This is a genomic window from Actinomadura nitritigenes (assembly GCF_017573545.1).
GTDB classification, from domain to species: Bacteria; Actinomycetota; Actinomycetes; order Streptosporangiales; family Streptosporangiaceae; genus Spirillospora; species Spirillospora nitritigenes.
In genome coordinates this window covers 1-115,343 of record NZ_JAGEOK010000001.1, presented here as the reverse complement: position 1 = coordinate 115,343, position 115,343 = coordinate 1, and the positions used below count along the sequence as shown (strand labels likewise).

Sequence of the window (115,343 nt, the reverse complement as noted above, 5' to 3'; positions counted from 1 at the left end):
CCCGGCAGTTCTCGCTGGGGAACACCGTCCGGTCGGCGCGGCTGTACATCACCGCGCTCGGCGTCTACGACGCGACGATCAACGGGAGGCCGGTCGCCGACGCCGTCCTCGAACCGCCGAACACCGACTACAGGAAGCGGGTCGAGTACGCGGCCTACGACGTGACGAAGCTGCTGCGGCGCGGCGGCAACGCGATCGGCGTCCGGCTCGGCAACGGCACCTACAACGTCGCCGCCACCAACGACCGCTACACCAAGTACGTCGGCGCGCAGGGAGCGCCGAAGCTCCTCGCGCAGCTGGAGGTGACGCTGAAGGACGGCACGACCGCCCGGATCGCGACGGACTCGTCCTGGCGCACCGATCTCGGACCGACCACGTTCAGCCAGTGGTACGGCGGCGAGGACGAGGACGCCCGGCTCGCGCAGAAGGGCTGGGACGGTCCGTCCGCCGACCTGTCGCCGTGGAAGCCGGCCGCCGAGGCGCCCGACCCGGGCATCGCGCTGACCGCGCGGACCTCCCCGGCGATCGTCCCCGTCGGCACCCGCTCGACCGTCAAGGTCACGCATCCGGAGAAGGACACCTACGTCTTCGACCTCGGCGAGAACATCGTCGGGTGGCCCGAGCTGCGCGTGCGCGGCGACCGCGGCACGAAGCTGACGGTCAAGCCGGGGGAGCGGCTCGGCGCGGACGGCCTCGTCGAGCAGGGCACCATGATCGCGGGCGGCGCGCAGAACCCGCCGGTCATGGACACCTACACCCTCGCGGGCGGCGGGACCGAGACGTGGCACCCGCGGTTCGTCTACCACGGCTTCCGCTACATCCAGGTCAGCGGCCTGGACGCGGCGCCGTCCCCGGACACGGCCGGCGCGGTGATCCTGCGCGCCGGCAACGCCTCCGCCGGCTCGTTCGACAGCTCCGACCTGCTGCTCAACGGCATCCACACGATCATCGACCGGGCCGTGCAGGGCAACATGATGTCGATCCTCACCGACTGCCCGGACCGGGAGAAGCTCGGCTGGCTGGAGGAGACCCAGCTCGTCCAGGGCACGATCACCCGCGGGTACGACGTCGCCGCCTACTACCCGGCGCTGCTGCGCAACATGGCGGAGGCGCAGACCTCCGCGGGCCTCGTCCCCGACATCGCGCCCGCGTACGTGACGTTCTCCGGCGGCGTCTGGGACGACCCGAACTGGGGCAGCGCGATCATCCTGGCCGCCTGGCAGCACTACGTCACCTACGGGGACGCCGCGCCGCTGCGCGACTTCTACCCGAACATGCAGCGCTACCTGGACTACCTGACGTCCAAGGCGAAGGGGAACCTGCTCGACTACGGCCTCGGCGACTGGGCCGCCGTCGACAAGACCACCCCGACCGGCGTCGCCGCGACCTACGGCTACCAGCGCAGCGCCACCGCGCTCGCGAAGATCGCCGAGCTGCTCGGCAAGGACGACGACGCGGCCAGGTACACGAAGCTCGCCGGTGACATCGCCGACGCGTTCAACGCCAAGTACCTCGACGAGGCGAAGCACACCTACGGGTCGGGCAGCCAGGCCGGTGACGCGTTCGCGCTCGACCTCGGCATCGTGCCCGCCGACCAGAGGCAGGGCGTCATCGACCACCTCGTCTCGGCCATCAAGGCGAACGGCTACCACCTGACGGTCGGCGAGATCGCGCTGCCGTCGGTGTTCCGGACGCTGTCGGCGGCCGGCCGCGACGACGTCATCCTCGCCGTCGCGCAGCAGGTCACGAACCCGAGCTACGGCTACCAGGTGGTGCACGGCGCGACCGCGCTCACCGAGTACTGGGACGGCCCGACCGGCTACGGCTCGCAGAACCACTTCATGCTCGGCGCGATCGACGAGTGGTTCGGCGCCGGCCTCGCCGGGATCCGGCAGGCCGGCGGCTCGGTCGGCTTCGCCGACCTCGTGATCCGGCCCGCCGTCGTCGGGGACCTCACCCGCGCCTCGTCGTCCTACGCCACCCCGCGCGGGACGGTGTCCAGCGCCTGGCGCCGGTCCGGGCACGACCTGCGGCTGGACGTGACGGTCCCGCCGGGCGCGCCCGCGCGCGTCGAGGTGCCGCTGCTCGGGGCGTCCGCCGCCCAGGCCCCGGCGGGCGCGCGCTCGCTCGGCGTCCAGAACGGGCACGCCGTGTACGAGGTCGGGTCGGGCTCGTGGACGTTCGCCGTCCGCACGCCCGCCGCGGTCCGGCCGGACCGGACGCAGCTCGCCGTCGAGCCGCCGTTCGGCGTGAACATCCCGGTGACCCCCGGCACGGCCGCCGACGCCCGGTTCCGCGTGACGAACCTGGAGCGCCGCTCCGTCACCGTCCCGGTGAAGGCGGCCGCGTCGGCCGGCTTCACCGCGTCCGCCCCCGCGCAGGTCACGATCCCGGCGGGCGGCTCGGCCGAGATCCCCGTCGAGGTGAAGGGCCCGGACGCGGACGGGACGAAGGGCACCGTCACCGTCACGGCCGACGACGAGACCGCGACGGCGCCGGTCCTCGTCACCGGGAACCTCGTCCGCTCCGCGACCATGTCGGCGTCCAGCACCCACAGCGGGTCGTCGCCCGCCTGGGCGAACGACGGCGGCACCGACTCCGGCGTCTGGCTGAACGGCGTCGGCGGCTGGAACGACGACACGTCGAAGTCCTTCCCCGACACCCTCACCGCGACCTGGAAGGACCCGCAGAGGATCGGCCGGGTCGAGGTCTACACGCTCGACAGCCCGAGCAGCCCCGCCGCCAAGTCCGGCCTGCGCGACTTCGACGTCCAGGCGCAGGTGGACGGCGAGTGGACCACGGTCGCGACCGTCACCGGCAACACCGCCGGGACGGTCGAGAGGACCTTCGCCCCCGTGCGGGCGTCCGCGCTGCGGCTGCTCGTCCACGACTCCAACGACCACAACTACAGCCGCGTCATCGAACTGGAGGCCTACACCTCATGACCCGCTCCAGAGTTCGACCGGCGGCCGGTGCCCGCCGGAGATCGGCGCGGCTCACCGCCGTGCCGGTGGCGGCGCTGCTCGCCGCGTCCGGCCTCGCGGTCGTCGGGGCGGCGGAGGGCGCGGAGTCGTTCGGGCCTACCGTGCCCGCCCTGACCCGCGGCACCTTCGCCGACCCGCCCGCGTCCGTGCGGCCCAAGTACCGCTGGTGGCAGCCGCTCGCCTACACCGACGACAAGGAACTGGCCGCCGAGCTCGACCAGATCAAGAAGGCGGGCGGCGGCGGCGCCGAGGTCGCCCCCTTCAACGTCGAGGGCACCGGCAACAACACCCCCGAGTTCCTCAAGACCTACGGCTGGGGCACCCCGCTCTGGGCGGAGAGGACCCGGACGATGCTGGCCGCGGCGAAGGACAAGGGCCTCGGCCTGGACCTCACCATCGGCCCGCGCTGGCCCGCGACCGTCCCGACGGTCGACGACGTCAACGACCCCAGCGCCCAGCAGCAGATCGTGTTCTCCTACGAGTTCCACAAGGGCGGCACGAGCCGGTCCGGTGAGCTGCCGACGAACTTCAACGTCGCGCCGCCCGCGGGCGCGAAGAAGACGCTCGTCGCCGCGCTCCTCGCCAAGTGCTCCGACGCCGGCTGCGGCGCCTCGTCCAGCGCACCGCGGATGCTGGAGCGTTCGAGCGTCACCGACGTCACCGCGAAGGTGGACGCCCAGGGCGGCCTCGCGGTCGACTTCCCGGGCGACGACCAGAGCACGTACGCGCTGATCGCCTTCTACCAGACGCCCAGCGGGCAGTCCCTGTCCGGCTACACCGCGACCGGCACCAACTACGCGCTCGACCCGTTCAGCGAGGCGGGCGCGAAGGCCACCACCGACTTCTACGACAAGAACATCCTCACCTCCGACGTGCGGAAGCTGCTCGCCCGGATCGGCGAGACCGACCTGTTCGAGGACTCGCTCGAACTCGGCTCCACGCAGAAGTGGACGTCGGAGCTGGTCGGCCAGTGGACGAAGCTGCGCGGCTACTCGCCGATCGACGTGCTGCCCGCCCTCGCCGGCGCCGGCGACCAGGGCATCACCGACCGGCCGTTCTTCGACTTCGGCGGCGGCGTCGGCGCCCGCGTCCGCACCGACTACCGGCAGACGCTCAGCGACCTGTACATCCGCAACCGCCTCGACGTGCTGCGCGAATGGGCGCACAAGCACCACATCAAGACCCGCATCCAGCCGTACGGCATCCCGGTGGACGTCTCCGAGGCCGCCTCGCACATCGACGTGCCCGAGGGCGAGTCGCTGGCGTTCGGGCAGTCGGTCGGCGCCTACAGCAACGTGCAGGACTACCGCGTGGTCGCCACCGGCGCGCACCTGTCGGGGCGGCCGGTGGTGTCCGACGAGTGCTGCGCGTTCTCCGGCACGGTGTGGGGCTCGACGGCGGGCGCCGGATCGGACGCCTCGAACCTCCAGGCCGTCTACCGCGGCTTCGCCGGCGGCGTGAACCAGGTCGTCTGGCACGGCTTCCCGTACCTGAGCAGGGGACCCGCGGGCGCCGGACCGCAGTCGGCGTGGCCCGGCATGACCTACGGCGGCAACACCTCCTACTCGGAGGCGTGGGGCGACAAGGGCGGCCCGAACTGGGCCGACTACCGCGCCGTCAACGACAACCTCGCGCGGATGCAGCTCGTGCTGCGGCAGGGCAAGCCCCGCTTCGACCTGGCCGTGTACTGGCAGGACTTCGGCATGAACGGGACCGGCACCACCGGGTCCGGGGCGAACAAGCTGATCCAGAGCTCATCGGAGCTGGCGGCGGCCGGATACACCTACGAGTACCTCAGCCCGGCGCAGCTCCAGCGCAAGGACGCCTCCTACTCCGGCGGCGCCCTGTTCGGCGACGGCTCCGCCTACCACGCGGTCCTGCTGAAGGACCAGAAGACGATGCCGCTCGCCGCCGCCGAGAAGCTGCTGAGCCTGGCGCGGCAGGGCCTTCCCGTCGTGATCGTCGGGGACGCGCCGAGCACGGTGCCCGGCAACGGCGACGCGGGCCGCCAGGACGCGCGGCTCACCTCGGTGGTCTCGCAGCTGCTCAAGCAGCGCACCGTGGTGCGGGCGGCGAGCGAGGCGGACGCGCCGGACGCGCTGCGCCGCCTGAGCGTCACGCCGGCCGCCGCGCCCCGCGACGGCTCGGGCGCGATCCTCGACGTCCGCCGGCAGGCGGGCTCCACCGATTACTACTACCTGTACAACCAGACGAACACCGCGACCGCGCAGACGGTCACCCTGACCGGCGACGGCGTCCCCTACAAGCTGGACACCTGGACCGGCGAGATCACCCCGATCACGGACTACACGTCCGGGCACGGCACGGTCACCGTTCCCGTCCGGCTGGCGGCGAACGACGCCACGGTCATCGCGGTCACGCCGCGGCACGACGCCACCTTCCCCGGCCGGGGCAAGCCCGGCCGGCCGGGCGGGCAGGGGACGGCGGCCGTCCCGCAGCCGGTGAAGCTGAACGAGTGGTCCCTGTCGGTGGACTCGTGGGGCCCCGGACCGTCCGGCAGGCCCGGTGACACCGCGCACAAGGCGCTCGGTCCCGTCACGGTGAAGGCGGGGGAGAACGGCGCGCTGCCCGCGTGGTCGGCGATCACCACGGCCAACGGCTACCCGGTCGATCTCAAGGACGTGTCGGGCGTCGGCACCTACACCGCGCACGTGACCCTCGACGACGGCTGGAAGGGCATCGACGCCGCCGAACTCGACCTCGGCACGCCGGTGGACACCGTCCGGGTGAACGTCAACGGCCACGACCTGCCGCCGCTCGACCAGGCGGACCTGCGGCACGTCCAGGTCGGCCGGTACCTGCGGCCCGGCGACAACACGGTCACCGTGCGGGTCGCCTCGACGCTGCTCAACGCGGTCCGCGTCGCGCCCGGCACCGGAGCGTCCTCGCGGGCGCCGATGGACTACGGGCTGTTCGGCCCGCTCACCCTCACCGCGACCGGCGGCGACCGGCCGGTGCTGACCGCCGAGGCCCTCGAACCCGAGCTGCCGCTGGCGGACGGCGGCTACAACCGCGCGACCGTGCTGGTCACCAACGCGTCCGCCCGCGCGGCGAACGTGACGGTGGCGGCGTCGGCCGCCGACGGGATCACCGCGACGCCGCAGCGGGCCGAGGTCGCGGTTCCCGCGGGCGGCTCGGTGACGGTGCCCGTCGACGTCCGCGACCAGGGCGTCGACTCCGGCACGAGCACGCTGAAGGTGACCGCGCGCAGCGACGCCGGGCCGTCCGCCGAGACCGCGGTGACGCTGCGGCACTCCGGCGACCTGGCGCTCAACCCGGGCGGCGCGCCGTTCCCGCGGGTCATCGCGGACGCGAGCCAGGACCGCTACCCGGCGAAGCTCGCCGTGGACGGCTCGGCGAGCACGTTCTGGGTCTCGTGGGGCCGCGCCGCGGGCCAGGGACCGACCGCGGAGGACCCGGTGCGGTTCGGGCTCGACTTCGGCGCGCCCGTCCGGTTCGGGTCGGTCGTCGTGGGCGGCCGCTCCAGCTACGGGGCGCGCGACTACGCCGTCCAGGTGTCCGAGGACGGCCGGACGTGGCGCACCGTCGCCACCGCGACCGACACGCCGAAGGAGGGCGGGACGACGACGTTCGACAAGGTCAGCGCCCGGTACGTGCGCATCGAGGTCAGCCGGAGCTGGGACTCCGTCAACGCCAACGTGCAGATGAGCGGCTTCTCCGTGCGGCCGTAGGCCGCATCCCCCCACTGGAGGTTCTTCCTCATGATCCGCCGTTTCGTGAATCGTTCCACCGGGTCCCGCGCCGCCCTCGCGGCCGCCGCGACCATGACGGCCGCCGCCGTCGTGGCGCTGCCGGGAACCGCGCTGGGCGCGGTGAAGGCCGGGCACGCGCCGCAGGCGCCGGCCGGTCTCACCGTCGGCGACCAGGCCCGGCCGCTCAGCGTGGAAGGGGCGCCGCAGTTCGGGTGGCGGCCCCGCGACGTCGACCCCGGCGAGGTCCAGTCCGCCTACGAGATCGCCGTGCGCGACGCGTCCGGCAAGACCGTGTGGGACAGCGGCCAGGTGAAGTCGGGCGGCCAGGAGTACGTCCCGTACGCGGGGCCGGCGCTGGCGTCCGAGACGACCTACACCTGGAAGGTCCGCACCTGGGACCGCACCGGCATGGCGTCGCCGTGGTCGCGGGCCGCCTCGTTCGACACCGGGCTGGGCGACGACCAGTGGGGGGCGTCCTGGATCCGCCGGACCACCGGCGAGTCCGACGACTACACCCTGGCCCGCAAGGACTTCACCGTCGGGACGTCGCCGGTGGTGCGGGCCCGCGTCCACATCTCGGCCGACCAGCAGTACGACCTGCGCCTCAACGGCGAGACGGTCGACCGGGGACCGGCGTTCGAGTACGCCGACGACCTCTTCTACAAGACCGTGGACGTCACCTCGAAGGTGAAGGCCGGCGGGGACGCGACGCTCGGCGCGGTCTACCACTGGTACGGGTCCGGGCAGGGACGGCCGAAGGGCGAGCCCGGGCTGCTGGTCCGGCTGGTCATCGACCACGCCGACGGCACCCGGCAGGTCGTCGTCAGCGACGGCACATGGAAGGTGGCGCGCGGCCCGTGGAAGACGGCGCCGCGCCGCAACGGCGACGGCGCCGACTGGGTCGAGGACGTCGACGGCACCGCCGAGCCGCTCGGCTGGGACCGGCCGGGATTCGACGCCTCGTCCTGGGCGGCGCCGCAGGTCGTCGGCGCGCACCCGACCTCGGCGTTCAAGCACGTCCACGGGCAGGAGACGTCGCTGGCGTACGAGACCGTCCATCCGGTGAAGGTGACGAAGCTGGCGTCGGGAGCGCTCGTCGCCGACTTCGGGAAGGTGATCCCGGCGGTGCCGGTCGTCCGGTTCCGGAACGGGACCGCCGGGCGGCACGTCGACATGCACGCCGGATACCTGCTCGCCGACGACGGCACGGTGTCGCGCTCCAAGGACGACAACCAGGACACCGACCTCACCTACGGCTACACGCAGCGCGACGGCGACCAGACGTTCCGCGCGTTCACCTATGAGGGGTTCCGCTACTTCGAGGTCGGCGCGGACGCGGGCGTCGACCCCGAGGACATCTCCGCCGTCGTCCAGCACAACTCCGTCGACCGCACCGCGACCGTCCGCACGTCCGACAAGGGGGTGAACGCCGCCTACGACATGATGGCGCGGTCGGCGCTGTACGGGTCGCAGACGCAGTTCCTCGACACCCCGACCCGCGAGAAGGGCCAGTTCCTCGGCGACGCCGTCGACACCTCGACCGCCGCGATGGGCGCGTTCGGGGAGCGGCGGCTCACCCGGCAGGCGATCCGCGAGTTCATCGCCTCGCAGGCCCGCTACTGGCCGGACGGGCGGCTCAACTCCGTCTACCCGAACGGCGACGGCAAGCGCGACATCCCGGACTACACCGAGATGTTCCCCGGCTGGGTCTGGGACTACTTCGAGCAGTCCGGCGACGCCGCCACCCTCGCGCAGGCGTACCCGGCGATGAACGCGGTCGCCGGATACGTCCGCCGCTACATCGACTCCGGCACGGGCCTGGTCACCAACCTCGAAGGCGGCTCCGGCCAGTACAAGTACGGCATCGTCGACTGGCCCGCGACCATGCGCTACGGCCACGACATGGACACCGCCGCCCGCACGGTCATCAACGTGCTCGGCGTCGACGTCCTGAACGCCACCGCCCGCGCCGCCGACGCCCTCGGCAAGTCCGACGAGGCCGCCGCGCTGCGCAAGGAGGCCGGCACCCTCACCGGCACCATCAACGCCAAGCTCCGCCGCGCCGACGGCATCTACATCGACGGCCTGAAGAGCGACGGCACGCAGAGCACGCACGCCTCGCAGATCGCCAACGCGTACGCGGTCGCGTACGGGGTCGCGCCGGCCGGGTCCCGCGAGGCGATCGGCTCCTACATCGCCGGCCTCGGGATGCAGATGGGGCCGATGACCGCACACCGGCTGCTCCAGGCGCTCGACGACGCGGGCCGCCCCGGCGACGTCGTCACCCGCCTCACCGACACCGAGGGGCCCGGCTGGGGCAACATCCTCGCGCGCGGCGGCACCTTCACCTGGGAGTCGTGGGACGCGCCCGAGACCGGGCAGAGCTTCTCGCACCCGTGGGGCTCGACGTCCCTGGTCGCCGTGCAGCGGTCCCTCCTCGGCGTCACCGTGACCGCCCCGGCGGCCGCGTCGGTGCGGATCCAGCCGCCGCTGTCCGGCATCAGCGGTGCGGCGGGCACCATCCCGGTCCAGCGCGGCGACGTCGGCGTCCGGTGGACGCGGCGCGGGAGCGGCGTCTCGCTGTCGGTGGACGTCCCGGTCAACGTCACGGCCGAGATCCGCGTCCCGGCGCGGTCGGCGGCCGACGTCCGCGTGTCCGGGCCGGGCGGCGCCCGCTTCACCGGCATGAAGGACGGCTACGCGGTCTTCCAGGCCGGGTCCGGCCGCCTCACCTTCCAGTCGACGCAGGCCTGAGGAGCACCACGATGACGAGCGAGCTTTCCCGGAGACGATTCGTGCAGGCCGGAGGCGTCGCGGCCGCCGCCGTGACGGCCACCGGCGTGCTGCCCTCGGCGGCGGGCGCCGCACCGGCCGCGCCGGCCGCGCCCGCCCCCGCGCGGACGCTGACGCCCACCGGCCTCCAGGCCGCGCACCTGCGGTCCCCGCTGGGGATCGACGCGGCGAACCCGACGCTGAGCTGGCGGTTCGCCGCCGGGCCGCGCAACGCGGCGCAGACCGCGTACCAGGTCCGCGCGGCGAGCGCGGACGCCCGGCTGTACCGCCCCGACCTGTGGGACTCCGGCAAGGTCGCGGGCGGCGCGGTCTCCACCGCCTACGCCGGCCGCGCCCTCGGCTCGCGGCAGCGCGTGTCGTGGCAGGTCCGGGTGTGGGACGAGCGGGGCCGCGCGTCCGCGTGGAGCGAGCCCGCGCACTTCGAGACGGGCCTGCTCGCCGCGTCCGACTGGACGGCGCAGTGGATCGGGAACCCGGCGTGGTCCGACCCGGAGCCCGCCCCGGCGACGGTCGCGTTCACCGCCCGCACCGCCCGGTACGTCCGGCTGAACGTGACCCGGCTCGGCCTCCCGATCAAGGAGGGCTGGCCGTACAAGGTGTCGCGGCTCCAGCTCGCCGAGGTCCAGGTGCAGGACGGCGCGTCCGGTGCGAACGTGGCGCTGCACGCGCCGGTGACCGCGTCGGAGAGTTACACCGTCGGGGGCCAGTGGGAGCCGAAGGCCATCACCGACGGCTCGCTGACCAGCGACGCCGCGCCGTTCGGCTACACCAGCATGCAGTACCAGGACCAGGACCTCGCCAGCCCGATCTGGGTGCAGATCGACCTGGGCGAGGAGCGGCGGTTCGACCGGGTGCTGCTGTATCCCCGCACCGACGTGATGACCGACGACGGCAAGACCGCGAACTTCCCCGAGGACTTCACCGTCCAGACCTCCGGCGACGGGAAGGCGTTCGACACCGCCGCCACGGTCAAGGGCCAGCAGGCGCCGCCGCCGCTGCACGCCCAGCCGGAGGCGCTTCCGGTGTTCCGGAAGGAGTTCGACCTCGGCAAGCGGGTGCGGTCGGCGCGGCTGTACGCGACCGCGCTCGGCGTCCTCGACGTCACCGTGAACGGGCGGCCGGTGAGCGACGCCGTCCTCGAACCGCCGTACACCGCGTACAAGCAGCGCATCGTCTACTCGACCTACGACGTGACGAGGCTGCTGCACCGGGGCGGCAACTCGATCCAGGCCGAGGTCGGCAACGGCATGGCGAACGTCCCGGCCACGCCGGGCCGCTACCAGAAGCTCACCCGCTCCGACGGCCGGCCGGCGTTCCTCGGCCAGCTCGAGATCACCTACACCGACGGGTCGCGCGAGGTCGTCGCGTCGGACCCGTCCTGGAAGACCGCGCTCGGCGCCACCACGTTCAGCAGCTGGTACGGCGGCGAGGACTTCGACGCCCGCCGCACCCCGGCGGACTGGACGGCCGCCGTCCGCCGCGACGCGCCGACCGCGCGGCTCACCGCCCGGGCGGCCCCGCCGATCGAGCGCGCCGGCACCTTCCGCACCCAGAAGATCACCCAGCCGAAGGACGGCGTGTACGTCGTCGACCTCGGGACGAACTTCGCCGGATGGGCGCAGCTGCGGGTCAGCGGCCCCGCCGGGACGAAGGTGACGATGCGCCCCGGCGAGCTCCTCCACGACGACGGCACCGTCAGCCAGAACACCACCGGCTCGCCGATCTGGGACGCCTACACCCTGTCCGGGAAGGGCACCGAGACCTGGCATCCCCGGTTCTGCTACCACGGCTTCCGGTACGTGCAGCTCGAAGGGCTGCCGTCCGCGCCGGACGACGGGACCGTCACCGGCATCGCGCTGCGCGCCGCCAACGACGCGGCCGGGTCGTTCACCAGCTCGCACGGCCTGCTCAACGACATCCACCGGATCATCGACCGGGCCGTGCAGAGCAACATGTACTCGGTCCTGACCGACTGCCCGCACCGCGAGAAGCTCGGCTGGCTGGAGCAGGCGAACCTCGTCTTCCCGGCCGTCGCCCGCAACTACGACGTGGCCGCCTACTACGGCGAGATCGTCCGCGACATCGCCGAGGCGCAGACGCCCGACGGGCTCGTCCCCGACATCGCGCCCGAGTACACCGTGTTCTCCGGCGGGTTCCGCGACGACCCGAACTGGGGCAACGTCATCGTGTTCGCGCCCTGGCAGATGTACCGGGCGTACGGGGACGAGGCCACCCTCCGCACCTACTACCCGAACATGGTGCGGTACGTGGACTACCTGTCGTCCAAGGCGAAGGGGAACCTGCTCGACTACGGCCTCGGCGACTGGATCACCTTCGACAACAGCACCCCGCTCGGCGTCACCGCCACGTTCGGCTACCACCGGGCCGTGACGGCGCTGGCGTCCATCGCGGGGGTCATCGGCAAGACCGACGACGCGGACAAGTACACGAAGCTGGCCAAGGACATCGGCGACGCGTTCAACGGCAAGTACGCGACCGGCGACACCTACGGCTCCGGCAGCCAGGCGTGCGACGCGCTCGCCCTCGACATGGGCATCGTCCCCGCCGCGTCCAAGGACAAGGTGCTCGCCCACCTCGTGCAGGGCATCACCGCGAAGGGCTACCACCTCACCGTCGGCGAGATCGCGCTGCCGTCGGTGTTCCGGGTGCTGTCGGCCGCCGGGCGCGACGACGTCATCCACGCCGTCGCCACCCAGACCGGCAACCCCAGCTACGGCTACCAGGTCGTGCACGGCGCGACGTCGCTGACCGAGAACTGGGACGGCCCCACGTCCGGGAACTCGCAGAACCACTTCATGCTCGGCGCGATCGACGAGTGGTTCCACGCCGGGCTCGCCGGGCTGTCGCAGACCGACGGCTCGATCGGCTACGCGACCCTGCTCGTCCGCCCGGCGGTGGTCGGCGACATCACCCGCGCCGCCGCGACCTACGAGACGCCGCGCGGCCGCGCCGCGGTGTCCTGGCGCCGCACCGGCAGGCGGCTCCGCCTCGACGCCACCGTCCCGCCGGACACGACGGCGCGCGTCGAGTTCCCGCTGTTCGGCGGCACGACCCGGCCGGACGCGCCCGAGGACGCCGAATGGGTCGGGATCGAGAACGACAGGGCCGTCTTCCGGATCGGCTCCGGCGACTGGACCTTCGAAGGAGCCGCCAAGTGAGCGAAGCGGACCGGGGGGTCGTCCCCCCGCAAGGAGCCCGCACGAGCGGTGACGGGCTGAGCAGGCGGCGGTTCCTCGGCGCGTCGGCGATCGGGGCGACCGGCGCGATCGTCCTCGGCCACGCGGGGACGGCCGCGGCGGCCGCACCGGCCGCCGGGAAGGGCGCCGCGGCGCGCACGCCGTCCGGGCTGCTGACGTCGCTGCTGCCGGACGGCCTCGGCGTCACGGCGGCGAAGCCGCGGCTGAGCTGGCAGGTCGCCGACCTCGGCCCCGGGACGGAGCAGACGCACTACCAGGTGCAGTTCGCGACGACCCCGTCGCGGCTGGCCAGGGGCCCGTACCACTGGGACAGCGGGCGGGTCGCGTCGGCCGCGTCGGTCGCCGTCCCGTACGGCGGGCCCGCGCTCGCCGCCGGCACGGCGTACTGGTGGCGGGTCCGGACGTTCGACGGGGCGAAGGCGTCGCGCTGGTCGGAGCCGTCGCTGGTCGCGACCGGCCTGGACGCCTGGAAGGCCGAGCCGGTCTGGGTCCCGGCCGCCACGGCGCCCGGCGACGGCGTGCTCAGGGCGCGGGTGCAGATCACCGCCGTCGCGGCGGGCCTGTGGTTCCGCGCCTCCTCGGCGAGCGCGAACTACCTGTGGCAGCTGCGCGCCGGATCGCCGGGCGTGCTGAAGAAGCACGTGTGCGTGAACGGGACGTACCGGGTGCTGGAGGAGAAGGCGCTCGGCGTCCCGATCGAGACGGGCCGCTGGTACGAGGTCACCGTCGAGATGAAGGGATCGACGTTCACGACCTCGATCGACGGCACGGCCGTCGACAGCACGACCGACGGCACGTACGCCACCGGCACGGTCGGGATGCGCAACGGCTCGACCGAGGCGAACCAGTGGGACGCGGTCACCTTCACCGCGCCCGACGGCAAGGCCCTCATCAGCGAGGACTTCACCGACGGCCCCGGCACGTTCAGCGCCGGGACCGTCTCCGGCGGCGTCCTGACGCTCGGCAAGGGCCAGTCGGCGCTGTCGTCGGCGGGCGCGGCCGACGACGACTGGGCGCTGCTGCGCACCGAGTTCACCCCGGCGCGCAAGCCGATCGCCGCCGCCGTCCTGCACGTCGCGGCGCAGTCGCCCGCGCCCGTCCGGCAGTACCCGGCGAAGATCTGGGTGAACGGCGAGGTCGCCGGGTTCGCGTCCCAGCGGGCCGGGTCGGGCGCGCCGCGCTACCACTCGTTCGACGTCACCGGCCTGGTGCGGCCCGGCCGGCGCAACGCGCTGGCCGCCCTCGCGTTCACCACCGAGGACAAGCGGTTCGTCGCGCAGCTCGCCGTCACCTACGCCGACGGGACGACCGGCACCTTCGCCAGCGGCGCGTCGTGGAAGGCGCGCCGCCAGGCCGGGATGCTGCGCGACGCCGGCACGATCGGCACGTCCTACTACGTCGGCCCGCAGGAGTACTGGGACCTGCGCAAGGAGCCGGCCGGCTGGACGAGCCCCGGCTTCGACGACTCCGGCTGGGACGCGGCGCGGGTCAAGCCCGCCGTCGACGGGCTGGTGCCGGCGCTGGTGGAGCCGGTCCGGCTGCACGACGTTCAGCCCGCGTCGGTGCGGAAGACGGCGCCCGGCACCTGGCTCGTCGACCTCGGCAAGGAGATCGCGGGCGGGCTGCGGCTGTCGGTGAGCGGCAAGGCCGGGCAGACCGTCGAGGTCCGGCTCGGCGAGGAGCTGAACGCCGACGGGACCGTGCGGTACGCGCTGCGCGCCGGCGTCACCTACCGGGAGGTCTGGACGCTGCGCGACGGCCCGCAGTCCGCCGAGCACTGGGGCTACCGCGGCTTCCGCTACGCGCAGCTGATCTGCGACGACGACCTCGACCTGTCGGACGCCGCGTCCGGCCGCGCGTGGCGCCTCGACTGGCGGGCCTCGGACGCCTCGTTCGCCAGCTCCAGCCGCGACCTCGACCGGGTCTACGAGATGTGCCGGTACTCGATCGAGGCCACCCGCGGCGACCTGTACATCGACACCCCGACCCGGGAGCGCGGGCCCTACGAGGGCGACGCGCTGATCAACCAGGCGTCGGAGTACGCGGTGCAGCGGTCGTTCGCGCTGGCCCGCGCGTCCGACGCGTACCTGGCCCGCAACCGCACCTGGCCGACCGAGTACCGGCTGATGAACGTCATGTCGGCCTGGCGGGACTACCTGCACACCGGCGACCCCGACCAGCTCGCCGCCGACTACGACCTCCTCGCGGCCAAGCATCTGACGTCCTACCTCGGCGACGACGGCCTGGTGCACAAGAAGCCGGGCGCGTCGAGCCAGGACCTCGGCGACCTGGTCGACTGGCCGGCCTCCAACCGCGACGGCTACGTGTTCACCGAGGTCAACACCGTGGTGAACGCCTGCCAGTACGCCGCGTTCACCGCGATGGCCGACATCGCGGCCGTCCTCGGCAAGGCGGCCGACGCCACGACCTGGCGGAAGAGGGCCGACACGCTCGCGGACGCGATGCGCAGGACGCTGCTGGACGCCGCGAACGGCCGGTTCGTGGACGGCGCCGGCACGGCCCACAGCGCGCAGCACGCCACCGCGTTCCCGGTTGCGCTCGGCGTCGCCGGACCCGGCACCGTCGCGGACCCGGTGGTGAAGGCGCTCGGCGAGACGCTCGCCGCCGGCGGCATGAGGGTCAGCGTCTACGGCGCCCAGTTCCTGCTGGACGCGCTGTTCGCGACGGGCAGGGCCGAGGACGCGATCGGGCTGATGACCGCCACCGGCACGAACTCGTGGCTGCACCTCATGGACGACCTCGGTGCGACCATCGTCGGCGAGGCGTGGGACCCGTCCCTGAAGAGCAACATGACGTTCTCGCACGCCTGGGGTTCGGCGCCCGCGAACGTGATCCCCCGCCACGTGCTCGGCGTGGAGATCACCGCGCCGGGCGCCGCGGAGATCGAGGTGCGCCCCCGGCCCGGCGCCCTCACCCGGATCTCCGGCACCGTGCCGACGGTCCGCGGCCCCGTCGCCGTCGCGCTCGACCGCGCGGACGGCTACCGACTCGACGTGGACGTGCCGCCCAACACCGCCGCCCGCGTCGTCGTGGAACTCGGCGGCACCGACCCCCGGGACGTCCGCGTCACCGGGCCCCACGCCCGCGCCCCCCGCACCACGGGCCGGGACGCGACCGGACCGCTGCTCGCCATCGGCCCGGTCGGCTCCGGCCGCACCACCGTGATCGCGCGCACCTGACCGGCGCGATCGAATCAGGAGGAAGACGAAAGTGAACGACGACCGTTACGAGCAGGGGCCGCGCGGGCTGACGCGCAGGCGGGTGCTGCAGATCGGCACCGCCGCCGCCGTCGTGGCGGCCGCGGCCCCCGCGCTCGGGGGAGAGGCGGTCGCCGCCGCCCCGGCCGCGCCGGCCGCGGCCGGGTTCGCCCGGCCCGGCGTGGCCGTGCGGCCGAGGTTCCGCTGGTGGTGGCCGGACGGGCTGGTCGACCCCGCCGAGATCCGCCGCGAGATCGACCAGATGGCCGACGCCGGGTTCGGCGGCGGCGAGATCTCCGCCGTGCATCACAGCATCAAGGACGCGTCGGTCCTGGACCCGGAGGGGCACGGCTGGGGGACGGCGGCGTGGGTCGCCGGCGTCGAGGCCGCCTTGGACCAGGCGGCCCGCCGCGGCCTGACCGTGGACCTGACGATCGGCCCGGCCTGGCCCGCCGCCGTCCCGACGATCAGCCCGGACGACGACGCCGCCGTCCAGGAGCTGGCCTACGGGACGGTGACGGTCGCGGGCGGCGCGACGCACGACGGCCCCGTGCCCGAGCCCGTCGCGGCGGCGGCGAAGGGCGTGACGAAGCGGGCCCTCGTCGCCGTGCACGCCGTGCGGATCGACCCGGCGAACGCGACCCGCAAGGAGACCGGGCTCGACTTCGCCTCCTTCACCGACCTCACCGCGCGGGCGGCGGACGGGCGGATCACCTGGACGGCCCCGGACGGCGGCGACTGGCTGCTGCTGTCGTACTGGCGGCGCGGCAGCGGGCAGCAGCCCGAGGGCGGCCCGCACAGCAGCCCCGACTCCTGGGTCGTGGACCACTTCAGCAAGGCGGGCACCCGCGCGGTCACCGCGTTCTGGGAGGCGCGGCTGCTCACCCCGCGCGTCCGCAAGCTGATCGGGAAGGCCGGCGCGACGCTGTTCGAGGACTCGATCGAGCTGGAGACGCCCGCCCTCAACTGGACCCCGGACCTGCCCGCCGAGTTCAAGAGGCGGCGCGGCTACGACCTGATGCCGTACCTGCCGGTGATCGTCCTGAACAAGGAGAACACCGTCCACAGCTACGAGGCGGACCGCACGGCGCACGCGCGGCACGACTTCTGGCTGACGGTCTCCGACCTGCTGAACGAGTACCACTTCGAGGCGCTGCGGACGTGGGCGCACTCCGTGGGGCTGGAGCTGCGCGCCCAGCCGTACGGGCTGTCGACGGACGCGATCCGGTCGGCGGCGATCCTGGACGTCCCGGAGGGCGAGTCGCTCGGGTTCAAGAACCTGGACGACTACCGCGCCCTGGCCGGCGGCCGCGACATGGCGGGCCGGGAACTGCTGTCCTGCGAGGCGGGGGCGTACCAGGGCGGCGCGTACAACACCACGTGGGACAAGCTGCTGCGCACCATGGGCGGCGCCTACGCGGCCGGGCTGAACCAGACCGTGTTCCACGGGTTCTCCTACGCGACCGCCCCCGGCGCGGCCTGGCCCGGGTTCGCGGCGTTCACCCCGTACAACGGCGGCATCGGGTTCGCCGAGTCGTGGGGGCCGCGCCAGCCGACCTGGCGGCACGTCCCCGACATCGCCGCGTACCTCGGGCGCGTCCACCAGGCCATGCGCGCGGGGACGAGCCGCATCGACGTCGCGGTGTTCCGGCAGAAGGGGTACACCAAGACCGGGATCGGCGTCGGCTGGTTCACCAAGTACGGCGTCCCGCTCGGCTGGACGCACCAGATGATCAGCGCGCCGCTGCTGGACCTGCCGTCCGCGAAGGTCCGCGACGGGCGGCTCGCCCCCGACGGCCCCGCCTACCAGGTGCTGTTCGTCGAGGGCGACCGGTTCAACGGCAACGCGTGCACGCTCCCGCTCGACAGCGCCCGCACCATGCTGGAGTTCGCCAAGGCGGGCCTGCCGCTGGTCTTCCTCGGCGACTGGTCGGCCGCGACGGTCCCGGGCATCGCGAAGGACGGCGAGAACGACGCCCTCCGCGCCGTCCTCACGGAGATGTTCGCGCTACCACGCGTGAAGAACGTCGCGGCGGAGACCGACGTCCCGGGCGCGCTCGACGCCCTCGGCCTGCGGCCCGAGGCGGGCTACGCGCAGAGCTCCACGCTGCTCAACGCCCACCGCCGGGACGGCCGCGTCGACTACTTCTACCTGTGCAACGGCAAGCACGCGGAGACGGTCAAGCCGCCGGTCGCCGCGATCGACCACGAGGTGTCGTTCACCCGCGCCGACCGCAGGGCCGTCCCGTACCGGCTGGACCTGTGGACGGGCGAGACCGAGCCCGTCGCCGTCTACAAGGCGGACGGCGACATCGTCACGGTCCGGATCGCGCTCCAGCCGTCCGAGGCCACCGTGATCATCCTGGCGCGCGGCGGGCAGCACCCGTCCGCCACCGCCGCCGAGACCGAGGTGCGGGTGGACGGGCGGCGGCTCGTCGCCCGCGCGGCCACCGCCGGCACCTACGCCACCACCCTCGCGGACGGGCGCACGGTCACGACCGCCGTCGGCGCCGTCCCCGCCGCGCAGACCCTCACCACCTGGCGGCTGCGCGTCGAGGACATGACCCCGGACGGCACGAAGCAGCACGACCTGGCGCTCGACGCCCTCAAGGCATGGCCCGACATCCCCGAACTCGCGGACGTCTCCGGCATCGGCACCTACACCACCACGGTGACCTGGGACGGCGGCGCCGGCACCGGCGCCGTCCTGGAACTCGGCGAGGTCTTCGACACCTGCCGGGTGTCGGTGAACGGCCGCCGCGTCCCGCCGGTCAGCGTGCTGTACCCGGCCGTGGACATCGGCCCCTACCTGCGGCGCGGCGCCAACACCATCGAGGTCGAGGTCGCCACGACGCTGAACAACCGGCTGCGGGTGTCCGACCCGGCCGTCTACGGCGGGGCGTCGCGCCAGGCGTACGGGCTGATCGGGCCGGTCCGGCTCGTCCCGTACGGCGAGGCGGTGATCCGCGCGCGCTGAGCCGGCCCCGCGCTGAGCCGGCCCCCGAGAACGAGTGCGGGAGGGCGTTGGCCCGCCCTCCCGCACGTGAATCCCTGACGACCCCGCCCTGTTCACGGAACGGAACACGAGGAATCCATGTACCACAGCGTATCCAGGCGGCGCATCGCCGCTCTCACCCTGGGAATGTCCGCCCTGCTCGCCGCCCAGGCCGTCCCGGCGTCGGCCGCTTCCGGCCAGGGGAGCGGGCACGGCTCGGCGCCGTGGAAGCGGTACGTCCTGTCGCCGTCGTCCCGGACGGTCCGCCCCGTCGCCGTCTACAACACCAGCGGCGACGTCACGAACCCGTCCGCCGTCCTCCAGGGGCAGAAGACGACGCTCAGCGGCGCCGGGTCGTACGTCACGCTCGACTTCGGCAAGGAGGTCGGCGGCCTCACCACCCTGCACTTCGCCGGTTCGGACGGGGCCCAGCAGGTCGGGCTGGCGTTCAACGAGTCGTCCGCCTACGTCGCCACCGACAGCGACGCCTCCACCGGCGGCCCGCGCAGCCGCGACGGCGCCCTCACCGCCGACGTGGACGGCCGCACGGCCTACACCACGCCGGAGAAGTACCTGCGCGGCGGGTTCCGCTACCTGACGATCTTCATGCGGTCGGGCGGCAGCGTCGACCTGGACGGGGTGTCGCTGCACTACACGCCCGCGCCGCAGGTGAAGGACCCGTCGAAGTACGCGAACTACTTCTACTCCAGCGACGACCTGCTGAACCGGATCTGGTACGCGGGCGCCTACACCGTCCAGCTGAACACGATCTCGCCGAAGACCGGCCGCGTGTGGGAGGCGCCGGCGGCGCTGTGGGACAACACCGGCGACATCGGCTCCGGCGCGTCCATCCTCGTGGACGGCGCCAAGCGGGACCGGACGGTCTGGCCCGGCGACCTCGGCGTCGAGATCCCGACCGCGTACGCCGCGTTCGACGACACCGCGTCCGCCCGCAACTCGCTCGACGTGATCTACCAGCACCAGCGCGACACCGGCGAGCTGCCCTACGCCGGACCGGAGCTGAACAAGTACGGCTCGGACACCTACCACCTGTGGACCCTCGCCGCGAGCTGGGACTACTACAAGTACACCGGTGACGCGCAGTGGGTCGCGGGCATCTGGGACCGGTACAAGAAGGCCGTCGACTACACCTCCGCGAAGGTCGACGCGAAGGGCCTGCTGTCGATCACCGGCACGTCCGACTCCGTCCGCATCCTCGCCAAGGGCGAGAACCTCATCGCGAACGTGCTGCTGTGGCGCGTCCTCGACACCGGTTCGCAGCTCGCCCGCACCCAGGGCGACACCGGCCTCGCGGAGTCCTACGCCCAGCGCGCCGCCGCGCTGCGCACCGCCATCAACGCCGACTTCTGGGACGACGCCGCCGGCGCGTACAGGTTCTACCCCGGCAACGCGATCCACCCGCAGGACGGCAACTCGCTCGCCGTCTGGTACGGCCTCGCCGACCAGGAGCAGGCCCGCCGGATCAGCGCCGAGCTGAAGGGCAACTGGAACGAGGTCGCCTCCACCGCGCCCGAGAACAAGGGCAACCCGGGCGTCTTCTCCGGCTCGATGGAGGTCAACGCGCACTTCGCCGCCGGAGGGCAGGCCGCCGACCAGGCCGGCGTCGACATCATCCGGCGCGAGTGGGGCTACATGCTGAGCCACCCGCAGGGCACCGGCAGCACGTTCTGGGAGTCGTACCGCAACCCCGGCGACGGCTGCGTCTTCTGCAGCTCCTACACCAGCCTCGCGCACGCGTGGGCGACGGGCCCCGTCACCGCGCTGACCTTCGGCGTCCTCGGGCTGAACCCGACCGGGACGGGCGGGCGGTCGTTCGACTTCGTCCCGCACACCGCCGACCTCTCCTTCGCCCAGGGCCGCATCACCACGACGCTCGGCGCCGTCGAGGGCTCCTGGAAGGTCGCCGAGGGCGCCTACACCGCGAAGCTGAAGGCGCCGCAGGCCGCGACCGGACGCGCCGGCGTGCCCACGTTCGGCGAGCGGATCAAGGTCCGGGTCGACGGGCACCTCGTCTGGGACGGCACCCGCGCGCTGATGCAGGGCGTCCGGAGCGACGGCGAGTACGTCTACGTCGACGGCCTGCACGGGAACCACACCATCCGGAGCGAGCGGGCGTGACCCCCGCCCTGGACCGCAGGGCGTTCCTCGGCACGGCGGGCGCCGCTTCGGCGGCGCTCGCCCTCCCCGCCCTGCCCGCACCGCGCGCCCGCGCCGGGACCGTGCGGGTCTCGCCGAAGCCGGTCCTCGCGCCGTTCCCGCTGCGGGACGTCACCCTGCTGGACGGCCCCTTCCGCGCGAACATGGCCCGGACCTGCGACTACCTGGTGTTCATCGACGCCGACCGGCTCCTGCACACCTTCCGGCTGAACGTGGGGCTGCCGTCGTCGGCGCAGCCGTGCGGCGGCTGGGAGGCGCCGAACGTCCAGCTGCGCGGCCACTCCACCGGGCACCTGCTGTCGGCGCTCGCGCAGGCGCACGCGAACACCGGCGACGACGCGTACGCGGCCAAGGGCCGGTACATCGTCGCCGAGCTGGCGAGATGCCAGGCGGCGTCGCCGTCGGCCGGGTTCGCCGCCGGATACCTGTCGGCGTTCGAGGAGCATGGAGGCGGGCGGCCACCGTTCCTAGACAGTGTCCAGGAGTGGGTTTTGCTCCCATTTCCTGGTGCTGCGCGCGTCCCGAACGGTGTTGGACGTGCTGGTCGCCCGCGTTCTCATTGTCCCGAGCCGGGGGCGTGCATCGTGTGCAGGCTCCGTGACAGGGGGGCGGGGTCCCTCACGCTCTGGGGTGCCCGCTCCGACCTGGACGGTCCGATGCCCCGCATGATCGCTCTGGTCGTGTGGGGGCGGTGCCGTTCGTCGCCGGATCGGGTGTCCCAGGGCGCGTCGCCCGATCGCGATGCTCGCCGCATCGTGCCGGGAAACCTTCCTGGTCTCACTGGTCATCGGAGCACGCCAGTGCTGCGCACCCCAGCGCGAGGTGTAAGCCGGGTCCACCGCCACGATCGCCAACCCGGCCTCGGCGGCCATCGCCACCAGCCGGGCCCTCAACTTCCCGGTCGGCATCCCGGAGATCAACTGCCGGAACCGCTTATGGCGGCCGTGCCTCTCCCGCGTCTTCTCCTTGGTGAAGTGCAAGTCCTCGATGCCGATGGCGGCCACGCCGCAGGCGGTGGCCCAGTGCAGCAGGCGGGTGATGGCGTGCCGGACCTGCGCGTCCCGGTGGGCGGCGCCACCGGACAGGTCGTAGTCGAAGCGGCGCGGGTCGCCGACGGGGTTGCCGTGCCGATCGAGGCGCCAGGCGGCGAAGTGGTCGGCGTTGGTATCCACCCCGACCATGCCTCGAACACGTGCGGCCTCAAGTGGAAGTGCCGGGGCGGCGGGGCGCTGCCAGGACGCAGTGACATACCAGCGGCCCCGGTCCACGTCGAGGTGAATGCGGTAGGCCACCGCACTGTTGCACGCGATGCGGTCGGCCCACTCGGTGCCCCGGTGCTTGAAGGCCACACGGCATGCCAGGACGTATCGGCCGTGCTTGGTGTTGGCCAAGTGCGCCAGCGGGGCGGGCAGTCGGATCGACACCTCGCCCTGCGGGGTGACGCGGATGGTCTCGTTGCCGTAGCCCTTACCCGACTCGCCATCGGCGTGCAGGAACCAGCGTCCGGCCTCCCATCGCGCCCGCCAGTCATCCGCAGTGAACCCGGCGTCCTCCAGGTTGTGGCGGGTGGTCAGGAGCCGACGGCCGCCTCGCACCACCCGCACGACCCCGGCGTCCCAGTCGGCCTGCTCGGCGGCGAGCCGGTCCTTCAGCACGCCCAGGCGGCGGGACTTGGCAAACCACTCCCGCTTGGAGCGGTAGCCTCCTGGAGCCCGCTTGGCGCCCTTTGCGCCGATCGCTTGCGACAGCCGATGCTCGATCGTCTGCACACCGGCCTCAAGAGAGCGCAAGTGCGCCAACTGGCACCGCCGCGCCAGCGCCCACTGATCATGGCTGGCCTTGGTGATCGAACCGGCCCACCGCGCCGACGACTCACCCGTCAATCCCCGCTTACGCGCCGCCCAACGCTCGGCGTCATGATCCAGGCCATCGGCGCAGCGAGCCTTCAGATCACGACCGGCCAGCGACCCCAGGTGCGCCCCCACCAGCCGCAACACCCGCTCGTCCTCGACCGTCAGGCCTTTGAGCCGGTCACGCACAGCAACGCCCGAGGGACCCGCCACCACGAACGGCGCAGCGAAAGGTGCGGTCGACGAGGCACCCACCCTATTGGAAACATTCCGCGACACGCCGGATACTTTAAGTCACTTAAGTTGAGCGTGCAATCGATACCCTCCGGCCGCCACTAACACCATGAAGATCACCGGCATGGACGGCGAGGACTACGCCGACGCGCCGTCCGCCCTCCCCTCCGGCGCCTGGACCCACCTGGCCGTCACCGCCGGGGACGGATCGGCCGTCCTGTACGTCGACGGCGTCCCCGCCGGACGCAACGACGGCCTCGTCATGAGCCCGCTCGCGCTCGGCGCCACCACGCACAACTACCTCGGCCGCTCCCAGGACACCCGCAACCCGGCCATGGACGGCGGCGTCACCGGCTTCCGCCTCTACGACCACGTCCTGACGGACGCCGACATCGCGGACCTGCACGCCCAGGGCCGCTGACGGCCCAGACCCTCCTAGGAGAACCCCCTTGCGCAAGCCGATCCGCGGCCTTGCAGCCGCAGCGGTGACCGTCGTCCTGCCGCTGACCCTCCTCGCCCCGCCCGCGCACGCCGACGCCCGCGCGGACGTCACCGGCCTGCGGGCCGACGACCTGTCCCAGGCGCTCGGCATCGACGACACGACCCCGCCCCTCACCTGGCAGCTGCGCGGCGGCCGGAACACGGCGCAGACCGCCTACCAGATCCAGGCCGCCACCAGCGAGAAGGCGCTGCGGCAGGGCCGCCCCGACCTCTGGGACTCCGGCCGCGTCGCCTCCGCCGCGCAGCGCGTCGACTACGCGGGCGAGAAGCTCGGCAGCCGCACCCGCGTCCACTGGCGCGTCCGCGTGTGGACGGGCCCGAAGGCGTCCGGCTGGTCGGCGCCGTCCTGGTTCGAGACCGGCCTCACCGCCCAGAGCGACTGGCAGGGCCGCTGGATCGGCCAGAAGGACTGGCAGACCAGCACCAAGAAGCCCGACCCGATCGTGGTGCGGCTGCCGAAGACCACCGCCCGGTACGTCCGCCTCGACGTCACCAGGCTGGGGCTGCCGATGGTCGAGCAGGTGCCGGACGAGACGTACCGGCTCCAGCTCGCCGAACTGGAGGTCCGCGACTCCGCCGACCCCGGCACGAACCTCGCCGCCGGCAGGACCGTCACCGCGTCCGACAGCGGCGGCAACGTCAACCGCAAGTGGGGCACCCGCTACCTCACCGACGGGACCGAGACGACGAACCAGGAGTTCGCCGGCTGGTCCAGCTCCGCCTACCCGAAGGCGGACGTCTCGGACAAGCCGCTGACGCTGACCGTCGACCTCAAGGACGCCAAGGCGTTCGACGAGGTCCTGCTGTTCCCGCGCACCGACCAGCCCGCCGAGGGCGGCAAGGTGCCGTACGCGCCCGCCGACTTCACCGTCGGCGCGTCCGGCGCCGCCGACGGACCGTTCGAGAACGGGGCGTCCGTCACCGGGCAGGCGCCGCCGGACTCGCCGGTCCCCGAAGCGCTGCCGATCTTCGCCAAGGACTTCTCGCTCCCGCGCGGCGTCCGGGACGCCCGCCTCTACGTCGCCGGGCTCGGCGTCTACGAGGCGCGGCTGAACGGCCGCCGCGTCGGCGACGCCGAGCTCGAACCCGCCAACACCGCCTACGCCGAGCGCGTCCAGTACGCCGCCTACGACGTCACGAGCATGCTGCGGCCCGGCGGCAACACCCTCGGCGTCGAGCTCGGCAACGGCAGCGCCAACGTGATCTCCACGCCCGACCGGTACCGGAAGTTCTCCGGCACGATCAGCGACCCGAAGCTGATGGCGCAGCTGGAGGTCACCCTCGCGAACGGGCAGGTCATGCGGGTCGCCAGCGACGGGACGTGGAAGACCGTCCTCGGGCCCGTCACCTTCTCCAACTGGTACGGCGGCGAGGACCACGACGCCCGCCGCGAGCGCCCCGGCTGGGACCGGCCCGGCGCGTCCCGCTCCGGCTGGGAGGACGCCGTCCCCGTCCCCGCGCCCGGCGCGCTCAGCGGGCGCGAGGCCGAACCCGTCCGCGTCGTCGAGACCCTCCCCGGCGAGCAGGTGGGCTCCGGCGACGGCTACCGGGTGTTCGACGTCGGCCGCGTCATCGCCGGGCGCCCCGAGATCACCGTGACCGCGCCCGCCGGCACCGCCGTCCGCGTGTACCCGTCCGAGAGCCTCAAGGACGGCCGCGCGAACCAGTCGGCCAGCAACGTCGGCGCGCCGATCTGGGACCAGTACACGACCCGCACCTCGGAGGCCGAGACCTGGCACCCCCGGTTCTCCTACCACTCCTTCCGGTACCTGGAGGTGCGCGGGCTGCCCGCCGGCGCGACGATCACCGTCCGCGGGCAGGCGCTGCGCAACGACACCGCCTCCGCCGGCTCGTTCAGCTCGTCCAACGACCTCATCGACGGCGTCCACGGCCTCGTCCGCCGGGCCATCGAGAACAACATGCAGAGCATCCTCACCGACTGCCCGAGCCGCGAGAAGCTCGGCTGGCTGGAGCAGGACCACCTCGTCGGCGACGCGCTCGCCGCGAACTACGACGTGCACGCGCTGCTGCGCAAGGTCGTCCAGGACATGGCGGACGCGCAGACCGACGCCGGCCTCATCCCGTCCACCGTGCCGGACTACACCGTCCTCGCCGGCGCCTACCGCGACGACCCCAACTGGGGCGGCGCGTTCGTCGTCGTCCCGTGGCAGCTGTACCGGAACTACGGCGACACCGAGACGATGCGGACCCACTACGCGCAGATGAAGAAGTACTCCGCGTACCTGGAGGCCCGCGCGACCGGCGGGCTGACCGACTACAGCCTCGGCGACTGGTTCACGCCCGACCGGACCTTCCCGAAGACGGTGTCGGGCACCTACGGCTACTGGCGCGTCAACGACACCCTCGCCAAGATCGCCGGGGTGCTCGGGCAGACCGCGGACGCCGCCGCCTACAAGGCCAAGGCGGACCAGAGCGCCAAGGCCCTCGCCGACAAGTACTACGACGCCTCCACGGGCACCTTCGCGGGCGGCGGCCAGGGCGCCGAGGCCCTCGCCCTCGACATGGGCGCCGTCCCCGCCGCCGACCGGCAGAAGCTGCTCGACCACCTGGCCGGCAGCGTCAAGAACGCCGGCTATCACCTGCTCCTCGGCGAGATCTCGCTGCCGTCGGCGTTCCGCGTCCTGCCCGACGACGTCGTCTACCGGATCGCCACGCAGACCGACAGCCCCAGCTACGGCTACCAGGTCGTGCACGGCAACACCGCGCTCGGCGAGTCCTGGGACGGCGGCAGCGGCCAGTCGCAGGACCACTTCATGCTCGGCTCGATCGACTCGTGGTTCACCTCCCGGCTCGCCGGCATCCGGCAGGCCGACGGCTCCACCGGCTACCGGAACCTGGTCATCGCCCCGGCCGTCGTCGGCGACCTGACCCGCGCGTCCGCGACGCGGCGGACCCCGTACGGCGAGGTCCGCTCGTCCTGGACGCGCGACGGCGGCAAGGTGACGCTGACCGTCACGGTCCCGGCGGGCGGCACCGCCGAGGTCCACGTCCCCGGCGCCGCCGAGCCCGCCGAGGTCGGCTCCGGCACCTGGACCTTCCACGGCACCATCGCCTGACGCGCCCGGGCCCGCCCTCCGGTCACCGGCCGGAGGGCGGGCCCGGCGCCTCGGCGGGCGGCGGCAGCAGCGAGTAGACGGCCCGGTTCGCATTGAAATGCGCCAGGTAATAGATCCGGCCGTCCTTCCGCAGTTCGAGCGGGGGCGGATCGCCCACCCCGCCCAGGTCGTGCGGATAGCCCTCGGCTCCGCACGTCCTGGCCGGGAGGACCGCGCTGGACCACCAGGCGGAGGCCTTCTCGGCCTCCTCGCGGCCCTCCCAGAGCCGGACCTCGCCGCCCGGCGCGCCCGGTGCGGTCAGCACGCGCATGACCGCCGGGTCGTAGATCCCGCGGACCCGGAAGTTCTCCATGTGCCGGCGCGGCACCACCATCCGCACGTAGCCGCCGCGCCTGCCGCGGTGCCGGCCCGCCACCAGGAGGTCCTCGCCGCCGTCGCCCCACTGCGGCGGCAGCACCCACAGCTTCGTCCCGCCCGAGAAGTGCCTCAGGCCGTGGCGGATCACCAGCCCGCCCTCACCGGAGGCCGTCTCCCGCCGCACGTTCGCGACCACGCAGAAGCCGAGCAGTTCGCCCATGGGCCCAGGATTCGCCGGGGCACGCCGCCGCCGCAACGGGTTTGCGGCGCGTCAGCGGCGGGCGACCGCCGGGGCGCGGTCGGTGAGGCCGACGCTCAGCTGCGCCGTCGAGGTCACGACGGTGCCCGCCGGCGCGCGGGCGATCGACGCGTCGGTGACGACCGTCCGCTGCCCCAGGTACAGGTACGTCTTCGGGGCGAAGATGTACTCGTCGCGCTGCCCGCTTCCGGGCTCGTCCAGGGACACCGCGATGCCGGTGCGGCCCGCGGCGTCCACGGCCTCGCCGACGGTTCGCACGCCCGGAATGGCTGCGGCGGCCCGGAACAGCGCCTTGCGCTGCGCGGCGGGCATGTACGCCTCGGTGAGCATTCCGCCGACGTTCTGCCACGCCTGGCCGTCGGCCTCCGGCCCGGTGCCGAGGTGGGAGTACAGATGCTCGTACATCCCCGCCGGGTCGGCGGGCAGGCGGCTCAGGTAGGTGTAGTCGGTGCGCAGCCACTCCGCGCGGTCGTCGAAGTCCGCGGCCTTCGCCGGACCGGTGTGCCCGGCCTCCTTGCGGGCGTCGGGCGGGATCGCGTACCCGGGGTAGGGCTTGGGCGGCAGCACCTCCGTCGCCAGGACGCCGTGCGTCGCGTCGCCGTCCACGGGCAGCCAGATCGTGCGCCTCTCGCGCGAGAGGTAGCGGCTGTAGCCGCTCTTGCCGCTGTTGCTCTCCACCGCGTTCATGGCCATGGACCGGTAGACGAGGAACTGGCCGGGCCTCGGGTGCAGCTCCGGCGTCCGGCCCGCCGCGTCCGCGGCGTGCTGGAGCAGCTCGACGTGCGCGACCGGCATGGTGTGGACGGCAGGGGCGCGGTGCGGCCCCCCTCCGGGGCCGGCCACGACCAGGCCCGCGGTGACGGCGGCTGCCGCGGCTCCGGCGGTCACGGCCACGGCGAGCCGGAAGCGCTGTGGCCGGTGCGCCTTCGGCCGTCCGGGCGCCGGGGCGAGCATCGCGGCCCGCAGCCGCTCCTCCTCGGCGCGCAGGTCCGCCGGCCCGGGCCGGGGCACCTCGGAGCGGAACCGCTCGAGTCGGGTCATCTCATTCATGGACGGGCTCCTCGCTGACGATGGCCATGACGTCCGTCCCGCCGAGCTCCCGGCGCAGCTGCGCCCGGGCCCGGTTGATCCGCGACCGGACCGTGCCGACGCGGACGCCCAGCGCCCGCGCGACCTCCGGGTAGCTGAGGCCCTCCCACGCCACCAGCAGCAGCGCGTCGCGGCGCCCCTTCGGCATCGCGGCCAGCGCGGCCGCCAGCCGCGGGCCGGACGCCTCGGCGGTGAGCCGCTCGTCGCTGCGGTCGGTGAACGCCGCCGTCACCGGGTCGGCGCCCGTGCGCCGCAGGGCGCGCAGCCACCGGACCTCCGTGCGGACGTGCCGCCCCATCAGGTTGGTGGCGATGCCGTACAGCCACGGGCGCGCGCTCGGGCGCGCCAGGTCGTAGGCGTGCCGCCGGCTGAACGCCGTCAGGAAGGTCTCGGCGACGACGTCCTCCGCGGCGTCGCCGCCGAGCCTCCGGGTGACGTAGCGCTTGATGTCGGGCGCGTGCCGGCGGAAGATCTCGGCGAACGCCTCCGGCTCGTGCCGGGAGCGTCCGATGATGGAGGCGTCATCGGCCTCGGCCCGGCTCGTCTCGCTCATGGTGGGGCCTCTCGGCTCTGGTTCGGGACGCCCCTTGTTGCCCGTCCGCGGCCGATCGGTTCCCGGAGCGTCAGCGGCCCACCGAGCCGTCCAGGCGCTCGCGGAGGATGTCGGCGTGGCCCGCGTGCCGGGCGGTCTCCTCGATCATGTGCACCAGCAGCCAGCGCATGGACGGCGGCGGCGTCTCGCGCAGTGACCGGGCGCCCGGACGGTCGAGGTCGGGGCACGCCGCGGCGATCGCGTCCGAGCGCGCGGCGGCGGCGCGGTAGCCCGCGACGATGTCCGCGGCCGTCTCGCCGGGCAGCGGCGGCTCGCCGTCGTCCAGCAGCGGCACGTCGGCGCCCTCGTACGCCCACACGAACCAGTTCAGCTCCGTGCGCGTGAGGTGCTTGACCAGGCCGAGCAGGCTCGTGCCGGACGGGACGCCGGGCGTCCGGGCCGCCTCGTCCGGGACGCCGGCGGCCTTGGCCGCGACGGCGTCGCGCAGGTAGCGCAGGAAGGCCAGCAGGGTCGCCGGCTCGTCGGCGTTCAGGCTCGGGGGACGCAGGTCACCGCGCGGTTCGTTCATCGCACCACCCTAGGCCGGCGCCCCTCCCGGAGCGGGCTCTGCCGGGCAGGCGTCAGGCGGGGAAGGTCCAGCGGGTGGCGGCGAACGGCTCGACGAACGCCACGCCGATCGCGGTGCGGACGGTGAAGCGGTACAGGTGCCACGGCGGCGGGCCGGCGCTCTGCGCGCTGTACGGGGCGGTGAACGCGTCGCCGTCGACCTCGGCGGGCCAGCCGCCGTCGCGGTAGGCGGCCGCGACCGGTTCGAGCACGGCCGGGTCGGTGACCCGCTCCGCCTCGCCTTCGAGGACGAGGTCCAGGCCCTCCAGCCGGGCGGACAGCGTGCACGCCGGGTTCCCGGCGAGGTTGCGGGACTTGCGCGTCCCCGGGCCGCTGGTGAAGTACAGGTCGCCGTCGTGCCACAGCGCCCCGATGCCCGCGGAGTGGGGGCGCCCGTCGGGGCGGACCGTGCCGAGGAAGACGGGCGTCTCCATCCGCGGCAGGCCCTCGGCCAGCGCGGTCCGGGCCCGCTCCCACGGCATGGGGCCGCCGCTGCCGTAGATGTCCAGGTCGCTGACGTCGATGGGGTCGCGTTCGGTCATGGCCGTCCACCTCTCCGTTGGTGCGTCGTCGGGAGATATGACCGGTCCGCGGCCGGTAACTCATCGCCGGGCCCCGGGTTGACCTCAAGGCCGGTTGAGATGTGAGCGTTGCCGGGAGCGAAAGGGAGCGGTGCCGATGAAGGTCGTGCGCGTGACGCGGTTCGGAGACCCGGACGTCCTGGTGGCGGGGGAGGCGCCGGAGCCGGCCGCCGGTCCGGGGCAGGTGGTCGTCGCGGTGGCGGTCGCTGAGATCAACTTCGTGGAGACCCAGCTGCGGCGGGGGATCACCCCCGGGCCTCCGCTGCCGGAGCCGCCGTACGTGCCGGGCGGCGGGGTGGCCGGGCTGGTCGCCGCGGCCGGGGACGGCGTGGCGCCGGAGTGGCAGGGCAGGCGGGTCGCCACCGCGACCGCGGACCGCCTGGGCGGCAACGCGGCGCGGGCCGTCGCGAACGTGGACGATCTCGTCCCGGTGCCGGACGGCCTCGGCCTGCCGGAGGCGGCGGCGCTGCTGAACGACGGCGGGACGGCGCTGGGCCTGTTCGAGGGCGCGAAGGTCCGCGTGGGCGACCGGGTGCTGGTCGAGGCGGCTGCGGGCGGGCTGGGCAGCCTGCTGGTGCAGCTGGCGCTGTCGGCGGGGGCCCGGGTCGTCGGCGCCGCGCGGGGCGAGGCGAAGCTCGCGCTGGTCCGGGAGCTGGGCGCGGAGGCCGTGGACTACTCGGCGCCGGGCTGGGCGAAGCGGGTGCTGGACGCGACCGGCGGGGTCGACGTGGTGTTCGACGGGGTGGGCGGCGAGGTCGGCCGGGAGGCGTTCGGCGCGGCGGCCCGGGGCGGCCGGTTCTCCGTGCACGGGGCGTCCAGCGGTGCGGCGACGGTCATCCCGCCGGACGAGGCGGCGGAGCGCGGCGTGACCGTGCTGGGGATCGAGCAGCTCATGGGGTTCGGGGACGGGGCGAAGGAGCGGGCCCTGCGGGCGATGGAGGCGGCCGCGGCGGGCCGGATCCGCCCGGTGATCGGGCAGCGGCTGCCGCTAGAGCGCGCCGCCGAGGCCCACGCGGCGATGGAGGCGCGGTCGGTCGCAGGCAAGACGCTGCTCACCGTGTGAGGACGGCCGGGCCGCGCGGGACGGTCGCGCGTCCCGGCCGTCCGGGTCACGGCAGCAGGGACAGTTCCAGGTGGGCGGAGACGATCCAGTTCGGCGCGTCCACGATCTCGGAGATCTTCAGGTCGGCGGCGACGCTCGCCAGCAGGTAGGCGTCGACGGGGGCCATGCCGGTGCGGGCCGCGACCTCCGCGACGAGGGCGCGCGCCGCGTCCCGGGACGCCTGCATGAGGTCGGGGCCGATGCCGGTGGTGACGAGGGCGGCGCCGGTCCGCTGCGTGCGCGGGTCGGTCTCGATCACCGGGGTGGGCGGGGCGGCGCCGCGGCGCACGTCCACCCGGAGCCGGACGGTCGCGTCGGTCTCCACGCCGGTGCCGCAGACCTCGCCGTCGCCCATCGCGGCGTGCGCGTCGCCGAGCGACAGCAGCGCGCCGTCCACGCCGACCGGCAGGACGAGCCGGGCTCCGGGGCCGATGTGCCGGACGTCCATGTTGCCGCCCCACCGGCGCGGCGGGACGATCGAGTGCTCGCCGGGCTCGGGCGGCGCGACGCCGATCGTGCCGATCATCGGGACGACCGGGACGCGCAGCCCCGGCAGCAGCTCGGCGCCCCCGTCCCCGATCGCGGAGACGCGCAGGTGCGCGTCCGGGAAGTCGTCGGCGAGCAGCCCGAAGCCGGGGATGCAGGCCGTCCAGCCCCAGTCGCCGACGGACATGTCCAGGACGTCGATCACCAGGGCGTCGCCGGGCGCGGCGCCCTCGACCAGGAACGGGCCGGTGACGGGGTTGACCCGGCCGAAGTCGAGCGCGGCGACGTCGGCCGCGCCGGACGCGGGCCCGAGCTGCCCGCCGCTCGCGTCCGCCGTCTCGACGGTGAGCTCGGCGCCGGGGGCGATCGCCGCGATCGGCTCGATCGCGTTGTCCCACGCGTTGTGCACGCTGGTGCGGCGGATGTGCATCAGTCCTCCAGCTTCAGGTCGGTGCCGCGGCCGGAGCGCCGGTAGAACAGCATCACCAGCGCCCCCAGGACGAGCCAGCAGACGCCCCCGATCTTCGCGCGCGCGTCGGCGTTCCAGAGCACCGAACCGATGATCAGGAAGCCGATCGCGGGGGCGGCGATGTGCAGGCCCCACCGGGTGCTCCGGTTCCGCAGCCTGAAGTGCACGAAGACGGCGACGTGCAGCAGCAGGAAGGAGAACAGCGCGCCGAAGTTGACCAGTGAGGACAGCACGTCGATCTGGCCGGTGAAGAACAGCCCGAGGACCAGCGAGATCACCGCGACGAACAGGATCGCGCGCTCGGGGGTCCTGCGCGTGGGGTGGATGTGGGCGAGGAACGCGGGCAGCTTGCGGTCGCGCGCCATGCTGAACAGCAGCCGGGACGTGGCGGCCTGCGCGACCAGCGAGTTGGCGATGCCGGTGGCGAGGGCCGCGGCCACCGCGACGGTCACCTTCAGCCAGTGCCCGCCGGCGATCTGCGCGATGTCGTAGAACGCGGAGTTGGTGGCGTCGTCGCCGGCGAACTCGGTCTTGCCCGGGACGAGCAGCGCCGCGACCCACGTCTGCGCCACGAACAGGACGGCGACCAGGCACAGCGCCACGACGGTGGCGCGGCCGACGATCCTGCGGCCGGAGTCGCGGACCTCCTCCGACAGGGTGGAGATGCCGTCGAAGCCGAGGAAGCTCAGCACCGCGATCGACAGCGCCCCGAAGATCAGCCCGGGGGTGAGCAGGTCGGGCTTGAGCAGCGGGTCGAAGGAGAAGTGCGCGCCGTTCCTCCCCTGCGCCACGGCGGCGAGGCCGAACCCGACGAACAGCGCGAGCACCACCAGCTCGGCGACCAGGAACAGCCGGTTCAGCCGCGCGGTCGACTCGATGCCCAGGAAGTTGATCACCGTGTTGACCAGGACGAACACGATGACCCACGCCCACTGCGGGACGGCCGGCAGCAGCGAGTTCAGCGCCGCCGCGCTCATCACGTACAGCAGCGTCGGGACGAGGAGGTAGTCCAGCAGGATCGCCCAGCCGGCGAGGAACCCGACCTTGTCGTTGATCCCGCGCCCGGCGTAGGCGTACACGGACCCGGCGATCGGGAACGCCCGCGACATCTCCCGGTAGCTGAGCGCGGTGAACAGCATCGCGACCAGCCCGATGACGTAGGTGAGCGCGACCATGCCCTTGGAGCCGTTGAACACGACGCCGAAGATGGTGAACGGCGCGATCGGCACCATGAACACCAGGCCGTAGATCACCAGGTCGGCCAGGCTGAGCGAGCGCTTGAGCTCCTGGTCGTACCCGAAGGCCTTCAGCGTCCCTTCCGCGGACTCGGCGGCGGGGCCCGCGGCGGGGTTCGCGGGGCGCGGGGGGCGCGCGGCGGCGCCGGGGGAGGCGCCGGACGGCGCGGGGTCTGGGCTGGCGGTCGTCATCGCGCGCCTTTCCGGGGGTCGATCAGCGGACGGGGGCGTCCGGCGGACAGGGTCGTTCAGCGGACAGGGGCGTTCGACAGGGGCGTTCAGCGGGCGGGGTCGTGCGCGTCGAGGAACGCGCCCACGGCGGACATGCAGGCCGCGCGCTCCTCGACGTGCGGCATGTGGCTGGAGTCCTCGAAGACCTGCCAGCGGGCGCCGGGGATGCGCTCGGCGTAGGGGCGGACGGCGCCGGGCGTCGCCTCGTCGTGCCGTCCGGAGATGATCAGGGTGGGGGCGGTGATCCGGTCGAGCCGGTCCACGATCGTCCAGTCCCGGAGGGTGCCGACGACGTGGAACTCGCTGGGCCCGTTCATCGTGTGGTAGACGGTCGGGTCCGCGTCGATGGCGGCGAACGTGCGGGCGACCTCGTCCGGCCAGGGGACGCGGCAGACGTGCCGGTCGTAGAAGACCCGCATGGCCTCGGCGTACTCGGGGGAATCGGTGGTGCCGGCGGCCTCGTGCTCGCGGAGCGTCGCCTCGACGCGGGCGGGCAGCGCGGCGCGCAACTCCGCGGCGGCCTCCCGCCACAGCGGCATCGACGCGGGCGAGTCCGCGATCACCAGGGAGCGCAGGCCGGCGGGCCGCCGCACCGCGTGCTCGGCGCCGAGCATCCCGCCCCACGACTGGCCGAGCAGGTGGTAGCCGCCGGCGATGCCGAGGCGGGCGAGGAGGTTGTCCAGCTCGTCCAGGAACAGCTCGACGGTCCAGAAGTCCGCGCCCGCGTCCGGCAGGTGGGTGGAGCGGCCGTTGCCGAGCTGGTCGTAGTGGATCACCTGCCGGCCGGTCGCGGCGGCGAGGTCGGCGAAGGACAGCACGTAGTCGTGGGTGCAGCCGGGGCCGCCGTGCAGCACCACGAGCGGCGCCTTCGCCGGGCCCGGCGCGCCGGTGACGCGGTACCAGGTGCGGTGGCCGCGGAAGGGGACGTGGCCCTCGGCGGCGGCCGGTGCGATCACGCGTACCTCCTGTGAGCTGGGAGAACCTCGGTCCGGCGGAACGGCGGGCGGCCGGCGGGCGCGGGTGCGACGCGGCCGGATGCGAGACTATGCGGTAAAAGGTCTGATTTCTAGACCTTTGAAGGAAGTTATGGTTTCCGGCGGGGCCGGCGCGGTGGAGCGGAGGGACGGGGAGCATGGAGCACGAGGCGCTCGGACCGCTGCGTCCCGCGACCACCGGCGAGCAGGTCGCGCACCGGCTGGCGACGGCGATCGCGCTCGGCGAGTTCAGCCTCGGCGACCGGCTGCCCAGCGAGCGGGACCTCGCCGCGCTGCTCCAGGTCAGCCGGGAGAGCGTGCGCGCGGCGCTGCGCCGGCTCGCCGGGTCGGGCCTGGTGGAGGTCCGGCGCGGGCGGGGCGGCGGCGCCTTCGTCCGCGCCGAATGGGGCGAGGCCAGCGAGGGCGCGGTGCGCAGCGCGCTGCTGGAGCGCTGGACGGAGTTCGAGGAGCTGTTCGACTACCGGCGGCTCGTCGAGAGCCTGATCGCCCGCACCGCCGCCGAGCGCGCCGACGACGCCGACCGCGCGGCCATCGCCGGCGCGCTCGCCGCGTTCGACGCCGCCGCGACGCCCGGCGAGGCCCGCGAGCACGACGTCCGGCTGCACGCCGCGGTCGCCCGCGCGACCCACAACGCGCGGCTGGTCGGGCTGCACGAGCGGCTGCTGTCGGAGGTCAGCCTCGGGGTGTCCGCCGAGCCGTACACGTGGGCGATCTACGAGGAGGCCAAGCCGCACCACCACGCGCTCGCCGAGGCGGTCGCGCGCGGCGACGGCGACGAGGCCGCGCGCATCGCCGTCCACCACTTCGCGATCACCGAGGACGCGCTGCGCCGGCTGGCCGAGCGCGTCCGGCCGCCCGGCGCGCAGCGGAACGAGCAGCAGAACGAGCAGTAGAACGCGCTACGCGGCGGGTCGCGGGGTCACTCGTCGCCGGTCGGCAGGTTGTAGGCGATCAGGGCGGCGGACCCGCCGGACAGGTCGAGCTCGGTGATCGCGCAGTTGCGGACGCGCGGGAACACCCGCCGGTAGGACGCCAGGGGGAGCCCGAGCAGCTCGCACAGCGTCAGCCGCAGCAGCGTGCTGTGCGTGACGACCAGGACGCGGGCGCCCGGCTCGGCGTCCGCGATGTGGCGCAGCACGCCCGCGCCGCGCGCGGCCGCCTTGGCCGGGTCCTCGGCGCCGGGGAACGGCGAGCCCGCCGGGTCGGCGCGGAACGCGGCGACCTCGTCCGCGGGCATCTCCGCGAGCACCCGCCCCTCGGCGGTGCCGAAGTCGACCTCGCTCAGGTCGGTGTCCACCTTCAGCGGCAGCCCGAGCGCGTTCGCGGCCGGCGCGGCGGTGCCGCGGGCGCGGCCGAGCGGCGACGCCCACACCGCCCCGATCTCCCGGCCGGGCGCCCAGCGCCCGAGGGCGGCGGCCTGCCGGCGGCCCCGCTCGCTGAGGGCGACGTCGCTGACGCCCGCGTACCGGTTCTCCTCGTGCCACACGGTCTCGCCGTGCCGTGCCAGATAGAGCGTCGTCATTCCGTGCCCCCGGTCGCAGCGTTCCACCCCGATGTGCGCGCCTTCCCAGTATGCCGGTGGGAGCCGGCTCACAGGTTCGGCCGCCGATCTGGTGGGCACGGCTCTCCTGGCACGGCGGATTCCGGAACCGGCGGATTCCAGGCAGGCACCATCCGAAGGGGAGGACCATGACCGTACCGGACGTCAGGCTGAACGACGGGGCCATGATGCCGCAGCTCGGCTTCGGGGTGTTCCAGGTGACCGACGAGGAGGCCGAGCACGCCGTCGAGGTCGCGCTGCGCGACGGCTACCGCAGCGTCGACACCGCCAGCGCCTACGGCAACGAGGAGGGCACGGGCCGCGCGCTCCGTGCCTCCGGGCTGCCGCGCGAGGAGCTGTTCATCACCACCAAGCTGTGGAACAGCGACCAGGGCCACGACCAGACGCTCCGCGCGTTCGACGCGAGCATGCGCCGCCTGGGCCTGGACTACCTCGACCTGTACCTGATCCACTGGCCGATGCCCGGCCACGACACCTACATGGACACCTGGCGGGCGTTCGAGAAGCTGAAGGAGGACGGCCGGATCCGCTCGATCGGCGTCTCCAACTTCACCGTCGACACGCTGCGCCGCGTGATGGACGAGTCCGGCACGGTGCCCGCGGTCAACCAGATCGAGCTGCACCCCTACTTCCAGCAGGACGAGCTGCGCGCGTTCCACCGGGAGCACGGCATCCACACCGAGGCGTGGGCGCCGCTCGGCCAGGGCCAGGGGCTGCTGGACGACCCGGTGCTCGCCCGCATCGCGGAGGCGCACGGCCGGACCCCTGCGCAGGTGGTGCTGCGCTGGCACCTGCAGATCGGCAACGTGGTGATCCCGAAGTCGGTGACGCCGCGGCGGATCGCCGAGAACATCGACGTGTTCGGCTTCGACCTCGGCTCGGACGAGATGAAGGCGATCGGCGAGCTGGACAGGGGCGCCCGGGTCGGCCCCGACCCGGCCACGTTCGAGATGGCCTGACGGCCCCGTCCGAGACGGCCTGACGGTCCCGCCGCGCGGCGCGGCGGACCGGCGTCAGCGCTTCTCGCCGACGCCCACCAGCCCGGCGAACCGCTCGCCGTCGGTCCGCACCCCGCCGTCCAGCCACTCGCGCGGTCCGGTCAGGCCGGGCGGCAGCAGCTCGAACCCGTCGAAGAAGCCGCGGATCCGCGCGCGCGGCCGGGCGCCGAGGGGGGCGCTGGCGTCCGCGTAGACCCGTTCGGCCTCCGCCATGGCCTCCGGGAACGCGTCCGAGGCCAGGTGGGACAGGACGAGCCGGCTGCCCGGCGCGAGCGCGTCGCGGTAGCGGGCGACGAGCGCGGCGGGGTCCTCGGCGTCGTCCACGAAGTGGAGCACCGACACCAGCATCACGGCCACCGGCTCGGAGAAGTCGATCATCTCGCGGACCGTCGGGTGCGCCATGATCTCGTCGGGCCGGCGCAGGTCGCCCCGGACGAACCCGACGCGCGCCGCGTCCGCCAGCAGCGCCCGCCCGTGCGCGCACACGACCGGGTCGTTGTCGACGTAGACGGTCCGCGCCTCCGGGCGGACCTCCCGGACGGCCTCGTGCACGTTCTCCCGCGTCGGGAGCCCGGACCCGAGGTCGAGGAACTGCGCGATCCCGGCCCGTGCGGCGTCCCGCACGGCGGTGCGGAGGAACGCCCGGTTCAGCCGCACGCCGCGCACCACCCGGCCCTCGGAGATCTCCACGATCCGCGCGGCGGCCTCCCGGTCGGCGGCGAAGTTGTCCTTGCCGCCGAGCCAGTAGTCGTACATCCGCGCGACGTTGGGGGTGCCGGGGTCGAGATCCGCGGTGGCGTCGGTCACGCGGACATGATCCTCTGGCCGCCGGGGGCGGGCAACCGGAACGCCGGAGGCGGTCAGGGGCGGCGGCGCCAGGCGGCGAGGGCCGCGTCGACGTCGGCGCGGATGCGGTCGCGGGCCTCGCGGCGCGGCACCCCCGCCATCAGCAGGGCGTCATAGCCGGTGTCGAGATGCCGGATCGAGGCGATGACGGCGAGCGTGACGGCGTCGGCGTCCAGGTCGCGGCCCGCCGCGGTGCGGCCGACCCGGCCGCTGCCGCGCAGCCCGGCGTGCCGGGCGATCTCCTCGGCGCGGCCCGCGGGGCAGCCGGGGAACAGCCGGACGATCTCGGCGGCCATCCGGGCCTGGAAGTCGGCGTCCTGCCCGGCGCGGCGCTCCCGGTCGCGCTCGCGGCGGCGGGCCCGCGCGTCCTCGTCGGCGAGGCACTGCTCCTCGGCGCGCTCCAGCGCCGCCTCCTCGACCAGCACGCCGCGCCGCTCGTAGCGCTTGCGGCGCCGGTTGTGCTCGACGACGACGGCCGACAGCCCGCTCTCCTTCTTCGCGCGGCGGCTCAGCGCGGCGTTCCCGGACGCCAGGAACACCAGGTGCCCGAGGTCGGCGCAGTCGAGGCAGAGCGGCGCGCCGTCCTCGGCGACCTGGAGGCCGCCGGGAGCGCGGCATCCCGGGCACGTCCAGTCGCCCGGCGGCATCAGGACGGTGATGTCGGGCGCCTTGGCCTGCCGGGCGGCGAGGCGCTCGCGCTGCGCGGGCGTGAGGTCGGGGGACAGCCAGTGCGTGCGGTGGTCGCGCTCGGCGGCGTCGTGCCCGGCGGCGGTGAAGCGCAGCTCTCGGTGGTCGCGGGTGGCGGCGCTGTAGGGGGTCTCGGCGGGCTCCAGGCCGTTCGCTTCGGCCCAGGCGCGCAGGGCGCGCAGCGCGGCGGCGATCCTGTCGGGCCGGACGGTCATCGCGGCGTGCAGGTGGTCGTGCCGTCCCTGCCGCCACTCGTCGACGGTCGCGGTCCGCAGCCAGCCGAGCCGGACGAACACGTCCACGGGCGCCACGGCCCGGGACCGCTTCAGCAGCTCTCCGGCGGCGTCCGACACCCGGCGCGCCAGCCGGGACCCCTGCACCTCGCTCACGGCGCCCCACGCTATAGGACCTCTCGGACGATACCCGCCGACCTGCATCGATGACGGAAAGTCATGCGGCGTAGCGTTCCGTACATGGGGGATGATCGGGCGAGCTGGACCGGTCCGGGCGGTCTGCGGGTGACGGCGGTGCGGTTGTCCGGGGCGCACGGGGTGTGGGCCGCGCTCGCGGGCGTGCGCGGCGCCGACGCGTACCTCGTGACGAGGAACGGCCGGATCGTCGGCTACTACGCCACCGTGGAGGAGCTGGCGGGCGTGCTGGACCTGGCCGAACTGCGCGCCGACTAGGACCCCGGTCCGGGGCGTCGGCCGGGGCGGTTCTCGGGAGATTTCAGGCATCTGCCGCTTGCGGGAATGCGGTCGGTCGTGTAATCGTTTACAACACCACGATGTAATCGTTTACACGATCGTTTCCATGGGAGGTGCGCCTTGGCCGGGGTCAAGGACGTCGCGCGGCTCGCCGGCGTCTCCGTCGCGACCGTCTCGCGCGTCCTCAACGACAGCGCGTCGGTCACCGAGGCGACGCGCGCCCGCGTCCTCGCGGCCGTGGACGAGCTCGGCTACCGGCCGAACGCCGTCGCGCGCTCGCTGCGCACCGACACCACCCGCACGATCGGGCTGGTGATCGGCGACATCCTCAACCCGTTCTTCACCGAGCTGGCCCGCGCGATCGAGGACCGGGCGCGGGCGGCCGGCTACTCGGTCGTCATCGGCAACGCCGACGAGCGCCCCGAACGCCAGGACCACTACGTCCGGACCCTCCTGGAGCAGCGGGTCGACGGCCTGCTGCTGTGCCCCACGGCGGAGATCACGCCGCTGGTCCGCGACGTCGTCCGGGACGGCGGGCCGCTGGTGTTCCTCGACCGGACCCTGCCGGGGCTGGACGTCCCGACGGTCCGCGCCGACGGCACCGCCGCGATCGGCGCGCTGGTGGCGCACCTCGCGCGGCTCGGGCACCGGCGCATCGCGTTCGTGTCGGGCCCCGCGCTGCTGTCCACCGGCCGCGAGCGGACCGCGGCGTTCCGGGCGGCGCTGCGCGCCGCCGGGCTCCCCGTCCGGCCCGAGTACCTGGAGGCCGGCGACTTCCAGGCGGCCAGCGGGCGGGCCGCCGCCGCCCGGCTGCTGGACCTGCCCGAACCGCCCGAGGTGATCTTCGCGGGCGACAACCTGATGGCGCTCGGCGCGCTCGACGAGATCCGCGCGCGCCGGCTGGCGATCCCCGGGGACGTGGGGATCGCCTCCTACGACGACGTCCCGTGGTTCACCCATGTGGACCCGCCGGTCACCGCGATCGGCCAGCCCGTCCAGGAGCTCGGCCGGCGCGCGGTGGGGGCGCTGCTGGAGCGGATCGAGGGCCGCCCGGTGGAGCCGGTCGTGCTCGACGCGCGGCTGGTCGTGCGGCGCTCCTGCGGCGAACCCGGCGACGAACGAAACGGAAGCGAAGGGAGTGGCCGCCCATGAGCCTGCCTGCCGACGATCTGCCGGGCCCCGGGGAGATCCTCCGGGTGCGCGGGCTGCGCAAGGCGTTCCCGGGCGTGCTCGCGCTCGACGGCGTCGACTTCGGCCTGCGGCCCGGCGAGGTGCACGTGCTCCTCGGCGAGAACGGCGCCGGCAAGAGCACGCTGATCAAGACGCTGTCCGGCGCGCACCGGCCCGACGCCGGGACGATCGAGGTGGACGGCCGCGAGGTCGCGATCCGCACGGCGCAGGACGCCGAGCGGCTCGGCATCGCGACCATCTACCAGGAGTTCAACCTCGTCCCGGAGATGACGGTCGCCGAGAACCTGTTCCTCGGCCGCCAGCCGCGCCGGTTCGGGCTCCTCGACCGCCGGGCGATGAACGCCGCCGCGCGGGACCTGCTCGCGAAGGTCGGCGTCGAGGCCGATCCGGACGACCGGATGGCGGGCCTCGGCATCGCGCGCAGCCAGATGGTGGAGATCGCCAAGGCGCTGAGCCTGGACGCCCGCGTGCTGATCATGGACGAGCCGACCGCGGTGCTCACCACCGGTGAGGTCGACCGGCTGTTCGGCATCGTCGCGCGGCTTCGCGAGGAGGGTGTCGCGGTCATCTTCATCACCCACCACCTGGAGGAGATCCCGCGGATCGGCGACCGCGTGACGGTGCTGCGCGACGGCAGGTCCGTCGCGGAGGTGCCGGCGGACACGCCCCGCGACGAGCTCGTCCGGCTGATGGTGGGCCGCTCGATCGACCAGCAGTACCCGCGCGAGCGCACCGAGGCCGGCCCGCCGCTGCTCCAGGTCAAGGGCCTGACGCGGGACGGCGTGTTCGAGGACGTGTCGTTCGAGGTCCGCGCGGGGGAGGTCGTCGGGCTCGCCGGGCTGGTCGGCGCCGGCCGCACCGAGGTCGCCCGCGCGATCTTCGGGGCTGACCGTCCCGACCGCGGCGAGGTCATCGTGGGCGGCAGGTCGCTGCCGCCCGGCGACGTCCCCGCGGCGTTGGAGGCCGGGGTCGGGCTCGTCCCCGAGGACCGCAAGGGCCAGGGGCTGGTGCTCGGCGCCGACGTCCAGGAGAACCTCGGCCTGGTGACGCTCGGCCGCGCCGGCCGCGGCGGCCTGGTCGACCGGGCGGGGCAGCACCGGGACGCCGGCCGGATCGCCGCGAGGCTGAACGTCCGGATGAGCGGGCTGCGGCAGGAGGTCCGGACCCTGTCGGGCGGCAACCAGCAGAAGGTCGTGATCGGCAAGTGGCTGCTCGCCGACGCGAAGGTGCTCGTGCTGGACGAGCCGACGCGCGGCATCGACGTCGGCGCGAAGGTCGAGATCTACGAGCTGATCAACGCCCTCACCGCCTCCGGGCACGCGGTGCTCATGATCTCCAGCGACCTGCCCGAGGTGCTGGGGATGAGCGACCGCGTCCTGGTGATGGCGCGGGGCCGGCTGGCCGGCGAACTGCCGGCGGCCGAGGCGACGCAGGACGCGGTGATGGCGCTGGCCGTCGCCGGGCCGGGCGGCGCCGGGGAGAACGCGGAGGAGAACGATGTCCACTGAGACGTTGCGCAAGCGGCCGCAGGGGCCGCGGTCCGGCGGTGCGGCCCTGGCCGCCGGCCGGCTGCTGGGCGAGAACGGCGCGCTGGCCGGCCTGATCATCCTGGTGGTCGCGCTGGCCATCGCGTCCGGTGACTTCCTGACCGTCACCAACCTGCTGAACGTCGGGGTCCAGGCGGCGGTCGTCGCGATCCTGGCGTTCGGTTCGACGTTCGTCATCGTCACCGCCGGGATCGACCTGTCGGTCGGCGCGGTCGCCGCGCTGTCGGCGGTGGTGCTGGCCTGGACGGCGACGCAGCACGGCCTGGCATGGCCGCTGGCGCTGGTCGCCGCGGTCCTCGTCGGCCTCGTCGCCGGCCTGGTCAACGGGGCGCTGATCACCTACGGGAAGCTGCCGCCGTTCATCGCGACGCTCGCGATGCTCGGCGTCGCGCGCGGTCTCGCGCTGGTGATCTCGGGCGGCAGCCCGATCGCGTTCCCCGGCGCGGTCACCCACCTCGGCGACACGATCGGCTCGTACCTGCCCGTCCCGGTCATCGTGATGATCGTGATGGGGCTGCTGACCGCGCTGATCCTCGCCCGCACCTACAGCGGCCGCGCGATGTACGCGATCGGCGGCAACGAGGAGGCCGCGCGGCTGTCGGGCATCCGGGTGGACCGGCAGAAGCTCGTCACCTACGCGCTGGCCGGCGCGTTCGCGGCCGTCGCCGGGATCGTGCTGGCGTCCCGGCTCGCCTCGGCGCAGCCGCAGGCCGCCAACGGCTACGAGCTGGACGCGATCGCCGCCGTCGTGATCGGCGGCGCCAGCCTGTCCGGCGGCAAGGGCCGGGCGTTCGGCACCCTGGTCGGCGCGCTGATCCTCGCGGTGCTGCGCAACGGCCTGAACCTGCTGTCGGTGTCGGCGTTCTGGCAGCAGGTCGTCATCGGCGTCGTGATCGCGGCGGCGGTCCTGCTGGACACCGTCCGGCGGCGCGGCCTGCGGGTCCGGCCCGCGACGTTCTGGGCGGGCGGCGCCGCGGTCGTCGCGGTCATCGTCGCGCTCGCCGCGGTCGTCGCCACCACCGGCGGCAACGACTCCAAGTCCGGCGGCGCGGCCGGCGGCGGCTCGGTGAGGATCGGGCTGTCGGTGTCCACGCTGAACAACCCGTTCTTCGTCCAGTTCCGCCAGGGTGCGCAGGACGAGGCGAGGAAGGTCGGCGTGAAGCTGACCGTCGGCGACGCGCAGAACGACGCGTCGCAGCAGGTCAACCAGGTGCAGAACTACACCAGCCAGGGGATGAAGGCGATCATCGTCAACCCGGTCGACTCCGACGCCGCGGCGCCCGCGGTGAAGGCCGCGAACCGGGCGGGCATCCCCGTCGTCGCCGCCGACCGCACCGTCAACGGCGCGAAGGTCGAGCAGCTCGTCGCGTCCGACAACGTCGCGGGCGGCAAGGACGCCGCCGCGGAGATGGCGCGGCTGCTCGGCGGCAAGGGCAAGATCGTGGTGATCCAGGGGCAGCCCGGCACCTCCGCCTCCCGCGAGCGCGGGCAGGGCTTCAGTGAGGGCCTCAAGCAGTACCCGGGCATCCAGGTCGTCGCCAAGCAGCCCGCCGACTTCGACCGGACCAAGGGCCTCGACGTCATGACGAACCTGCTCCAGTCGCACCCCGACGTGAACGGGGTGTTCGCCGAGAACGACGAGATGGCGCTCGGCGCGATCAAGGCGCTCGGCGGCAAGGCCGGAAAGCAGGTCAAGGTCGTCGCGTTCGACGGCACCCCGGACGGCATCAAGGCCGTCCAGGCCGGCACCCTGAACGCGACCGTCGCGCAGCAGCCCCGGCTGCTCGGCAAGATGGCCGTGGACAGCGCGCTCAAGGCCGCCAGGGGCGGCGAGCTGGTCGCCAACGCCCCGGTGCCGGTGAAGATCGCCACGCCGGAGAACGCCGCCCAGTTCGCCACGCAGTAGAAGGGGAGTGCCGTGCCGGAACAGTACGACGTCGTCGTGGTCGGCTCGGTCAACGCGGACCTCGTGGTCGGCGTCGACCGGCGGCCCGCGCCGGGGGAGACCGTCCTCGGCTCCGACCTCGCCACCCACCCGGGCGGCAAGGGCGCGAACCAGGCGGTCGCCGCCGCCCGGCTCGGCGGCCGGGTCGGGATCGTCGGCCGCGTCGGCGACGACGGGCACGGCGCGCTGCTGCGCGGCGCGCTCGCCGAGGCCGGCGTGGACCTGGCGCACCTGGCCGTCACGCCGGGCCCGAGCGGCGTCGCGCTGATCACGGTCGGGCCGGACGGCGACAACAGCATCATCGTCTCGCCCGGCGCCAACGCCCGGCTCACCCCGGACGACGTCGCCGCCGCCCGCGACATGATCGCCGCCGCGTCCGTGGTGACGTTCCAGCTCGAGGTGCCGATGCCCGCGATCGAGGCCGCCGCCCGGGCGGCGGCCTCGGCGGGCGCCCGCGCCGTGCTGAACCTGTCGCCCACCGCGCCCGTCCCCGCCGAGGTCCTCGCGGTCTGCGACCCCCTCGTGGTGAACGAGCACGAGGCCGCCTGGCTGCTCGGCGGCCCCGGCGCGGCGGACGGGGCGGACCCGGAGCGGATGGCGGCGGCGCTGCTGGGCTCGGGTCCCCGCTCGGCCGTCATCACCCTCGGCGCCGACGGCGTCGTCGTCGCCGACGCCGAGGGGACGGCGCGGATCCCGTCGCCGAAGGTGGAGGCCGTCGACACCACGGGCGCGGGCGACGCGTTCACCGCCGCGCTCTGCCTGCGGCTCGCCCGCGGCGACTCCCTGCGCGACGCCGCCCGCTACGCCACCCGCGTCGGCGCCGCCGCCGTCCGCAGGCCCGGCGCCCAGACCTCCTACCCGACCCCCGACGAGCTCCCCGCCTGACCGTCGACCTGCGGCGCGCCGCCCTCATGAGGCACCTCACGGGGGCGGCGCGCGGTCACGCGGGTGCGGGTCAGCGGGTGGTGCGGGCGCGGAGGCGGTAGAGGTCGTCGGCGACGTCGTGCACGTCCGCGCCCAGGTCGAAGGCGCTGAACAGGTGCAGGTCGTCGGCGGTCTCGATCTCCAGCATCCGGGTGTGCAGCAGCAGCCGGCGGCGCTCGTCCACCCGGATCGCGGTCACCGCCTCCCACGGGACGCGGCGATGCCCCGCGTAACCGGTGACGACCGTCACGCCGTCGCGGTCGGCGGCCACCCGGACGGGCGCCAGCAGGTCCCGCAGCGCGACCCCCGCGAGGCCCAGCGCCGCGACGCCCGCCAGCAGCAGCCGCTCCGAGTCGCCGCCGCCGAACGCGGCGACCGCCGCGACCGCCACGGCCGCCGCGCACTTGGCCGCGACGACCTTGGGCGGCACCCGCCAGCGCCGCGACTCCTGCCCGTCCATGCGCCCACCGTAGTGGCAAGGGTGTTCCGTCCGGTGAAGGCCGGTCTGGCGTCCCCGCCGCGCGGGTGTCCGCTACCGTCGGGGACATGCGACTCGGCGTGCTGGACGTGGGCTCGAACACGGTGCACCTCCTGGTGGTGGACGCCCACCTGGGAGCGCGCCCGCTGCCCGCGTTCTCCCACAAGGCGGAACTGCGCCTCGCCGCGCACCTGGAGGACGGCGACCGGCTGTCGGAGCGGGGCGAGCGCCTGCTCCGCGAGTTCGTCGACGAGGCCCTGCAGGTCGCCGAGGACAAGGGCGTCGAGGACCTGGTCGCGTTCGCCACCTCCGCCATCCGCGACGCCGCCAACGGCGAGGAGATCCTCGACCGCATCCGGGAGGAGAAGCGGATCGGCATCGACGTGCTCTCCGGCGAGGACGAGGCGCGGCTGACGTTCCTCGCCGTCCGCCGCTGGTTCGGCTGGTCGTCCGGGCGGCTGCTGGTGGTCGACATCGGCGGCGGCTCCCTGGAGATCGCGTCCGGCATCGACGAGGAGCCGGACGCGGCGTTCTCGCTGCCGCTCGGCGCGGGCCGCCTCACCCGCGACTGGTTCACCGCCGACCCGCCGCCCGCCGACGAGGTCCGCGCGCTGCGCCGGCACGTCCGCGCGGAGATCGCCCGGCACGTCGGGGAGGTGTCCCGGTACGGGCCCGCCGACCACGCGGTGGCCACGTCGAAGACGTTCCGGCAGCTCGCCCGGATCGCGGGCGCGGCCCCCTCGGGCGATGGACCGTACCAGCGGCGCGTCCTCCAGGACACCGACCTCACCGACTGGACCGAGAAGCTCGCGCAGCTGACGTCCGCCGTGCGCGCGGAGCTGCCCGGGGTGTCGGAGTCGCGGGCGCCGCAGCTGCTCGCCGGCGCGATCGTCGCCGACGCGGCGATGGACCTGTTCGAGCTGAAGGAGCTGGAGATCTGCCCCTGGGCCCTGCGCGAGGGCGTCATCCTCCGGCGCATCGACCATGCGTCGCCCCTGGCGCCGGGCCGCTAGACCGCCCTCCGCCGCCCGGTGCCGCGTGCGCGGGCCGCGGGCCTCACGACCAGCTCGGATGGCCGAGGACCTGCCCGGCCGGGGTGACGACGCGGTCGCCGGTGCCGTCGGCGCGGACGGCGTGGACGACCGGCGTGCCGACCGGGCCGCTGACGTAGCAGAGCCAGCGGCCGTTGCGGGACCAGCCCGCGTCCATGGCGTGGGCGCCGCCCGTGGTGAGCGGGTGCGGGGCCGAGCCGTCGGCGTTCATCACCCAGATGTCGCTCGTCGCGGAGGGGCCGTGCGTGTAGGCGATCTTCGAGGCGTCCGGCGACCACTCCGGGTCGACCGAGCGGACGCCGTCCTTCGTCAGCCGCGTCCAGGGCCGCGACGGGTGGTCGGGGTCGAGGGTGTAGATCTGCTCGGCGCTCTCCTTCCTGCTCCAGAAGGCGATCCGCCCCTCGGCCGACCACATCGGGTCGTCCTTGGCCGAGTCGTCGCCGGTGAGCCGGGTGACCGTGCGGGTGTCGAGGGCGATCGCGTAGATCTGGTGGGTCCCGGTGGTGTCGCCGACGCCGCTGCCGCCCATGAAGGCGAGGCGCTTGCCGTCGGGCGACCAGGTCACGCGCCCGCCCGCGATGTCGGTGACCTTCCGCAGGCCGGTCCCGTCGGCGTTCATGACCCACGCGGAGGTCGTCCCGCCGCTGGACCGGCTGAACGCGATGCGGGCGCCGTCCGGTGAGCGCTCCGGCAGCGTGTCGCAGGCCGGCCCGCTGACGAGGGTCTTCGGCGCGGCGGAGCCGGGCGTGTAGGTGCCGATGTCGGCGTGGCAGTCCTTCGGCCAGCCGGGAGCGGTGTCGATCCGCACCAGCATGGGGTCGGAGGGGAACCCGGTGGCGGGGGCGGCGCCGCTGCCCTTGTCGTGGTTGTCGGGACGGGTGAGGTAGTAGGCGCCTCCCGCCGCGACCAGGGCGACCGCGAGGGCGGCGCCCGCCACCGCGATCACCGGCTTGCGGCGGTCGTGCCGTCCGTGCGGCACCGTCACGGGCGGCGGGCCGGTCTCGGGGGAGGGGTACGCCTCGTGGGACGGCGTGGTCCGGGCGTGCGGGATCTGCTGCCGGCGCTCGCTCTCGGGCGCCGGAGCGGTCTGGGCGAGCTCGTTCGCGGGCGCCGTCGCGGGATGCGCCACCGGCCCGCCGCCCCCGCCCCCGGGCGGGTGCGGCAGGGGCGCCGCGCCGCCGGGGTCGCGGGACGTGACGTCCGGCCGGGGGACCGGCGGGGTCGTCCACGACGCGCCGAGCGTGTGCGACACGTCCGCCTCGCCGGCGCCGCCGACCAGGTTGAGCAGCAGGTCGCGGGCGCTCGGGCGCTGGGCGGGGTCCTTGCGCAGCGCCGCCCGGACGAGCCCGGCCAGCGGCTCCGGCACCGGTCCGAGCTCCGGTTCGGCGTGCACCGCGCGCGCCGCCATGAGCTCGAACGACCCCTGCCCGAACGGGTTGCGGCCGGTCGCGGCGAACGCGACCAGGCAGCCCCAGGCGAACACGTCGACCGCCGTGGTGATCCGCTGCGCGGTGATCTGCTCGGGCGCGAACCAGCCGGGGGTGCCGACGACCTGGCCGGTCCGGGTGTGCGAGGACGCGGCGTCCAGCGCCCGCGCGATGCCGAAGTCGATCACGCGCGGGCCGGAGATGGACAGCAGCACGTTGCTCGGCTTGAGGTCGCGGTGCACCAGGCCCGCGCTGTGGATCGCGACCAGCGCGGCGGCCACGCCGACCGCGACGCCGTGCAGCATCCCGGGCGACAGCGGCCCGGTGGCGGTGACGTGGTCGAGCAGCGACGGCCCCTCGATGTACTCGGTGACCATGTAGGCGAGGCCGAGGTCGTCGCCGTGCTCCAGCACCTGCGCGGTGCAGAACGACGCGACCCGCTGGGCGTGCGCGGCCTCGTCGTGGAACCGGGCGAGGAACATCCGGTCGCCGGCGAGGTCCGGGCGGACGACCTTGACCGCGACGGCGCGCCCGCCGGGATCGCGGCCGAGGTACACCGCGCCCATGCCGCCCTCGCCGATCCGGGCCTCGATCCGGTACCGCCCGACCCGCGTCGGATCGTCCGGTCCGAGCTCCCGCGGCGCGGGTGCGGTGGGCCGTGGCTGCGAGCGTGGGCTCTCCATCGGCGATCTGCCTTTCGCCGGAGCCGCGCCTTGGCGGCCGCCTCCACGGCGGCACGCGACCCTCTCCGTGACAACGATGACACATGTGGGACGCGCCCGGCAGGGCCCGCGTTCGGCCCGCGATCAGTGGAAGTTGCGGGCGCGGACCCGGCCGGGGACGGGGAGGCGGCGCAGCCGGGTGGCGCGGACGTTGGTGACGCCGTCGGCGCGTTCGAGGCGCCCGCCGACCAGCAGCGCCTGGGAGTCGACCGCGAGGCCGCGGTGCCGCTGGAACACCTGCGGCGGGCAGACGACGTTGATGATGCCGGTCTCGTCCTCCAGCGTCATGAACACGATGCCGCTGGCGGTCGGCGGGCGCTGCCGGTGGGTGACCAGGCCCGCGACGACGACGTTGGTGTCCGACGGCGTCGCGGCGAGGCGTTCGGACGACAGGGCGCCGAGCTCGTCGAGCGCCTCCCGGACGTGCGCGACGGGATGGGTGTGGGAGACGCCGGTCGCCCACAGGTCGGCGAGGGTCTCCTCGATCGGCGTCATCGCCGGCAGCGCGGGGGCCGCCGCGCCGGGCGTGACGCCTTCGAGCTGGCCGGGGCCGGTGCCGGCGAGGGCGCCCGCCGCCCACAGCGCCTCGCGCCGCGTCATGCCGAGGCAGCCGAACGCACCGGCGGTCGCGAGCGCCTCCAGCGCCGCCGCCGGCAGGGGGACGCGCCGGGCCAGATCCTCCATGCTCGTGTAGGGGCGTCCGGCCGCGATCAGCTCGGCGGTGTCCTCGCCGAGGTTGCGGATGCCGGCGAGGCCGACGCGGATCGCGGGCTGCGGCGCGGCGGGCGCGTGCGGATGGTCCGACGCCACCTCGACGGGCTCCTCCAGCGTCGGGTGCACGTCGCTGGCGTTGATGTCGACGCCCCGGACGACGACGCCGTGCCGCCGCGCGTCCGCCAGCAGCGACTGCGGGCTGTAGAAGCCCATCGGCTGGTTGCGGACGAGCGCCGCCGTGAACGCGGCGGGGAAGTGCCGCTTCAGCCAGGCGCTCGCGTAGACCAGGTGCGCGAAGCTCTGCGCGTGCGACTCGGGGAACCCGAACCCGGTGAATCCCAGGATCTTCTCGTAGACGTCCTCGGCGACATCGGCGGGGATGCCGCGCTCGGCCATCCCGTCCAGCAGCCGCTCGCGGAGCCGCTCGACGCGCTCGGGCGCGCGCTTGGCGCCCATCGCCTGCCGCAGCTGGTCGGCCTCGTTCGGGGTGAACCCGGCGCAGTCCACGGCGAGCTGCATCATCTGCTCCTGGAACAGCGGGACGCCGAGCGTCCGCCGCAGCGCCGGCTCCATCAGCGGGTGCGGGCACGTGGCGGGTTCGAGGCCCTTGCGGCGCCGCAGGTACGGGTGGACGGACCCGCCCTGGATCGGGCCGGGGCGGATCAGCGCGACCTCCACCACCAGGTCGTAGAACTCGCGCGGCCGCAGCCGGGGCAGCGTCGCCATCTGCGCGCGCGACTCCACCTGGAACACCCCGACGGTGTCGGCGTCGCACAGCATCTCGTAGACCTCGGGGTCCTCCGGCGGGATCGACTGGAGGTCGTGCCGCTGCCCGTGGTGCCCGGCGACCAGGTCGAAGCAGTCGTGCAGGGCCGCGAGCATGCCGAGGCCGAGCAGGTCGAACTTCACCAGGCCGGCCGCCGCGCAGTCGTCCTTGTCCCACTGCAGGACGCTGCGGTTCGGCATCGTCGCCCACTCGATCGGGCAGACCTCGCCGACGGGGCGGTCCGCGATGACCATGCCGCCGGAGTGGATGCCGAGGTGCCGGGGCAGCGCCAGCATCCGCCCGGCCAGCTCCGTGACGGGCGCCGGGATGTCGGCCTCCGACCCGACCGGGTCGCGCGGGTCGATGCCCTTGGACCACGCGTCCTGCTGGCCGGGGGAGAACCCGAGCGCGCGCGCCGCGTCCCGGACGGCCATGCGCGGCCGGTAGCTGATGACGTTCGCGACCTGCGCCGTGCACTCCCGCCCGTACTTGCGGTAGACGTACTGGATGGCCTCCTCCCGGCGCCGGTGCTCGATGTCGAGGTCGATGTCGGGCGGTCCGTCGCGCCCGGGGGACAGGAACCGCTCGAACAGTAGCCCGTGCCGGACGGCGTCGACGCCGGTGATGCCGAGCGCGTAGCAGACCGCCGAGTTGGCCGCCGACCCGCGCCCCTGGCACAGGATCCCCTCCCCCCGGCAGAACTCCACGATGTCGTGGACGATCAGGAAGTAGCCGGGGAAGTCGAGCTGCTCGATGACGTCGAGCTCCTTGGCGATCTGCGCGTACGCGCCGGAGACCCGTTCGCGCTCCGGCGGCCCGTACCGCTTCAGCGCGCCCTCCTTCACCAGGTGCCGCAGCCAGGTCGCCTCGGTGTGGCCGCCGGGGACGGGCCAGTCGGGCAGCCGGGGCGCGACCACGTCGAAGCCGAACCGGCACTCGCGGCCGAGCTCCGCGGTCCGGTCGAGGACGCCGGGGAAGCGCGCCAGCCGCGCCGCCATCTCCGCGCCGCTGCGCAGGTGCGCGGTGCCGCTCGCGGGCAGCCACCCGACCATGTCGTCCATGCTGCGGCGCGCCCGCACCGCCGCCATCGCCTGCGCCAGCCGCGCGTCGCCGCCCGGCGCGGCGAAGTGCGCGTTGTTGGACGCGACGACGCCCGCCCCGACCCGTGCGGCCAGCGCGAACAGCGCGTCGTTGCGCTCGTCGTCGTCCGGGTGGCCGTGGTCGACCAGCTCCACGAACACGTTGTCGCGGCCGAACATCCCGATCATCCGGCGCAGCTCCCGCTCGGCCGCGTCCGGGCCGCCGGACTCCAGCGCCGCCGGGACCGGCCCCTTGCGGCACCCGGTCAGCACCGCCCACTGCCCGCCGTGCGCCCCGGCGAGCGTGTCGAGGTCGTACACCGGACGGCCCTTGCGCCCGCCCGCGAGCTGCGCCCCGGTGATCGCCGAGCAGAGCCGCCCGTAGCCCTCCGGGCCACGCGCCAGGACGAGCAGGTGGCGGCCCGCCGGGTCGGGCTCGCCGGTCTGCGGGCCCGGCAGCCCGAGGCTCAGCTCCGCGCCGAACACCGTCCCGATGCCCGACTCGTGCGCCGCCTGCGCGAACTGGACCGCCCCGTACATCCCGTCGTGGTCGGTGATCGCCATCGTCTCGACGCCGAGCCGCGCCGCCTCCGCGACCAGCGCGTCCGGCGAGCTGGCGCCGTCGAGGAAGCTGAACGACGAGTGGACGTGCAGTTCCGCCCACCGCACGCCGCCCTCGACGCGCCGCGGCGCCTCCGGCGTCTCCTGCCGCGCCTCGTCCGGCGCCCCGTCCGGCGGGCGCTCACCGGACCGCCACGACAGCCGCTCCTCGAACTCCCGCCACGGGATCGCCGGATTACTCCACCCCACAACGCACCCCCGAGTGGCTTGAGGTGCGGCTAGTCATAGGCGGCCTCCACGTGCCAGCGGCGGCCTTCAACGGCCAGGAGGTACGCGGCGCCGTCCTCGGTGACGATCTGGAAGCGGGCGCGGCGCCGCGCGTGCGCGGGGTCCCACCAGCGCTCGTCCGCCGGCCACGGGCCCGTCCACCCGGTCACCGCCGCCGGGCGGCCGCCGAGCAGCAGCGCGGCCGGCGGCGCCGACACCGCGCAGCGCGCCGACACCTCCACCGGCGCGCCGTCCGCGTCGAGCAGCTCCGCCTCCGGCGCCGCGACCGGCACCACGGCGGGCGCGGGCGCGGTCAGCCGCCCCGGCCACGGCCCGTCCGGCAGGCCCGCCGGCGGCAGGTCGCCGACCGGCACCCGCACGACCTGCTCGCCCGGCCCGCGCCCGCCCGCCAGCACCGGACGGGTGATCGCGCCGTGCCCGAGCAGCCCCTGGATCCGGTCGGCGGCGCGCGCGACGCGGTCGGTGACGGCCGTCCGGCCCCACAGCGCCTCCTGCCGCCCGCCGTCCGGGACGAGCTGGTCGGGCGTCAGCTCCAGCCAGGTCACGCCGCCCCACACGGCCTCCTCTCCGGCGGGCGCCTCGATCCCTTCGGGGTCGGTGCCCGCCGCCGGGCGCCCGTCCCGCCACGCCGACAGCTGCCACCGCACCCGCTCGGCGACCGCGAGCGCCGACAGCCGCCCGTCGTGCCGCCACAGCCGCCGCAGGACGTGCCCGTCGGCGAACCCGGCCTCGACCTCCAGCCGCACGCACGCGAGCCCGCCCGCCGCGAGCCCCTCGTGCAGCTCTCCGGCCAGCCGCTTCGCCGTGAACACCACCTGCTCGGCGTGCTCGGCGGGCGGATCGAACGCCGCGCGGACCGACAGGTCCGCCGCCGCGCGGACCGGCGCGATCGGGCGCGGCTCCTCGCCCCGCGCCAGCCGGTGCGCGAGCGCCCCGTCCGCGCCGAACCGCCCCGCGACGTGCCCGGACGGCAGCTCCGCGAACGCCCCCAGCGTCCTGATGCCGAGGCGCGCCAGCAGGTCGGCCAGCTCCGGGCGGTCCAGCACCGACAGCGGGTAAGGCGCGAGGAACGCCGCCGCGCCGCCCTCCGGCACGACCGCGCCGCCCTGCCCGGCGCGCGCGGCCAGCTCGGCGGCGAACAGGCCGTCCGCGATCCCGGACCCGCAGTCGTACCCGGCCTCGACCACCGTGTCCTGCACCAGGACCCGCAGCGCCTCCTCGCCGCCGTAGAACCGCGCCGGGCCCCGCGCCGCGATCGCGCACAGCCCCGGCCGGACCACCTCGACCCTCGGGGTCAGCTCCGCGACCGCCTCCACGACCGCCTCGAAGAGCCGTCCTTCGGCGTCGGTGTCGCGCTCCCGCACCACCAGGTCGGGGCAGCGGCGCTGCGCGTCCCGCAGCCGCTGCCCGCGCCGGACGCCCCCGGCCCGCGCCGCCGCCGAGCACGCCGCGATCCGCCCCTGGACCACCACCGCCCCGGCCGTCCCGGCGTCCACCCCGACGGCCGTCACGGGCCAGTCCGGGCACCACACCGCCAGCACCCGCGTCACGCGATCCCCTCCCTGACGGCGACGGCGGCCGGCGCGCCGTCGCGGCGGGTGTGGACCGGCGCGCCGTCCTGCACCGCGGGCGGCGGGACGATCTCCAGCGGCCGCCGCGCCGGGGCGGCGGGCAGCACGGTGCCGTCGGCGGCGGGCAGCCACAGGTCCGCGCGGCGGCCCCGGCCCGGGGCGTCGCGGCCTTCGGCGACCACCCGGGCGCGGCGGCCGCGCAGCCGCCCGTGGCCGTCGCCGACGCCCTCCCAGGCGACGCCGTCCAGGCGCAGGCGCAGCCGGACGCCCGGCCAGTCGCGGGCGTACGGGCCGGTCAGCGTGAGGACGCAGCCGTGCTTGCGGGCGAGCGCGGACAGCCGGCGGACGGCGGCGGCGCCGGGACGCTCCGGCGGGCACAGCAGCACCAGCTCGACCGCCTCGGCCAGCGCGGCGACGACGTCCGGCCAGCGGTCGCCGGGGTCGTCGACCAGCAGCAGCCGCTCGGGCTCGGCGCCCATCCCGGCGGCGGCGACGACGCCGAACGACGGGACGCCGACGATCCCGCACCAGCCGCCCGCGCCGTCCTCGCCGCCGTGCCGCGAGACGCCCGCGACGAGCGCGAGGGCCAGCGAGGCCGCGCCGGGCCCGTCCAGCCCGACGAGCGCGCCGGGACGCAGCCCGCCGGGGATCACCGGGCGCAGCGCGGGCAGCACGGGGACCGCGCGGGCGGGCGGCGCGGACGCGTGCTCCAGCGATCTCGCCAGGTCCCGCAGCGCCGCCTCCGGCACGGTCGTCCCTCCTCTCGCGCCCTCCGCCTAATTTCGAACACGAGTTCGACTCCTGTCAAGTTACCGCAGGTCACGGTATGGATGTCCGGGACGGCCCGGGGCGGCGAAAAGCCTTGCCCGGTACGGCCTCGCGGCGCCGGGCGGGCAGAATGGGCGGCATGACCGACGACGTGCGGACCGTGGAATGGGCCGGGGACGGGCTGCGGCTGCTGGATCAGACCGTCCTGCCCGGGCGCGTCGAGCACGTGGTGGCGCGGGACGTCGGCGGGCTCGTGGACGCGATCCGGCGGCTCGTGGTGCGCGGCGCGCCCGCGCTCGGCGTGGCCGGCGCGTTCGGCGTCGCCGTCGCGATGCTCCAGGCCGAGCGCGAGGGCTGGGACGGCGCGGCGCGCGACGCGGCGATCGCCCGGATCCGGGAGGCGCGGCCCACGGCGGTCAACCTCGCGGCGGGCGTCGACCGGGCCGTCCCGCTGGTCGCGAAGGGCGTGGACGCCGTGGTCGCCGCGGCCCAGGCCCTGCTGGACGAGGACGTGCGGGGCAACCGGGCCATCGGCGCGTCCGGCGCGGACTGGATCGCCGCCCGCACGCCGGACCGCCCGCTGCGCGTCCTCACCCACTGCAACGCCGGCGCGCTCGCGACCGCCGGGTGGGGGACGGCCCTCGGCGTCGTCCGCGAGCTGCACGACCGGGGCCGCGTCGAGAAGGTGTACGTGGACGAGACGCGCCCGCTGCTTCAGGGCGCCCGCCTGACCGCCTGGGAGCTGGAGCGGGCGGGGGTCCCCTACCTCGTGCAGGCGGACGGGGCGGCGCCGAGCACGATCCTGCGCGGGCTGGTGGACGTGGCGGTCATCGGCGCCGACCGCATCGCCGCCAACGGCGACACCGCCAACAAGATCGGCTCGGTCGGGGTGGCGCTCGCGTGCGCGGCGGCGGGCGTCCCGCTGGTGGTCGCCGCGCCGTGGAGCACCGTGGACCTGGCGCTCCCGTCCGGGGACGGGATCCCGATCGAGGAGCGGCCGGCCGGCGAGGTGCTGGCCTGGGGCGGCGTCCGGACGGCCCCGGACGGCGCCGCCGCGTTCAACCCGGCCTTCGACGTCACGCCCGCCCGCCTCGTCACCGCGCTGGTCACCGAGACCGGCGTCCTGGAGGTCGCCGCCGGCGCCACCCCCGCCCACGCCGCCGCGCTTCGCTGACCTGCGGCGTGCCGTTGCGATGGGAGCTCCACGGAACGACACGCCTCAGGTCGACGCGCCTTGGCCGGCCTGCGCCTTGGCCGGCCTGCGCCTCGGCCGGCCCGCGCCTCAGCCCGCCTGCGCCGCCGTGCCGGCGGCCCGGCGCAGCGAGTCCGCCGCCGCGGCGGGCAGCACCTGGTCGCCGATGGCCAGCACTCCCGCCACGACCTGGGACGGCGCCGTGCGCGCCATGCCGGCGACCAGCCCTTCCCTGGCGGGCCGGTCCAGCGCCGGCAGCATCAGCTCCAGGGTGGTGGCGGTGATCTCCGGTGGGGTGGCGGCCATGAACGCGGCCCGGGCCGCGCCGATCTCGGCGTCGTCGCAGTGCGCCCAGATCCGCGGCATGATCATCGTTTCCTCCTCGTGCAGGTGCGGGAGGTAGGCGGCGGTGAAACGGGCCAGATCCCGGTAGATGTCCAGGCCGGTGGCCGGGGCGGGGGCCGCCAGCGCGGCCTCGAACCGCCGGGCGAGGTCGTCGAGCAGGTCGTCGAGGTCCCGGTGCTGCTCCTCGGTCGGCTCGGCGGAGCCGGGCTCGTAGGGGTCCAGCAGCCGCAGGATGTGCCGGTCCTCGTGCTCGGTGTGGCTGTGCAGCAGTGCCAGCAGCCGCCGCCACCGCTCGCCGAGTCCGGCGACCTCGGCGGCGTCGGTCCAGTCGGTGGCGCCGGCCTGGACGGTGACCGCGAAGAGACCGCTGCGGAGCGCCTTGTGGATGTGGGTGAACAGGTCGTCGCGGCCCTCGGGGCGTTCGTGGTCCATAACGGGTTCGTCTCCTCCTGTGGTGTCCTGTCGGCGCGCCGGGCCCGCCGCCGGCCCTCGCGGCGGCGGGCTCGGTGCCGCCACGAACGTAGGGCCGAGGGCCCTGACCTGCGTATCCCAGGATCGTGGGGGTGGCGGCCGGGGCCGCCGGCCGCGATGCTGGGGGCATGGAACTCCTCGACCGGATCCACCGGCTGGCCGCGCGCGGCGACGATCTGTCCCGGGTGCGCGCCGAGATCGACCGCCTGCTGCGGCGGGCGGTCGGGTACGACATGGCGGCCGTCTCCACCGTCGATCCGGCGACGCTGCTGTGGACCAGCTGCTTCGTCAGCGGCCTCGACCCGCGGGGGGCGGCCGAGCGCGAGCGGGTCCTGTTCGGCCTGGAGTTCCAGGGCGGAGATCCCAACGGGTACGCCGAACTGGCGGCGGCCGCCCGGCCGGTCGCGAGCCTGCACCAGGCCACCGGCGGCGACCTGTCCCGCGCGCGGCGCCACCGGCTGCTGCTGCGCGGGCTGGACGTCGTCGACGAGGCGCGGGTGATCCTGCGTTCGCGGGACGGCTGCTGGGGGTCGCTCACCCTCTACCGGCGCGCGCCCGCGACGCCGTTCACCGAGGACGAGCTGGCGCTGCTGGCGGCCCTCTCCACGCCGATCGCCGAGCTGTTCCGGCTCACGCTGCTGCGCGCCGCGCTCGCCGCGCCCGACGGGCTCGACCACCCGCCGGGCGTGCTGCTGGTGACCGGATCGGGCGAGGTCGAGGTCACCAGCGCGGACGCGCGGGCCTGGCTGGAGGCCATCGACGACCGGGAGCGGCTGCCGAGCGCGGTGCGGGCCGTGGCGGCGGCCGCCGCCTCCGGCGACGGACTGGCCCGCGCGGCCCTGCCGGCCCGGGACGGGCGCTGGGTCGTGCTGCACGGTTCACCGGCGTCCGGCGGGGACGGATCCGGGGACCGCGTCGCGATCATCATCGAGGGGGCCAGGCCCGCGGTGCTCAGCGAGGTGATCGCGGGGGCCTACGGGCTGACCGCCCGGGAACGGCAGATCACCGGGCTCGCCGCCCAGGGGCACAGCACCCGGCAGATGGCCGGGACCCTGGGGATATCGCCGTTCACGGTGCAGGACCACCTCAAGGCGGTCTTCGCCAAGACCGGCGTGCGCAGCCGGGGCGAGCTCGTCGCGGCGATCTACGCCCGGCACTACGCCCCCCACTCGGCGGCGGGCAGGGCACCGGGCCCCTACGGCTGGTACCTCGACGAGCACCTGGTCGCCTCGTAGGGCCGTCGGCGCACGCGGTGCCCCAACCCCCCCGAGCGGGTGATCAGGCCGTCTCAGTCGTCCACGCGGGCGAGGAGCTCGCGGCTCCAGGAGCCGAAGCCCAGGCGTTCGTAGAGCCGCACCGCGTCGCGGTTGGCCTCCACCACGCCGATCGACCAGTACGTGACGCCGCGGTTCCGCAGCTCCTCCTTGCACGCCCGGAGGAGCGCGGAGCCGACGCCGTTCCCGCGGACCGCGTCGGAGACGACGAGGGAGTCCACCTCGCCGCGGCGCGCTCCGAGGTCGAAGGTCGGCCCCGGCGACCGGAGCCGGCAGACGAGGTACCCGGCCGGGTCCGTCCCGCCCGCCGGGGCGGCGGGGCGGGCGACGAGCAGGAAGGCGCCGTCCTCGTCGAGCCACCTCCGGTACTCGGCGCGGCACAGTTCCCAGGAGTCGGCGGCGCCGCGCACCGGCCACCGCGTCCCGGCCACGCGGCGGTGGTGGTCGAGCATCGCCAGCCACAGCGGCTCCAGAGAGCCGATGTCGTCCGCCGTCCCCGCCGTGATCTCGATGTCCATGATCAACGTGTAACCGCCACGATTGTCATGAAACGGACGCCCGTCGGCGGGCTGCGGCGCCCGGCCGGGCCGCGCGGACCTGACGCCCGCGCGGCCCGCGAGCGGTTCTCAGCCGTCGTCCTCGGGGGTGAGGGTGCGGGTGGCCGCGCGGAGGGAGGCGTACAGGCGCGCCTCGTACGCCTTCGCGGTCGCCGGGTCGTTCTGCAGGAACAGCGCGTCGTTGAGGCCCGGGAGCCGCTGGGTGGCGTATCCGGTGTCCATGCCCGGGGCGTAGATCTGGTGCCGGTACCAGGGGCGCCCCGGCAGGCCGGCCGGCGTCAGCAGGTCGCGCTCGTCCTCCATGAGCTTGGCGTTCAGCCGCCGGAACTCCGCCGTGTCGCCCTTGCCGAGGGCCTGCTGCGCGCGCGCCTGCAACGCGTCGGCGGCCTTCTGCCACGCCTTGGCCTGGTCGATGTCGCGGGAGACGTCCACGACCACCTTGCCGAGCCGCGTGCGCTGCTGCTCGGTGAACGCGGTCAGGTACTGGACGGTCTCGGCGGCGTACGGCGAGTACCGCATCGCGATGACGTCCGCGTCGGCGAGCCGCAGCGTCGCGATGCCGACGAGCCGCGACATCGCCGCGTGGTACTGCCAGGTCGGGTCGCCGAAGTGCGACATCCAGTAGAAGTCGTCGCACGAGCAGTGGTAGTTGCCCGACGACCCCGGCGACGAGGAGCCGAGGTTCATCGCGGGCACGCCGTAGCGCTGGAAGAACGCCTGGAAGTCCGAGCCGCCGCCGATGCGGTCGATCGGGGTCCGCCCGTCGTTCTGCGCCTTCCAGGCGTCATAGGCCGTCCCGTTCGTGCCGGGCCAGGCGACCTCCTTGGCCGCGTCGATGACGGACTGGTCCAGCGCGGGCGTCGCCTCGGCGCCGAACTGGGAGCCGCCCGCGCCGTCCATGTTCACGTACGCGACGGCGTTGCGGAGCCGTTCCCCCTGCTGCTCGGCGTACTCGGTGGAGCCGAACAGGCCGTACTCCTCACCGTCCCAGGTGGCGAGGACGACCGTCCGCTTGGGCCGCCAGCCCTGCTTGAGCAGCGTGCCGAGCGCGCGGCCGATCTGCAGGACGTTCTCCGTCCCGGACAGGTTGTCGTCGCTGCCGTACGCCCACGCGTCGTGGTGCGCGCCGAGCACGACCTCCTGGTCGGGGCGCTCGCTGCCGGGGATCGTCACCGTGACGTCCCACAGCTTGCGGACCTGGAAGGTGTTCTGGAGGTCGAGGTGCACCTTCGTGCCGCCCGGGCCGAGGCGGTAGGTGAAGGGCAGGCCGCCCTGCCAGCCGTCCGGCGCCTGCGCGCCGGTCAGCGAGCGCAGCAGCGGCTCGGCGGCGCCGTAGGAGATCGGCAGCGTGGGGACGAGGCCCTGCAGCATCGGCGCCTCGGACGGCTTCAGCCGGCGGGCGCCCGGCGAGTCGTCCGACCAGCCGGGCGTCAGCGGGTCGCCGGACGCGAGCTGGATCTGCGCGACGCTGCCGCGCTGGATGCCGTCGGACGCGCGCCACGGCCCGTCCGGGTACACCGGGCCCCGGCCGAACCCGTCGTCGGCCGGGTCGGAGTAGATCAGCACGCCCTTGGCGCCGTACCGGGCGGCGTCGCGCGGCTTGATCCCGCGGAACACCTGCCCGTACCGGACGAGGACGATCTTGCCCTTGACCGAGACGCCGGCCTTCTCGAGCTGCTCGAAGTCCTGCGGGCGGCCGTAGTTGGCGTAGACGACCTCGCCCTGCACGTCCCCGGACGGCGACAGCCCGTTGTGCGCGGGGATGACCTCGTCGAAGTGCTTCTGCCAGGGCCGCCGCTTCTCCTTGACCGGCAGCGTCGCGGACCGCGGCGCGGTCATCCGGAGACTGACCTTCTTCGGCAGGGACGTGTAGGCGTAGTAGGTCTTGACCTGCGGCTTCAGGCCGTACGACGCGAACCGCTCCACGATCCGCCGGACGCGGTGCCGGTCGCCGGTCGTCGTGGTGACGGCGGGCTCGCTCGACAGCTCGGCGTCGAGCGAGCGGGCCACCTGCGGCGATGGGAGGGCGCTGAAGAGCTTCTCGTACTGGCGCTGCCAGCGGGAGCCCTGCGCGGTGAAGCCGGCGATTGGATCGTTCCCAGCAGCGGGCTGGGCGGTGGCGGGAGCGGCGTCGAGGGTGGCTGCGGCGAGGGTGACGGCGGCGGCGCTCAGGGCCGCCAGTGCCGGGGTTCGGGAGCGGAACACCAGCGTTACCTCCCAGTACGTGCGGTACGGGTGCGCCCGGAACGTACGTCGCGATCGACCGAAGATCCAGAACCGCTGCCGGATCCGGCCACGGTCCCGCCGAGATGATCACTTCCCGGCCGCGGTGATCTGCATGTTCAGTTCTCGATCAAGAAAATCGGTCCGGCGCCGCCGCACGGATCCGACATCATGAGGTTCGTGACGTCGCGCCCCCAGAACCCGGCTCAGCCCGAACCGCCGCGTCCGGTCGTGCTGGAAGCGGTGCTGGAGCGCGTGACCTACGCCAACGAGGACACCGGCTACACGGTCGCGCGGGTCGCGACGGAGCGGACGGGCGGCGACCTGCTCACCGTGGTCGGCGCGCTGCTCGGCGCGCAGGTGGGGGAGAGCCTGAAGCTGACCGGGCGGTGGCGGTCGCACCCGAAGTACGGCAAGCAGTTCGAGGTCGACTCCTACAGCACCGTGCTGCCGGCGACCGTGCAGGGCATCCGCCGCTACCTGGGCTCCGGCATGATCAAGGGCATCGGCCCGGTGATGGCGGACCGGATGGTCGGCCACTTCGGCACCGACATCCTGCGGATCATCGAGGAGGAGCCGGAGCGGCTCGTCGAGGTCCCCGGGCTCGGCCCCAAGCGCACCAAGCGGATCGCCGACGCGTGGGAGGAGCAGAAGGCCATCAAGGAGGTGATGGTCTTCCTGCAGGGCGTCGGCGTCTCGACGTCGCTCGCCGTTCGCATCTACAAGCAGTACGGGGACGGGTCCGTCGAGACGGTGCAGAAGGAGCCGTACCGGCTCGCGGCGGACGTGTGGGGCATCGGGTTCAAGACCGCCGACACGATCGCGCAGGCGGTGGGGATCCCGCATGACAGCCCGGAGCGCATCAAGGCGGGCCTCCAGTACACGCTGTCGGAGGCCGCGGACGACGGGCACTGCTTCCTGCCCGAGCCGAACCTCGTCACGGCGGCGGAGAAGATCCTCGGCGTGGAGCGGGAGCTGATCGTCCCGGCGCTGGACGAGCTGGCCCGCGACGAGGGCGTCGTCCGCGAGCCGATCCCGGGGGAGGGCGACGACGCCGCCACGATCCCGGCCGTCTACCTCGTCCCGTTCCACCGGGCGGAGCGGTCGGTGGCGCGCGGCCTCCGCGAGCTGCTCGACGCGAAGGAGGACCGGCTCGGGGCGTTCGCCGGCGTCGACTGGGACAAGGCGCTGCCCTGGCTGAAGCGGCGCACCGGGCAGGCCCTCGCGCCCGAGCAGGAGGAGGCCGTCAAGCTCGCGCTGACGTCCAAGGTCGCGGTCCTCACCGGCGGGCCCGGCTGCGGGAAGAGCTTCACCGTCCGGTCCGTCGTGGAGCTGGCCGCCGCGAAGAGGGCGAAGATCGTGCTGGTGGCGCCGACCGGACGGGCCGCCAAGCGGCTCGCCGAGCTGACCGGGCACGAGGCCGCGACCGTGCACCGGCTGCTCCAGCTCCAGCCCGGCGGGGACGCCAAGTACGACCAGGACAGCCCGCTCGACGCCGACCTGGTCGTGGTCGACGAGAGCTCCATGGTCGACCTGATCCTGATGAACAAGCTGGTCAAGGCGGTCCCGCGCGGCGCGCACCTGCTGCTGGTCGGCGACGTCGACCAGCTCCCGTCGGTCGGCGCGGGCGAGGTGCTGGCCGACCTGCTCGGCGCCGAGGCGATCCCGCGCGTCCGGCTGACGAAGATCTTCCGGCAGGCGCAGCGGTCCGGGATCGTGGTGAACGCGCACCGCGTCAACACCGGCGAGCACCCGCAGACGCGCGGCTTCCCCGACTTCTTCCTGTTCGCCTGCGACGAGCAGGAGGAGGCGGCGGAACTGACCGTCGACGTCGTCGCCAACCGGATCCCGCGCAGGTTCGGCCTCGATCCGCGCCGCGACGTCCAGGTCCTCGCGCCGATGCACCGCGGCGTCGCCGGGGCCGGGGCGCTGAACGCCCAGCTCCAGGAGGCCCTCACCCCGCACCGGGACGACCGTCCGGAACGCCGCTACGGCGGGCGCGTGTTCCGCGTCGGCGACAAGGTGACCCAGCTGCGCAACAACTACGACAAGGGCGAGGCGGGCGTGTTCAACGGGACGGTCGGGGTCGTCACCGCCGTGTCCCTGGAGGAGCAGTCGCTGACCGTCCTCACCGACGAGGACGAGAGCATCGACTACGGCTTCGACGAGCTGGACGAGCTGGCGCACGCCTACGCGATCACGATCCACCGGTCGCAGGGCAGCGAGTACCCGGCGGTCGTGATCCCGCTGACGACCGGCGCGTGGATGATGCTGCGCCGCAACCTGCTCTACACCGGCATCACCCGCGCGAAGAAGCTGGTCGTGCTGGTCGGGTCGCGGCGGGCGCTCGGCGCGGCCGTCCGCACGGCGGGCGCGGGCCGCCGCCACACGGCCCTCGCCCACCGCCTCAATCACCCGTAGCGGGCCGGGCGGTTCAGCAACCGCACCGGACGGAGGACGAGGAGACGAGCGGCGCGTCCTCCGCGCCGTCTTCCGGTCCCGGAGACGGCGCGGAGGCCGCCGGCGCGTCGGCGGCCGCCGGTGCGGGGGGATGGGCCACGATGCCGCCGCGGTAGGGGTAGACGAAGCGGGGGGAGTGCCCGTTCAGCCCGTGGACGACGGCGTGGACGCTCAGTGCGGTGATGTCGCAGACCTCGCCGATGGAGAACAGCGACCTCGTCTCGCTGATGACGGCGCTGTCGCCCGCGCGCAGGACGACGTGCAGGCGCGGAGCGATGGCCAGTGCCGCGATGGCGACCTCGACGTTGTCGAGGTCGTCGGCTCCCATCGCCGCGAGCGCGCGGGCCCGTTCGAGGCCGAGCCCGGCGAGCACCTCGCGGTCCTGCGCGTGCGCGATCAGGACGGGGATGCCGGCGGACCTGGCGAGCCGGAGGTTGGCGGCCTGCGGGTCGCGCTCCACCGCGATCACCGGGATGCCCAGCCGCCTCAGGGCCACGCACAGGCGCAGGCTGACCTGGCCGAGCCCCACGACGACGATGTGGTCCCGGCTCGGGCGGATCCGCGGGCCGACGATGTCGATGCTCCGCGCCGACAGGAACCGGTTGACGATCCCGGCGGTGAACAGGGCGGTGTAGACGACGCCGAGCAGCATGTTGACGCTGGCCGCGGCGAGGTACCAGCCGGGCGCGTGGCCGGTCTCGCCCGGCCCGACCGTGGCGACGATCCGGGTCGCCATGTAGAAGGCGGTGAGCGGTCCGGCGTGCAGGGCGAGGGTCGCCAGCAGCCATTCCACCAGCAGGGTGAAGGCGAGCCCGCCCAGCCCGGTCAGCAGGAGGCGGCTCGTGCGGTCGTGCGGGCGGATCTGCCCCGCGAGCGTCCTGGCGATGTTGCGGACGCGGTGCCTCGGACGCCAGGCCCGGGTGTCGGTCCCGTCGGACGTGCCGCTGATGACGCGAGCCGGGGAGGAGGCGGTGTCGACGGCGAGGACGGGGTCGCCCATGCAGGCGCCGATGATGGCCGGCACCGCGATGTCGGCGGGGGAGGTGATCTGGCAGTTGGGCATGGTCGTCAGCAGCTGGTCGGCGATGGTGCGGTCGAACAGCAGGACCACCAGGCGGATCCCGGGGCGCAGGTACTCCACCAGCAGTGCGTACCGCAGCGCGATCACGTCGCCGCGCACCAGCAGCGCGACCGCGTCCACGTCTTCGGTCAGCGCGCTCTGGAGCCGCTGGTCGTCGGGCCGGGGCAGGTGGAGGGCGTGCGTCCCCTGCCGTGTCAGTGCCCCGCAGGTGCGGCGGGCTATCTCGGTGTCCCCTACCACGAGCACGCGCTGTTGACGGCTCACGTTCCTCCGCTCACTGGAATCCGATGTCCCGGCCAGGCATGCCGGCGAGGGCGCCCGGGACGTCTCGTGATGACAGTCCCGGACACCCTCGCGACCGCACTGCGGTGAAAGAGGGACGGTCGGGTGGGGGAGGACGGCGCGCCGGTGGACACCGGCTCACCGGTAGCGGGCGAACTCCCAGGGGTCGTGCGCCGAGAACACCTCGACGCCGCCGTTGGGGTCGAGGGCCAGCTCGCGCAGCCTCGCCACGCCCGCGAGCCGCTGCTCCCGGTCGGCCTCGCCGCTCGCCTGGACGAGGTCCATCAGCGGATGCCCGACGGGGTCGGGCCGGTCGACCTCGCCGTGGTACATGTACGCGTCGCCCGCGTGCAGCAGCCAGCGGTCCCCGTCCCGCACCGCGACCCCGGCGTGGCCGGGCGTGTGCCCGTGCAACGGGATCAGCAGGACGTCCTCGGCGACGCCGTCGAGCGGCCGCACGCCGTCGAACCCGTTCCAGTGCTCGCCGGGCCCGCTGTCGTAGGTGACCCACTTCGGGCCGTGCGCGAGCTGCGCCGGGGTCTTGCCGCCGTCCGCGCGTTCCGCCTCGAACAGGTGCACCGCCGCGTCGGGGAAGTCGCTCAGCCCGCCCGCGTGGTCGCGGTGCAGGTGCGTCACCACGATGTGCCGGACGTCCGAGGGGGACAGGCCGAGCGCCTCGATCTGCGCCGCGGCCGTCGTGGCGGGGTCGAGCGCCGGCCGGGTCATCTCCACCCAGTCGTCCATCAGCCGCCCGGAGGGGTCCGCGATGTCGCCGGTGCCGATCCCGGCGTCGACCAGGACGAGCCCGGACGAGTCCGTCTCCACGACGAGGACGTGGCTGACGCCGTGGGCGGGTTTCAGCGGGCTGTCCGGCCCGTCGGCGGGCTCGATCTCCCGCATCCGGGCACAGTCCAGATGATGCACGCGCATAAGGGAACGCCTCCCTGTTTCCGTCGACCCGTCGCGGGTCAACGAGTGGTGGTGTGCTCGATGAGGTCGGCCAGGTGGGCGGTGACCGTGTCGATGACGGCCGTGTCCTTCTGGACGCGGGCGAGCATGATGGCGCCCTGGAGGGCTGAGAGGACCGTCGCGGCGAGCGGCTCGGCGCCGTCCTCCGGGACGCCCCAGCGGCGCAGCGCCAGCGCGATGCCCTGCCGCCACTCCCCGTAGACGGTGTCGCACGCCGAGCGGATCGGCTCGCTCTCCGCGGCGGAGTCCAGGGCCACGGTCGCGACCGGGCACCCCTTCGCGAAGTCCGATTCGAGGAGGTTGCGGGCGAAGTACCCGCCCATCGCCGCCAGGCCGGACCGCGCGTCCCCGGCGGCGAGGACCGCCTCCGCGAGGGAGTCGCCGACCTCCCGGCCCGCCATCTCCACCGACTCCGAGGCCAGCTGCTCCTTGCCCTCCGGGAAGTGGAAGTACAACGACCCCTTCGGTGCCCGGCTCTCGGCCAGCACCTGGTTCAGCCCGGTGCCGTGGTAGCCCTGCCGCTGGAACAGCTCGGCCGCCGTCCGCAGGACCCGTTCTCTCGTCTCGCCCCGTGGTGCCATGCCGCCACTCTAGACCGACCGGTCTAACGATTCAATAGACCGGTCGCCCTATTTTTGGAGAGCGCTCGAGAGCGGTGCGTTGGAGAGCGGTGCGCTTGGGGGCGGTGCGCTTACGAGGAGTACCGCTCGATGGCGGCGATGAAGATCTCCTCCGCCAGGTCGTACACCTCTTCGACGCCCTCCGGGTCGCCGGTGAACCGGCCGCTCGCCTCCGAGGCGGCCAGCCCCATGCCGACCGTGTCGAGCAGCCGCTGCAGCGGGCGGACGACGTCCTCCGGCACTCCGGCGTCGCGCAGCATCGCCTGGATCGCGTTGCGCGGGCGGCGCGACTCCTCGGTGACGGTCGGCCGGGTGAGCAGCAGCATGAACAGGTCGGGGTGCCGGCGCGCGATCGCGCGGATGCCGGACCCGAACGCGCGCAGCCGGTCGCGCCAGGGGAGCGCGGGGTCGTCGTCCGGCATGTCGCGCAGCAGGCGCTCGACGAGCCCGTCGAGCAGCCCCTGCTTGTCGCCGACGTAGCGGTACAGGGCCATCGGGGTGACGCCGAGCCGGTCGGCGACGGCGCGCATGCTCACCGCGTCGAGGCCGCGCTCCTCGGCGAGGTCGACGGTGGCGTCGAGCACCTCGTCCCTGGTGAGGCCGCGGGTGCCGCGCCCGCGCTGGGCCGGGGTCTTCACGGATCGCAGTCTAGCCCTTAATATACGCCGTATATCTACGCTGTATATTAAGGAGGCGCCATGCGCGTCGCGCACCGCCCGGGGTGGACCACGGCCGTCGCCTCGGCGGCCGGCTACCTGCTCGTCCTCGACCTCGTCGGGGTCAACGTCGCGCTGCCCGACCTGCGGCGGCGCCTGGACGCGGGGCTCAGCGGAGTGCAGTGGGCCATCGACGCCTACGCCGTCGCGCTCGCCGTCCTGCTGCTGCCCGCAGGCGCGCTGGCGGACCGGTTCGGACGCCGCCGGACGTTCCTGGCCGGCCTCGCCGCGTTCACGGCCGCGTCCCTGGCCTGCGCGCTCGCGCCGACCGCGGGGGCGCTGGCCGCGCTGCGGGCCGTCCAGGGGTGCGGCGCGGCCGTGCTGTACGGGACCGCCTCGCCGCTGCTGGCCGCCGCCTACCCGGCGGGACGCGCGCGCAACCGGGCGCTCGGCGTGTTCGCCGCCGCGTCCGGCGCCGCCATCGCCACCGGCCCGCTCGCCGGCGGCGTCCTCACCGGGCTGTTCGGCTGGCGGGCGATCTTCCTGCTGAACGTGCCGGTCGGGCTCGCGGCGCTCGCCGTCGCCCTGCCGGCGGTCCGCGAGTCCCGCGACCCCCGGCCCCGCCCGTTCGACGCGGTGGCGGCGGCCTGCCTCACCACCGCGCTCGGCGGCCCGATGTGGGCGCTGATCGAGGGACCCCGCCTCGGCTGGGACGCCCCCGGCGTGCTGCTCCCGCTGGGGGCGGCCGCCGCGGGGGCCGCCGTGCTCGCGGTGCGGCGCGTCCCCGAGCCGATGATCGACCTGTCGCTGCTGCGCGACCGGCTCTACGCGGCCAACGCGGCGGCCGCGTTCGCCTACCACGCGGCCGGAGCCGCCGCCCTCGGCTACTTCTCGCTCTACGCGCAGGGCGAGATGAGCACCTCGCCGGCGCGGGCCGGGACGTGGTTCCTCACCTACAGCCTCCCCGCCCTCGCGACGCCGCTGCTGCTCGCCCGCGTCTCGCACCGGTTCCCGCCGGCCGTCCTCGTCGCGCTCGGCCCGCTGCTGATCGCGGTGTCCTCGCTGCTGCTCCTGGCCGCCTACCCCGCCCGCTCGTGGCCGGCGCTGGTGCCCGGATTCGTCGTGGGCGGCCTCGGCGGCATCGGGAACCTGGTCTCCAGCCAGGTCGCGCTCGCGGCGGCGCCGCCCGGACGCGCGGGCGTCGCGGGCGGCATCACCAGCACCGCCAAGCAGGCCGGGATCGCCGCGGGCGTCGCCGTGCTCGGCGTCCCGTACCGCCTGGGCGGGCTGGGCGCGATGCTCGTCACCGCGGCGTGCATCGCCGTTCTCGGCGCCCTGCCCGCGCTGCTACTGGCCCTCCGCCCGCGGACGCGAGGCGGCGAGGTGGGCGGCGAGCGCGCCGAGCGCCCCGGCGATCTGGTCGCGTAGGGCCTCGGCGCGGACGAGGCCGTCCTCGCCCACGTCCGGGCGCGTGACCGGGACGCGGGCGCAGGCGGTCTCGACGATCTCGGCGCCCGCGTAGCCGAGCACCTTGCGCAGCGAGGCGTGCGCGTCCTCGCCCCCGGCCGGGGCGGCGGGCGAGGCGACGTTCATCCACGCGACCGGCTTGCCGTACACCTCGCCGCCGCCGATCGTCCAGTCCAGCAGGTTCTTGAACGAGCCGGGCAGCGCGCCCGCGTACTCGGGCGTGCACAGCAGCAGGGCGTCCGCCGCGCCGATCGCGGCGCGCAGGCCCGCCACGGCCGGGTGCAGCGGCTCCCGGTCGTCGTCCGGGTTGAAGTGGGGGAGATCGCCCATCCCTGTGTACATCGTCCCGTCCAGCGAGGGCGGGGCCACGGCCAGCGCGGTGCGCAAGGCCGCCTCGTTCGTCGAGCCCTTGCGCAGGCTCCCGCAGATCATCAGCATCCGGAACGTCGCCATGATCCCCAAACTAGCCGGACCGGCGCCTCACCGGACTCAGCGGTAGAAGTCGTCGGAGTCGCGGGCGGTCCGTTCGGCCGCGGCGGCGGCGGACGCGGCGGCGCGGCGCAGCTGGTGCCCCGCCTGCTGGACGACCCGGACCGGCCGCTCCGGCAGGTGCCGGGTCGGGCCCCGGTGCCGCCGCCAGTGCTCGCGGGCGCGGGCGCGGTGCTCGACGCGCAGGTTCTCGATCAGCCGGTCGATGTCCATGGACACCTCGCCGTACAGCGGCCACAGGTCGCCCGCCGCGGCCCGCTCGTGCAGGCTGCGGGTGAGCCGGGAGCGCCGCTCGCGGGCGATGTCCACCCGCACCTCCAGCTCGTTCTCCGCCAGGTACGGGCGGGCGTCGGTGGCCAGGTCCGAGCGGGCCAGCCGGCCGTAGGCGGCGACGCTCGCGGCGATCCCCGCCAGCGCGTCGCCGAGCTGGCGGCGCAGCGTCGGATCGGTCAGCAGCCGGCCGCGCGGGCCGAGCCGCTCGTCGTCGGCCAGCGACCGGGTCAGCCCGCGCAGCGACAGTGTGAAGTGCTCCATCGTCTCGACGGCGTTGCGCAGCGCGACGCCCGCGTCGACCAGCCGCCGCGCCTGGGTGCGGGGGTTGAGCCGGACGCTCTCCTCCGCGTCCCGCAGGTCCTGGTCGGTGCGGCCGATGTCGCGGGCGAACCGCTCCGCCTCCTCCTGCCACCGGGCCGCCTCGCCCTCGGTGCGGTCGCCCTGCAGCCCGTCGGCGATCTTCTGGATCAGCTCCCGGAGCTGCTCGGCGACGTCCTGGACGGCCTCCTCCGCGGGCCGCACCCGCACCGAGGGCACGAGGAACGTGGCGACCAGCCCGGTGGCGGCGCCGACCAGCGTCTCCAGGATCCGGTCGAGCGCGCCCGCCCCGCTGGACGCGCCCAGCGCGAAGATCAGCATCGCGCTGATCGGCACCTCCAGCATCTGGTCGCCGAGCCGCAGCACGTACCCGATGACCAGCGCCGCGAGGATCGACAGGCCGAGACTCCACCAGGAGAATCCGACCCCGTTGGCGAACAGGACCGCGATCATCACCCCGGAGGTGACCGCGCCCACCCGCAGCAGGCTGTGCTTGATCGTCTCGTAGACGGAGTGCTGGACGACCAGCAGCGCGGTCAGCGGCGCGAGCAGCGGCGGCTGGCCGGTGCTCGGCAGCACGTACCGGGCGATCAGGAACGCGGCGACGGCGGTGAGCGTCAGCCGCGCGATCCGGTACACCGACGACGGGGCCTCCGTCGCCACCTGGATGGGCGAGCGGACGGCGCGGCCGGAGCGGTCGCGGAGACCGGGACGGTCGAGGAAGCCGGGACGGCGGAAGAACGCGATGGGCATCTCTGCACGGTGGGTCGGGATCATCGGTACGTGGGTCGGCATGCCCTTTCGGACACTCGATACTCAAAGGGAAGCCGATCCGCTTCCTTCCCGGCGCCGGGCAAATTCCCGGCAAATCCCATGATCGGGCGTGATGAGCGCTCCGGCCGGTCGCGGCGGCGGGGCGCGGTCAGCCGCGGCGGCGGGCCCGGAACGCCGCGACGTTCGTCCGGTTCGCGCACGACTCCGAGCAGAACCGGCGCCGCCCCGCCCGCGACGTGTCGGCGTACACGCGGTCGCAGCCCTCGGCGTCGCAGACGCCCGTCCGGTCGATGCCGTGCTCGACGACCAGCTCCGCGAGATGCATCAGCGTCGTCGCGCGGAACCGGTCCGGCAGCCGGGACGAGGGCGGCGCGTAGTGCATGTGCACGCCGTGCGGGTCGTGCTCGGCGAGGTGCGGATGCAGCGGCAGCTCCAGCATCAGCCCGTTCAGCAGCCGCATCGCCTCGTCGAGGTCGGCGGCGTCGAAGAACCGGCGCAGCGTCCGCCCCCACCGGCGGAACTCCCCGGCGTCGGCCGGGTCGAACTCGTGCCAGAAGAACCCGTTCGCGCGCAGCAGCTCGCGCAGCGCGTCCGCGGAGTCGTCGCCGCCGGCGCCGGTCACGGCGTTGACCAGGGCGACGGCCGCCGCCACCCCGTGGCTCTTGTACCCGGTGATCCGCATTGCCCCGACTCCCGCTCCCCTGCCATCCTGTAAATGGCATCCTGATTTTAACCCTTACGTCCAGCCGTTCGCGCCCGGCGCCGGCACCGCCGAGCCGCCCGAGCCCGGCCGCTAGTGCCGCCAGCGGGTCGCGGCCGCGATCTCCTCCGGCGTCGCGCCGTCGAACAGCGCGACCTCGCCGCGCCGGACGGCCGCGACGGTGTCGGTCACCGCCTCGCCGAGCGCGTCCCGCAGCACGGCGTCCTCCTCGAACACCGCCACCGCCTCCGCCAGCGAGGCCGGCAGCGGCCGCAGGCCGCGCGCGGCGCGCTCCTCGTCGGAGAGCCCGGCCGGGTCGGCCTCGACCGGGTCGGGCAGCGCCGATCCGGCGTCCAGCCCGGCCCGCCCGGCCGCCAGCAGCGCCGCGAGCGCGAGGTAGGGGTTCGCGGCGGCGTCGAAGCACTTGATCTCCAGGTTCGCCGCGCGGTCCCGCTCGCCCTCCGCGCCGGTGACGAACCGGAGCGCCGCCTCCCGGTTCTCCAGCCCCCAGCACGCGAACGCGCCCGCCCAGTGCGACGGGACGAGCCGCAGGTAGCTGGCGACCGACGGCGCCCCGATCGCCAGCAGCGCGGGCAGCCGGTCCAGGATCCCCGCCGCGAACGCCTGCCCCGCGTCCGTCATCCCGTAAGGGCCCGGACCGCCCGCCATCGCGTTCTCCGGGCCGTCCCCGGTGCCCTCCCGCCAGAGGCTCAGGTGGACGTGCGCGCCGTTGCCGACGGAGCCCGCCACGACCTTCGGGGAGAACGAGGCGTGCATGCCGTGCTCCAGCGTCACCGCCCGGATCGTCTCCCGGACCAGGACGGCGGTGTCGGCGGCGCCGACCGGATCCTCCGCCGCCACCGACACCTCGTACTGCCCGGCGGCGTACTCGGGGTGCAGCTGCTCGACCGAGACGCCCGTCCGGTCCAGCGCGTTGAGCAGCGCGCGCAGGTAGCCGGCCAGCTCGCTGACGCGGGTCATCCCGTACGCGGGGCCGTGGCAGGCGGGCGTGAACTCCTCCGGGGTGGCCGACACCGCCCATTCGATCTCGAACGCCGTCCGGGCCGTCCAGCCGCCGGCCGCGAGCCGGGCGGTCTCGCGGCGCAGCAGCGCCCGGCCGTCGAGCGGGTGGACGGCGCCGTCCTGCCCGTACCGGTCGGCGGGTGCGTGCGCCCAGCCCGGCAGCGCCGCCAGCGGGACGAGCCGGTCCAGGTCGGGGTGCAGCCGCAGGTCGCCGACCGGGCCGCCGACGTGCCGGCCGGACACGATCGAGTCGTCCAGCAGGAACGCGTCGAACACCGGCGACATCCCGACGCCCCAGGTCGCCGCGTGCTCCAGCCGCCCCACCGGGACGGTCTTGGTGCGCGTGATCCCGCTGACGTCCACCCAGGTCAGCGCGACGGCGGCGATGTCCTCACCGGCCAGCCGCCGGGCGGCCTCGGCCGCCCGCGCGCCCCGCCGGGCGCGCTCCTGCCCGTCGAGGACGGTGTCGAAGGTCTGTTCCACGGTGCGGCTCCCGGTCATGGCGGCGGACGCGGGCCTTCCCGCAGGGCGGGTGCCCGCAGAGGCATCGTAGGAAGAACGCCCCCCGATTTCAGGGACGCCGCCGCGTTTCCGGGGACGTAGGGAGGGTGCTCGAATATCTGGAGTCGCTGCCGCTGATCGACCACCACTGCCACGGCGTGTACGAGGACGACCTCGACCGCCCGGCCTTCGAGGCGATGCTCACCGAGGCCGGGTCGGGCGGGCCGCCCGGGACGAGCATGTTCGACACGCAGGTCGGGTTCGCGCTGCGGCGCTGGTGCGCGCCCGTGCTGGACCTGGACGCGCACGCGGAGCCGGACGCCTACCTCGCCCGCCGCGCCGAGCTGGGCGCGGCCGAGGTGAACCGCCGGTTCCTCGCCGCCGCCGGGCTGGAGGCCCTCTGCGTGGACACCGGCTACACGCCGCGCGCCCTGCTGGACCCGCCGGCCCTCGGGCGGCTCGCCGGGGCGCGGGCGCACGAGATCGTCCGGCTGGAGACGGTCGCCGAGCAGGTCCTGTCGGACGGGGTGGACCCCCACCGGTTCGCCGACGAGGTCCGCGCCCGGCTCGCCGCCCGCGCGTCCGAGGCGGCGGGCGCCAAGTCGATCGCCGCGTACCGCGCCGGGCTGGAGCTGTCGGGGGTGCGGCCGTCGGAGGCGGAGGTCACCGGCGCGGCCGGGATCCTGCTGCGCCAGGAGGAGTTGCGGGTCTGCGATGACATCCTGCACCGCTTCCTCGTCTGGAGCGCGGTCGACCTCGGGCTGCCGGTGCAGTTCCACGTCGGGTACGGAGACGCCGACGTCGACCTGCGCCGCGGCGACCCGCTGCTGCTCATCTCGCTGCTGCGGGCCATGGACGCGGCGGGCGCGCCCGCGCTGCTGCTGCACAACTACCCGTTCCACCGGCAGGCCGGATACCTCGCGCAGGTGCTCCCGAACGTGTACGTGGACGTGGGGCTCGCCACGCACAACCTCGGGCACCGGGCGCCCGCGCTGATCGCGGAGCTGCTGGAGCTCGCCCCGTTCGGGAAGGTGCTGTACTCCTCCGACGCGTTCGGCCTGGCCGAGCTGTACCACCTGGGCGCGCTGCTGTTCCGGCGCGGCCTCGCGGGGCTCCTCGCGAGCGGCGTCGAGGACGGCGCCTGGACGTCCGCCGACGCCGAGCGGGTCGCGGGGCTCGTCGCGTCCGGCAACGCCCGCCGCGTCTACCGCGTCTGACCGGCCCCGTGCACCTGGCCGGCGCGGCGCCGCGGATACGCTCGGGAGTGATCTCCGGGAGGTGCCCATGGCAGGACGCGAGCGGCTGCTCGTCATCGGGGGCGACGCGGCCGGGATGAGCGCCGCGTCGCAGGCCCGCAGGCGGCGCGGTCCCGGCGAGCTGGACGTCACGGTCGTCGAGCGCGGGCATTTCGCGTCGTACTCGGCGTGCGGCATCCCGTACTACGTCGGCGGCGTGGTCGACGACGCGGACGCGCTGATCGCGCGGACGCCCGCCGAGTTCCGCGACCGCGGCATCGACCTGCGCCTGTGCACGGAGGCGACGGAGATCGACCTGGAGCGCGGGCGGGTGCGCGTCCGGGACGCGGACGGCGGCGGCGAGACCTGGGAGCCCTACGACCAGCTCATGATCGCGACGGGCGCGGTGCCGACCCGCCCGAAGCTCCCCGGCGCCGACGCCGAGGGCGTGCACGGCGTCCAGGTCCTCGACGACGGGATCGCCATCCGCCGGGTGCTGGAACGCGAGAAGCCGCGCCGCGCCGTCGTCGTGGGCGGCGGCTACATCGGCCTGGAGATGGCCGAGGCGATGGTGATGCGCGGCCTGGACGTGGCGATCGTGGACGGCGCCGAGCAGCCCATGAGCACGCTCGACCCCGACATGGGCGCGCTCGTCGCGGACGCGATCCGCGGCATCGGCGTGGACCTGCACCTCGGCGACCCGGTCGAGGGCTTCGACACCGGCCCGGACGGGCGGGTGGCGGCGGTCCGCGCCGGAGGCCGCACGCTCCCCGCCGACCTGGTGATCCTCGGCCTGGGCGTCCGCCCCGGCAGCGACCTCGCCCGCGCCGCCGGGATCGAGACGGGCCCGACCGGCGGGATCGTCACCGACCGGCGGATGCGGACCCGGACCGAGCGGGTGTGGGCGGCGGGCGACTGCGTCGAGACCCGCCACCTCGTCTCCGGCCTGCCGGTCGCGATCGCGCTCGGCACGCACGCCAACAAGCAGGGCCGCGTCGCGGGCGTCAACCTCGGCGGCGGCTACGCCACGTTCCCCGGCGTGGCCGGCACCGCCGTCTCCAAGATCTGCCACGTCGAGGTCGCGCGGACCGGCCTGAACGAGCGCGAGGCGGCCGCCGCCGGGTTCGACGCGCTGAGCGTCGTGGTCGAGTCCACGACCCGCGCCGGCTACCACCCGGGCGCCACCGCGATGAAGACCAAGCTGGTCGCCGAGCGGCGCTCCGGCCGGCTGCTCGGCGGGCAGATCGTCGGCGAGGCGAACGCCGCCAAGCGGATCGACGGCCTGGCCATCGCGCTGTGGAACCGGATGACCGTCGAGGAGATGACCGGCCTGGACCTCGGCTACGCGCCGCCGTTCTCGCCCGTCTGGGACCCGGTGCTGATCGCCGCCCGCAAGGCCGCCGAACGCGTCGAGGAGGACATGCGCCGGTCCCCGTGACGTCCGGGCCGCCCCGGCCGCTCCGAACCGGATTGATCGTTTCGACGGGGGAATGTCGGTGATCTCCCCTACGGTGCCGTCATGAGCACGACGGACGCCGCGGCCGAGACCCGCCCCGACGAGAACACCCTGGTGATGCCGGACGCGTGGCTGCGCAGGCTGCACCCCCGCCGCGACCGGCCGCACGCCTGGCCGGCGGTCCCCGCCGACCGGAAGGGCGCCGAGACGGCCCGGGCGATGCTGGAGGAGTTCCGGCCGGAGGTGGAGGCCGTGCTCGCGCTGCCGGGCACGCCGCCCGCGGTGGCCGAGGCGGGGCGCGCGTACCTGCGCGGCGAGCCCGACCCGGTCGGCGCCGCGGCGGTCGCCCTCGTCGCCGCGCCGCTCGGGCAGGTCATGTACACGCGGCGGGACCCGTTCATCGACGCGTGGGCGGAGGCGCACGGCGTGGCCTTCGCCGCGTGCGCCTTCGTCGCCCGCGCCGGCCTCTGGGCGCCCTTCGACGTCTTCCGCGGGGAGCGGCGCTGGGAAGGGGTGCGCGAGCGCCGTCCCGAGGAGAACTGGTCCGGGGGATGGGCGCAGGAGGACAGCGCCCGGCGGCTGCGCGGCCTGCTCGCCGCCGGCGGCGACGAGGCGTACGGCGACGCCGCGGAGGGGATGGCGCGCCATCGCGGCACCCTCGTCCAGAAGGCCGTCGCCTCCTACCTCATGCCCGACAGGCGCGACTGGTTCGCCGACCTGCTCGCCGACCCGCCGGCGACGACGGCCGCCGTCCACGCGGCCGAGCGGTGGCTGCTCCAGTGCGCGGTGGCGGACCGCGCGGAGTACGACGCGCTCGGGCTGGTCCTCGACTTCCAGAGCCGGAGCCCCGGCGTCATCACCAGCCTCGTGGACGGGATCGGCCCGGACGGGGTCGTGGACCTCCTGATCGATGCGCTCGACCAGCCCTACCTCGACGGCGACACGTCGCGGACGCTGCTCGACGCGCTCGCCGTGCTGCCCGTGGACGCCGCGTTCCAGGCGCTGCTGGACCGGCTCGACCGCAAGTACGCCGAGGCCGCGGTCCTGGCGGCGGCGCGGCGGTTCCCGGCGCGGGCGCTGCGGCTGCTCGCCGCCGCGTCCGACCGCCCGGCGGTGGCCGACCTGCTGACGGTGCACGTGCGCGCCGAGGCGGCGCTCGCGGACGAGATGCTCCCCGCCCTCCCGGACGCGTCGCGGGCCGCGGTCCGGGCGGCGCTGGACGCCGGCGCGCGCGTCCCGGAGGCCGATCCCGCCTCGCTGCCGCCGCTGCTCGCCGACCCGCCCTGGAACCGCCCGCGCGCGAAGTCCAAGCCCGTCGTCCTCAAGGACCTGCCCGCGCCCGGCATCCGCGCGATCGCGTGGCAGCCGGGGGAACGCGAGGAGTGGACGGTCGACCTCCACCACTACTGGCGGTGGGTGGAACGGCTGGACTGGGCCACACAGGTCGCGAAGTTCCGGAGGGGCGAGCTGCTCGACCACATGCAGCCGATGCTGTTCGTCGAGGGCCCGGAGGAACTGGTCCGGCCGCTGCTGGCCGACTGGAATCCGCCCGAGCCCTGGTACGTGGACGAGTGGATGCGCGTCGTCGTCGCCCGGTTCGAACTGGACGCGCTCGACGCCGCCGTGGTCGCGGCACGGCGCGATCCGGCGGGCGTCGGCACGATCCTGATGCCGTACGTGAGCGACGAGGTGGCCCGGCTGATGGCGGACTGGCTCGTCCGGCTCAAGCAGGCGGGCCGCACGGCGCGCGCCTGGTTCGTCCGGCACGGCCTCGCAGCCGTCCCCGCGCTGCTGCCCCCCGCGCTCGGGAAGGCCGGCGCGGAGCGGCGGGCGGCCGAGGCCGCGCTGCGGTTCGTCGCGTCCCAGCACGGCACCGGCGGCATCGTGGACGCGGCGCGCGCGCACGGCGACGAGGCCGCCGGCGCGATCGAGGCGCTGCTCGCCGTCGATCCGCTGGAGATCCTCCCCGCGAAGATCCCCGCGGTGGGCGACTGGGCCGACATCCGGATGCTGCCGCAGATCCTGCTCCGCGACCGCGAGCGCGCGCTTCCGGAGACGGCGGTCCCGCACGTCCTGACGATGCTGGCGATGTCGAAGCCCGGCGAGGTCTACGCGGGGGTCGACGCCGTCCGCGAGCTGTGCGACCCGGCGTCGCTGGCCGAGTTCGGGTGGGCGCTGTTCCGGCGCTGGGAGGCCAACGGCGCCCCGTCCAAGGAGGGCTGGGCGCTGGCGCAGCTCGGCCGCCTCGGCGACGACGGCACCGTCCGCCGCCTCACCCCCGTGATCCGGGCCTGGCCCGGCGAGGGCGGCCACACCAAGGCGGTGACCGGCCTGGACGTCCTCGCCGAGATCGGCACCGACGTCGCGCTGATGCACCTGCACTCGATCGCGCAGAAGGTCAAGTTCAAGGGGCTCCGGACGCGCGCCCAGGACAAGATCGCGGAGGTGGCGGCCGGGCTGGAGCTGACGCCCGAGCAGCTCGCCGACCGGCTCGTCCCCGACTTCGGCCTCGACGACGCCGGGACGATGACGCTCGACTACGGCCCGCGCCGGTTCGTCGTCGGGTTCGACGAGCAGCTCAGGCCCTACGTCGCCGACGAGGACGGCAAGCGCCGCAAGGCCCTGCCCAAGCCCGGCGCCAAGGACGACCCCGAGCTCGCGCCCGCCGCGTACAAGGCGTTCTCCACGCTGAAGAAGGACGTCCGGACCGTCGCCGCCGACCTGATCGCCCGCCTGGAGACGGCGATGGTGCGGAACCGCCGCTGGACCCTCACCGAGTTCCGGGACCTGCTCGCCGGGCATCCGCTGTTCCGGCACCTCGTCCGGCGGCTGGTGTGGATCGCCGTCGAGATGGACCAGTACAAGAGCATCACGTTCCGGGTCGCGGAGGACGGCACGTTCGCGGGCGTGCACGACACCGCCCTGAACCTCCCCGAGACGGTCGTGATCGGCGTCGCGCACCCGCTCCACCTGCGCCCCGGCGACCTGGTGCCCGCCTGGGCGGAGGTGTTCGCCGACTACGAGATCCTGCAGCCGTTCCCGCAGCTCGGACGCCCCGTGTACGAGCTGACCGACGAGGAGCGCAAGAGCGGCCACCTCACGCGGTTCGAGGGCGCCACCGTCCCGGTCGGCCGGATGCTCGGGCTGACCAAGCGGGGATGGGAGCGCGGCGCGCCGCAGGACGCGGGCGTGGAGTGCTGGATCTCGCGTCCCGCCGGGACGGGCCGGCACGTCGTCATCGACCTCGACCCGGGCATCCCCGTCGGCGAGCCGGACGTGCTGGGCGACCAGACGCTGAGGCAGGTGTGCCTGTGCCGCCGCCAGGACGACCTGTGGATGCACCACGGGAACCCGCTGCCGTTCGGCGAGCTGGACCCGGTCACCGCGTCCGAGGTCATCGCCGATCTGACCGCGCTCACCGCCGACGCCCGCTGAGAGGAACGCCGTGAAGGACGCCGTACCGGACGCCGGGAAGGACGATGCCGTGCCGGACGCGCCGTTCGACGCGCTGCCCGCGAACCTCGTCGACCCGCCGTGGCTGCGGAAGCAGGCCGCGCCGAAGGCCACGGCGGGGGACCGGACCGGGGACACGGTCGTGCCCGGCCTCGAACCTCCTGGGGACCGGCGCATCGTCTGGGAGCCGGAGGAGCGCGAGCAGTGGGCGGCGATGCGGCCCTACGGCGGGCCCTGGGCGGACGGCGACTGGGAACGGGAGGCCGAGAAGGTCCGCGACGGGTCGATGTACCTCCCGAGCCAGGCCGGGTTCCTGGCGAGCGCGCCCGAGGACCTCGCCCGCCCGCTGCTGGCCGCGTGGGAGCCGCCCCCGGTGACCTGGGACTTCGACCATTCGCTGAAGCCGATCGTCGCGCGCTTCGAGGAGGCGGCGTGGGACGTGTCGGTCCGGATGGCGCGGGCGAACCCGTTCGGGACCGGGCCCGTCCTGCTGCCGTTCCTGGGCGCGGACGTCGCCCGGCTGATGGCCGACTGGCTCTACCGGCTCAAGTCGGCGCAGAAGCTGGCCCGGACGTGGTTCGCCCGGCACGGGCTCGGCGCCGTCCCGTACCTGGTGCCGGACGCGCTGGGCAAGCGCGTCGGCCCGCGCCGCAACGCCGTCCACGCGCTGCGCCTCATCGAGGGCGGTGCCATCGAGGGCGGTGTCGCCGGGGCGGCCCGCGTGCACGGCGAGGAGGCCGCGAAGGCCGTCGCCGCGCTGCTCGCGGACGCGCCGGCGCAGGCCGGACCCGCCCACGAGCGGCCGAAGCCGCCGGACCTGCCCCGCTGGCTGGACACCGAGGCGCTGCCCCGGCCCGTCCTGCGGGACGGGCGCCGCCTGCCGCCCGGCGCCGCCCGCACCCTCGTCCACCTGTGGGCGATGGCGCTGCGCCCGGACGCGTTCCCCGGCGCGCACGAGGCCGCCGAGGAGACCGCCGCGCTGTGCGACCCGGCGTCCCTCACCGCCTTCGCCTGGGCGCTCTTCGAGGCGTGGCGCGGCGCCGGGACGCCGGGCCGCTCCGCGTTCGTCCTGCCCGCGCTCGGCCGGTTCGGCGACGACGAGACCGTCCGCCGCCTCACCCCGCTGATCAAGGAGTGGCCCGGTCAGTCCGGTCACGACCGCGCCGCCGCCGGCCTCGACGCGCTCGCCGCGATCGGCACCGACCTCGCCCTGCTGCACCTCGACGGCATCGCGCGGAGCGGCCGCTACAAGGGGCTCCAGCGGCAGGCGCAGGCCAAGCTGCGCCAGGTCGCCGCGCGCAAGGGGCTGAGCGACGAGCAGCTCGCCGACCGGCTGGTCCCGTCGTTCGGTCTGGACGCCACCGGCACGATGACGCTCGACCACGGCCCGCGCCGCTTCACCGTCGGCTTCGACGAGCTGCTCCGGCCCTACGTGATCGGCGAGGACGGCAAGCGCCGCAAGACCCTCCCCAAACCCGGCCCGGACGGCGACCCGTCCGCCCACCTGCGGTTCACGGCCCTGAAGAAGGACGTCCGCACCGTCGCGTCCCTCCAGATCGCCCGGCTGGAGACGGCGATGGTCGAGGGCCGCACCTGGACGCCCGCCGAGTTCACGGCGTTCTTCGTCCGGCACCCGCTGATGTGGCACATCGCCCGCCGCCTGGTCTGGACGTCCGGCGGCACCGCGTTCCGGCTCGCCGAGGACCGCACGCCCGCCGACGTCCGCGACGACGCCTTCGAGGTCCGCGCGGACGTGCGGATCGCCCACCCGCTGCTCCTCGGCGACGCCCTGCCCGCCTGGGCGGAGGTGCTCGCCGACTACGAGATCGTCCAGCCGTTCCCGCAGCTCGCCCGGCCCGTGTTCACCCTCGCGGACGGCGAGGGACGCGACGGCCGCCTCGCCCGCTTCGAGGGCCTGCGCGTGCCCTACGGGAAGATCCTCGGCCTGACCCGGACGGGCTGGGAGCGCGGCGCCGCCCTCGACGGCGGCGTCCAGCGCTGGATCTCCCGCCGCGCCGGCGCCCGCCACGTCGTGGTCGAGCTCGATCCCGGCATCGTGGCCGGCTACGTCGACCTGCACCCCGAGCAGAGGCTGGAGCACGTCTGGATCGCGCCCGCGCCCCGCGAGTACGACCCGGCGCTCCCCGTCGGGAACGGCTTCGCCGCCGTCGACCCGGTCCTGCTGTCAGAGATCCTCGCCGACCTGGAGAACCTCACATGAACCGGGAGCTCGCGACCGGGCCGGGGGAGCGGACCCCGTAGCGGGGACCGGTGAGCCACTCCGCCCGGACCGCCGCCACCAGCGCGGCGAGCCCCTCGTCGGTGTCCGGCGGTGTCTCGCCGTCCCCGCCGTCGGTCGCCGGGGCGGCCCGCATGATCTCGGCGGCCAGCTCCTCCACCGGCCGCCGGTCCTCCGGAACGCGCCGTACCTCGCCGTCCTCGCCGGCCATCATCCGCTCACCCCATGGCGGCATCACCGTCTGATGCAGGAACCCGCTGACATCGGCGCTCACCGGCGGAGGATCCGTCCAGCGGGTCGCGCGCTCGAACAGCACCTGGCCCTCGGCCCGCTCCCGCAGCCCCGTGGCGCCGGCCTCGGACAGGTCGTAGGCGACCACCAGAACACCGGGACTCCCTGGGGCGAACCGCTCGGCGGGCAGGCCGAGCACGCCCGCCACCGCCAGTCCGAGGATCGTGCTGGACCGGTCGTCCAGCAACCCCACGGCCCGGGGCCGGCGGCCCGCCGCGTCCAGGACCAGGCGGAGCCGGTCGACGGCCCGCCGGCAGTCCCCGTAGGAGTCGGAGACGAACGCGTAACGCCCGGTCATCCCCTGCTCGAACCCGTAGGGCGACAGCGTCAGCAGTACCGACCCGCCCAGCGCGAAATGCCATCCCCGCAGGTCCCTGTGGTCCAGCGGACTCACGGCCCGGACGGCCCGCGCCCGTGCCAGCGTCCCGCGCAGGCGGTCCCGCGCGGGACGCCACCGCTCGTCGTCCGGCTCGGGCAGCCGAGCCGCCTCCCGCTCGGACCGCTCCAGATCACCGGCCATCAGTGCGTTGTGGGCGAGCAGGTACCGGCCGGGCCACGCCCCGAGATCACCGGGAAACGCCTCCAGCGCGGCGACGGCATCGGCGTGCCGGTTCTCGTCCTCCAGCGCGGAGACCAGCTCGCCCAGCAGCGCCGCGGAATCCGGCACCGCGGCCTGCGCCGTCCTCAGCGCCGGAATGGCGAGAAAGGACACGCCCCGCTCGATGCACGCATAACCGAAATCGTAGAGGCGCTGGGGATCGGCGGGCACGGCGGCCACCGCCCCGGCCGCATCCCGCAGGTCATCGAAGCCCGACGCGGCCGCCGCGCGTTCGATGAGCCGTGCGACCTCCGCCATTTCCATCGTCTCGACAGTGAATCGAAGATGCCGCAGCAGTCCGGAAATGTCTCCGCTCTCGAGAAGAGCCCACGCGTCACTCACAGGCGGACACGCTACAGCGCGCCCGCAGCGCGGATCACTCGGTTTTCCCGGCGTCGTCGAGGGCGGCGAGGACGTCGGCGACGAGGTCGCCGGTGTTCTCCACGCCGACCGAGAACCGGACGAACCCCGGTTCCACGGCGTCGCCGCCCCAGCGCCCCCTGCGCTCGGCGGAACTGTGCACCGACCCGAAACTCGTCGCCTGGTTGACGAGCCGCATCGCGCCGAGGAAACGCTCCGCGAACGCCTCGTCCGGCAGCGTGAAGGAGACGACGCAGCCGAACCGCCGCATCTGCCTCACCGCGATCTCGTGGGACGGGTCGTCAGCCAATCCCGGATACCGCAGCCCGGCGACCTCCGGCCGTTCCCGCAGCGCCTCCGCGAGCGCCATCGCATTGACGGCCTGCCGGTCCAGCCGCAATTCCAGCGTGGCCAGGGAACGGTGCGCAAGCCACGCCTCCATCGGCCCCGGAATGGCGCCGACGGTCTTGCGCCACAGCCGCACGCTCTCCGCCAGCGCCGCGTCCCGCGTCGCGACGTGCCCGAGGAGCAGGTCCCCGTGCCCGGTCAGCGCCTTGGTGTCGCTGGCCACCGAGAAGTCCGCGCCGAGGTCCAGCGGGCGCTGCCCGAGCGGCGTCGCGAGGGTGTTGTCGACCGCTACCAGCGCGCCCGCCTCGTGCGCCGCCTCCACCAGCCGGGCGATATCGCACACGTCCAGATTCGGATTGGACGGCGTCTCCACCCACACGAGCCGGGCGCCGTCGAGCAGTTCGATCTGCGCGTCGCCCGCCGTCGGCCCCATCCGCACGACCGCCCCGTACGATTCGAGCCGCTCCTTCAGCGCCCGCGTCGTCTGGTAGCAGTCGTCCGGCAATACGACCACGTCACCGGAACGCACCTGCGACAGCAGGACCGCCGCGATCGCCGCCATTCCCGACGAGAAGGAGACGACCTCGGCGCCGCCCTCCAGTTCCCCGATCGCCGCTTCCAGCAACGTCCATGTCGGATTGGTGTCGCGCCCGTACGTGTAAGGCCCGACCGGCTCGCCCGGCAGATGGAAATGCGCCGCGAAGACCGGCCCCGGCAACGGCGGCGCGTACTTCCTCGCAGGCGGCCTCCCGGCCCCCACCGCCAGCGTCCCGTCCCCAAGCTCGCGCGTCACACGTCCTCCTCTTCCTCGCCACCATCGTCCCGCACGCCTCCCACCAGGACGGACACGCCCCCGGGCGATCGTCCGCAGCGTCCGGCCCAGCACGGCGCCGGCCGCGCGCACATCCGAGCACGGCGCGAGGGGCCGTCCCAGCGAGTCGCGGAACCACGGCGTCCCGTCCACGAGCACCACCATGACGCTCTCCCCGACGCGCGGCGCCGACCGGTGGGACACGCGCAGCAGCGGCGGCTCCCCGAACCGCAGCGCGACCGTCCACCCCTTCCCGGCGAGCTCGGCCGCCAGCGCGTCGAGGTACCGCAGCGCGTTCACCGGGCCGTCCACACGACGGCGCCGTCCAGCCGCGACGCCTCCGCGACCTCACCGAGGTCGATGTACGCGCCGCGCCCGATGAGGCTGACCCGCACCCGCCGGACGACACCGCGCGCCCCACCCGGCACCCCGCGCAGCGCCGCGTCCACGTGCCGCGCCACCGTCGCCCAGTCGTCCGACACCCCGCCCGCCGACGCCTCCGGCACGTCCCACGAGTAGAGCACCGGCGGCTCGCAACACCCCCGCCTCATGCACCCTCCGCATCCGTCTCGCATTCCGTAACGAGACGAACACGCTAAGTACGACCTCGCGCCCCGGGGTTTCGCCCCCGAAACCCGGGGCTCAGGCGAGGTTCATACGCCACGCCAACCCGCGCAGGTCACGGTTGACGGCGCGGTCGTGGAGGTCGGCAACGAGGTCGCGCACCAGCGGGTTCTTGTAGACCTTCACCGGCGCGTGCTTCTCGGCCTGGCGCAGCTCGCGGACGGCCTCCCTCGGCTTGCCGAGCATCGAGAAGGCGCGCGCCTTCTCGATGAAGAGCGCGGCCCTGCGGGTCCTGGAAGGGAGCGCCTCGACGTCGACGCGGGACGCGGCGTCCACGGCCGTCTCCGGGTCGGCGGCCTCCACGGCGAGCATCGCGCGCCAGACCCCGACGTTCGCGGCGCCGAAGCTCTGCCACCCGTCGCCGGGGGACGACTCAGGCTGCTCGCCGATCCGCGCGGCGGTCCGCTCCGCCTCCTCGACGTGCCGCGCCGCGGCGGCGTGGTCGGCCTGCACCTGGCACGCGAGAGCGGCCGACAGTTGCAGCATGCCGTACACCTCGTGCGCGGTGCGGTCGTCACCGAGATGCGGCTCCAGCCGTCCGGCGGTCCGCGCCGCGTCCCGCATCGGCCGCGACAGCGCGGCGGCCGGACGGGAGTGCGCACGGGCGAAGACGGCCGCCGCGGTCATGACGGGATCGTCGAGCAGGCGGGCGGCGTGCCCGGCGCGGTCCGCCGCGATCCAGGCCAGGTCGACCTGCCCGAGGTTGCGCAGCATGAACGTCGCCGCCGTGCACGTCTCCACCAGCAGCCGCAGCGCCGCCGCCCGCTCCGCCTCGTCGCCCACCGCCGCGTGGACGTGCAACTCCGCAACCACCGGCGGCAGCGTCACCCCGAGGCCGGGGTAGTCCGACGTGCGGCGCTGCCGCCGGATCCGCTCCTCGATCAGTTCGGTCAGGGCGCCGAGAGGCCGGGCGGGGACGTCCGGCGGGTCGTCCAGCGTGGTGTCGAGGAGGACCTCTCGCAGGCGCACCGCATCACCGTATGCGGGCTCCTTCGGGCGGATGATCGGAACCGGCTCGCCGACGAGGTCGGAGGGGGAGACCTGGAGGGCTTCGGCGAGGGCGCGGATGTCGCTGCGCCGTTCGAGCCGCAGGTGCCCGTTCTCCACGCGGGACAGCCACCCCTTGGTGCGTCCCACGAGCCCGGCGAGCACTTCGAGCGACATGCCCCGGTACAGCCGGGCGGCGCGGATGTTGTCGCCTATGCGGCGGACGTCGTCGGCCATGGTCGACCACCCCTCATCGTCCAGGCTAGGCCGGACCGCGCAGGATAGGGGCCGGCGGCAGGGAGGTGTTTCCGTGCGGAAACGGGGCCGGGCCGAATCCTTTCGGGGGGTCGGCGCCTCCTATGGGCGTGCCGGTGAACCGGCCGGCACGGGAACGGAGGTCATCATGATCATCGCAGCGGCCGTCGCGGGTGCGGCGGTGCTGGTCTGCGCGTGCACCGCCACCGTCGTGCGGCGCAGGAGGAGGGCGCGTGGCTGAGCGGGCCTGGCCGGGGGAGCGGCTGGTCGTCGCCGCGCAGCGCGGCGACGCCGAGTCCATCGCGGCGCTGGTGTCGGGGTCGCACCCGCACGTCCGGCGGTTCGCGCACGCGCTGTGCGCGTCGCCGCAGGACGCGGAGGACGCCGCGCAGGAGGCGCTGATCATCCTGTACCGGAAGATCGGGACGCTGCGGGCGTCGGGCGCGCTGGCGTCGTGGATGTTCCGGATCGTCCGCAACGAGTGCCTGCGCCGGGCGCGGACGGTGCTCCAGCCCCGGGAGGTCCCGGACGGGGCCGTGCCGTCGGCGGAGGACGACGTGCTCCAGCGGCTGGAGGCCGAGCGGGTCGCGGCGGCGATCGCCGCGCTGCCCGCGGACCAGCGGCGCGTCCTGATCATGCGGGACGTGCAGGGCGTCCCGGGGCGGACGGCCGCCGGGGTGCTCGGGCTGAGCGTGCCCGCGATGAAGTCGCGGCTGCACCGGGCGCGGGCGGCGGTCCACGAGGCGCTGGAGGGCGGCCATGGCGGGTGAACCGCTGGGACGGCATCTGGTCCGGGGAGCGGTGGGGTTCGGTGCCCTCGCCGGTGCGATCGCGCTCGTCCCCCTGATCGGGGTCGCCGGGCTGGTCCTGGCGCCGGTCGGCCTGGTGGCGCTGCGGGGCTGCCCGGCCTGCTGGTTCATGGCACTCGCCGAGACCCTGTCCAGGGGCCGCCTCGAGCGGACGTGCGAGGACGGCGTGTGCGAACTGAGAACCCCGGCCGGTGCGCGGAGCACCGGGAGGCATCCGGGGCCCGGCTGACCGGCGTTCCGGGCAGGTCGCGAAACATCGGTGGATTGTCGGCGCGCTCCTCTACCGTTGGGCGGCATGGAAGATCACCTCCCGCGGGCGGGCGGTGGGGGCCGCCGCGCGGCGCGTCTCGGCGCCCTCACCGAACCCGCCGCCTGACCCGGAACGGACACCATGCCTGACAACACCGCCGACCACCAGAGACCGCCCGCGGAGGTGCGGTTCGCCGACGAGCTGGAACGGCTCCGCGAGCACGACGACGGGCCGCGCCCGCCCGGCTGGGCGCTGAGCCTGACCGGGGCGCGCCGGTTCATCGTCGGCGACGACGCGCTCGGCGTCACCCGCAAGTTCGTCGGGGACACCGCGCTGATCGACCGGGCGCTGGTCACCCTCGCCACGAGCCGCGGGCTGATGCTGGTCGGCGAGCCGGGCACCGCGAAGTCGCTGCTGTCGGAGCTGATCGCGGCGGCGGTGTCCGGGACGTCCACGCTGACGATCCAGGGCGGCGCGGCGACGACCGAGGACCAGATCAGGTACTCGTGGAACTACGCGCTGCTGGTGTCGGAGGGGCCGTCGACGCGGTCGCTGGTGCCGGCGCCGCTGCTGACCGGGATGGCCGAGGGGAAGGTCGTCCGGTTCGAGGAGATCACCCGGTGCCCGCTGGAGGTGCAGGACTCGCTGCTGTCGCCGCTGTCGGACCGCGTCCTCGCCATCCCGGAGCTGTCCGGGCCGGAGTCGATGGTGTTCGCGCGGGAGGGGTTCAACGTCATCGCGACCGCGAACACCCGCGACCGCGGCGTCAACGAGATGAGCGCCGCGCTGAAGCGGCGGTTCAACTTCGAGACGGTGTTCCCGATCGCCGACTTCGCGACCGAGCTTGACCTGGTCGAGCGGGAGGCGGCGCGGCTGCTGGAGCGCAGCGGCGTCGGCGTCGCGCCGCGCCGGGACGTCCTGGAGGTGCTGGTCACCACGTTCCGGGAGCTGCGGAACGCCACCACGGAGGACGGCCGGCCGATGGACCGGCTGTCGGCCGTGATGAGCACGGCGGAGGCGGTGTCGGTCGCGCACGCGGTCGGCGTGCGGGGCTGGTTCCTGCGCGGCGAGCCGGGCGGCGCCTCCGACATCGTCGAGTGCCTCGCCGGCACGGCCGCCAAGGACAGCGCGGACGACCTGACCCGGCTGCGCCGCTACCTGGAGCAGCAGGCCGCCCGGCGCGACGGCGAGCAGTGGAAGGCGCTGCACGCGGCCCGGCACCGGCTGCCCGGCTGATGGCCGTCACGTTCATCGGCGTCCGGCACCACAGCCCGGCGTGCGCGCGGCTCGTCCGCGACGCGATCGCGCGGCTGCGCCCCGCGTACGTGCTGGTCGAGGGCCCCGCCGACGTCAACGGGCGGCTGGACGAGCTGCTCCTCGGCCACACGCCGCCGATCGCGATCTACAGCTTCTACCGGGACGCCGAGCGGGTGCACGCGTCGTGGTCGCCGTTCTGCGACTACTCGCCGGAATGGGCGGCGCTCCACGCGGGCCGGGCCGCCGGCGCGGAGCTGCGGTTCATCGACCTGCCCGCGTGGCATCCCGCGTTCGCCGAGCGCGGCAACCGGTACGCCGACGCCGAGCGCCGCTACGCCGCCGCCACCGAGCGGCTGTGCCGGGAGTTCGCCGTCGACAACACCGACGTGCTGTGGGACCACCTGTTCGAGATCGACGCCGGCGACCTGCCCGCGCGCCTCGACGCGTACTTCGACCTGGTGCGCGGCGAAGCGGAGCCGGGGCCCGAGGACTCCGCGCGCGAGTCGTACATGGCCGCGTGGGTCCGCGCGGCGCGGGCCGACGCGGGGGACCGGCCGGTCGTCGTGGTGACCGGCGGGTTCCACAAGCCCGCGCTGGAGGCCCTCGCCCGCACCGGCGGCACCGGATGGCCGGAGGTCCCCGCGCCGGAGGAGGGCGCGACGGGCGGCAGCTTCCTCGTCCCGTACTCGTTCCGGCGGCTCGACGCGTTCACCGGCTACCAGTCCGGCATGCCGTCGCCGGAGTACTACCAGCGGCTCTGGGAGGACGGCCCGGACGGCGCCGCCGCCGCGCTGACCGAGACCGTCGTAACGCGGCTGCGCGAGCGCAGGCAGGTGGTGTCGACCGCCGACCTGATCGCCGCGCGGACCCTCACCGAGGGCCTCACCCGGCTGCGCGGGCACCGCTCGCCCGCCCGCACCGACCTGCTCGACGGGCTGGTGTCCGCGCTGGTCGGCGAGGACCTCGACCAGCGGCTGCCGTGGACGGCGCGCGGTCCCCTCGCGCCGGGCGCGCACCCCGCGGTCGCCGAGATGGTGGCGGCGCTGAGCGGGAACCGCGTCGGCCGCCTGCACCCCGACACGCCCGCGCCGCCGCTCGTCCACGACACCGCCGCCGAGCTGGAACGGCTCGGCCTCGCGGCCGGCGGCCGGATCACGCTGAAGCTGACCGCCGCGCGGGGCCTGGAGCGCAGCCGCGCACTGCACCGGCTGCGCGTCCTCGGCGTCCCCGGCGCACGGCGCGAGTCGGGCCCGGCGACCGGCGCCGACCCGGTGCTGGAGGAGGTCTGGCAGCTCAACCCGTCCGACCCCGACGGCGCGCGGCTCGCCGCGCTGATCGAGGCGGGCGCCTACGGCCCGACCCTCGGCGACGCCGCGGCGGCCGCCCTGGACGAGCGGACGACCGCCGCGGGCGGCGACATCGAGCGGCTCGCGGAGTCGCTGTTCGACGCGGCGCTGTGCGGCTGCGCCGGGCAGTCCGGCCGCATCGCCGCGTCCATCGCCGCCGGGATCGCGGGCGCGTCCGACCTCGGCGCGCTCGGCCGCGCGCTGGACGTCGTCCTCGGGCTGTGGCGGCACGACCACGTCCTCGGGACGGCCCGCAGCCCGCTGTTCGGCACCGTCATCGAGGAGTGCACGGAACGGATCCTGTGGCTCGCCGAAGGGATCCGCGGCGGCCCGGCGCCCGCCGACCGCGCCCGGCTGCGGGCGCTCGCCGCGGCCCGCGACGCGCTGCTGCACGCCGCCGGGACGCTGCGCGTCGACCGGGACGCGGCGCTCGGCGTGGCCGGCCGCGTCGCCGCCGCCCCCGACGCGCCGCCCGACCTGCGCGGCGCCGCGTTCGGCCTCGGCCGGGCGCTCGGCGACACCGCCGACCCCGCCCGCGCGGTGCGCGGCGCCGCCGGGCCGCGGGTGTTCGGCGACTGGCTCGCCGGGCTGTTCGCGCTGGCCAGGCAGGAGGTCCTCGACCCCGGCGGGACCGTCCTCGCCGTCCTGGACGAGCTGGTCGGCGCGCTCACCGACGAGGACTTCCTCGTCGCGCTGCCCGCGCTGCGGCAGGCGTTCGAGTTCTTCCCGCCGCGCGAGCGGGAGACGATCGCCGAGCGGCTGCTGGCCCGCCGCGGCCTGCGCGGGTCCGCCCGCGGGCTGCTGCGCGCGCCGCGCGACCCCCTCGTCATCGCCGAAGCGCGCGCCCTGGAGGAGCGCGTCGACCGCGCCCTCGAGGCCGCCGGACTCACCGGAGGACGACCATGACCCCACCCGAGGCCCCCGCCGGTGACCTGGAGCGCTGGCGGCTGATCCTCGGCGCGCCCGCCGGCGGCGCCGCCGGGCCGCTCGGCGCCGACGCCGCCGCGCGCGACCGCGCCCTCGACTGGCTCTACGGCCGCGACCCCGAGCTCGCCCGGCGCGGCGTCCGCCGCGGCGGCGCGGGCTCCGGCTCCGCGTCCGGGGGCGGCCGTTCCGGCGACCGGACCGGCGGCGACGGGGAGTCCGTGCTCACCACCGTCGACTGGCTCGACGACGTGCACCGGCTGTTCCCCAAGGAGACCATCGAGCGGCTCGAACGCGACGCCGTCGAGCGCTACGAGATCCACGACATCGTCACCGACCCGGCCGTGCTGGAGCGGATCGAGCCGGACCGGTCGCTGCTGCGCGCCGTCCTGCGCACCAAGCACCTGATGAACCCGGAGGTCCTCGCGCTCGCGCGGCGGATCGTCGAGGCCGTGGTGCGGGAGCTGATGGAGAAGCTCGCCACGGAGGTCAGGCAGGCGTTCCACGGCACCCGGTCGCGGCGCCCGAGCCGCATCCGCAACTCCCGCAACTTCGACTTCCACGGCACGGTCCGCGCCAACCTCGCGCACTACCGCCCCGACGAGCGCCGCCTCTACATCGAGAACCCGCGGTTCGTGTCGCGGACGCGGCGGCACGTCGAGCAGTGGCAGATGATCCTGCTGGTCGACCAGTCCGGCTCGATGCTCGACTCGGTGATCCACTCGGCGGTCACCGCCGCGTGCCTGTGGGGGCTGCCGGGGCTGAGGACCCACCTCGTCGCGTTCGACACCGCCGTCGTGGACCTGACGTCCGACGTCACCGACCCGGCGGAGCTGCTGATGAAGGTGCAGCTCGGCGGCGGCACCGACATCGCCCGCGCGGTCGCCTACGGCGCCGGCCTCGTCGACAACCCGCGCCGCGCGATCGTCGCCGTCATCAGCGACTTCTACGAGGGCGGCGACGCGGGGCGGCTCGTCCGGGAGGTCCGGCGCCTGGTCGAGCAGGGCACCTGCGTGCTCGGCCTCGCCGCGCTCGACGAGGACGCCAATCCCGCCTTCGACCGCGACATGGGGCGGCGGCTCGCCGCCGTCGGCGCGCACGTCGGCGCGATGACGCCCGGCCGGCTCGCCGAGTTCGTCGCGGAGAGGATCGGATCGTGACGCGCGCCGACCTGCTCGCGCTGACACCGGACTCCCTCGCGGCCCTCACGAACCGGGGCCTGGTCAAGCGCGCCGCGAAGGACCTCGACGCGGGCAACGGCCCGGAGCTGACCGTCGCGCCGGACGGCGGCGTCGAGGGCAGGTACCCCGACGGGACCACGGCGGTGCTGGCGGCGGGCGCGGGCCTGGAGGCCGCGACCTGCACCTGCGCCGCGACCGGGACGTGCCGCCACCAGATCTGCCTCGTCCTGGCGTACCAGCGCGACGCCGCCGGTGCCGCCGCCCCCGAGGATGACGCCGGCGAGCCCGCCGCCGCCGAGGTCGCCGACTGGTCGCCCGGGGCGTTCGACGACGACGCGCTCGCCGCCGTCCTCGGCCGCCGCGCCCTCACCGCCGCCCGCCGCGCCCACCGCGCCGGGTACGCCGCCGCGATCCACCGGCCGACGCCGGACGACCCCGTCGCGCGCGTCGAGCTCCAGACCTGCACCGTCCGGTTCCTCGTGCCGGGCGAGCTCGGCTACGTGCACACCGACGCGGTCGCGTCCGTCCGCGGCGAGATGACCGTGCTGGCCGCCTGGGCGTTCCGCGCCGCCGACGAGCAGGGCCTCACCGGCGCCGACGTCCGGCTCGACGTCGGCGGCGACGGGAAGGGCGAGGACCGCTCCGGCGGGCTCGACGCGGCCGTCCGCCTCGTGGACCAGGTCCTGCTGGAGGGCGCCGTGCACGCCGGGCCCGTCCTCGCCACCGCGCTGCGCCGCACCGCCGGCGAGCTGGCCGCGCGGAACCTCCACTGGCCCGCCGGCGCCGTGGACGACCTCGCCGGGCAGCTCGCCGCCTACCACGAGCGCGACGCCGCCCACGACCCCGCGCGGTTCGCCGCCCTCATCGCCGAGGTGCACGCGCGGCACCGCGCCTCCGCCGCCGGCGGCACCCGCTCGCAGGTCCTCGGCACCGACGAGTCCGCCGAGACGCCGCTGCGCCGCGTCCGGCTCACCGCGCTCGGCTGCCGCGTCGGCGGCAGCGACGAGGTCCGCACCGCCGACCTGTTCCTCGCGCACGCCGGCACCGGCGTCGTCCTCGTGCTCAAGCGCCGCTGGAACGTCCCGGAGGGCGAGGCGCTCACCGGCGCCGACCTCGCCGGGCGCCGGATCCTCGGCTCCCCGCTGCGCGCCCTCGCCGCCGCGAACGTCGTGTCCGAGAGCGCGTCCCGGAGCGCCGGACGGGTCGTCCGCGTCGCCGCCGGACGGATCGCCAAGACCACCGTGACCCCGCTCGGCAACGCCTGGGAGGGGCTGCCCGCCGGGCTGCTCGTCCGCGACCTGAAGGCCGAGGAGCGCGCGCTGGACGCGCTGCCGCCCCGCCTGGTCCGGCCGCGCGTGGAGGCCGAGTTCGTCCGCGCGGTCGAGATCGCCGAGGTGCGCGACGTCGGCTACCACCCCGGCGCGCAGCGCCTCGAAGCGGTCGTCGCCGACGCGGCGGGCACGACGGCGGTCGTGTCCGCCGAGCACGGCCCGTACCGTCCGGCCGCGCTCGACGCGCTCGCCGCCGCGCTGGCCGACGCGCCCCGCATGGTGACCGGCGCCGTCCGCCGCGACCGGGGCGGGCTCGTCATCGACCCGTTCGCGGTGCTGACCGGGTCGGGCCCCGTCGTGCCCGACCTGGCGCCGGGCGACGGCGCCGCCGTGCTGGACGGCCCGTCCCCCGCCGCGCCCGACCCCCTCGGCGACGTCGTCCGGGCGGCGCTCGACGTCTGCGCCGAGGCCGCGCACCGCGGGCTGCTGCACGCCACGCCCGGGCTGCGCGACCGGATCGCCCGCGCCGGCGACGACCTGCGGCGCACCGGGCTGCGGGCCGCCGCCGGCGCCCTCGCCGACCTCGCCGGGACGGTCGGCTCCGACGACCCCGACCGCACCGCGGAGGCCTGGGCCACCGCCCACATCCGCCTGCTGGCGACCGCCGAACTCCGCTGACGAGACCCATCTCACATCCGCCGCCCGCGCGGCGGCGCTGAGCAGCGCCGCCGCTGCGACACGCCCGGGTGCGGGCCGCGCGGGACGCGGCCGGGACACGCCGGATCGCTTGCGAACGAAGATCGTCCAGTGCCAGCCTTGGACCGTCTGCGGAAGATGTTTCCGCCTTGTCGGCAGGACCAATCCGCGGGCCTGCTCCCTGGACTCCACGGAAAGGCGCAACGTGAAGTACCGCACGATCGTTCCCGTCCTGCTCGGCGCCGGAGTGGCCGCCGCCCTCGCGGGCGCCCCCGCCGCGTCCGCCGCGACGGCCCCGTCCGGCAAGGTCTCCGCCGCCGCGACGCACCACAAGTCCGCGTCCTGCGCGTCGCCGAAGGGCAGCAAGATCAACATCTCGTGGGGCGACGGCAACGTCTCCACGACCGTGTACTACAACAACCACTGCTCCCAGAAGCGCGCCGTCTGGCTGGACTTCCGGCGCTCGAACGGCACCTACTTCAGCAAGTGCTTCGTCGCCCCGGCCAAGACCAAGGGCCACAAGAAGATCGGCAACAGCATGCCGTACAAGGTCAGCATCCTGTCCAAGGGCTCCTGCTGACCCGCCGCTCCGACCACGACCGGAACTCGTCAACGAGGAGGATCTTCCATGTCCGTGCGTTCGGGTAGGACCGGCCTGCGCACCCGCGCCGCCGTCATCGCCACCGCCGCCGTCGCGACCGCCGGGCTCGGCGCGAGCGTCGGCGCCGCCCCCGCCTCGGCGTCCGTGCACCGCGGCGTCGCCGGCTGCTTCGCCTGGTCCTGGGGCGACGGCAACACCTCGGTCACGGTGTACTGGCACAACCGGTGCAAGACGACCCACAAGCTGAAGATCAAGTACAGCCTGGGCTGGACGTACAAGACCTACAGTGCGAACGTGAAGGCCAACGGCAAGGGCCACGTGAAGCTCAAGACCGCGTCCATCGTGTCCATCACGGACGCGGGCCGCGTCTGACCGCCGGCAGGTAGGGGAGGGGTGCGGCGCTCGGCGCCGCACCCCTCCTCCGCGTCGCTCCCGCCTTCACCGCTCCCGCCGCGCCGTCATCGGGCGCCGTCGTCGAACGCGGCGAGCATCTCCTCGCTCCAGGTGAGCCTTCCCGTGCGCAGGTCGTCCACGACCGAGCGCACCCAGCCGGCCTCGGCGGCGGTGACCGCCCGCAGGTACTCGGTCTCCAGCATGGTGACGCGCGGCAGGCCCATCGCCTCCTCCTCGCCGAGGCCCGCGTCCAGCGCGGCGACGTCCGCCTCCAGCGCCCGCAGCCGCTCCTCCAGCACCTCCAGCAGCTCCTCCGGCGGCAGCAGCATCATGTTCGACACCGCCGCCGGGAACTCGGGGAACTCCCGCTTCGGCGCGGCGACCATCTCGCGGAGCCAGGTCCGCGCCGCCTCCCGCCCCGCCCCGGTCACCTCGTAGACGGTCCGCTCCGGGTACTGGCTGCCGCGCTCGGTCTGCCGGACGGCGATCAGCCCGGCCGCGTTGAGCCGGTCGATCGTCCGGTACAGGCTCGCGCGCTGCTCGACGTTGACGACCTGCTCCTTGCCCCATTCCTTGATCAGCCGCTGGATCCCGTAGGGGTGCAGCGGCCGGTTGTGCAGCAGGGCCAGCACGGTCAGGGCCAGCGGCGAACGGCGGACGGGTGAGCTCATGCGCCGATACTAGCCTCGTTCGCACTAGTTGACATGCGACTAGTTTCAGTGTGACTATCGAGCCATGACGACCCGAGGAGACGGCATGACCCCGGTACGGACGGCCCTGGTGATCGGCGGCGGCATCGCGGGCCCGGTGACGGCCCTGGCCCTGCGCAAGGCGGGCATCGACGCGACCGTGTACGAGGCCCACCCCGCCGAGCAGGACGGCGGCGCCGCGCTGACCGTCGCACCGAACGGCCTCAACGCGCTGGAGCTGATCGGCGCCGCCGACGCGGTGCGGGCCGCGGGCCGCCCGGTCCCCGGCATGGTGATGGGCGACGGCAAGGGCAACCGGTTCGCCGAGTTCGGCGGGCTGCCCGGCCTGCCCGCGAGCCACGTCCTCGCCAGGGCCGACCTGAACCGCGTCCTGCACGACCACGCCGCCGCGAACGGCGTGCGGACCGAGTACGGGAAGCGGCTCACCGGCGCGGAGGAGACCGCGGGCGGCGTCACCGCGCGGTTCGACGACGGCACCACCGCCACCGCCGACGTCCTGGTCGGCGCGGACGGCATCCGCTCCACCGTGCGCGGCCTCATCGACCCCGCCGCCCCGGACCCCGAGTACACCGGGCTCATCGGGCTCGGCGGGTTCGCGTCCGGCAGCGGCGTGACCCCCGACCCCGACCTCATGTACTTCGCGTTCGGCGCCCGCGCCTTCCTCGGCTACTGGGGGATGCCGGACGGCCGGGTCGCGTGGTTCAGCAACATCCCCGAACCCGACGCGGCCGCCGCGTACGCGTCGCGGACCACGCCGCCCGCCGAATGGCTGGAGCGGCTCCGCGCCCTGCACGCCGACGACGACCCCGGCGCCGCGCTGCTCCGGCACAGCGGCGCCGAGGACCTGTTCGTCCTCGGCGGCATCGACATCATGCCGCCCGTCCCGCGCTGGCACCGCGGCCGCATGGTCCTCGTCGGCGACTCCGCGCACGCGCCGTCGCCCAGCTCCGGGCAGGGCGCGTCGCTGGCGATCGAGAGCGCGCTCGAACTCGCCCGCTGCCTGCGCGACCTGCCCGGCCCGTCCGCCGCCTTCACCGCCTACGAAAACCTGCGGCGCCCCCGCGTCGAGGCGATCGCCGCCGCGGCCGCGCGGACGAACAAGGAGAAGTCGGCCGGCGGGCCCGCCGGCCCGGTCGACCCGGAGCGGATGTTCGGGTTCGTGCAGCGGTTCCGCGTCGACTGGGACGAGCGCGTCACCGCCTGAGCGGGGCCGTCAGGCGCGGCAGGTCAGGGGGCGGCCGCCGTTGTAGTCGACCATCTCCAGCAGGGCCGTCGCGGCGTCGATCTCGCCGCCCGGCTCCAGGCCGTCCAGCTCGGCGTACGCCCGGTGCAGGTTGCCGACGATGCGCTCGGCGTCGGTCAGCTCCGCGTGGTCGCCGAGGTCGGCCTCCCGGGCGGCCTCCAGCGGGGACAGCCCGGCGGCCTTGCCCTCCGCCGCCGTCGCCTGCACGAACCGCAGGTAGCCGAGGACGCGGCCGATCAGCTCCGGGCCCGCGACGGGGCCGTGGCCCGGGACGATCGTCGCCGCGTCCAGCGGCGCGACGACCTCCTCCAGCACCCGGATCGCGCCCGCCACCGAGCCCTGCATGACGAACGGGGTGCCGCCGTTGAACAGCAGGTCGCCGCAGAACAGCACGCGGCGCTCCGGGATCCAAACGATCGAGTCGTTGGTGGTGTGCGCGGCGGTGCCGACGTGCCGGACCTCGCAGCGCAGGTCGCCGGCCCACAGCGTCACGCCGTCGGTGTAGGTGAGGAACGGCGGCTCGACCTCGACGCCGCCCCACTCCACCTTCGTCCAGAACGGCTCGTCGAACGGCCGCCCCCACGCGAGCGCGCTCTCGCGGGTCCGCTCGTGCCCGACGATGGTGGCGCCGGAGAACAGGTAGTTGCCGAACGTGTGGTCGCCGTGGTGGTGGGTGTTCACCAGCGTCCGGACGGGCCGGTCGGTGACGGTCCGGATCGCGTCCAGGTAGGCGCGGGTGCGGCGCTCGGTCGAGCACGCGTCGACGCTGATCACGCCCCGCTCGGCGGTCAGGAAGCCGGTGTTGTTGATCCACCAGGTGCCGTCCGGCTGGAGGTAGGCGAACACGCCGTCCGACACCTCCTCGAGCCGGGGCTCGCCGTGGCCGTCGCGTCCGGGCACGTCGCTCATCGGTTCCTCCAGATCGTCGGACGTACCCTACGAGCCCCTCCTCGCGAGGCGCTAGACGTCCCGGTCGATCCGGATCGTCTCCACCCACCGGGGCGGGTCGGGCGCGCCGTCGCCGACCAGCGCGGCGATCAGCCGGCAGGACGGGGACTCCGCGGGCCACGGCGTGTAGCCGTCGGTGAGGACGATCACCACCTGCGGGCGGTCGCGCTGCGCGAGCGCCCGCGCGATCCCGACCCGCATGTCGGTGCCGCCGCCCCCGCCGAGCTCGACCTGCTCGGCCGACGCCACCCGCGACACCGCGTGCACGTCGGCGTCGCAGGCCAGCACGCTCAGCCGCTCGCCGCGGACGCCGACCTCCCGCAGCACCCCGTTGACCTCCGCGAGCGCCGCCGCCAGCTCGCCCTCGCCCATCGACCCCGACGTGTCGATGACGATCGCGACGCGGGGGACCGGGCGGCGCAGGCTCGGCAGCACCGCGCCGCGCAGCGCCGGGGTGCGGCGCGACGGCCGCCGGTAGGTGTAGTCGACGGCGCCGCCCGCCCACGCGACCGCCTCCCGCACCGCGCCCGCCAGCACCCGCCGCCAGTCCACGACCGGTTCGAGGACCTGGTCCGCCCACCGCCGCCACCCGGCGGGTAGGTGCCCGCGCGCCCGCTGGTGCGCGCGCATCGCCTGGGCCGTCGCGCGCCGCAGCGCCTCCGCCTCGGTCGCGCGGACCGACGGCGCGCCCGCCGCGTCCAGCTCCCAGGGCATCGCGACGCCGTGCGCGCCCGATCCGCAGTCGTGGTGCGGCTGCGGGGGGACGCCCTTCAGGTACTCCTCGAACATCCGGCCGTCGGGCAGCCCGAAGTCGCGGGGGTGCACCCGCCCGGCGGGCAGCGGCAGCCCGTCGGCGAGCAGGTCGTCGTTGATCTCGCAGTCCTGCGCGATGTTGACCCGCCCGCGGTCGCGCTGGTCGGCGGCGGAGAGCCGGGACGCGCGGCCGTGGTGGTCGCGCAGCAGGTGCGCCGCCTCGTGGATCCACACGCCCGCCAGCTCCTCGACGGGCGTGGCGTCCACGAACGCGGGGGAGACGTAGCACCGCCAGTGCCGGTCGACGCCCATCGTCGGCACGCGGTCGCTCGGCACGACCGTCAGCGAGTACAGCGCGGACGCCAGGTAGGGGCGGTCCCCGGCGGCCTTGTAGCGGGCGGCGAGCAGCTTCGTCCGGTCCAGCACGGCGGTCACGCGCCGGGCAGGGCGCCGGACAGCTGCAGGATGTCGAGGAACGCGTCGATCCCCGGCGGCACCGGCCAGCGCACGTCGCGCAGCGCCGCCAGGTCCGACGCGGCGCGCGCCGCCACGTCCGGGACGCCCGCGTCGACCGCCTTCGCCAGCACCTCCCAGCCCGCCTCCCACCGCCTGCGGGTGCAGTCGCCCTGCACCGAGGAGACCACCGCGGTCAGGAACGCGAGCTGCCGGTCGCCGCGCTCGGGCAGCGCGAACGCCTTCGGGTCGGCCAGCACCCGGTCGGGGTCGGGCAGGTCCAGCTCCTCCAGGTAGGCGAGCAGCTCGATGCCGGCGCCGTCGCCGATCGCGCCGATCACCGCGGCGGCCACCGCGTCCTGCCCGGCGTCCGTCGCGTACCCGGTGGCCAGCAGCCGCAGCGCCATCTCCCAGCTGCGCGGCGAGGGCCACGCGCCGCCGCGCGCCTCGGCGTCCTCCGGCAGGTGGTGCGCCAGACCCGGACGCGCGGTGAGGAACCCGGAGACCGCGCCGCGCGCGCGGGCGATCGCGGCGGACACCTTCGTCCCGTCCACCAGCGGGACGGTCAGCTCCGGCCACGTGCCCGCCATCCCGCGCGCCACCGTGCGGGGGTCGTGCGTCCAGTGCAGGTGGACGAACCGGTTCGCCAGCGGCGGCGACAGGTGCCAGCCGTCCGCCGCGCTCGCCGGCGGGTTCGCCGCCGCGACGACCCGGACCGGCGCGGGCAGCCGCAGGCTGCCGACCCGCCGCTCCAGCACGACCCGCAGCAGCGCCGCCTGCACCGCCGGCGGCGCCGACGACAGCTCGTCGAAGAACACGACGCCGCGGCCCGCGGCCGCGAGCCGCACCGCCCAGTCCGGCGGCGCCATCGGCACTCCGGTCGCGGCCGGGTCGTCCCCGATGATCGGCAGCCCGGCGAAGTCGGACGGCTCGTGCACGCTCGCGATGACCGTCTCCAGCGGCACCCCGAGGTTCTCCGCGAGCCGCTCCATGCCCGCGGACTTGCCGATGCCAGGCTCGCCCCACAGCAGCACCGGGATGTTCGCCGACACCGCCAGCGCGAGCGCCTCCAGCTGCACGCTGCGCGCCGGCTCGGCCCGCCAGGCGCCGGCCCGCCGGTTCAGCTCGTCCGCCGCGTCGAGCGGCCCCGTCACGGTCTCCGTGGTCAAAGCAGGAACTCCAGATCCTTGCGTTTCGCCCGCTTGATCGCCGTCGCCAGCGTGCGCGGGCGGCCGACCGCCCGCGCGGCGCCGCCCGGCGCCTCCGTGCTCGCCCCCGCGTCCAGCAGCGCCCGCACGACGGCGGGCGAGCCGTGGTTCAGCACCGCGAGGAGGAGCGGCGTGCATCCGTCCTGCTCGGTGGCGTCGACGTCCAGGCCCTCGTCCAGCAGCCGCGGCAGCAGCACCTCGTGGTCCATCGTGTGGAGGGCGTGCAGCAGCGTCCACCGCCGCCCGTCGCGGACGCCCGGGTCGAGCCCCGCGTCCAGCAGCCGCAGGACACCGTCGGTGTCGCCGTACGCCGCCCGCAGGAACACCTCCCGGCGGTGCGCGCGCAGCACGCGCGGCAGCCAGCCCGTTCCCGCCGTCCAGGTCCGCTGGGCGCCGAAGCAGCCGTTCACGGTGCCGCCGAACGCCCCGAGCGCCAGCTCCCGGCGCCGCTCCTCGTCACCATGCGGGATCTCCAGGCGGCCCCCGCGCGAGCGCACCATGTGCCACTCGCCCCGGCACCGCACCCGCACGGGCGGTGGCGGCTCCGGGAGCGGCGGCCCGGCCGGCCGGTCCGGGGCCGGGTACGCGGGGAATAGCGCCGACCGCACGAGGGGATGCAGTTCGTCCGGCGCGACCAGCCCGGCGCGCAGCAGGGCGAGGTCGGGAAGGGCATGCCAGCAGCCCGGAGCCCAGCGGCGCCGCCTGAACTCCTCCCCGGACGCCACCCATATCAGCGGGCGCCGGTGCCGTCCCCCCGCCTCAACGTGCAGGCCGAAGCCGCGCCCGGGCAGGCGGATCGTCAGGGACGCCGCGCCGCCGCGGGTCACGCGCTCGATCTGGTGCGCGAGCATGGGCGCGCATCCGGCCAGCTTGGCGAGCCGAGACCACTGCTGCTCGGTCGAGCGCCCGCCGGGCCGCTCCTCCACGATCACGCCGATGCCGACGGCGGAGAAGGCTGCGGCCGTGGCCTCGTCGCCGCCGGCCAGCCGTTCGGCGAGCAGCGCGGCCCACTCGCCGCGGGCCGCGCGGTCGTCGGCGTCCGGCTCGGACGCCGGTAGCTCGGCGGGGTCGCGTGGGGTGCCGTCCGCAGCGAAGAAGGGCGCGCGAACGTCGCCGCCGTAGTGGCCGAGCAGCCCGTGGTGGTGTCGGTCGTCGAACAGGTACCGGGCGACCGACCAGTCCGCGTCCTGCCCCGCGGTGGTGCCGAACTTCAAGGCCGGCCGCTGCGGTGCCGACGGCGCGGGCGGCGCCGAGACGGTGAGCACCGGGACGGGCCCGGGCCGGCCCGTCCCGTACCTGCCAAGGACGGCCCGGAACCAGGACGTCAGCGGGGTGAGGCCGCCGTGACCGGTCACGTCCCGGGGCAGGTGCCAGTGCAGCAGATCGGGGACGAGGTGGCGCAGGTCGTTCTCGAGCCGGGCCAGCACGTCCGCGCCGAACTGGCAGGCGACCTCCGCCGGATCGAACGCGACGTCGACGTTTGCCGCCGCGCAGGCGCCCCGCCAGTCCCCGGCCAGCCGCCGCTCGGCGGCCCGGTCGATCCGCCCGCGGGACACCCCGTACCGTCGGGCCTCCCGCCACGCATGCAGGGAGTCGGGGAAGGACATGCCCCGGTCTGGGGGCGTCAACGGTAGACGCTCGCGATCGCGTGCACGTCGGGGTGCGGGCGGGCCGCCGGGCGCAGCCGCTGCGCGAACGCGCGCTTCACCTTGCGCGGGACGCCGGGGCCGAGACCCACGTACTCCAGCCGGCTCTCCGCGCCGACGCCCGCCAGCAGCGTCTTCGCGCCGCGTCCCGTGAGGCCGGTGTGGCTCAGCCCGAGCCGGCGCAGCGGGCTGCCGGGCAGCGCCGCCGCGAGCGCCGCCGCGCCCTCGTCGCCGGTGGCGTTGGGCGGCGCGCCGAGCGCCCGCTCCGACGGCGGACGGCTCAGGTCCAGCGCCTCGAGCGCGCCCAGCGCCCCGGCCAGCGACCGCGCGCCGTCCGGACCGACGCCGTTGCCGCCGAGCCCGAACCGGACGGGCCGCCCCGCCGCCGCGGCGGCCGAGGCCAGCACCGCGGCGCCGCGGTCGCCGAGGTGGTTGGCGGGCGCGTACAGCTCGCGGACGCCCGCGTCGCGGACCAGCGCGGCCAGCAGGTCCGCCGCGTCCGGGCCGATGCCGTTGCCGCCGAGGAACAGCCGCTCCAGCGGCGCGTCCCGGTCCACGAGCGCGTCGAGCAGCGCGCGCAGGCCCTCCATGCCGAGACCGGTGTTGACCAGGTCGAGCGTCCGGATCGCCGCGTTGCGGCGCAGCATCGCGGCGAGCGCCCGCGCGCCCGCGTCGCCGACCGGGTTGCGCTTCAGCCACAGCGCGCGCACCTCGCCGTCGGACGCGAGCCGGTCCGCGAGCACCGCCGCGCCGTCGCCGTCGATGCGGTTGCAGCCCAGGTAGAGCGTCCGGACGCCATGGCCCGGCTCCAGCGCCGACGCGATCGCCCGCGCGCCCTCGCCGCCCATCGCGTTCGTCCCGAGCAGCAGGTGCACCGCGTGCGGCGACGCGACGGCCGCCGGGACGAGCCGCGCCACCCCCGCCGCGCCGAGCCCCTGCTTGCACAGGTCCACCCGGCCGTCGCCGCGCAGCGTCCCGACCGGGAACGCCTCGTCGCCGCCGACCGGCGTCGCGTCGGCGAGCCGCGCCAGCAGCGGCGCGAGCGCGGCCGGGTCGGCGGGCGGCACGTCCGGGTGCTCGATCGCGGGGCAGCGTACGGGGGTCGGCTCCATGCTGTTCACCACTCCACCGGTCGGTAGTCCTTCAGGAACACGCCGGACAGCCGCTCGCCGCCGACGCCCCGCACGACCGGGTCGTAGACCCGGGCCGCGCCGTCGATCACGTCCAGCGGGGGCCGGAACCCGGCGGCGAACTGCTCGAGCTTGCCCGGGTGCGGCCGCTCGTCGGTCACCCAGCCGGTGTCCACGCTGGTCATGTGGATGCCCGCCGCCGCGTAGTCCGCGGCCGACGTGCGGGTCATCATGTTCAGGGCCGCCTTCGCCATGTTCGTGTGCGGGTGGCGGACGGTCTTGTGCTCGCGGGAGAAGCTGCCCTCCATCGCCGACACCTGCACCGCGTACCGGTCGGGGAACGGCGACGCCTCCAGCAGCCCGCGCAGCCGCGAGGTCAGCAGGAACGGCGCGAACGCGTTCACCATCTGCACCTCCAGCCACTCGCCCGGGTCGACCTCGTGCAGCCGCAGCGTCCAGCTGTTGCGGTCGCGCAGGTCGAGGGGCTGCCCGGTCTCGTCGGTCAGCCCCGCCGGGAACAGCGCGTCGTCGGGCACGGCGAGCGCGGCGGTGGGGCCCGCCTCCAGCGCGGCCCGGCCGCCCTCGGCGACGTCGACGCGCGCCGCCGCGCCGGTCAGCGGCAGCGCCTCCGCCGCCCGCACCTCCCGGTGGTAGGCGGGCGGCCGCCGGACGGTCTGTGCCGCGTTGTTCACCAGGACGTCCAGGTGGTCGAAGCGGGCGTGCACGGCGTCCAGCAGCCCGGCGACGCCCGGCAGGTCCAGCAGGTCGACGCCGTGGACGTGCAGCCGGGAGAGCCACTCGGCGGAGTCGGGGACGGCCGCGAACCGGCGCGCCGCGTCGCGCGGGAACCGGGTGGTGACCAGCACCTCCGCGCCGTCCCGCAGCATCTTCAGCGCCACCTGGAAGCCGATCTTGATCCGGCCGCCGGTGACGAGGGCGCGCCGCCCGCGCAGGTCGCAGCGGGCGTGCCGGCGCGCCAGGTTCTCCGCCGCGCACTCCGGGCACATCAGGTGGTAGTCGGGGTGCACGTCACGGTACGGCGCCTTGCAGACGTAGCAGGTCCGCGCCCGCGACAGCACCCGCCCGGACGCGGGTCGCGCCTCCGCGGGTCGCGCCTCCGCGGGTCGCGCCTCCGCGGGTCGTGCCTCCGCGGGGCTCGCCGGCGCGGGCTCGGGATGGGCGCCGGGATTCTGGTCCTGGAAGCGGGTGGCGGCGGCCAGCGCGTCGAGGTCCTCGGCGCGCCGCTGCGTCCGGCGGGCGGCCTTCCGCGTCTTCTTGCCGGACCGGTGCAGCTGCGACGCCGCCTCGTGCACGGCCCGCCAGCGCGGATCGTCCGGGTCGGTGGCCCGCGCGCGCTCCAGCAGCCGCAGGCAGGCCGCGAGCTCCTCGGGGCGGGGCGCCTCGTCCTCGACCGGCGGTCGCGGCCCGCCGGCTCGCGCAACGGCCGTCACTGCACTCCCTCGTCCCCGTCAGCCTGATCGGGGCGGAGCCGGCCGGATTCGAACCGGCGTCCTCCAACATGCAGTATTGGTGCGTCGACCTCTGCGCTACAGCCCCGCCACCGGCAGCGTAACGGAACCATCCCGGCGAACCACCCGAATTTCGGTGATCTTCACGGCGTGGCGAGCAGCGGTTCGAGGTCCTCGCGCCCGCTGCGCCGGACGAGCCACGCGAACGTCCCCCGGACGCGGAGACCGCCCGCCTCGGCGTCCCTGCTCGCACCGGCCTCCAGCAGGGCCCGGACGGTGTCCGGCGAGCCGTGCTCGGTGACCGCCGTCGACAGCGGCGTGCGGTCCGACCGGTCGCGCACGTCGACGTCGAGGCCGGCGGCCAGCAGCCGGGGAAGGACCAGGCGGTGGTCCATGGCGTGCAGGAAGTGCAGCAGGGTGCGCCCCTCGCCGTCGCGCGCTCGGGGGTCCATCCCCGCGTCCAGCAGGCGGAGCACGCCGGGGGCGTCGCCGTGCAGCGCCCGCAGGAACAGCTCGCTCCGGCGGCGCCGCAGCTCGCGCGGCAGCCGGCCCGGGCCCGTCCGCCACGCCTCCCGCACGGCGAAGCAGCCGGAGAGCTCGCCGCCGAGCGCGCGCAGGGCCTGCTCGCGCCGGTCCTCCTCGGGGGCGTGCGGTCCCGTCAGCGCGCCGCCGCTCCAGCGGACCTCGTGCCACTCGCCGCGGCAGCGGACCCGCACGGGTCCCGGCGGCTCAGGATCCGCGGGCCCGGCGGGCGCGGCGGCGGGACGCGCCGGGAACAGCGCGGACCGGATCAGCGGATGCAGCTCGTCCGGAGTGATCAGGCCCGCGAGCAGCAGGTCGGCGTCGGGAAAGGGCCGCCAGTGGTCGGGCGCCGCCGAGCTCCGGAACTCTCCGGGCGCCGCCGGCCTCAGCAGCGGGCGCTCGCGTCCGCCGCCCGCCTCGGCGGCCACCGTCCCGCGCGGGAGGTACGGCGATCCGAGGACCGCGACGACCGGATCGCCGCCGCGCACGGCGGCGAGGCGGCGGACGCGGGCCGCCAGCACGGGCGGCCGCTCCAGGCGCAGCCGGAGGGCGTCCATGAACGCCGCGCGCTCGGCCGGGTCCGCGGGCTGCCGGAGCTCGAATCCCGCGGCGGAGAAGGCGCCGGCGACGTCGCCCTGCTCGTGGCGCATGATCGACCATTCGGCGCGGGCCGCGGTGCCGCCCGGCCCCGGATCGGACGCGGGGAGCTCCTCCGGGGTCAGCGGCGTCCCGTCGGCGTGGAAGAACGGGACGCGGCCGGAGCCGCCGCAGTCGTCGATCAGCTCTCCGCAGTGCCGGTCGTCGAACAGGCGGCGCGCGCCCGTCCAGTCGCGCGCCCGCCGGTCGGCCATGGCGGTGAGCACCAGCCGCAGCCGTTGCGGTGCCCGCAGGGAAGGGGGGCCGGACACCTGGAGCACCGGGCCGCCGTCGCCGTACCGCGCGAGGACGAACCTCAGGTGCTCGTCGAAGACGCTCAGGTCGCCGGGCCCCCGGGGCAGGTGCCAGCGGAGCAGGTCGGGCACGAGATGCCGCAGATCAGCGGAGAGCCGGCGGGCGACGGCGGACCCGTGCTCGCGCGCCACGCCGTCCAGCGTGAACGCGACGTCCGTCTGCGCCGCCGCGCAGGCACCGCGCCAGTCGCCCGCGCGCCGGTGCCGTGCCGACCGCTCGATCATCCACCGGGGGACCCGGTGGCGGCGCGTCCGCTGCCAGGCGCGCAGCCATGCCGCCGGCCTCGCCGGCAGGGCGGCGAACGCGTCGGACGCCACCTGCACCCCCATCGCCGTTCAGGGGCAGGGCCGGCCGGAATCGAACCGGCGTCCTCCGCTGTGCAGGCGGTGCGTCGACCTCTGCGCTACGGCCCTGCCGGGCGGCAGCCTAGCCGCCCCGGCGGGACGGGACGACCCGTCACTGCTCGGGCACGGTGGTGAGCAGGTGCGGGCGCGGGGAACTGCGGCGGGCGGGCGGCTCCTGCGACCCGGACGAGCGCAGCACGTCGGCCGCGCCGATGACGGCGGCGTCGCCGGTGTCGTCGCCGATGCGAGCGGCCAGCCCGGTGCGCTCCCGGATGAGCTTGTCCAGGCCGGGCAGGCGGGCGGTGCCGCCGGTCAGGGTGATGCCCACGCCGAGCAGCTCCCCGGAGATCTCCGGACCGCAGCCCGCCAGCCCCTGCTGGATCGCCGCGACGATCTCCGCGACGGGCGCGGCGATGGCGCGGGCGACGTCGGCGGTGGTGAGGACGACCCCGCGCGGCATGCCGGTGGTGAGGTCGCGGCCGTGCACGACGGTCTGCCGCAGCGCGCGCCGGCCGATCGGCGGCACCGCGCCCACCTCCAGCTTCGCGGCCTCGGCGCTGGACTGGGAGATCCGCACCTCGTGCTCGCGGCGGACCAGCGCGACGATCGCCCGGTCCAGCGACGAGCCGCCGACGAGCGCGGTGTGCGAGGTGACCAGCCCGCCGAAGGAGATGACGCCGACGTCGGTGATGTCGGCGCCGATGTCGGCGACGACCACGATCTCCGGCCGTCCGGAGGAGGTGAGCCCCATCCCGATGGCGGCCGCGATCGGCGTCGGCACGAGGGTGAGGCGGCGCGCGCCGGCCTGGAACGCCGAGAACTGCAGCGCCCGGTAGTGCACGGACGACATGCCGCTCGGCACCGTCACGATGAGGCGGGGCCGCGCGGTGTAGCGGCGCTTGTGGTGGGTGCGGACGAGGGCGCGCATCAGGTACTCCGCCTCGTCGGTCTCGGTGGGGGCGCCCTCGCGGATGGGCCGGACGAGGCGGACGTCGGGGTTGCGCCCGGCCATCTCCTGCGCGGGAAGCCCGAGCGCGAGGATCCTGCCGGTGTGCAGGCACCGGGCGAGCAGCGAGGGCTCGCGCGCGACGACCCCCCGGTCCCGCACATGCATCCGCACCGTCGAGCTGCCCAGGTCGATGGCGGTGTCCCGGCCCGCGAAGTCCCACATCGCGTCCCCTTCTTCCCTGTCGCCCAGCAGTCGCAGAGTGCTGATGCCCTGCCGACCTGCGGCGATGCCCATCGGCGGGTAAGCGAATCGCAACGTCCCGACGAACAGGGATCGGGAATTCCGGATACGGCGACCGGCGGGCCGCGCCCGCCCGGCCGCCAGTGCCGAGCGGGCGTCAAGAGATCATGTGGGGACGGTGTCGTGCCGCCAGGCGTGCGCGCGGGCCGGCCGGCCGGCCGCGCCGGGCCCGGACGGCGCCCGCTCCGCGGCACGCCGCGTACAGCGCGAACGAGATCGTGGTGACGTACGGGCTGATCGGGACGCCGGCGCCGAGGGACAGCAGGATCCCGCCGACCACCGACACGGTCGCGAGGGCGGCGCTGAGCACCGGCACCAGCACCGGCGACGCGGTCACCCGCACCGCGGCGGCGGCCGGCGTGCAGATCAGCGCGAGCACCAGCAGCGCCCCGACGACCTGCACGGACACGGCGACGGCGAGACCGAGGACGAGCATGAACAGCGGCGACAGGGCGCGCACCGGGACGCCGCGCGCCGCCGCCACGTCCGGGTCGAGGCTCGCGAACGCCAGCGGCCGCCACATGACGGCCAGGCACACCAGCACGACCGCCGACGTGCCGAGCAGCCACGACAGCCGGGGCGTGTCGATCGCGACGATCTGTCCGGTGAGGAGGCCGAACTTGTTGGCGGCGCGCCCCTTGTACAGCGACAGGAACAGTACGCCGAGGCCGAGCCCGAACGGCATCAGCACCCCGATGACCGAGCCGCGGTCGCGCGCCCGGCGGCCGAGCACCCCGATGAGCGCGGCGGCCAGCAGCGCCCCCGCGATCGAGCCGCCCGCGACGCCGGTGCCGAGCAGCAGCGCGGCGGCCGCGCCGGCGAACGACAGCTCGCTGATGCCGTGCACCGCGAACGCCAGGTCGCGCATGACGACGAACGTCCCCGCGAGGCCGCCGACGAGCCCGAGCACCGCGCCCGCGATCAGCGAGTTGCGGACCAGGCCGAGCAGCGCCCCGTAGTCGTCGAAGTTGAGGATCTCATGCCACATCGCGCGCCTCCGGCCCGCCGGGCATGCGCAGGACGCGGTCGGCGAACGGCAGGACCGGCTCGACCTCATGGGTGACGAACACGACGGCGGTGCCGTGCTCGCGGCACCGGCGGCCGACCAGCTCGCTGACGATCCGCTGGTGCGCGGCGTCCAGCGAGGCCAGCGGCTCGTCGCAGAGCAGCAGCCGCGGCCCGGACGCGAGGGCCTGCGCGACCCGGACGCGCTGCAGCTCGCCGCCCGACAGCAGCTCGATCGGGACGTCGGCGAACGCCTCCGCCCCGACGTCGCGCAGCGCCTCCCGGACGCGGCGCCGCGCGTCCGGGCCGGGGGGCCGCGGCCCCCAGCGGTGCCCGTCGACGCCGAGCCGCACCAGGTCGCGGGCCCGCAGCGGGGTGTACGGCGGGACGCCGCGGTGCTGGGGGACGTACCCGATGAGGGGGCCGCCGCGGCGCGGCGGGCGCCCGCCGACCGTGACCGTCCCGGCCGACAGCCGCCGCAGCCCCAGCAGCACCTTCAGCAGGCTCGTCTTCCCGGACCCGTTGGATCCGAGCACGGCGACGAACTCCCCGGCCGCCACGTCGAGGTCGAGCCCGCTCCACACCGTCCGGTCGCCGTAGCGGAGCGCCCCGCCGCGCATCGAGATCACGACAGCGCCTTCCCGAGCGCGGCGATGGTGCCGGCCATCCAGCCGATGTAGTCCTGCCCGGACGGGAGGGTCTCGGTGACCGGCACGACCGCGACTCCGTGGTCCCTCGCGGCCTTCTCGACCTGCTCGGTCTGCGGGCCGCTCGTCTGCGCGTTGGAGACGAGCGCCTTCACCTTCCCGCCGCCGAACAGCCCGAGCGTCTCCCGCATGGTGCGCGGCGCGACGTCGTCGCCCTCCTCGATCGCCTCGCTGAACGCCTCCGGCGTCTCGTTGCGCAGTCCGGCCGCTTCGAGCAGGTAGAGGGGGACCGGCTCGGTGACGGCGACGCCGTCGCCGGAGTGCGCGGCCTTGAGCGCCGCGACCTGGCCTTCGAGGTCCTTCAGCTTCGCCTTGAACGCGGTCGCGTTCGCGGTGAAGACGGCGGCGCGTCCGGGGCGGGCCTTCGCGAGCGCCGCCGACAGCCGGTCGGCGAGCAGCGCCATGGACGGCAGGTCGTACCAGACGTGCTCGTTCAGCTCGCCGCCCTTCGGCGCCGTCCGTCCGGAGATCCGCACGGCGTCGAGGACCGCGGCCTTGGAGGAGGACGCCTTCAGCATCGTGCCCATGAAGTCGTCGTAGCCGCCGCCGTTCTCGATCACGACTCCGGCCCTGGCGAGCGCGAGCCGGTCGCGCGTCCCGGCCTCGTAGGAGTGCGGGTCCTGCGCCGGGTCGCTGATGAACGAGGTGACGCGCACCTCGCCGCCGCCGATCGTCCGCGCGATGTCGCCGTAGACGTTGGTCGAGGCGACGACCGGCACCGCTCCGCCGGACGTCCCGGCGGGCGCGGCCCCGGACGGCGAGCCGCAGGCGGCGAGGGCGAGCAGGGGCGCGGCCGCGGCGGCGGCGCCGGCCGTGCGGAGGGCCGCTCGGCGCGGGCGCGGGCGCGGGGGCAGTGGGGGCATGGGTCGCTCCTGAAAATGAAAACGGTTTTCAGTGCAACTTAGCATGACGTGTCCGGATGCGTCCCATGACGGGTGGAGGGGCGAGCGGCGGCGCTCGCCTGGAGCCGCCCGAGGCGGTGCGGAAAAAGCGAACGGGCCGCCCCCCACCTGAGTGGAGGACGGCCCGTCAGGGCCCCGCGGGCGCGGGTCAGCGCTTGCGCAGGACGCCGCCGTACTCGTAGATGCCGGTGTCCAGCTTCGAGGCGCCCTCGTACTTGCGCAGCTCCTCGGGGACGGGCGCGAGCGGCGGCTGCAGGTCCATCGGCCGCCAGTCGACGAGGTTGCACAGGCCCGGCTCGACCGGGTCGAAGTCCGACAGCAGCGCGTCGATCTCGGCCGGCGTCCGCGTCTGCCACGGGATGCCCGCACCGGTGACCTGCGCGGTCATCTCCGCGCTGCGCACCGGGTCGTCGCACGCGACCTGCGAGAACGTCAGGTGGCTGCCCGGCGCGGCGCGGTCGATGACGGCGTGCAGGACGCCCCTCGGGTCGTCGGCGTCCGGCAGGTGGTGGCCCACCGACAGGAACAGCGTCGCCACCGGCTCGGAGAAGTCGATGAGGCGCTTGACGTCCTCGTGCTCCAGGACGGCCTCCTGGTCGCGCATGTCCGCGGTGATCACCGTGGTGGACGCGTCGCCGGCGAGCAGGGCCCGGCCGTGCGCGAGCACGATCGGGTCGATGTCGACGTACACGACGCGGGCGTCCGGCGCGAACTGCCGCGCGACCTGGTGCACGTTGGCGTCCGTCGGCAGCCCGCACCCCATGTCGATGAACTGCCGGATGCCGGCCTCGGCCGTCAGGTAGCGGACGGCCCGGTAGAGGAACAGCCGGTTCTGCCGGGTGATGTCCAGCCCGGCCGGATGGTGCTCCAGCTGCCCCCGGATGAACTGCCGGTCGACCTCGTAGTTGTCCTTGCCGCCGAGCAGCCACCCGTAGGCGCGCGCCGAGGTCGGCACGTCGTTGGGGATGTCGGCGATCGAGGGCTGGTCGTCGTTCACAACCCGCTCCGCATCTGCGCAGTAAGTGGGGATCAGTGTCGGTTGGAACGGTATACCGGTTCGCCGCCTCACGTTCGATCTTTGGCCGTCCGGTTCCGCCCCGTGTCCGTCCCGGCGGCGGGGGCGCCGCGGCGCGTGGCCGGCCGATCCCATCTCATCACCGCGCTGCTTGTGAATCGTGTTTCGGCGTGCTTCGCTGGCGTGCATGGCGCACCTCTCGCTCCGGTACGCGGCGGGGACGGACATCGGCAGGCGGCGGCGCGTGAACGAGGACTCGGCGCTCGCCGGGCCGTCGCTGCTTGCCGTCGCCGACGGGATGGGCGGCCACCCGCACGGCGACGTCGCCAGCGCCGCCGCCATCACCGTCCTCACCGAGGCGCCCTTGGCCGGCGACCTGGACGGCGACCCCGCCGCCGCGCTCGCCGCGGCGGTGGCGCGGGCGGCCGCGCGGCTGGAGGAGCTGGCCGCCGGCGATCCGGAGCTGCGCGGGATGGGCACCACGCTGACCGCCATGGCCTGGGACGGCGCCGGGTTCGCGGTGGCGCACATCGGTGACTCCCGCGCCTACCTGCTGCGCGGCGGCGACCTCTTCCAGATCACCCGCGACCACACCATGGTCCAGACGCTCGTCGACGAGGGGCGGCTCACCCCCGACCAGGCGGCGAACCACCCGCACGGCTCGACGCTCCTCCGCGCGCTCCTGCCCGGCGGCGACCAGCGCCCCGACCTGTTCCGGCAGGACGCCGCGCCCGGCGACCGCTACCTGCTGTGCTCCGACGGCCTGTCCGGCTTCGTCCCGGCCGGGGCGATCCGCGACGCGCTGGCCGGGGCCGCGCGGCCCGCCGACGCCGTCGCCCGCCTCATCGCGCTGGCCGACGCGGCGGGCGGCCCGGACAACATCACCTGCGTCGTCGCCGACGTCGCCGAAGGCGCCGCGGACCCGGCGGGGCCTGAGCCGCTGCTGCTCGGCGCCGCGGCCGGCGGCGGGAGGGGACGCCGCGCCCGGCGCGGCCGGCGGGCCGGCACCGCCGGTCCCCGGGACCAGTAGAAGGACCCCGGGGAACCGGGCGCCGCCGCGGCTCCCGACCGCCTTACCAGGCGAAAGCCTCGGGCGTGGGGCCCGGGCCGGGGAAGATCTCGTCGAGGGCGGCGAGGAACTCCTCCGACAGCTCCAGCTCGACGGCGCGCAGCGCGGAGTCGAACTGCTCCTGGACGCGGGGACCGACGATGGGCCCGGTGACGCCGGGACGGGTCAGCAGCCAGGCGAGGCCGACGTCCCCGGCCTCGACGCCGTGCTTGTCGCAGAGGTCCTCGTAGGCCTGGATCCGCGCGCGCTCTGCCGGGTCCTCCAGCATCTTCGCCCACAGGCCCGACCCGGACCGGGCCGTCCTGCCCTCGCTCTGCTTGCGCAGCACACCGCCGAGGATGCCGCCGTGCAGCGGCGACCACGGGACGACACCGAGGCCGTACACCTGCGCCGCCGGGATCACCTCCATCTCCGCGCGCCGCTCGACCAGGTTGTACAGGCACTGCTCGCTGACCAGGCCGAGCGAGCCGCGCCGCGCGGCCGCCTCGTTCGCCTGCGCGATGCCCCAGCCGGGGAAGTTCGACGACCCGGCGTACAGCACCTTGCCCTGCTGGACGAGGACGTCGACGGCCTGCCAGATCTCCTCCCACGGCGTCGTCCGGTCGATGTGGTGGAACTGGTACAGGTCGATGTGGTCGGTGCCGAGCCGCTTCAGGGACGCCTCGCACGCGCGCCGGATGTTCAGCGCCGAGAGCCGGTCCCGGTTGGGCCACGGGTCGTCCTCGGGGCTCATGTCGCCGTACACCTTGGTGGCCAGGACCGTCTTCTCCCGGCGCCCGCCGCCCTTGGCGAACCAGGCGCCGAGGATCTCCTCGGTGCGGCCCTGGCCGCCGTAGATGTTGGCGGTGTCGAAGAAGTTGACGCCCGCGTCGAGCGCGGAGTCCATGATGGCGTGGGCGTCGGCCTCCTCGGTGTGGCGGCCGAAGTTCATCGTGCCGAGGACGAGGCGGCTGACCTTCAGGCCGGTACGGCCGAGCTGCGTGTACTTCATGGGGCAAGCCAAGCACCTGGAGTGCGCTCCAGATCAAACGGGCGCGCCGCCCCGGACATCGGGACGTCCGGGGCGGCGCGCCGGCGGCGTCCACCGCGGCGGAGCGTCGCCGGGGTGGTGCCGGTCGTGGTCATGCGTACGGTGCCACTGTGGTCATCCGGGTACGTGTCCGGGCGCCCTCAACGCCTCGGAGTGCGCGAACGGTGTCCAGGACCGCCATCCGGAATCGGGCCGGGAGCCGTCCCCGGGGCGTCCGTGCGGCCGGTTCGCGTGGGTCGCGTTGTCCGCGTTCGCGTGGTCCGCGGGATCCGCGTTCGCGTGGTGCGGGTGCTGTGCGGCGGGCCTGACGTGCCTCGGCCGCGGGGCCGGCTCCCTGTCCGGTCCGCCAGGCCTGATGTGGTTCGACGTGTCGTCGCTTCGCGGTGCCTGGGCCGCGGGATGTGCGGGGGTGTTCGCCGAGGGGTTTCCCGGGTGGTGCGCTGGTCTGTCGTCGGGTGGCGGAAGATGGGGGGTCCGCCGCTTATCTGGCGGCTTTCGCCGGGCCTCGCGATCCTGCGCCGCCATTCTGTCTATCTTGTCGACGAGCTCGCGAATGGACGGGGAAAATGTCTGTTTTGTCGGTGCGCCGGGCCGTACCGCCCCGGCGAACTCCCGTTTTCGGGCCGCGCCCAACCTGTCGATCCTCACCCGGGCGCCGGTATGCGGGGCGTGCAGGAACCGGCCGTGGCCGACATAGATGCCGACGTGACTTCGCCCGTGGAAGAACACGAGGTCGCCGGGTCTCAGGGCGCCCAGGCCCACCTTCCGCTCCACCGCCCGGTACTGCGAGTAGGTGACGCGCGGGAGCCTCACCCCCGCCCTGCGCCAGGCGGCCATCGCCAGGCCCGAGCAGTCGTAGCTGGACGGCCCGGTCGCGCCCCACCGGTACGGCTTGCCGATCTGCGCGCGCGCGAACGCCAGCGCCTCCTTGGCGTCGCTGCGCTGCTCGGCGACCTTGGTGCGGTACCGGTCGTAGGCCCTGACCTTGCTCAGCGTCGCGGCGTCCAGGTTGAGCCGCTTCAGGACGGTCGGGTTGAGCTGCGCCCTGGCCGGGGCGCCCATCGGGACCGACAGCGCGAACCCGGCCGCGGTCGCGGTGACGGCGACGGCGATCGTCCGGTGTCTCCGGCCCGCCGGCCCGGTACGGCGCGCGGATCGGCCGGTGCGTGCGGTGCGGCCGGCGCCGTCCCGATGTGAGTGACGTGCGATGCACATTCGCGTGCTCTCCGTTTTCCCTCGTCGGTTGATCATCCCGCCGACAGTTCGGGTACCCGGTGGCCGCGCTTGAATGGGGGAGAACCGGCCGATTTTGCGTGATCATGGAGTGGAATTGATGCCGGAATTCGGTGTCTTTGATCAAGCGGTCAGATGGGCGAGCGACTTCAGCGGCACCGGCAGCCACGCCGGCCGGTGCCGCGCCTCGTACCGCACCTCGTACACCGCCTTCTCGAATTCGAACGCGCGCAGCAGCACCGCGTGCGCGGCCGGGTCGGGGCCGCCGGCCGCCGCGTAGCCCCGGCAGAACGCGGCCCGGTTGCGGGCCGCCCACGCGTGCGCCCGCGTCTCCAGGTGGCCGCCCGACTCCAGCGGCACCGTCCCGGACCGGGTGATGAGGAACCGCGCCGCGTACTCGAACGAGCGCAGCATCCCGGCGACGTCGCGCAGCGGGTGCGACAGGGCGCGGCGCTCGCTCTGCGTCCGCGCCGGCTCGCCCTCGAAGTCCAGCAGCGACCAGCCCGACTCGGACCGCAGCACCTGGCCGAGGTGGTAATCGCCGTGCACGCGCTGCACCGGCAGCGGCTCCGCCTGCGCGGCCAGGTCGATGAAGGCGCCGGTCAGCGCCTTGGCGTGCGGGGCGAGGACGGGCACGGCGCGGCACGTCCCGGTCAGCTCCTCGTTCATCCGCGCGGCCAGCGCGCGGACGTCGTCCGCCGGGAGGACCGTCACGCCGAACGCGTCGGCGAGCGCACGGTGCACGTCCGCCGTGGCGGCGCCGAGCCGTTCCGCCTCGGCGGCGAAGTCGCCGCCGGCGGCGCTGGCGTCCAGCTCCGCCCACTCGTCGTCCTCCGGCTCCGTCGTGTGCGCGAACCAGTCGCGGACGCTCGCGATCGCCAGGCTCCACCCGTCCGCGCCGGTGCGCAGGTAGTCCGACAGCAGGCCGAGCGTGACGGGTTGGCCGCCCGCGCCGTCGCCGCCGGGGGCCAGCTCGATCCAGCCGTGCACGGCGGGGACGTGCTCGCAGCCGGCGCGGGTCAGCGCGAGGTTGACCTCCAGGTCGAGGTTGACGCCGTCGCCGAGCCGGCGGAACAGCTTGCAGATGTACGCGTCGCCGAACAGCAGCGAGGTGTTGCTCTGCTCCGCCGTGATGGGCAGGCTCGTCAGGTCCGTGCGGATGCGGGCGCCCGGCACGTGCCGGAAGCGCAGCGGGCCGACCGACGCGCCGGTGGCCAGGTGCTCCAGCAGCGTCCGGGTCAGGTCCGGGTCGTGCGCGGCGTCGTAGGTGTGCTGCGTGACGGCGGTGCCGCCGCCGGGCGGGCCGCCGATCCGCGCGTACCCGAGCCGCCCGGGCAGGTCGCGGCGGACGCCGAGAAGGAGCTGGTAGCGGTCGGTCGCCCCGTTCTGCCGGACGTCCAGGATGAGGTGGTACAGGCCCGGGTCGCCGGCCCGCAGCTCGGTGGCGGTGCCGATGGACAGGTCCTCGACGGGGCTGTCCTTGCCGCCGAACCAGCGCTGCCGGGGCAGCCATTCCGCGAGGTCCCGCGTGAGGACGCTTTCGGGTGGCAGCACCTTCAGCCGTCCTTCTCCGCGCCGGATCCGGGTTCCCCGGCGGTGTCCGCGGGCCCGGCGCCGCCCGCCGGGGCCGCGGGCAGGTCCGCGGGCGGGCCCGGGGGCAGCTCGTCGAGCGGATCGGCGGGCGCGGTGTCCGGGGGCATGAGCTGGAACCAGTAGAAGCCGTGTCCGGGGAGGGTGAGCAGGTAGGGGAGTTCGCCGATGGCGGGGAACTGCACGCCGCCCATGCACTCCACGGGGAAGTACCCCTCGAACCGGCGCATGTCGAGCTCGACCGGCTGCGGGAAGCGCGACAGGTTCGCGACGCACAGCACGGTGTCCATCCCGCCCCAGCGGTCCTGGTCCGCCTCGTCGATCTCGCGGGTGAAGGCGAGGACGGAGGGGTTGGAGGCGGACAGTTCGACGTAGCTGCCGACGCCGAAGACGGGGTGGCGCTGCCGGATCTCGATCATCTTGCGGGTCCAGTGCAGGAGTGATCCGGGGTTGTTGACCTGGGCTTCGACGTTGACGGCCTGGTAGCCGTAGATGGGGTCCATGATGACGGGCAGGTAGAGGCGGGCGG

Annotated in this window: 85 protein-coding genes, 2 tRNA genes and 1 pseudogene (1 of these 88 running past the window's edge); 37 read left to right on the top strand and 51 right to left on the bottom strand. The window is 74.9% G+C overall.

Annotation, left to right across the window (positions count from 1 at the left end; translation table 11 throughout):
* From J4557_RS00440 to J4557_RS52120, 8 genes and pseudogenes are all read left to right on the top strand, one after another.
* Positions 1-2,945: the 3' portion of a family 78 glycoside hydrolase catalytic domain gene (locus J4557_RS00440; RefSeq protein WP_208264281.1), read on the top strand. Its footprint begins 1,018 nt before the window's first position; 2,945 of the gene's 3,963 nt are visible here — the last part of the coding sequence; the start codon falls outside the window, past its left edge; it ends in the stop codon at positions 2,943-2,945.
* Positions 2,942-6,697, top strand: a complete 3,756-nt coding sequence (locus tag J4557_RS00435; protein ID WP_208264280.1) for a glycosyl hydrolase — start codon at positions 2,942-2,944, stop codon at positions 6,695-6,697. The genes J4557_RS00440 and J4557_RS00435 overlap by 4 nt, the downstream gene beginning before the upstream one ends.
* 45 nt (positions 6,698-6,742) lie before the next feature.
* Positions 6,743-9,472: a family 78 glycoside hydrolase catalytic domain gene (locus J4557_RS00430; RefSeq protein WP_208264279.1), complete on the top strand. Its 2,730-nt coding sequence runs from the start codon at positions 6,743-6,745 to the stop codon at positions 9,470-9,472.
* Positions 9,473-9,483: 11 nt separating this feature from the next.
* A complete protein-coding gene (locus J4557_RS00425; RefSeq protein ID WP_208264278.1) occupies positions 9,484-12,690 on the top strand; it encodes a family 78 glycoside hydrolase catalytic domain in 3,207 nt (1,068 codons plus the stop codon).
* The gene (locus J4557_RS00420; protein WP_307799230.1) at positions 12,687-15,929 is read left to right on the top strand and encodes a family 78 glycoside hydrolase catalytic domain; all 3,243 of its coding nucleotides are present in this window, start codon (positions 12,687-12,689) and stop codon (positions 15,927-15,929) included. The genes J4557_RS00425 and J4557_RS00420 overlap by 4 nt, the downstream gene beginning before the upstream one ends.
* 31 nt (positions 15,930-15,960) lie before the next feature.
* Complete coding sequence (locus J4557_RS00415) at positions 15,961-18,924, top strand: glycosyl hydrolase (RefSeq protein ID WP_208264276.1); 2,964 nt, start codon at positions 15,961-15,963, stop codon at positions 18,922-18,924.
* A gap of 117 nt (positions 18,925-19,041) precedes the next feature.
* Entirely contained in the window at positions 19,042-21,081 is a 2,040-nt protein-coding gene (locus J4557_RS00410; protein WP_208264275.1) for an alpha-L-rhamnosidase-related protein, read from the top strand.
* 182 nt (positions 21,082-21,263) lie between these two features.
* Positions 21,264-21,506: pseudogene (locus J4557_RS52120) on the top strand (beta-L-arabinofuranosidase domain-containing protein); the annotation flags it as partial.
* An 81-nt stretch (positions 21,507-21,587) separates the two neighbouring features.
* On the opposite strand, the gene J4557_RS00400 reads toward J4557_RS52120, so the two are convergent.
* Positions 21,588-23,249 (bottom strand): transposase, encoded by a 1,662-nt coding sequence (locus J4557_RS00400; RefSeq protein ID WP_243775071.1) that lies wholly within the window; start codon positions 23,247-23,249, stop codon positions 21,588-21,590.
* A 64-nt stretch (positions 23,250-23,313) separates the two neighbouring features.
* Between J4557_RS00400 and J4557_RS00395 the strand changes: the two genes are divergently transcribed.
* Both J4557_RS00395 and J4557_RS00390 read left to right on the top strand, forming a co-directional pair.
* Positions 23,314-23,625 carry a LamG-like jellyroll fold domain-containing protein gene (locus J4557_RS00395; RefSeq protein ID WP_208264274.1) on the top strand — a complete coding sequence of 104 codons (312 nt, stop codon included), beginning with the start codon at positions 23,314-23,316 and terminating at the stop codon, positions 23,623-23,625.
* A gap of 28 nt (positions 23,626-23,653) precedes the next feature.
* Positions 23,654-26,782, top strand: a complete 3,129-nt coding sequence (locus tag J4557_RS00390) for a family 78 glycoside hydrolase catalytic domain (RefSeq protein WP_208264273.1) — start codon at positions 23,654-23,656, stop codon at positions 26,780-26,782.
* 22 nt (positions 26,783-26,804) lie between these two features.
* Here the strand turns inward: J4557_RS00390 and J4557_RS00385 are convergent, their stop codons facing one another.
* The 5 genes from J4557_RS00385 to J4557_RS00365 form a co-directional block, all read right to left on the bottom strand.
* Entirely contained in the window at positions 26,805-27,359 is a 555-nt protein-coding gene (locus J4557_RS00385; RefSeq protein WP_208264272.1) for a hypothetical protein, read from the bottom strand.
* Between the two features lie 51 nt (positions 27,360-27,410).
* Entirely contained in the window at positions 27,411-28,448 is a 1,038-nt protein-coding gene (locus J4557_RS00380; protein WP_243775070.1) for a CU044_5270 family protein, read from the bottom strand.
* Complete coding sequence (locus tag J4557_RS00375; protein WP_208264271.1) at positions 28,441-29,040, bottom strand: RNA polymerase sigma factor; 600 nt, start codon at positions 29,038-29,040, stop codon at positions 28,441-28,443. The genes J4557_RS00380 and J4557_RS00375 overlap by 8 nt, the downstream gene beginning before the upstream one ends.
* Positions 29,041-29,110: 70 nt before the next feature.
* Positions 29,111-29,608 carry a DinB family protein gene (locus J4557_RS00370; protein WP_208264270.1) on the bottom strand — a complete coding sequence of 166 codons (498 nt, stop codon included), beginning with the start codon at positions 29,606-29,608 and terminating at the stop codon, positions 29,111-29,113.
* A 52-nt stretch (positions 29,609-29,660) separates the two neighbouring features.
* Positions 29,661-30,188, bottom strand: a complete 528-nt coding sequence (locus tag J4557_RS00365) for a pyridoxamine 5'-phosphate oxidase family protein (protein WP_208264269.1) — start codon at positions 30,186-30,188, stop codon at positions 29,661-29,663.
* 136 nt (positions 30,189-30,324) lie between these two features.
* Between J4557_RS00365 and J4557_RS00360 the strand changes: the two genes are divergently transcribed.
* Positions 30,325-31,290, top strand: coding sequence for a zinc-binding dehydrogenase (locus J4557_RS00360; RefSeq protein ID WP_208264268.1), 966 nt, complete (start codon positions 30,325-30,327; stop codon positions 31,288-31,290).
* Between the two features lie 46 nt (positions 31,291-31,336).
* Here the strand turns inward: J4557_RS00360 and J4557_RS00355 are convergent, their stop codons facing one another.
* From J4557_RS00355 to J4557_RS00345, 3 genes are all read right to left on the bottom strand, one after another.
* Positions 31,337-32,245, bottom strand: a complete 909-nt coding sequence (locus J4557_RS00355) for an acetamidase/formamidase family protein (protein WP_208264267.1) — start codon at positions 32,243-32,245, stop codon at positions 31,337-31,339.
* Positions 32,245-33,711 carry an APC family permease gene (locus J4557_RS00350; protein ID WP_208264266.1) on the bottom strand — a complete coding sequence of 489 codons (1,467 nt, stop codon included), beginning with the start codon at positions 33,709-33,711 and terminating at the stop codon, positions 32,245-32,247. The genes J4557_RS00355 and J4557_RS00350 overlap by 1 nt, the downstream gene beginning before the upstream one ends.
* An 86-nt stretch (positions 33,712-33,797) precedes the next feature.
* Positions 33,798-34,706 carry a proline iminopeptidase-family hydrolase gene (locus J4557_RS00345; RefSeq protein ID WP_208264265.1) on the bottom strand — a complete coding sequence of 303 codons (909 nt, stop codon included), beginning with the start codon at positions 34,704-34,706 and terminating at the stop codon, positions 33,798-33,800.
* A 176-nt stretch (positions 34,707-34,882) separates the two neighbouring features.
* Between J4557_RS00345 and J4557_RS00340 the strand changes: the two genes are divergently transcribed.
* A complete protein-coding gene (locus J4557_RS00340) occupies positions 34,883-35,638 on the top strand; it encodes a FadR/GntR family transcriptional regulator (RefSeq protein ID WP_208264264.1) in 756 nt (251 codons plus the stop codon).
* A gap of 26 nt (positions 35,639-35,664) precedes the next feature.
* On the opposite strand, the gene J4557_RS00335 is transcribed toward J4557_RS00340, so the two are convergent.
* Positions 35,665-36,267, bottom strand: coding sequence for a histidine phosphatase family protein (locus J4557_RS00335; RefSeq protein WP_208264263.1), 603 nt, complete (start codon positions 36,265-36,267; stop codon positions 35,665-35,667).
* Between the two features lie 167 nt (positions 36,268-36,434).
* Between J4557_RS00335 and J4557_RS00330 the strand changes: the two genes are divergently transcribed.
* Positions 36,435-37,265: an aldo/keto reductase gene (locus tag J4557_RS00330; RefSeq protein ID WP_208264262.1), complete on the top strand. Its 831-nt coding sequence runs from the start codon at positions 36,435-36,437 to the stop codon at positions 37,263-37,265.
* 54 nt (positions 37,266-37,319) lie between these two features.
* Here J4557_RS00330 and J4557_RS00325 read toward each other — a convergent pair whose 3' ends face one another.
* On the bottom strand, positions 37,320-38,111 hold the full coding sequence (locus J4557_RS00325; protein WP_208264261.1) for an SAM-dependent methyltransferase: 792 nt from the start codon (positions 38,109-38,111) through the stop codon (positions 37,320-37,322).
* A 53-nt stretch (positions 38,112-38,164) separates the two neighbouring features.
* Positions 38,165-39,226, bottom strand: a complete 1,062-nt coding sequence (locus J4557_RS00320; protein ID WP_307799228.1) for a DUF2293 domain-containing protein — start codon at positions 39,224-39,226, stop codon at positions 38,165-38,167.
* Between the two features lie 84 nt (positions 39,227-39,310).
* Between J4557_RS00320 and J4557_RS00315 the strand changes: the two genes are divergently transcribed.
* The 5 genes from J4557_RS00315 to J4557_RS00295 all read left to right on the top strand — a co-directional run bounded on the left by J4557_RS00315 (position 39,311) and on the right by J4557_RS00295 (position 45,112).
* The gene (locus J4557_RS00315) at positions 39,311-39,523 is read left to right on the top strand and encodes a hypothetical protein (RefSeq protein ID WP_208264259.1); all 213 of its coding nucleotides are present in this window, start codon (positions 39,311-39,313) and stop codon (positions 39,521-39,523) included.
* Between the two features lie 141 nt (positions 39,524-39,664).
* Positions 39,665-40,696 (top strand): LacI family DNA-binding transcriptional regulator, encoded by a 1,032-nt coding sequence (locus J4557_RS00310; protein WP_208264258.1) that lies wholly within the window; start codon positions 39,665-39,667, stop codon positions 40,694-40,696.
* Positions 40,693-42,243, top strand: coding sequence for a sugar ABC transporter ATP-binding protein (locus J4557_RS00305; RefSeq protein ID WP_372442423.1), 1,551 nt, complete (start codon positions 40,693-40,695; stop codon positions 42,241-42,243). Before J4557_RS00310 ends, J4557_RS00305 begins: the two co-directional genes overlap by 4 nt.
* Entirely contained in the window at positions 42,233-44,188 is a 1,956-nt protein-coding gene (locus J4557_RS00300; RefSeq protein WP_208264257.1) for an ABC transporter permease/substrate-binding protein, read from the top strand. The genes J4557_RS00305 and J4557_RS00300 overlap by 11 nt, the downstream gene beginning before the upstream one ends.
* 12 nt (positions 44,189-44,200) lie before the next feature.
* Complete coding sequence (locus J4557_RS00295) at positions 44,201-45,112, top strand: ribokinase (RefSeq protein ID WP_208264256.1); 912 nt, start codon at positions 44,201-44,203, stop codon at positions 45,110-45,112.
* A 70-nt stretch (positions 45,113-45,182) separates the two neighbouring features.
* Here the strand turns inward: J4557_RS00295 and J4557_RS00290 are convergent, their stop codons facing one another.
* On the bottom strand, positions 45,183-45,611 hold the full coding sequence (locus tag J4557_RS00290) for a PH domain-containing protein (protein ID WP_208264255.1): 429 nt from the start codon (positions 45,609-45,611) through the stop codon (positions 45,183-45,185).
* Positions 45,612-45,697: 86 nt separating this feature from the next.
* Here J4557_RS00290 and J4557_RS00285 point away from each other — a divergent pair, with 86 nt between their 5' ends.
* The gene (locus tag J4557_RS00285) at positions 45,698-46,642 is read left to right on the top strand and encodes a Ppx/GppA family phosphatase (RefSeq protein ID WP_208264254.1); all 945 of its coding nucleotides are present in this window, start codon (positions 45,698-45,700) and stop codon (positions 46,640-46,642) included.
* 43 nt (positions 46,643-46,685) lie between these two features.
* Here the strand turns inward: J4557_RS00285 and J4557_RS00280 are convergent, their stop codons facing one another.
* The 4 genes from J4557_RS00280 to imuA' form a co-directional block, all read right to left on the bottom strand.
* A complete protein-coding gene (locus tag J4557_RS00280; RefSeq protein WP_208264253.1) occupies positions 46,686-48,791 on the bottom strand; it encodes a protein kinase domain-containing protein in 2,106 nt (701 codons plus the stop codon).
* A gap of 123 nt (positions 48,792-48,914) precedes the next feature.
* Positions 48,915-52,199, bottom strand: a complete 3,285-nt coding sequence (locus tag J4557_RS00275) for an error-prone DNA polymerase (RefSeq protein ID WP_208264252.1) — start codon at positions 52,197-52,199, stop codon at positions 48,915-48,917.
* Between the two features lie 29 nt (positions 52,200-52,228).
* Entirely contained in the window at positions 52,229-53,788 is a 1,560-nt protein-coding gene (locus J4557_RS00270; RefSeq protein WP_208264251.1) for a DNA polymerase Y family protein, read from the bottom strand.
* Positions 53,785-54,558: a DnaE2-dependent mutagenesis accessory factor ImuA' gene (gene imuA' / locus J4557_RS00265; RefSeq protein ID WP_307799227.1), complete on the bottom strand. Its 774-nt coding sequence runs from the start codon at positions 54,556-54,558 to the stop codon at positions 53,785-53,787. The genes J4557_RS00270 and imuA' overlap by 4 nt, the downstream gene beginning before the upstream one ends.
* Positions 54,559-54,716: 158 nt before the next feature.
* On the opposite strand from imuA', the gene mtnA reads away from it, so the two are divergent.
* On the top strand, positions 54,717-55,751 hold the full coding sequence (gene mtnA, locus J4557_RS00260; RefSeq protein WP_208264250.1) for an S-methyl-5-thioribose-1-phosphate isomerase: 1,035 nt from the start codon (positions 54,717-54,719) through the stop codon (positions 55,749-55,751).
* Between the two features lie 108 nt (positions 55,752-55,859).
* Here mtnA and J4557_RS00255 read toward each other — a convergent pair whose 3' ends face one another.
* The gene (locus J4557_RS00255) at positions 55,860-56,546 is read right to left on the bottom strand and encodes a hemerythrin domain-containing protein (protein WP_208264249.1); all 687 of its coding nucleotides are present in this window, start codon (positions 56,544-56,546) and stop codon (positions 55,860-55,862) included.
* Between the two features lie 167 nt (positions 56,547-56,713).
* On the opposite strand from J4557_RS00255, the gene J4557_RS00250 reads away from it, so the two are divergent.
* Positions 56,714-57,820, top strand: a complete 1,107-nt coding sequence (locus J4557_RS00250) for a helix-turn-helix transcriptional regulator (RefSeq protein ID WP_208264248.1) — start codon at positions 56,714-56,716, stop codon at positions 57,818-57,820.
* Positions 57,821-57,873: 53 nt separating this feature from the next.
* Here J4557_RS00250 and J4557_RS00245 read toward each other — a convergent pair whose 3' ends face one another.
* A complete protein-coding gene (locus tag J4557_RS00245) occupies positions 57,874-58,377 on the bottom strand; it encodes a GNAT family N-acetyltransferase (protein WP_208264247.1) in 504 nt (167 codons plus the stop codon).
* A 108-nt stretch (positions 58,378-58,485) separates the two neighbouring features.
* Positions 58,486-60,621 carry a M28 family peptidase gene (locus J4557_RS00240; RefSeq protein WP_208264246.1) on the bottom strand — a complete coding sequence of 712 codons (2,136 nt, stop codon included), beginning with the start codon at positions 60,619-60,621 and terminating at the stop codon, positions 58,486-58,488.
* Between the two features lie 198 nt (positions 60,622-60,819).
* On the opposite strand from J4557_RS00240, the gene recD2 reads away from it, so the two are divergent.
* The gene (recD2, locus tag J4557_RS00235; RefSeq protein WP_307799224.1) at positions 60,820-63,060 is read left to right on the top strand and encodes an SF1B family DNA helicase RecD2; all 2,241 of its coding nucleotides are present in this window, start codon (positions 60,820-60,822) and stop codon (positions 63,058-63,060) included.
* Positions 63,061-63,073: 13 nt separating this feature from the next.
* Here recD2 and J4557_RS51450 read toward each other — a convergent pair whose 3' ends face one another.
* The 4 genes from J4557_RS51450 to J4557_RS00215 form a co-directional block, all read right to left on the bottom strand.
* Positions 63,074-64,444: an NAD-binding protein gene (locus J4557_RS51450; RefSeq protein WP_208264244.1), complete on the bottom strand. Its 1,371-nt coding sequence runs from the start codon at positions 64,442-64,444 to the stop codon at positions 63,074-63,076.
* 156 nt (positions 64,445-64,600) lie between these two features.
* Positions 64,601-65,362 carry an MBL fold metallo-hydrolase gene (locus J4557_RS00225; RefSeq protein WP_243775069.1) on the bottom strand — a complete coding sequence of 254 codons (762 nt, stop codon included), beginning with the start codon at positions 65,360-65,362 and terminating at the stop codon, positions 64,601-64,603.
* A gap of 68 nt (positions 65,363-65,430) precedes the next feature.
* On the bottom strand, positions 65,431-66,012 hold the full coding sequence (locus J4557_RS50660; protein WP_208264242.1) for a TetR/AcrR family transcriptional regulator: 582 nt from the start codon (positions 66,010-66,012) through the stop codon (positions 65,431-65,433).
* 110 nt (positions 66,013-66,122) lie between these two features.
* Entirely contained in the window at positions 66,123-66,689 is a 567-nt protein-coding gene (locus tag J4557_RS00215; RefSeq protein WP_208264241.1) for a TetR/AcrR family transcriptional regulator, read from the bottom strand.
* Between the two features lie 60 nt (positions 66,690-66,749).
* Between J4557_RS00215 and J4557_RS00210 the strand changes: the two genes are divergently transcribed.
* Positions 66,750-68,135, top strand: a complete 1,386-nt coding sequence (locus J4557_RS00210; RefSeq protein WP_208264240.1) for an MFS transporter — start codon at positions 66,750-66,752, stop codon at positions 68,133-68,135.
* On the opposite strand, the gene J4557_RS00205 is transcribed toward J4557_RS00210, so the two are convergent.
* The 4 genes from J4557_RS00205 to J4557_RS00190 all read right to left on the bottom strand — a co-directional run bounded on the left by J4557_RS00205 (position 68,055) and on the right by J4557_RS00190 (position 72,234).
* Complete coding sequence (locus J4557_RS00205) at positions 68,055-68,627, bottom strand: NADPH-dependent FMN reductase (protein WP_243775068.1); 573 nt, start codon at positions 68,625-68,627, stop codon at positions 68,055-68,057. The genes J4557_RS00210 and J4557_RS00205 overlap by 81 nt on opposite strands.
* A gap of 36 nt (positions 68,628-68,663) precedes the next feature.
* On the bottom strand, positions 68,664-70,007 hold the full coding sequence (locus J4557_RS00200) for an FUSC family protein (protein WP_208264239.1): 1,344 nt from the start codon (positions 70,005-70,007) through the stop codon (positions 68,664-68,666).
* A gap of 169 nt (positions 70,008-70,176) precedes the next feature.
* On the bottom strand, positions 70,177-70,710 hold the full coding sequence (locus tag J4557_RS00195) for a CGNR zinc finger domain-containing protein (protein ID WP_208264238.1): 534 nt from the start codon (positions 70,708-70,710) through the stop codon (positions 70,177-70,179).
* A gap of 111 nt (positions 70,711-70,821) precedes the next feature.
* A complete protein-coding gene (locus J4557_RS00190) occupies positions 70,822-72,234 on the bottom strand; it encodes a type I glutamate--ammonia ligase (protein ID WP_208264237.1) in 1,413 nt (470 codons plus the stop codon).
* A gap of 125 nt (positions 72,235-72,359) precedes the next feature.
* Between J4557_RS00190 and J4557_RS00185 the strand changes: the two genes are divergently transcribed.
* The 4 genes from J4557_RS00185 to J4557_RS51445 all read left to right on the top strand — a co-directional run bounded on the left by J4557_RS00185 (position 72,360) and on the right by J4557_RS51445 (position 80,617).
* Positions 72,360-73,469, top strand: coding sequence for an amidohydrolase family protein (locus tag J4557_RS00185; RefSeq protein WP_307799223.1), 1,110 nt, complete (start codon positions 72,360-72,362; stop codon positions 73,467-73,469).
* Between the two features lie 67 nt (positions 73,470-73,536).
* Entirely contained in the window at positions 73,537-74,925 is a 1,389-nt protein-coding gene (locus J4557_RS00180) for an FAD-dependent oxidoreductase (RefSeq protein ID WP_208264236.1), read from the top strand.
* Between the two features lie 81 nt (positions 74,926-75,006).
* Positions 75,007-78,378, top strand: coding sequence for a DUF4132 domain-containing protein (locus J4557_RS00175; RefSeq protein WP_208264235.1), 3,372 nt, complete (start codon positions 75,007-75,009; stop codon positions 78,376-78,378).
* A gap of 10 nt (positions 78,379-78,388) precedes the next feature.
* The gene (locus J4557_RS51445; RefSeq protein ID WP_208264234.1) at positions 78,389-80,617 is read left to right on the top strand and encodes a DUF4132 domain-containing protein; all 2,229 of its coding nucleotides are present in this window, start codon (positions 78,389-78,391) and stop codon (positions 80,615-80,617) included.
* Here the strand turns inward: J4557_RS51445 and J4557_RS00165 are convergent.
* The 4 genes from J4557_RS00165 to J4557_RS00150 form a co-directional block, all read right to left on the bottom strand.
* The gene (locus tag J4557_RS00165; RefSeq protein ID WP_243775067.1) at positions 80,610-81,788 is read right to left on the bottom strand and encodes a hypothetical protein; all 1,179 of its coding nucleotides are present in this window, start codon (positions 81,786-81,788) and stop codon (positions 80,610-80,612) included. The two genes, J4557_RS51445 and J4557_RS00165, sit on opposite strands and share 8 nt — an antisense overlap.
* A gap of 112 nt (positions 81,789-81,900) precedes the next feature.
* Positions 81,901-83,343 carry a cystathionine gamma-lyase gene (locus tag J4557_RS00160; RefSeq protein WP_208264232.1) on the bottom strand — a complete coding sequence of 481 codons (1,443 nt, stop codon included), beginning with the start codon at positions 83,341-83,343 and terminating at the stop codon, positions 81,901-81,903.
* Positions 83,340-83,594, bottom strand: a complete 255-nt coding sequence (locus J4557_RS00155) for a hypothetical protein (protein ID WP_208264231.1) — start codon at positions 83,592-83,594, stop codon at positions 83,340-83,342. Before J4557_RS00155 ends, J4557_RS00160 begins: the two co-directional genes overlap by 4 nt.
* A gap of 91 nt (positions 83,595-83,685) precedes the next feature.
* Complete coding sequence (locus tag J4557_RS00150) at positions 83,686-84,891, bottom strand: helix-turn-helix domain-containing protein (RefSeq protein ID WP_208264230.1); 1,206 nt, start codon at positions 84,889-84,891, stop codon at positions 83,686-83,688.
* A 251-nt stretch (positions 84,892-85,142) separates the two neighbouring features.
* Between J4557_RS00150 and J4557_RS00145 the strand changes: the two genes are divergently transcribed.
* The 8 genes from J4557_RS00145 (at position 85,143) to J4557_RS00110 (ending at position 93,616) form a co-directional block, all read left to right on the top strand.
* Positions 85,143-85,679 (top strand): RNA polymerase sigma factor, encoded by a 537-nt coding sequence (locus tag J4557_RS00145; protein ID WP_208264229.1) that lies wholly within the window; start codon positions 85,143-85,145, stop codon positions 85,677-85,679.
* A complete protein-coding gene (locus J4557_RS00140; protein ID WP_208264228.1) occupies positions 85,669-85,947 on the top strand; it encodes a hypothetical protein in 279 nt (92 codons plus the stop codon). The genes J4557_RS00145 and J4557_RS00140 overlap by 11 nt, the downstream gene beginning before the upstream one ends.
* Before the next feature lie 162 nt (positions 85,948-86,109).
* Positions 86,110-87,204: an AAA family ATPase gene (locus J4557_RS00135; RefSeq protein ID WP_208264227.1), complete on the top strand. Its 1,095-nt coding sequence runs from the start codon at positions 86,110-86,112 to the stop codon at positions 87,202-87,204.
* Entirely contained in the window at positions 87,204-89,477 is a 2,274-nt protein-coding gene (locus J4557_RS00130; protein ID WP_208264226.1) for a DUF5682 family protein, read from the top strand. Before J4557_RS00135 ends, J4557_RS00130 begins: the two co-directional genes overlap by 1 nt.
* A complete protein-coding gene (locus J4557_RS00125; protein WP_208264225.1) occupies positions 89,474-90,655 on the top strand; it encodes a VWA domain-containing protein in 1,182 nt (393 codons plus the stop codon). The genes J4557_RS00130 and J4557_RS00125 overlap by 4 nt, the downstream gene beginning before the upstream one ends.
* On the top strand, positions 90,652-92,625 hold the full coding sequence (locus tag J4557_RS50655) for a YehQ family protein (protein WP_208264224.1): 1,974 nt from the start codon (positions 90,652-90,654) through the stop codon (positions 92,623-92,625). The genes J4557_RS00125 and J4557_RS50655 overlap by 4 nt, the downstream gene beginning before the upstream one ends.
* A gap of 223 nt (positions 92,626-92,848) precedes the next feature.
* Complete coding sequence (locus tag J4557_RS00115) at positions 92,849-93,223, top strand: hypothetical protein (RefSeq protein ID WP_208264223.1); 375 nt, start codon at positions 92,849-92,851, stop codon at positions 93,221-93,223.
* A 48-nt stretch (positions 93,224-93,271) separates the two neighbouring features.
* Complete coding sequence (locus tag J4557_RS00110; protein ID WP_208264222.1) at positions 93,272-93,616, top strand: hypothetical protein; 345 nt, start codon at positions 93,272-93,274, stop codon at positions 93,614-93,616.
* 86 nt (positions 93,617-93,702) lie between these two features.
* On the opposite strand, the gene J4557_RS00105 is transcribed toward J4557_RS00110, so the two are convergent.
* The gene (locus J4557_RS00105; RefSeq protein ID WP_243775066.1) at positions 93,703-94,308 is read right to left on the bottom strand and encodes a PadR family transcriptional regulator; all 606 of its coding nucleotides are present in this window, start codon (positions 94,306-94,308) and stop codon (positions 93,703-93,705) included.
* Positions 94,309-94,393: 85 nt separating this feature from the next.
* Between J4557_RS00105 and J4557_RS00100 the strand changes: the two genes are divergently transcribed.
* Positions 94,394-95,551, top strand: coding sequence for an FAD-dependent monooxygenase (locus J4557_RS00100; RefSeq protein WP_208264221.1), 1,158 nt, complete (start codon positions 94,394-94,396; stop codon positions 95,549-95,551).
* 9 nt (positions 95,552-95,560) lie between these two features.
* On the opposite strand, the gene J4557_RS00095 is transcribed toward J4557_RS00100, so the two are convergent.
* The 14 genes from J4557_RS00095 to J4557_RS00030 form a co-directional block, all read right to left on the bottom strand.
* Positions 95,561-96,499, bottom strand: a complete 939-nt coding sequence (locus tag J4557_RS00095; RefSeq protein WP_208264220.1) for an MBL fold metallo-hydrolase — start codon at positions 96,497-96,499, stop codon at positions 95,561-95,563.
* A gap of 51 nt (positions 96,500-96,550) precedes the next feature.
* Positions 96,551-97,726 (bottom strand): vWA domain-containing protein, encoded by a 1,176-nt coding sequence (locus tag J4557_RS00090; protein ID WP_307799219.1) that lies wholly within the window; start codon positions 97,724-97,726, stop codon positions 96,551-96,553.
* On the bottom strand, positions 97,723-98,913 hold the full coding sequence (locus tag J4557_RS00085) for an AAA family ATPase (RefSeq protein WP_243775065.1): 1,191 nt from the start codon (positions 98,911-98,913) through the stop codon (positions 97,723-97,725). The genes J4557_RS00090 and J4557_RS00085 overlap by 4 nt, the downstream gene beginning before the upstream one ends.
* Entirely contained in the window at positions 98,910-100,580 is a 1,671-nt protein-coding gene (locus J4557_RS00080) for an ankyrin repeat domain-containing protein (RefSeq protein WP_208264219.1), read from the bottom strand. The genes J4557_RS00085 and J4557_RS00080 overlap by 4 nt, the downstream gene beginning before the upstream one ends.
* Entirely contained in the window at positions 100,577-101,710 is a 1,134-nt protein-coding gene (locus tag J4557_RS00075; RefSeq protein WP_208264218.1) for a leucine-rich repeat domain-containing protein, read from the bottom strand. The genes J4557_RS00080 and J4557_RS00075 overlap by 4 nt, the downstream gene beginning before the upstream one ends.
* Positions 101,711-101,715: 5 nt before the next feature.
* Positions 101,716-103,179, bottom strand: coding sequence for an SDR family NAD(P)-dependent oxidoreductase (locus tag J4557_RS49080; RefSeq protein WP_208264217.1), 1,464 nt, complete (start codon positions 103,177-103,179; stop codon positions 101,716-101,718).
* A gap of 33 nt (positions 103,180-103,212) precedes the next feature.
* Positions 103,213-103,285, bottom strand: a tRNA-Gln gene (locus J4557_RS00065).
* 55 nt (positions 103,286-103,340) lie between these two features.
* A complete protein-coding gene (locus J4557_RS00060) occupies positions 103,341-104,999 on the bottom strand; it encodes an ankyrin repeat domain-containing protein (protein ID WP_208264216.1) in 1,659 nt (552 codons plus the stop codon).
* A gap of 13 nt (positions 105,000-105,012) precedes the next feature.
* Positions 105,013-105,083: transfer RNA gene (locus tag J4557_RS00055), tRNA-Cys, on the bottom strand.
* 43 nt (positions 105,084-105,126) lie between these two features.
* Positions 105,127-106,278 (bottom strand): rod shape-determining protein, encoded by a 1,152-nt coding sequence (locus J4557_RS00050; RefSeq protein WP_243775064.1) that lies wholly within the window; start codon positions 106,276-106,278, stop codon positions 105,127-105,129.
* Positions 106,279-106,360: 82 nt separating this feature from the next.
* Positions 106,361-107,251: a metal ABC transporter permease gene (locus J4557_RS00045; protein ID WP_208264215.1), complete on the bottom strand. Its 891-nt coding sequence runs from the start codon at positions 107,249-107,251 to the stop codon at positions 106,361-106,363.
* Complete coding sequence (locus tag J4557_RS00040; RefSeq protein WP_208264596.1) at positions 107,241-107,888, bottom strand: metal ABC transporter ATP-binding protein; 648 nt, start codon at positions 107,886-107,888, stop codon at positions 107,241-107,243. Before J4557_RS00040 ends, J4557_RS00045 begins: the two co-directional genes overlap by 11 nt.
* Before the next feature lie 5 nt (positions 107,889-107,893).
* Positions 107,894-108,838 carry a metal ABC transporter solute-binding protein, Zn/Mn family gene (locus J4557_RS00035; RefSeq protein ID WP_208264214.1) on the bottom strand — a complete coding sequence of 315 codons (945 nt, stop codon included), beginning with the start codon at positions 108,836-108,838 and terminating at the stop codon, positions 107,894-107,896.
* Between the two features lie 187 nt (positions 108,839-109,025).
* Positions 109,026-109,874, bottom strand: coding sequence for an SAM-dependent methyltransferase (locus tag J4557_RS00030; protein WP_307799218.1), 849 nt, complete (start codon positions 109,872-109,874; stop codon positions 109,026-109,028).
* A gap of 205 nt (positions 109,875-110,079) precedes the next feature.
* On the opposite strand from J4557_RS00030, the gene J4557_RS00025 reads away from it, so the two are divergent.
* The gene (locus J4557_RS00025) at positions 110,080-110,922 is read left to right on the top strand and encodes a PP2C family protein-serine/threonine phosphatase (RefSeq protein WP_208264212.1); all 843 of its coding nucleotides are present in this window, start codon (positions 110,080-110,082) and stop codon (positions 110,920-110,922) included.
* 43 nt (positions 110,923-110,965) lie between these two features.
* Here the strand turns inward: J4557_RS00025 and J4557_RS00020 are convergent, their stop codons facing one another.
* The 4 genes from J4557_RS00020 to J4557_RS00005 all read right to left on the bottom strand — a co-directional run.
* The gene (locus J4557_RS00020; protein WP_208264211.1) at positions 110,966-111,952 is read right to left on the bottom strand and encodes an aldo/keto reductase; all 987 of its coding nucleotides are present in this window, start codon (positions 111,950-111,952) and stop codon (positions 110,966-110,968) included.
* 153 nt (positions 111,953-112,105) lie between these two features.
* On the bottom strand, positions 112,106-113,206 hold the full coding sequence (locus J4557_RS00015) for an NlpC/P60 family protein (protein WP_243775063.1): 1,101 nt from the start codon (positions 113,204-113,206) through the stop codon (positions 112,106-112,108).
* A gap of 141 nt (positions 113,207-113,347) precedes the next feature.
* The gene (locus J4557_RS00010; RefSeq protein WP_208264209.1) at positions 113,348-114,778 is read right to left on the bottom strand and encodes a maltokinase N-terminal cap-like domain-containing protein; all 1,431 of its coding nucleotides are present in this window, start codon (positions 114,776-114,778) and stop codon (positions 113,348-113,350) included.
* Between the two features lie 2 nt (positions 114,779-114,780).
* The coding region (locus J4557_RS00005; protein WP_208264208.1) for an alpha-glucosidase C-terminal domain-containing protein at positions 114,781-115,343 on the bottom strand (563 nt) is incomplete at its 5' end.

What these genes read in the sequence shown, in the direction of transcription:
- J4557_RS00435 (WP_208264280.1), top strand. Translation starts at nt 2,942, where the DNA reads ATGACCCGCTCCAGAGTTCGACCGGCGGCCGGTGCCCGCCGGAGATCG.
- J4557_RS00425 (WP_208264278.1), top strand. Translation starts at nt 9,484, where the DNA reads ATGACGAGCGAGCTTTCCCGGAGACGATTCGTGCAGGCCGGAGGCGTC.
- J4557_RS00410 (WP_208264275.1), top strand. Translation starts at nt 19,042, where the DNA reads ATGTACCACAGCGTATCCAGGCGGCGCATCGCCGCTCTCACCCTGGGA.
- J4557_RS00395 (WP_208264274.1), top strand. Translation starts at nt 23,314, where the DNA reads ATGAAGATCACCGGCATGGACGGCGAGGACTACGCCGACGCGCCGTCC.
- J4557_RS00385 (WP_208264272.1), bottom strand. Translation starts at nt 27,359, where the DNA reads ATGGGCGAACTGCTCGGCTTCTGCGTGGTCGCGAACGTGCGGCGGGAG.
- J4557_RS00380 (WP_243775070.1), bottom strand. Translation starts at nt 28,448, where the DNA reads ATGAATGAGATGACCCGACTCGAGCGGTTCCGCTCCGAGGTGCCCCGG.
- J4557_RS00375 (WP_208264271.1), bottom strand. Translation starts at nt 29,040, where the DNA reads ATGAGCGAGACGAGCCGGGCCGAGGCCGATGACGCCTCCATCATCGGA.
- J4557_RS00370 (WP_208264270.1), bottom strand. Translation starts at nt 29,608, where the DNA reads ATGAACGAACCGCGCGGTGACCTGCGTCCCCCGAGCCTGAACGCCGAC.
- J4557_RS00365 (WP_208264269.1), bottom strand. Translation starts at nt 30,188, where the DNA reads ATGACCGAACGCGACCCCATCGACGTCAGCGACCTGGACATCTACGGC.
- J4557_RS00360 (WP_208264268.1), top strand. Translation starts at nt 30,325, where the DNA reads ATGAAGGTCGTGCGCGTGACGCGGTTCGGAGACCCGGACGTCCTGGTG.
- J4557_RS00355 (WP_208264267.1), bottom strand. Translation starts at nt 32,245, where the DNA reads ATGCACATCCGCCGCACCAGCGTGCACAACGCGTGGGACAACGCGATC.
- J4557_RS00350 (WP_208264266.1), bottom strand. Translation starts at nt 33,711, where the DNA reads ATGACGACCGCCAGCCCAGACCCCGCGCCGTCCGGCGCCTCCCCCGGC.
- J4557_RS00340 (WP_208264264.1), top strand. Translation starts at nt 34,883, where the DNA reads ATGGAGCACGAGGCGCTCGGACCGCTGCGTCCCGCGACCACCGGCGAG.
- J4557_RS00335 (WP_208264263.1), bottom strand. Translation starts at nt 36,267, where the DNA reads ATGACGACGCTCTATCTGGCACGGCACGGCGAGACCGTGTGGCACGAG.
- J4557_RS00330 (WP_208264262.1), top strand. Translation starts at nt 36,435, where the DNA reads ATGACCGTACCGGACGTCAGGCTGAACGACGGGGCCATGATGCCGCAG.
- J4557_RS00315 (WP_208264259.1), top strand. Translation starts at nt 39,311, where the DNA reads ATGGGGGATGATCGGGCGAGCTGGACCGGTCCGGGCGGTCTGCGGGTG.
- J4557_RS00305 (WP_372442423.1), top strand. Translation starts at nt 40,693, where the DNA reads ATGAGCCTGCCTGCCGACGATCTGCCGGGCCCCGGGGAGATCCTCCGG.
- J4557_RS00300 (WP_208264257.1), top strand. Translation starts at nt 42,233, where the DNA reads ATGTCCACTGAGACGTTGCGCAAGCGGCCGCAGGGGCCGCGGTCCGGC.
- J4557_RS00290 (WP_208264255.1), bottom strand. Translation starts at nt 45,611, where the DNA reads ATGGACGGGCAGGAGTCGCGGCGCTGGCGGGTGCCGCCCAAGGTCGTC.
- J4557_RS00285 (WP_208264254.1), top strand. Translation starts at nt 45,698, where the DNA reads ATGCGACTCGGCGTGCTGGACGTGGGCTCGAACACGGTGCACCTCCTG.
- J4557_RS00280 (WP_208264253.1), bottom strand. Translation starts at nt 48,791, where the DNA reads ATGGAGAGCCCACGCTCGCAGCCACGGCCCACCGCACCCGCGCCGCGG.
- mtnA (WP_208264250.1), top strand. Translation starts at nt 54,717, where the DNA reads ATGACCGACGACGTGCGGACCGTGGAATGGGCCGGGGACGGGCTGCGG.
- J4557_RS00255 (WP_208264249.1), bottom strand. Translation starts at nt 56,546, where the DNA reads ATGGACCACGAACGCCCCGAGGGCCGCGACGACCTGTTCACCCACATC.
- J4557_RS00250 (WP_208264248.1), top strand. Translation starts at nt 56,714, where the DNA reads ATGGAACTCCTCGACCGGATCCACCGGCTGGCCGCGCGCGGCGACGAT.
- J4557_RS00245 (WP_208264247.1), bottom strand. Translation starts at nt 58,377, where the DNA reads ATGGACATCGAGATCACGGCGGGGACGGCGGACGACATCGGCTCTCTG.
- J4557_RS00225 (WP_243775069.1), bottom strand. Translation starts at nt 65,362, where the DNA reads ATGCGGGAGATCGAGCCCGCCGACGGGCCGGACAGCCCGCTGAAACCC.
- J4557_RS50660 (WP_208264242.1), bottom strand. Translation starts at nt 66,012, where the DNA reads ATGGCACCACGGGGCGAGACGAGAGAACGGGTCCTGCGGACGGCGGCC.
- J4557_RS00210 (WP_208264240.1), top strand. Translation starts at nt 66,750, where the DNA reads ATGCGCGTCGCGCACCGCCCGGGGTGGACCACGGCCGTCGCCTCGGCG.
- J4557_RS00205 (WP_243775068.1), bottom strand. Translation starts at nt 68,627, where the DNA reads ATGGCGACGTTCCGGATGCTGATGATCTGCGGGAGCCTGCGCAAGGGC.
- J4557_RS00200 (WP_208264239.1), bottom strand. Translation starts at nt 70,007, where the DNA reads ATGCCCATCGCGTTCTTCCGCCGTCCCGGCTTCCTCGACCGTCCCGGT.
- J4557_RS00195 (WP_208264238.1), bottom strand. Translation starts at nt 70,710, where the DNA reads ATGCGGATCACCGGGTACAAGAGCCACGGGGTGGCGGCGGCCGTCGCC.
- J4557_RS00180 (WP_208264236.1), top strand. Translation starts at nt 73,537, where the DNA reads ATGGCAGGACGCGAGCGGCTGCTCGTCATCGGGGGCGACGCGGCCGGG.
- J4557_RS00175 (WP_208264235.1), top strand. Translation starts at nt 75,007, where the DNA reads ATGAGCACGACGGACGCCGCGGCCGAGACCCGCCCCGACGAGAACACC.
- J4557_RS00165 (WP_243775067.1), bottom strand. Translation starts at nt 81,788, where the DNA reads ATGGAAATGGCGGAGGTCGCACGGCTCATCGAACGCGCGGCGGCCGCG.
- J4557_RS00155 (WP_208264231.1), bottom strand. Translation starts at nt 83,594, where the DNA reads ATGAGGCGGGGGTGTTGCGAGCCGCCGGTGCTCTACTCGTGGGACGTG.
- J4557_RS00150 (WP_208264230.1), bottom strand. Translation starts at nt 84,891, where the DNA reads ATGGCCGACGACGTCCGCCGCATAGGCGACAACATCCGCGCCGCCCGG.
- J4557_RS00140 (WP_208264228.1), top strand. Translation starts at nt 85,669, where the DNA reads ATGGCGGGTGAACCGCTGGGACGGCATCTGGTCCGGGGAGCGGTGGGG.
- J4557_RS00135 (WP_208264227.1), top strand. Translation starts at nt 86,110, where the DNA reads ATGCCTGACAACACCGCCGACCACCAGAGACCGCCCGCGGAGGTGCGG.
- J4557_RS00130 (WP_208264226.1), top strand. Translation starts at nt 87,204, where the DNA reads ATGGCCGTCACGTTCATCGGCGTCCGGCACCACAGCCCGGCGTGCGCG.
- J4557_RS00125 (WP_208264225.1), top strand. Translation starts at nt 89,474, where the DNA reads ATGACCCCACCCGAGGCCCCCGCCGGTGACCTGGAGCGCTGGCGGCTG.
- J4557_RS00110 (WP_208264222.1), top strand. Translation starts at nt 93,272, where the DNA reads ATGTCCGTGCGTTCGGGTAGGACCGGCCTGCGCACCCGCGCCGCCGTC.
- J4557_RS00105 (WP_243775066.1), bottom strand. Translation starts at nt 94,308, where the DNA reads ATGAGCTCACCCGTCCGCCGTTCGCCGCTGGCCCTGACCGTGCTGGCC.
- J4557_RS00100 (WP_208264221.1), top strand. Translation starts at nt 94,394, where the DNA reads ATGACCCCGGTACGGACGGCCCTGGTGATCGGCGGCGGCATCGCGGGC.
- J4557_RS00095 (WP_208264220.1), bottom strand. Translation starts at nt 96,499, where the DNA reads ATGAGCGACGTGCCCGGACGCGACGGCCACGGCGAGCCCCGGCTCGAG.
- J4557_RS00075 (WP_208264218.1), bottom strand. Translation starts at nt 101,710, where the DNA reads ATGGAGCCGACCCCCGTACGCTGCCCCGCGATCGAGCACCCGGACGTG.
- J4557_RS00060 (WP_208264216.1), bottom strand. Translation starts at nt 104,999, where the DNA reads ATGGGGGTGCAGGTGGCGTCCGACGCGTTCGCCGCCCTGCCGGCGAGG.
- J4557_RS00045 (WP_208264215.1), bottom strand. Translation starts at nt 107,251, where the DNA reads ATGTGGCATGAGATCCTCAACTTCGACGACTACGGGGCGCTGCTCGGC.
- J4557_RS00040 (WP_208264596.1), bottom strand. Translation starts at nt 107,888, where the DNA reads ATGCGCGGCGGGGCGCTCCGCTACGGCGACCGGACGGTGTGGAGCGGG.
- J4557_RS00035 (WP_208264214.1), bottom strand. Translation starts at nt 108,838, where the DNA reads ATGCCCCCACTGCCCCCGCGCCCGCGCCCGCGCCGAGCGGCCCTCCGC.
- J4557_RS00025 (WP_208264212.1), top strand. Translation starts at nt 110,080, where the DNA reads ATGGCGCACCTCTCGCTCCGGTACGCGGCGGGGACGGACATCGGCAGG.
- J4557_RS00020 (WP_208264211.1), bottom strand. Translation starts at nt 111,952, where the DNA reads ATGAAGTACACGCAGCTCGGCCGTACCGGCCTGAAGGTCAGCCGCCTC.
- J4557_RS00015 (WP_243775063.1), bottom strand. Translation starts at nt 113,206, where the DNA reads ATGTGCATCGCACGTCACTCACATCGGGACGGCGCCGGCCGCACCGCA.